The sequence below is a fragment of the Spirillospora sp. NPDC049024 genome, assembly GCF_040649235.1.
Classification (GTDB): domain Bacteria; phylum Actinomycetota; class Actinomycetes; order Streptosporangiales; family Streptosporangiaceae; genus Spirillospora.
The window spans coordinates 55881-171223 of the sequence record NZ_JBEZFD010000017.1 but is presented as its reverse complement, the minus strand read 5'-3'; the positions used below and the strand labels follow the sequence as shown (position 1 = coordinate 171223).

Annotated in this window: 95 protein-coding genes and 1 riboswitch (2 of these 96 cut by a window edge); of the genes, 56 read left to right on the top strand and 39 right to left on the bottom strand. The window is 71.6% G+C overall.

Annotation, left to right across the window (positions count from 1 at the left end; translation table 11 throughout):
- The 7 genes from ychF to AB0C21_RS29080 all read left to right on the top strand — a co-directional run.
- Positions 1-14, top strand: partial view of a redox-regulated ATPase YchF gene (ychF, locus tag AB0C21_RS29110; protein ID WP_500208485.1) — the 3' end only. 1078 nt of this gene lie to the left of the window's left edge; 14 of the gene's 1092 nt are visible here — the last part of the coding sequence; its start codon lies beyond the left edge, outside the window; the stop codon is at positions 12-14.
- A 493-nt stretch (positions 15-507) separates the two neighbouring features.
- Positions 508-1524 carry a conjugal transfer protein gene (locus tag AB0C21_RS29105; protein ID WP_500208484.1) on the top strand — a complete coding sequence of 339 codons (1017 nt, stop codon included), beginning with the start codon at positions 508-510 and terminating at the stop codon, positions 1522-1524.
- Positions 1525-1882: 358 nt separating this feature from the next.
- On the top strand, positions 1883-4846 hold the full coding sequence (locus tag AB0C21_RS29100) for a TcpE family conjugal transfer membrane protein (RefSeq protein ID WP_500208483.1): 2964 nt from the start codon (positions 1883-1885) through the stop codon (positions 4844-4846).
- 166 nt (positions 4847-5012) lie between these two features.
- A complete protein-coding gene (locus tag AB0C21_RS29095) occupies positions 5013-7502 on the top strand; it encodes an ATP-binding protein (RefSeq protein ID WP_500208482.1) in 2490 nt (829 codons plus the stop codon).
- Entirely contained in the window at positions 7499-9985 is a 2487-nt protein-coding gene (locus tag AB0C21_RS29090) for a type IV secretion system protein (RefSeq protein ID WP_500208481.1), read from the top strand. The genes AB0C21_RS29095 and AB0C21_RS29090 overlap by 4 nt, the downstream gene beginning before the upstream one ends.
- Entirely contained in the window at positions 9985-10617 is a 633-nt protein-coding gene (locus AB0C21_RS29085; RefSeq protein WP_500208480.1) for a hypothetical protein, read from the top strand. Before AB0C21_RS29090 ends, AB0C21_RS29085 begins: the two co-directional genes overlap by 1 nt.
- Complete coding sequence (locus AB0C21_RS29080; protein WP_500208479.1) at positions 10614-11669, top strand: C40 family peptidase; 1056 nt, start codon at positions 10614-10616, stop codon at positions 11667-11669. The genes AB0C21_RS29085 and AB0C21_RS29080 overlap by 4 nt, the downstream gene beginning before the upstream one ends.
- A gap of 30 nt (positions 11670-11699) precedes the next feature.
- On the opposite strand, the gene AB0C21_RS29075 is transcribed toward AB0C21_RS29080, so the two are convergent.
- Positions 11700-12263, bottom strand: coding sequence for a MarR family winged helix-turn-helix transcriptional regulator (locus tag AB0C21_RS29075; protein ID WP_500208478.1), 564 nt, complete (start codon positions 12261-12263; stop codon positions 11700-11702).
- Positions 12264-12324: 61 nt separating this feature from the next.
- Between AB0C21_RS29075 and AB0C21_RS29070 the strand changes: the two genes are divergently transcribed.
- The 3 genes from AB0C21_RS29070 to AB0C21_RS29060 are packed head-to-tail and all read left to right on the top strand — an operon-like array spanning position 12325 to position 14842.
- Complete coding sequence (locus AB0C21_RS29070; RefSeq protein ID WP_500208477.1) at positions 12325-13614, top strand: amidohydrolase family protein; 1290 nt, start codon at positions 12325-12327, stop codon at positions 13612-13614.
- Positions 13615-13643: 29 nt separating this feature from the next.
- Entirely contained in the window at positions 13644-14426 is a 783-nt protein-coding gene (locus tag AB0C21_RS29065; protein WP_500208476.1) for a Mut7-C RNAse domain-containing protein, read from the top strand.
- 29 nt (positions 14427-14455) lie between these two features.
- Complete coding sequence (locus AB0C21_RS29060) at positions 14456-14842, top strand: (deoxy)nucleoside triphosphate pyrophosphohydrolase (RefSeq protein ID WP_149261225.1); 387 nt, start codon at positions 14456-14458, stop codon at positions 14840-14842.
- Here AB0C21_RS29060 and AB0C21_RS29055 read toward each other — a convergent pair.
- Entirely contained in the window at positions 14835-15818 is a 984-nt protein-coding gene (locus AB0C21_RS29055) for a C40 family peptidase (protein WP_500208474.1), read from the bottom strand. The genes AB0C21_RS29060 and AB0C21_RS29055 overlap by 8 nt on opposite strands.
- 40 nt (positions 15819-15858) lie before the next feature.
- A riboswitch (cyclic di-AMP (ydaO/yuaA leader) is annotated at positions 15859-15995 on the bottom strand.
- Positions 15996-16187: 192 nt separating this feature from the next.
- On the opposite strand from AB0C21_RS29055, the gene typA reads away from it, so the two are divergent.
- Positions 16188-18041, top strand: a complete 1854-nt coding sequence (gene typA / locus AB0C21_RS29050; RefSeq protein WP_500208473.1) for a translational GTPase TypA — start codon at positions 16188-16190, stop codon at positions 18039-18041.
- A 71-nt stretch (positions 18042-18112) separates the two neighbouring features.
- Here typA and AB0C21_RS29045 read toward each other — a convergent pair whose 3' ends face one another.
- Complete coding sequence (locus AB0C21_RS29045) at positions 18113-18505, bottom strand: FHA domain-containing protein (protein ID WP_149260883.1); 393 nt, start codon at positions 18503-18505, stop codon at positions 18113-18115.
- Between the two features lie 48 nt (positions 18506-18553).
- Here AB0C21_RS29045 and AB0C21_RS29040 point away from each other — a divergent pair, with 48 nt between their 5' ends.
- Positions 18554-19522 (top strand): hypothetical protein, encoded by a 969-nt coding sequence (locus tag AB0C21_RS29040; protein WP_500208535.1) that lies wholly within the window; start codon positions 18554-18556, stop codon positions 19520-19522.
- Here AB0C21_RS29040 and AB0C21_RS29035 read toward each other — a convergent pair.
- From AB0C21_RS29035 to AB0C21_RS29010, 6 genes are all read right to left on the bottom strand, one after another.
- Positions 19426-20100, bottom strand: a complete 675-nt coding sequence (locus tag AB0C21_RS29035) for a 4Fe-4S single cluster domain-containing protein (protein WP_500208472.1) — start codon at positions 20098-20100, stop codon at positions 19426-19428. The two genes, AB0C21_RS29040 and AB0C21_RS29035, sit on opposite strands and share 97 nt — an antisense overlap.
- A gap of 71 nt (positions 20101-20171) precedes the next feature.
- Positions 20172-22085, bottom strand: a complete 1914-nt coding sequence (locus AB0C21_RS29030) for an AAA family ATPase (protein WP_500208470.1) — start codon at positions 22083-22085, stop codon at positions 20172-20174.
- Between the two features lie 40 nt (positions 22086-22125).
- Entirely contained in the window at positions 22126-23256 is a 1131-nt protein-coding gene (locus AB0C21_RS29025; protein ID WP_500208469.1) for a response regulator receiver protein, read from the bottom strand.
- Positions 23253-25610, bottom strand: coding sequence for a serine/threonine-protein kinase (locus AB0C21_RS29020; protein ID WP_500208467.1), 2358 nt, complete (start codon positions 25608-25610; stop codon positions 23253-23255). Before AB0C21_RS29020 ends, AB0C21_RS29025 begins: the two co-directional genes overlap by 4 nt.
- 12 nt (positions 25611-25622) lie before the next feature.
- A complete protein-coding gene (locus AB0C21_RS29015; RefSeq protein WP_500208466.1) occupies positions 25623-25805 on the bottom strand; it encodes a hypothetical protein in 183 nt (60 codons plus the stop codon).
- A 252-nt stretch (positions 25806-26057) separates the two neighbouring features.
- The gene (locus tag AB0C21_RS29010; RefSeq protein WP_500208465.1) at positions 26058-26912 is read right to left on the bottom strand and encodes a pentapeptide repeat-containing protein; all 855 of its coding nucleotides are present in this window, start codon (positions 26910-26912) and stop codon (positions 26058-26060) included.
- 121 nt (positions 26913-27033) lie between these two features.
- Between AB0C21_RS29010 and AB0C21_RS29005 the strand changes: the two genes are divergently transcribed.
- The 14 genes from AB0C21_RS29005 (at position 27034) to AB0C21_RS28940 (ending at position 42733) form a co-directional block, all read left to right on the top strand.
- Positions 27034-27279, top strand: coding sequence for a hypothetical protein (locus tag AB0C21_RS29005; protein WP_500208463.1), 246 nt, complete (start codon positions 27034-27036; stop codon positions 27277-27279).
- 743 nt (positions 27280-28022) lie between these two features.
- Positions 28023-29657: a hypothetical protein gene (locus AB0C21_RS29000; protein ID WP_500208462.1), complete on the top strand. Its 1635-nt coding sequence runs from the start codon at positions 28023-28025 to the stop codon at positions 29655-29657.
- 68 nt (positions 29658-29725) lie between these two features.
- Positions 29726-30400 carry a Flp pilus assembly protein CpaB gene (gene cpaB, locus AB0C21_RS28995; RefSeq protein WP_500208461.1) on the top strand — a complete coding sequence of 225 codons (675 nt, stop codon included), beginning with the start codon at positions 29726-29728 and terminating at the stop codon, positions 30398-30400.
- Positions 30401-30406: 6 nt separating this feature from the next.
- The gene (locus tag AB0C21_RS28990) at positions 30407-31984 is read left to right on the top strand and encodes a CpaE/TadZ family protein (RefSeq protein ID WP_500208459.1); all 1578 of its coding nucleotides are present in this window, start codon (positions 30407-30409) and stop codon (positions 31982-31984) included.
- On the top strand, positions 31981-32370 hold the full coding sequence (locus AB0C21_RS28985) for a TadE/TadG family type IV pilus assembly protein (RefSeq protein ID WP_500208457.1): 390 nt from the start codon (positions 31981-31983) through the stop codon (positions 32368-32370). The genes AB0C21_RS28990 and AB0C21_RS28985 overlap by 4 nt, the downstream gene beginning before the upstream one ends.
- A gap of 2 nt (positions 32371-32372) precedes the next feature.
- Complete coding sequence (locus tag AB0C21_RS28980) at positions 32373-33737, top strand: TadA family conjugal transfer-associated ATPase (RefSeq protein WP_500208455.1); 1365 nt, start codon at positions 32373-32375, stop codon at positions 33735-33737.
- Between the two features lie 34 nt (positions 33738-33771).
- Positions 33772-34701 (top strand): type II secretion system F family protein, encoded by a 930-nt coding sequence (locus tag AB0C21_RS28975; protein ID WP_500208454.1) that lies wholly within the window; start codon positions 33772-33774, stop codon positions 34699-34701.
- Between the two features lie 13 nt (positions 34702-34714).
- Entirely contained in the window at positions 34715-35599 is an 885-nt protein-coding gene (locus tag AB0C21_RS28970; RefSeq protein ID WP_500208452.1) for a type II secretion system F family protein, read from the top strand.
- Complete coding sequence (locus AB0C21_RS28965) at positions 35580-36785, top strand: sensor histidine kinase (RefSeq protein ID WP_500208450.1); 1206 nt, start codon at positions 35580-35582, stop codon at positions 36783-36785. Before AB0C21_RS28970 ends, AB0C21_RS28965 begins: the two co-directional genes overlap by 20 nt.
- 1 nt (position 36786) lies before the next feature.
- The gene (locus AB0C21_RS28960; protein ID WP_500208449.1) at positions 36787-37542 is read left to right on the top strand and encodes a response regulator; all 756 of its coding nucleotides are present in this window, start codon (positions 36787-36789) and stop codon (positions 37540-37542) included.
- A 171-nt stretch (positions 37543-37713) separates the two neighbouring features.
- Positions 37714-37956: a hypothetical protein gene (locus AB0C21_RS28955; RefSeq protein ID WP_500208447.1), complete on the top strand. Its 243-nt coding sequence runs from the start codon at positions 37714-37716 to the stop codon at positions 37954-37956.
- Positions 37957-38248: 292 nt separating this feature from the next.
- Positions 38249-39634: an OmpA family protein gene (locus AB0C21_RS28950; protein ID WP_500208445.1), complete on the top strand. Its 1386-nt coding sequence runs from the start codon at positions 38249-38251 to the stop codon at positions 39632-39634.
- 107 nt (positions 39635-39741) lie between these two features.
- Positions 39742-41124 carry a hypothetical protein gene (locus tag AB0C21_RS28945; protein WP_500208443.1) on the top strand — a complete coding sequence of 461 codons (1383 nt, stop codon included), beginning with the start codon at positions 39742-39744 and terminating at the stop codon, positions 41122-41124.
- Positions 41125-41335: 211 nt separating this feature from the next.
- The gene (locus AB0C21_RS28940) at positions 41336-42733 is read left to right on the top strand and encodes a hypothetical protein (RefSeq protein ID WP_500208441.1); all 1398 of its coding nucleotides are present in this window, start codon (positions 41336-41338) and stop codon (positions 42731-42733) included.
- A 17-nt stretch (positions 42734-42750) separates the two neighbouring features.
- On the opposite strand, the gene AB0C21_RS28935 is transcribed toward AB0C21_RS28940, so the two are convergent.
- The gene (locus AB0C21_RS28935) at positions 42751-44370 is read right to left on the bottom strand and encodes a serine/threonine-protein kinase (protein WP_500208439.1); all 1620 of its coding nucleotides are present in this window, start codon (positions 44368-44370) and stop codon (positions 42751-42753) included.
- 156 nt (positions 44371-44526) lie between these two features.
- Between AB0C21_RS28935 and AB0C21_RS28930 the strand changes: the two genes are divergently transcribed.
- From AB0C21_RS28930 to AB0C21_RS28905, 6 genes are all read left to right on the top strand, one after another.
- Positions 44527-44958 carry a hypothetical protein gene (locus AB0C21_RS28930; RefSeq protein ID WP_500208437.1) on the top strand — a complete coding sequence of 144 codons (432 nt, stop codon included), beginning with the start codon at positions 44527-44529 and terminating at the stop codon, positions 44956-44958.
- A gap of 142 nt (positions 44959-45100) precedes the next feature.
- Positions 45101-45562, top strand: a complete 462-nt coding sequence (locus tag AB0C21_RS28925) for a DUF3592 domain-containing protein (protein WP_500208435.1) — start codon at positions 45101-45103, stop codon at positions 45560-45562.
- Positions 45563-45604: 42 nt separating this feature from the next.
- Positions 45605-47170, top strand: coding sequence for a hypothetical protein (locus AB0C21_RS28920; RefSeq protein WP_500208434.1), 1566 nt, complete (start codon positions 45605-45607; stop codon positions 47168-47170).
- Positions 47171-47300: 130 nt separating this feature from the next.
- Complete coding sequence (locus AB0C21_RS28915) at positions 47301-47786, top strand: hypothetical protein (RefSeq protein ID WP_500208433.1); 486 nt, start codon at positions 47301-47303, stop codon at positions 47784-47786.
- Positions 47783-48217 carry a hypothetical protein gene (locus AB0C21_RS28910; protein WP_500208432.1) on the top strand — a complete coding sequence of 145 codons (435 nt, stop codon included), beginning with the start codon at positions 47783-47785 and terminating at the stop codon, positions 48215-48217. The genes AB0C21_RS28915 and AB0C21_RS28910 overlap by 4 nt, the downstream gene beginning before the upstream one ends.
- A gap of 101 nt (positions 48218-48318) precedes the next feature.
- Positions 48319-49524 carry a C40 family peptidase gene (locus AB0C21_RS28905; protein ID WP_500208431.1) on the top strand — a complete coding sequence of 402 codons (1206 nt, stop codon included), beginning with the start codon at positions 48319-48321 and terminating at the stop codon, positions 49522-49524.
- A 127-nt stretch (positions 49525-49651) separates the two neighbouring features.
- On the opposite strand, the gene AB0C21_RS28900 is transcribed toward AB0C21_RS28905, so the two are convergent.
- Positions 49652-51619: a hypothetical protein gene (locus AB0C21_RS28900; protein ID WP_500208429.1), complete on the bottom strand. Its 1968-nt coding sequence runs from the start codon at positions 51617-51619 to the stop codon at positions 49652-49654.
- Positions 51620-51747: 128 nt separating this feature from the next.
- On the opposite strand from AB0C21_RS28900, the gene AB0C21_RS28895 reads away from it, so the two are divergent.
- Entirely contained in the window at positions 51748-52206 is a 459-nt protein-coding gene (locus tag AB0C21_RS28895; RefSeq protein ID WP_500208428.1) for a GtrA family protein, read from the top strand.
- Here AB0C21_RS28895 and AB0C21_RS28890 read toward each other — a convergent pair.
- A complete protein-coding gene (locus AB0C21_RS28890) occupies positions 52169-54748 on the bottom strand; it encodes a YfhO family protein (protein ID WP_500208427.1) in 2580 nt (859 codons plus the stop codon). The two genes, AB0C21_RS28895 and AB0C21_RS28890, sit on opposite strands and share 38 nt — an antisense overlap.
- The gene (locus tag AB0C21_RS28885) at positions 54745-55758 is read right to left on the bottom strand and encodes a glycosyltransferase family 2 protein (protein ID WP_500208426.1); all 1014 of its coding nucleotides are present in this window, start codon (positions 55756-55758) and stop codon (positions 54745-54747) included. The genes AB0C21_RS28890 and AB0C21_RS28885 overlap by 4 nt, the downstream gene beginning before the upstream one ends.
- Positions 55759-56141: 383 nt before the next feature.
- Between AB0C21_RS28885 and AB0C21_RS28880 the strand changes: the two genes are divergently transcribed.
- Positions 56142-57074, top strand: a complete 933-nt coding sequence (locus tag AB0C21_RS28880; RefSeq protein ID WP_500208424.1) for a glycosyltransferase family 2 protein — start codon at positions 56142-56144, stop codon at positions 57072-57074.
- Between the two features lie 66 nt (positions 57075-57140).
- On the opposite strand, the gene AB0C21_RS28875 is transcribed toward AB0C21_RS28880, so the two are convergent.
- The 4 genes from AB0C21_RS28875 to AB0C21_RS28860 form a co-directional block, all read right to left on the bottom strand.
- The gene (locus tag AB0C21_RS28875) at positions 57141-57554 is read right to left on the bottom strand and encodes a hypothetical protein (protein WP_500208423.1); all 414 of its coding nucleotides are present in this window, start codon (positions 57552-57554) and stop codon (positions 57141-57143) included.
- Between the two features lie 37 nt (positions 57555-57591).
- Positions 57592-58215, bottom strand: coding sequence for a hypothetical protein (locus AB0C21_RS28870; RefSeq protein ID WP_500208422.1), 624 nt, complete (start codon positions 58213-58215; stop codon positions 57592-57594).
- Positions 58216-58287: 72 nt separating this feature from the next.
- Complete coding sequence (locus AB0C21_RS28865) at positions 58288-58686, bottom strand: DUF3592 domain-containing protein (RefSeq protein WP_500208421.1); 399 nt, start codon at positions 58684-58686, stop codon at positions 58288-58290.
- 42 nt (positions 58687-58728) lie between these two features.
- Positions 58729-60147, bottom strand: coding sequence for a hypothetical protein (locus tag AB0C21_RS28860; protein ID WP_500208419.1), 1419 nt, complete (start codon positions 60145-60147; stop codon positions 58729-58731).
- 481 nt (positions 60148-60628) lie between these two features.
- Between AB0C21_RS28860 and AB0C21_RS28855 the strand changes: the two genes are divergently transcribed.
- From AB0C21_RS28855 to AB0C21_RS28830, 6 genes are all read left to right on the top strand, one after another.
- Positions 60629-61243: a prepilin peptidase gene (locus tag AB0C21_RS28855; protein WP_500208418.1), complete on the top strand. Its 615-nt coding sequence runs from the start codon at positions 60629-60631 to the stop codon at positions 61241-61243.
- Positions 61244-61497: 254 nt separating this feature from the next.
- The gene (locus tag AB0C21_RS28850; protein ID WP_500208416.1) at positions 61498-63165 is read left to right on the top strand and encodes a hypothetical protein; all 1668 of its coding nucleotides are present in this window, start codon (positions 61498-61500) and stop codon (positions 63163-63165) included.
- 44 nt (positions 63166-63209) lie between these two features.
- Positions 63210-64346, top strand: coding sequence for a hypothetical protein (locus tag AB0C21_RS28845; RefSeq protein WP_500208415.1), 1137 nt, complete (start codon positions 63210-63212; stop codon positions 64344-64346).
- A 2-nt stretch (positions 64347-64348) separates the two neighbouring features.
- A complete protein-coding gene (locus AB0C21_RS28840) occupies positions 64349-64738 on the top strand; it encodes a hypothetical protein (RefSeq protein ID WP_500208413.1) in 390 nt (129 codons plus the stop codon).
- A 42-nt stretch (positions 64739-64780) separates the two neighbouring features.
- The gene (locus tag AB0C21_RS28835) at positions 64781-65317 is read left to right on the top strand and encodes a hypothetical protein (RefSeq protein ID WP_500208412.1); all 537 of its coding nucleotides are present in this window, start codon (positions 64781-64783) and stop codon (positions 65315-65317) included.
- An 86-nt stretch (positions 65318-65403) separates the two neighbouring features.
- Positions 65404-65805, top strand: a complete 402-nt coding sequence (locus tag AB0C21_RS28830; RefSeq protein ID WP_500208410.1) for a DUF3592 domain-containing protein — start codon at positions 65404-65406, stop codon at positions 65803-65805.
- 104 nt (positions 65806-65909) lie between these two features.
- On the opposite strand, the gene AB0C21_RS28825 is transcribed toward AB0C21_RS28830, so the two are convergent.
- Complete coding sequence (locus AB0C21_RS28825) at positions 65910-67646, bottom strand: LCP family protein (protein WP_500208409.1); 1737 nt, start codon at positions 67644-67646, stop codon at positions 65910-65912.
- A gap of 184 nt (positions 67647-67830) precedes the next feature.
- On the opposite strand from AB0C21_RS28825, the gene AB0C21_RS28820 reads away from it, so the two are divergent.
- A complete protein-coding gene (locus AB0C21_RS28820) occupies positions 67831-68679 on the top strand; it encodes a serine/threonine-protein kinase (RefSeq protein ID WP_500208408.1) in 849 nt (282 codons plus the stop codon).
- Between the two features lie 22 nt (positions 68680-68701).
- On the opposite strand, the gene AB0C21_RS28815 is transcribed toward AB0C21_RS28820, so the two are convergent.
- The 4 genes from AB0C21_RS28815 to AB0C21_RS28800 all read right to left on the bottom strand — a co-directional run bounded on the left by AB0C21_RS28815 (position 68702) and on the right by AB0C21_RS28800 (position 72887).
- Entirely contained in the window at positions 68702-70228 is a 1527-nt protein-coding gene (locus AB0C21_RS28815; RefSeq protein WP_500208406.1) for an OmpA family protein, read from the bottom strand.
- Positions 70229-70348: 120 nt separating this feature from the next.
- Complete coding sequence (locus AB0C21_RS28810) at positions 70349-71488, bottom strand: OmpA family protein (RefSeq protein WP_500208405.1); 1140 nt, start codon at positions 71486-71488, stop codon at positions 70349-70351.
- A 275-nt stretch (positions 71489-71763) separates the two neighbouring features.
- Positions 71764-72330, bottom strand: a complete 567-nt coding sequence (locus AB0C21_RS28805) for an OmpA family protein (RefSeq protein ID WP_500208403.1) — start codon at positions 72328-72330, stop codon at positions 71764-71766.
- The gene (locus tag AB0C21_RS28800) at positions 72327-72887 is read right to left on the bottom strand and encodes a hypothetical protein (RefSeq protein WP_500208402.1); all 561 of its coding nucleotides are present in this window, start codon (positions 72885-72887) and stop codon (positions 72327-72329) included. Before AB0C21_RS28800 ends, AB0C21_RS28805 begins: the two co-directional genes overlap by 4 nt.
- A gap of 131 nt (positions 72888-73018) precedes the next feature.
- Here AB0C21_RS28800 and AB0C21_RS28795 point away from each other — a divergent pair, with 131 nt between their 5' ends.
- The 6 genes from AB0C21_RS28795 to AB0C21_RS28770 all read left to right on the top strand — a co-directional run bounded on the left by AB0C21_RS28795 (position 73019) and on the right by AB0C21_RS28770 (position 79657).
- On the top strand, positions 73019-73669 hold the full coding sequence (locus tag AB0C21_RS28795; protein WP_500208400.1) for a hypothetical protein: 651 nt from the start codon (positions 73019-73021) through the stop codon (positions 73667-73669).
- A 300-nt stretch (positions 73670-73969) separates the two neighbouring features.
- A complete protein-coding gene (sdhC, locus tag AB0C21_RS28790) occupies positions 73970-74800 on the top strand; it encodes a succinate dehydrogenase subunit SdhC (RefSeq protein ID WP_500208399.1) in 831 nt (276 codons plus the stop codon).
- A 12-nt stretch (positions 74801-74812) separates the two neighbouring features.
- Entirely contained in the window at positions 74813-76777 is a 1965-nt protein-coding gene (locus AB0C21_RS28785; protein WP_500208397.1) for a fumarate reductase/succinate dehydrogenase flavoprotein subunit, read from the top strand.
- Positions 76774-77544, top strand: coding sequence for a succinate dehydrogenase/fumarate reductase iron-sulfur subunit (locus AB0C21_RS28780; protein WP_149260845.1), 771 nt, complete (start codon positions 76774-76776; stop codon positions 77542-77544). The genes AB0C21_RS28785 and AB0C21_RS28780 overlap by 4 nt, the downstream gene beginning before the upstream one ends.
- A gap of 340 nt (positions 77545-77884) precedes the next feature.
- A complete protein-coding gene (locus tag AB0C21_RS28775; protein WP_500208395.1) occupies positions 77885-78595 on the top strand; it encodes a Crp/Fnr family transcriptional regulator in 711 nt (236 codons plus the stop codon).
- A gap of 60 nt (positions 78596-78655) precedes the next feature.
- Entirely contained in the window at positions 78656-79657 is a 1002-nt protein-coding gene (locus AB0C21_RS28770; RefSeq protein WP_149260843.1) for a LysR family transcriptional regulator, read from the top strand.
- 47 nt (positions 79658-79704) lie between these two features.
- Here AB0C21_RS28770 and AB0C21_RS28765 read toward each other — a convergent pair whose 3' ends face one another.
- From AB0C21_RS28765 to AB0C21_RS28735, 7 genes are all read right to left on the bottom strand, one after another.
- On the bottom strand, positions 79705-80286 hold the full coding sequence (locus tag AB0C21_RS28765) for a hypothetical protein (RefSeq protein ID WP_500208393.1): 582 nt from the start codon (positions 80284-80286) through the stop codon (positions 79705-79707).
- Positions 80283-82040 carry a tetratricopeptide repeat protein gene (locus tag AB0C21_RS28760; protein WP_500208392.1) on the bottom strand — a complete coding sequence of 586 codons (1758 nt, stop codon included), beginning with the start codon at positions 82038-82040 and terminating at the stop codon, positions 80283-80285. The genes AB0C21_RS28765 and AB0C21_RS28760 overlap by 4 nt, the downstream gene beginning before the upstream one ends.
- A 99-nt stretch (positions 82041-82139) precedes the next feature.
- Entirely contained in the window at positions 82140-82892 is a 753-nt protein-coding gene (locus tag AB0C21_RS28755) for an arginase family protein (protein WP_500208390.1), read from the bottom strand.
- Between the two features lie 61 nt (positions 82893-82953).
- On the bottom strand, positions 82954-83706 hold the full coding sequence (locus AB0C21_RS28750; protein WP_149260840.1) for a succinate dehydrogenase/fumarate reductase iron-sulfur subunit: 753 nt from the start codon (positions 83704-83706) through the stop codon (positions 82954-82956).
- Positions 83707-83708: 2 nt separating this feature from the next.
- Entirely contained in the window at positions 83709-85646 is a 1938-nt protein-coding gene (locus AB0C21_RS28745; protein WP_500208532.1) for a fumarate reductase/succinate dehydrogenase flavoprotein subunit, read from the bottom strand.
- 19 nt (positions 85647-85665) lie between these two features.
- Positions 85666-86355, bottom strand: a complete 690-nt coding sequence (locus tag AB0C21_RS28740; RefSeq protein WP_500208388.1) for a succinate dehydrogenase cytochrome b subunit — start codon at positions 86353-86355, stop codon at positions 85666-85668.
- A 214-nt stretch (positions 86356-86569) separates the two neighbouring features.
- A complete protein-coding gene (locus AB0C21_RS28735; protein WP_500208386.1) occupies positions 86570-87802 on the bottom strand; it encodes a PP2C family protein-serine/threonine phosphatase in 1233 nt (410 codons plus the stop codon).
- A 302-nt stretch (positions 87803-88104) separates the two neighbouring features.
- Between AB0C21_RS28735 and AB0C21_RS28730 the strand changes: the two genes are divergently transcribed.
- Together AB0C21_RS28730 and AB0C21_RS28725 are read left to right on the top strand one after the other, a co-directional pair.
- Positions 88105-89859: an ABC transporter transmembrane domain-containing protein gene (locus AB0C21_RS28730; protein WP_500208385.1), complete on the top strand. Its 1755-nt coding sequence runs from the start codon at positions 88105-88107 to the stop codon at positions 89857-89859.
- Positions 89856-91580 (top strand): ABC transporter ATP-binding protein, encoded by a 1725-nt coding sequence (locus tag AB0C21_RS28725; protein WP_500208384.1) that lies wholly within the window; start codon positions 89856-89858, stop codon positions 91578-91580. The genes AB0C21_RS28730 and AB0C21_RS28725 overlap by 4 nt, the downstream gene beginning before the upstream one ends.
- A gap of 8 nt (positions 91581-91588) precedes the next feature.
- Here the strand turns inward: AB0C21_RS28725 and AB0C21_RS28720 are convergent, their stop codons facing one another.
- Positions 91589-93670 carry a S9 family peptidase gene (locus AB0C21_RS28720; protein ID WP_500208382.1) on the bottom strand — a complete coding sequence of 694 codons (2082 nt, stop codon included), beginning with the start codon at positions 93668-93670 and terminating at the stop codon, positions 91589-91591.
- A gap of 171 nt (positions 93671-93841) precedes the next feature.
- Between AB0C21_RS28720 and AB0C21_RS28715 the strand changes: the two genes are divergently transcribed.
- The 3 genes from AB0C21_RS28715 to AB0C21_RS28705 all read left to right on the top strand — a co-directional run bounded on the left by AB0C21_RS28715 (position 93842) and on the right by AB0C21_RS28705 (position 96923).
- On the top strand, positions 93842-95332 hold the full coding sequence (locus AB0C21_RS28715) for a serine/threonine-protein kinase (protein ID WP_500208381.1): 1491 nt from the start codon (positions 93842-93844) through the stop codon (positions 95330-95332).
- An 83-nt stretch (positions 95333-95415) separates the two neighbouring features.
- Entirely contained in the window at positions 95416-96315 is a 900-nt protein-coding gene (mshB, locus tag AB0C21_RS28710; RefSeq protein ID WP_500208380.1) for an N-acetyl-1-D-myo-inositol-2-amino-2-deoxy-alpha-D-glucopyranoside deacetylase, read from the top strand.
- A gap of 23 nt (positions 96316-96338) precedes the next feature.
- Positions 96339-96923: a DUF6113 family protein gene (locus AB0C21_RS28705; protein ID WP_500208378.1), complete on the top strand. Its 585-nt coding sequence runs from the start codon at positions 96339-96341 to the stop codon at positions 96921-96923.
- Positions 96924-96974: 51 nt separating this feature from the next.
- On the opposite strand, the gene AB0C21_RS28700 is transcribed toward AB0C21_RS28705, so the two are convergent.
- The 4 genes from AB0C21_RS28700 to rocD form a co-directional block, all read right to left on the bottom strand.
- On the bottom strand, positions 96975-98588 hold the full coding sequence (locus AB0C21_RS28700) for a DHA2 family efflux MFS transporter permease subunit (protein WP_500208377.1): 1614 nt from the start codon (positions 98586-98588) through the stop codon (positions 96975-96977).
- Entirely contained in the window at positions 98585-99232 is a 648-nt protein-coding gene (locus AB0C21_RS28695; protein WP_500208376.1) for a PadR family transcriptional regulator, read from the bottom strand. The genes AB0C21_RS28700 and AB0C21_RS28695 overlap by 4 nt, the downstream gene beginning before the upstream one ends.
- A 99-nt stretch (positions 99233-99331) precedes the next feature.
- The gene (locus AB0C21_RS28690; RefSeq protein ID WP_500208374.1) at positions 99332-100300 is read right to left on the bottom strand and encodes an LCP family protein; all 969 of its coding nucleotides are present in this window, start codon (positions 100298-100300) and stop codon (positions 99332-99334) included.
- Between the two features lie 180 nt (positions 100301-100480).
- The gene (gene rocD / locus AB0C21_RS28685; protein ID WP_500208531.1) at positions 100481-101647 is read right to left on the bottom strand and encodes an ornithine--oxo-acid transaminase; all 1167 of its coding nucleotides are present in this window, start codon (positions 101645-101647) and stop codon (positions 100481-100483) included.
- A 207-nt stretch (positions 101648-101854) separates the two neighbouring features.
- Between rocD and AB0C21_RS28680 the strand changes: the two genes are divergently transcribed.
- The 4 genes from AB0C21_RS28680 (at position 101855) to AB0C21_RS28665 (ending at position 106517) form a co-directional block, all read left to right on the top strand.
- Positions 101855-102310 (top strand): Lrp/AsnC family transcriptional regulator, encoded by a 456-nt coding sequence (locus AB0C21_RS28680; RefSeq protein ID WP_500208372.1) that lies wholly within the window; start codon positions 101855-101857, stop codon positions 102308-102310.
- 87 nt (positions 102311-102397) lie between these two features.
- Entirely contained in the window at positions 102398-102880 is a 483-nt protein-coding gene (gene rraA / locus AB0C21_RS28675; RefSeq protein WP_500208371.1) for a ribonuclease E activity regulator RraA, read from the top strand.
- A gap of 184 nt (positions 102881-103064) precedes the next feature.
- The gene (locus tag AB0C21_RS28670; RefSeq protein WP_500208369.1) at positions 103065-105131 is read left to right on the top strand and encodes a M6 family metalloprotease domain-containing protein; all 2067 of its coding nucleotides are present in this window, start codon (positions 103065-103067) and stop codon (positions 105129-105131) included.
- 186 nt (positions 105132-105317) lie between these two features.
- Entirely contained in the window at positions 105318-106517 is a 1200-nt protein-coding gene (locus tag AB0C21_RS28665) for a hypothetical protein (RefSeq protein ID WP_500208368.1), read from the top strand.
- Positions 106518-106567: 50 nt separating this feature from the next.
- On the opposite strand, the gene AB0C21_RS28660 is transcribed toward AB0C21_RS28665, so the two are convergent.
- The 5 genes from AB0C21_RS28660 to AB0C21_RS28640 all read right to left on the bottom strand — a co-directional run.
- Positions 106568-107782: a Cmx/CmrA family chloramphenicol efflux MFS transporter gene (locus AB0C21_RS28660; RefSeq protein ID WP_500208367.1), complete on the bottom strand. Its 1215-nt coding sequence runs from the start codon at positions 107780-107782 to the stop codon at positions 106568-106570.
- Between the two features lie 85 nt (positions 107783-107867).
- Entirely contained in the window at positions 107868-108443 is a 576-nt protein-coding gene (locus AB0C21_RS28655; RefSeq protein WP_500208365.1) for a TetR/AcrR family transcriptional regulator, read from the bottom strand.
- Positions 108444-108482: 39 nt separating this feature from the next.
- Entirely contained in the window at positions 108483-113234 is a 4752-nt protein-coding gene (locus AB0C21_RS28650) for an SAV_2336 N-terminal domain-related protein (protein ID WP_500208363.1), read from the bottom strand.
- A 3-nt stretch (positions 113235-113237) separates the two neighbouring features.
- Positions 113238-114227 (bottom strand): AAA family ATPase, encoded by a 990-nt coding sequence (locus tag AB0C21_RS28645; protein ID WP_500208362.1) that lies wholly within the window; start codon positions 114225-114227, stop codon positions 113238-113240.
- A protein-coding gene (locus tag AB0C21_RS28640; protein WP_500208361.1) for a VMAP-C domain-containing protein crosses the window boundary here: on the bottom strand, positions 114228-115343 show its 3' portion. 555 nt of this gene lie beyond the right edge of the window; 1116 of the gene's 1671 nt are visible here — the last part of the coding sequence; its start codon lies beyond the right edge, outside the window; its stop codon occupies positions 114228-114230.

Here is a 115343-nt window from a genome sequence, read left to right as displayed (position 1 = left end):
GCTTCAACGTCTGACGGTGACGCCGTAGGCGAGCGGCGGGGGCCGCAGTCGGCCAGGGTTCCGGCGCGGCCGTGTCGGGCGGCACCCCATGTGATTTTGGCGACACGCGAGGCCGTTCGGACCACTGTGCTCTGTGAGCTGCGTGTTTTGGCGTTGAGTGTCGTAAATATAGCGCTATGTCCCATATTTTCGGGGAGCGGATTGCGGCCGCCGACGCCATCCCGTGACCAAGCAACTCCCCGAGGCGCCGCGCTTGTCCGGTACCGGGGCCCGCGCGCCGTTCGGCGGCCCGGATAGGGGAACGTCACCGTTTGGCAATCTTCCCCGTTCCTGCTGAGGTGGATTGCATTATCCACAACCGCGTGCCGGGGCTGTGCTTCGCCGGGATGCGCTGGAACAATTGACGCCCGTGGTTACCCTGGGCCCGAGGTGGGTTCAGAAAAGCCACCGGACATGACCAGCACACAGGACCGCGCCGACCGGGGGCGAGGCGCGAGCGGAGGCAGGATGGCTCGCAGGTCGGCCGTGGGACGCGGCCGTGACACCGCCGTCGTCGACGAGACCGCGGCGCCCGGCCGGGCGCTCGCGTCGTCCGCCGACCCGTGGGACCTGCCCGGCCACGGCCGCGGGTCCGGAGGCGGCGGCTCGCGCGGCGGCGGCCGCTGGGGCGGCTCCGGCGGGCGCTGGTGGGTCTGGGTCGGCCGCGCCGTGCTGTGGGCGCTGATCATCGTCATCCTCGTCAACGGCGTCCGCGCCCCGTTCGAGCGGTTCACCTCCGCCGAGAAGGCCGGCGGCGCGGGCACCCCGTCCAAGCCCCCGAAGAACGCCGGGTTCCCCAGCAGCGCCGCGGGCGCGTTCGCCCTGCAGTTCGCCAACGTCTACCTCAACTACGACCAGAAGACCGCACCCGCCCGCGAGGCGCAGCTGAAGACCTTCCTGCCCGACGGCGCCGACGCCCAGTACGGGTGGAACGGCGTGGGCAAGATGCAGGTGCAGTCCGTCCAGGTCGCCGGCGTCGACGCCCGCGACGCCAACAACGCCACCGTGACGCTCCTGGCCCGCACCGCCGACCGCTGGCTCCGCCTCGCCGTCCCGGTGTACGCCGACCGGAGCGGCTCGCTGGTCGTCTCCGCCCGTCCCGCCCTGCTTCCCCCTCCGACCAAGGCGCAGCTTCCCGAGGACGGCGTCCAGGACCGCGACACGGCCCTCGAGACCGAACTCCAGCCCTTCCTCGGCACCTTCTTCCAGGAGTACGCGACCGGCAACCAGGCGGCCCTGTCCCGCTTCTCCAACGGGACGACCATCGCCGGCCTGGCCAACTCCGTCACCTTCGTCCAGGTCAAGGAGGTCGTCGCGCCGAAGGGGCCCGGAGGCTCGCGCACCGTCACCGCGACCGTGGTGTGGCAGCCCGCCGGGGGCGGCGGCGGCGAGCTCGAGCAGAGCTACCAGCTCGCCATGGTGAAGAAGGGAACGACCTGGCTCGTCCAGGACATTCGCGGCACCACGCAACCGAGCGCATCATGAGAGGCCGCGAAGTGAACACGACGACCCCCAGCCCGACCGCCGACCAGGGAAGGTAGCCGATTCGATGTCGCAGCACGTCATGGCGCCGATTCCGCACGAAATCCTCGCGGCCGGCGAACTCGGGCCCGCCGTTCCTCCCGACCGCGTCCATTGCGGCGCCGTCCTTCCCGTTCACCCGCGAGATCACGCGCTTCGTCAATTCACCTGCCCGGCGATCGGAATCGGAGTGGTCCGCTAGTGCCCGACGACATCGAGACCACGGCCAAGGCGACCGCCGAGGCCCTCGGCGTGGACGTCTCCTGACCCATACGGAGGTCCGAAGGCGGCACGGTGCCCGCGCAGTTAGGGGAGTAGGGGCGTGGATCTACCCACGTACACGAACATCTGGCGCATCGAGAAGCGGCTCTACAAGCTGTACGACCTGCGGCTTCCGATGCCGCTGCCGCTGGTCCAGATCGGAGTCTTCCTCGGCGTGTTCGTGCCGTGGATCGTGCTGCTCCGGGTCGTCGGGATCCCCTTCGAGTCCCCCTGGCACGTGCTCTACATCGTCCCGCCGGGCGTGCTCACCTGGATGGCGACCCGCCCCGTCATCGAGGGCAAGAGGCTCACGGAACTGCTGCTCTCCCAGGGCCGCTACCTCGCCGAGCCCCGCACCTGGTGCCGCCTGACCCCCATCCAGGAGCCCCGCGAGGTCGTCATCGTGGCCCGCGTCTGGCGCCGCGCCGGCGCCCCGGTCCCGGCGGCCGCGATGGAACGTGCCGCGATCAAGTCCCGCCGCCGCGGCCGCCGCCGCGCCGCCGAGCCGGAGCCCGTCGAGACCCCCGCCGCGACCCCGGTCCCGGTCCCGCGCCCCGCGGCCGCCGCCGCGCCCCCGTCCCTGGTCGAGTACGCGGCCCAGCGCGAGGCCGTCCCCGCCGCCCAGCTCCCCGCCGCCCAGTTCTCCGCCCCCGAGCCCTCCGTCCCCCGTCCCGCCGAGCCCGAGCCCGCCGCCCCCGGCCCCGCCGTCCCGCCCAAGGCCTGGCGCCGCACCACCCGCGACATCGCGCACGAGGACGACGTCCTCCCGTTCGCCGCCGACGTCGAGCGCCCCCCGGCGACGCCGCGGCTGGAGGTCCCCCCGCCCGGCCCGCCCCCGGGCTCCGGCAAGCGCGCCCTGGCCTCCGGCGTCCGCCGTCCGGGCGAACCGGCCGAGTTCTGGCAGGCCGTCCCGGCCGGCGACACCAGGCCCGACGTCCCCCAGCTGCCGCGCGCCGACGCCCGCGAGGCCGCCGAGGAGATCGCGAACGCCCCCGAACCCGCGGCGCCGAGCGTCCGGTGGGTGCGCCCCGCCGAGCCGGGCGACGGCGTCACGCGGCAGTCGCCCGCCGAGCCCGAGCAGGCGCACGCCGCGGAGGGCGAGCGCGTGCGCGCACCGCGGGCGTTCAACGGCGAGCCCGGCGACAAGAAGGTCGCCGGAACCCGCATCCGGGCGCAGGGAACCCCCGCCCCGCAGCGCCCCACCCCCACCCGCCCGGACATCCCGATGGTCCCCGGCGCCTTCGGCGCCCAAAACCCCAGCCCGGCACAACCCCCAAGACCCACCCCCGCCCACACGACCCCACCCGCCACGCCAGAGCAGGAACCCGCACGGCCGGAGGCCGCGTCGCCGTCCGCACCGGACGCCCCGCGCTCCACGTCGCCTGCGCAGCCCGTGACGCGGCCGGAGCACCCGGCGCCCCAGGCGGAGTCGCCCGCCACGCCGGAGCAGGAAGCCGCGCGGGCGCGGTCGGCGCAGCCGCCCGTACCGGCGGAGCGGGCCGGCGCTGAGGCGGAGGCGCCCGCTGTGCTGGAGCGGCCTGCTGACTCTGAGGGGGGCGGTGGGGAGTCGCAGGCGCCTCGCGCGCCTTCGGGGCGGCCTGTGTTGCGGCCGGAGCAGCCCGTCATGTGGTCTGGGCGTCCTACCGCGCGGCCGGAGCAGCCCGCTGCGCGGTCGGGTACCGAGGAGGCGGGTAGCGAATCGGAGCGTGGCGGCGCGGCGGCTGGAGTTTCGCCCGTGCCGCCGGAGCGGCGTCCTGGATGGTCGGGGCAGCGGCCGGAGGCGCCCGCCGCCTCGGCGGAGCAGGCGGGTGCGCCGCCCGCGCCGCACCAGCAGGTGCCCATGGTGCGGCCCGCCTCGCCGCCGGAGCAGCCCGGGGTGCTGCGGGAGCCGCCAAGACCCTGGTCGCAGGGGCTGTCCAAGCCGCAGCGGCCCGCGGCCCCCGGCGACCTCGGCCGCCCGGCCGCGCCGGTACCCCCGCCGGCCGAGCCTCCGGCGGTCGCGGAGCCGCCGCGTCCGGTGGAGGAGGAGGCGCCGCCGCGGGAGGTCCGGTCGCAGCCCGCCTCGCCCGTCCGGCCGCGGCCCCTGCCGCCGCCCCCGGCGCCCCCGCCGTCGGGTCCGGCGATCACCCCGCCCGGTCCCGAGCACGAGGTGACCTCCGGCGGGCTGCGCAGGCTCATCCACGCGGTCGGCGGCGGGCACGGCGAGGTCGACGCCGACTACCAGCAGCGGATCCAGCAGCCGTTCCACGGGACGCGGCACGTCGTCGTGCTGGGGTGCACCGGCGGGGCGGGGCAGACCGTCACCGCGCTGATGCTGGGGCACACGTTCGCGCAGCACAACGGCGAGCCGGTCGTCGCGATCGACGTGAACCCCGGGCCGGGCGCGCTCGCGCGGCGCACCCGCAGCGACACCAACGAGACGCTGACCGGGCTCATCACGCGCGCCGACCAGGTGTCCAGCCTCACCGCGATGCGCCGGTACACCTCGCAGGCCAAGTCCGGGCTCGACGTCATCGCGGCGGGCAAGAACCCGCTGCAGGCGCTCGACGACCGCGACTACGCGCTCGCGATCCGCACGCTCGACAAGTTCTACTCGGTGACGCTGCTCGACGCGGCCGCCGCCGTGGTCGCGCGCGTCCTGCCGTACGCCGACCAGATCGTCCTCGTCGCGCCGGCGAGCGCCGACGCGCCCCGTGCCGTCGCGATGACGTTCGAGTGGCTGGACGGCCACGGCTACGAGGAGCTGCGGTCCCGCGCGGTGACGGTCATCAACGGGGTGAGCCGCCGCAGCATGGACGACGTCGAGCAGGCCGAGGCCGTGGCGCGCGGACGTTGCCGGGCGCTGGTGCGCATTCCATGGGACGATCACCTGAGCATGGACCGCGCGCCGCGCAACGAGCTGAAGTCGTTGCGCACGCCGACGCGGCGTGCCTATCTTGCCCTCGCCGGCGTCGTGGCCGGCGGCTTCACCGTCATGCCCGAGCGTTACCAGGAGCTTCAGCAGGAGCAGGAGGCCACCCGATGAGCGCCCCTCGCGGGCATCGAGCGGAGACCGTAGTGAACCGGGCATTGCTGGCGGACCCGCCTGACGTTCATGACCGTCCGGATTGCGAACACTCTCCCGGGCAGCCCTGTGCGGCCGCCCGCGCGAGGAGAGAATCGTTGATCGGAACCGGCGTCGGGAGGGCGGCATGAGCAAGTCGAGCCGACTGGCCGTGCGGTACTTCGACGACCGCGTCCTGCTGACCGACAGCGCCGCCTGGGCGTACTTCCGGCTGCCCACGGTGTCCTACGAGTTCACCACCGGTGAGGAGCGCGAGGCGCTCGCCACCAACATCACCATCGCGCTCGCCGGCATCCGCATGCAGGACGCCGAGGTCCACCTGCGGATCGCGCACCGGACGTATCCGGCGGCGGAGTGGGCGCTGGCCCTGGACCGGACGTCCGACGGCGGTCCCGGGTGGCGGGAGTACCTGGAGGAGACCTACGCCCACGTGTGGGCCAAGGACTTCTGGACCAAGGAGGTCTACCTCGGGGTGCGGCTCGGCCCGCGCGGCATGGGCGCGCAGTTGTCGGGCGGCGTCCTGTCGCAGCTCCTCAAGGTCTACAAGCGCAGCGAGAACGTCCTCGGCGTGCACGACGACGCGGTCGACAAGAAGGAGATCGCGCGCTGGACGGAGCAGGCCGAGCGGATCGGCCGCGCGCTCGGCGGGTCCGCCCTGTACGCGAGGCACGCCACCTCCACCGAGGTGGCGTGGCTGTTCCAGCACGCGGTGACGGGCTCGCTGGCCGACCCGCCGCCGTCCGCCGTCCCGCGCAGGACGTGGGGCAAGGGCGAGATCGAGTCGCTGGTGGAGGGCGCCATCCACAACGGGCGCTCGTACCTGCGGATCGAGCAGCCGAACTTCACCGGCGCGGGCGGCGGCGCCACCGCCGCGTCCTACGTCGCCTACCTGTCGTTCGCGCGGTTCCCCGACATGATGCCGTTCCCGGACGGCGAGCCCTGGTTCCACTACGCCGACGCGCTCCCGTTCCCCGTCGAGATCAGCGCGCGGATGAAGCTGGTCCCGCCGGCGAAGGCGTCCAAGGACGTCTCGCGCAAGCTCGCGCACGCCCGCGACATGGACCAGCACATCCGGGAGGCGGGCGCGGAGGCGCCGATCGCGCTCGCCGAGCAGATCGACGCGGCCCGGATGCTGGAGCACGGCATCACCAAGGAGCGGCTGCCGTTCGTGTACGGGTGGCACCGGCTGATCGTGTCCGCGCCCACCGAGGACCTGCTCGCGCAGCGGGTGGACGCCGTCGTCGAGCACTACCGCGACATCGGCATCGACGTCGTCAACTCGACCGGCGACCAGTTCTCGCTGTTCCTGGAGTCGCTGCCCGGCGACCAGATCCGGCTGAACGCCTACGCGCAGCGCCAGCCGCTGCGCACCATCGCGGGCGGGATGCCGGTCGCGACCGTCGACCTCGGCGACCGCACCGACGACGAGGGCGGGGGCTGGGTCGGCCCGTACATCGGCGAGACGCTCGGCCGGGCCCGGGCCATCGTGCACTTCGACCCGCTCGTCGCCGCGGCCCGCAACCGCCCGACGGCCGTCGCGATCACCGGTGAGCCCGGCGGCGGCAAGACCACGCTCGCGCTGCTGCTGATCTACCAGATGTCGCTGCGCGGCGTCACCGTCGCGGCGATCGACCCGAAGGGCGACGCCGAGTCGCTCGTGGAGCTGCTCAAGGCACGCGGCAGGAAGGCGCGCATCCTGCCGCTCGGCTCGGCCGCGCCCGGGCTGCTCGACCCGTTCTCCTTCGGCGACGACCTCGCCACCAAGAAGATGATGGCGACCGAGACGCTGCGGCTGCTGCTCCCGCGCATGTCGGAGGAGCGCGAGTCCGCGATGATCCAGGCGGTCGGCGCGGTCGCCAACGCCGAGCGGCCCTCGCTCGGCCGCGTCGTCGACTACCTGGAAGGCGCCGACGACCCGGCGTCCAAGAACCTCGGCGCGGTGCTCCGCTCGATGTCGGAGATGCGGCTCGCGCGGCTGTGCTTCGACCCGTCCGGCGGCGAGCGCATCGACACCGCCGGCTGGACGACCGTGTTCACGCTCGGCGGGCTCACCCTGCCGGACGTCACGATCCCGCGGGAGGACTACTCCTACGAGCAGCGGCTGTCGGTCGCGCTGATGTACCTGGTGTCGCAGTTCGCACGGCGGCTGATGCACGGCCTCGACCGGCGGCTGCCGAAGGCCATCTTCCTGGACGAGGCGTGGGCGATCACCTCGACGCCGGAGGGCGCCAAGCTCGTGCCCGAGGTGTCGCGCATGGGACGCTCCCGCAACACCGCGCTGATCCTGGTCTCCCAGAACGCGGGCGACCTGCTGAACGAACAGGTGACGAACTGCCTGTCTTCGGTGTTCTCGTTCCGCTCCACCGAGCGGGTCGAGGTCGGAAACGTGATGTCCCTACTCGGGGTCGAGGCGTCCGACGAGCACAAGGCCGTGCTGCGCAACCTCGGCAACGGCGAATGCATCTTCCGTGACCTCGACGGCCGAGCGGGGCGCATCGGCGTCGACCTGATCTCCGAGGAACTGCAGCGTTGGCTGGACACCAACCCGACCCGGTCCCGTCCGGGCACGTCCGAACTCACCGCCGCGGGGGCCGAGGTCGAGGAGGTCTCCCGATGAGGGGTTCCCGCAACGGGACGGCGCGCCTGCAGCGCTCGCCCGGCGAAGGACTCGACCGCGCGGACCTGCGCCGCCCCCGGCGCCGCGCCCGCCGCGCGCCGCGCACCCGCCGCTCGGTGATGCTGCTGGTCGTCATGGCGCTGTTCATGCTGGGGCCGCTGACGCCGGCGTCGGCGTCGGTCCCGCAACTGCCGAACCCGCTGAACGACGTGTGCAGCCCGGCCGACCATCCCCCGCCCGAGCGGTACGGGTCCGGGACGGACGGCATGATCAAGCCGCCCGACTATCCGGACGAGAAGCTCCAGAAGACCCCTGTCGAACGGCTCACCTACTACGACCGGTACGGCACCGCCGGGCAGACCTGGTACGCGGTCGACATGGGCTGCTCGGACGCGATGTCGATGATGGGCAACGCGATCGCGAACACCGTGTTCACCCTCGTCCGGACGGTCGACCGGACGACGATCAGCGTCTACCAGGCGGCCGCGTCGGAGTCGCTGCTGAGCTGGCTCAAGGACACCGTCGACGGGGTCATCATCGACCTCGGCAAGACGTTCAACGCCCGCTACTGGTCGTGGGTGGTCATCCTCGGCGCGATGTGGCTGGCGTGGTGGGGTCTCGTCCGCAAGCGGGCGAGCAAGGTCACCGAGGGCGTGGTCTGGATGATCGCCGCGATGGTGGCGCTGGTCTGGCTGATCGCGCGGCCCGCCGACTTCACCACGCTCGGGACGAAGGTCTCCGAGGCGACCAGCGCCGCCTTCAGCGCCGCGCTGCCACCGAGCGACACCGAGGGCGGGACGTGCGTTCCCGTCCCCAACGGCAAGCCCGATCCGGCGACGTCGCAGAGCATCGACGCGACGTCCCGCAACGCGAACGCGCTGTGGGTGGCGCTGGTCTGCAAGCCGTGGCTGCAGGGCGAATTCGGCACCAGCGATCCCAACGCGAAGATCATTAAGCAGAACGCCGACAAGCTGCTCTGGTCGCAGGCGGTCGATCTTCCAGAGACGTACGGGACGAACAAGGTCGACCTGGGGAAGAAGGCCGACGCCTACAAGGACGTCACCAAGGACATCAAGGACAACCATCCCGAGAGCTATGCCCTGTTCCAGGGCAAGGCCTGGGAGAACCGGCTGGGAGTGGCGCTCATCGCGCTGTTCGCGGCCCTGGTCGCGGGCATGCTCATCCTGGTCATTGCGACCGCGCTGATCGTCGTGAAGATCGCGTTTCTGCTGCTCCTCGTCGCGGGGCCGATCTTCCTCGGGATCGGCATCCATCCGGGTGTCGGGCGCGTCATCGCCATGCGCTGGCTCGAACTGCTGCTCTCCATGCTGCTGAAGCAGGCCGCGCTCATCGGGGTGCTCTCACTGCTGCTGTGGGCCTACAGCCTGATCCTCGGCGAGACGCTGCCATGGGGCCTGCAGGTGCTGTTGATCGCGCTGGTGACGTTCGCGGCGTTCGTGTACCGCAAGCCGTTCCAGCACCTGTTCTCCGCCGTCGGCTACTCCGCGGTCGGGGCCCGGGAGAAGGGCGAGGCCGAATTCGGCAAGTCGGTCGCGGCGGCCCGCAAGAGCACCGAGGCGATACCGCCGGTGGCCGCCTACCAGATGTTCCGCAAGGCCAAGGAGGACCCGGCGGTGGCCGCGGCCATCATCGGCGGAGTGACGGGCGGCGCGACGACCGGCGCGATGGCCGGCGCGATGAACTCGGCCGACAAGTCGGCGCCCGGCGCGGGCGCGGAGCAGTCGCCTGAGGACGCCCCGGTCCTCGCGGCCAAGCCGCGGGGTGCGGGCGCCGCCGGCGCCGGGGCGGCGCAGGGGCGGTCCAAGCGCGGCGCTCCTCCGCTGAACCTGCCGACCAGGGCGGGTGCGCTCGGCGACCGCCGCACCGACGGCGGCAAGGCGGCGGCCGCCAGGCCCGGCGGCGTCACCGTCGCCAAGGGCGACGGCGAGGACTCCGGAGGCGGAGGCGGGTCCGGCAAGGGCACCGTCCGCCCGACCTCCTGGACCGGGCGCGGCGGAAACGGTGGCGGCGTCTCCGGTGGCGGAGGCTCGGGCGGTAGCGGCGGCTCGGGCGGCTCGGGCGGCGGTTCTGGTGGTTCCGGTGGTTCCGGCGGCGGCGGTGCCAGCTCCGGAGGCGGTGGCTGGTTCTCCGGCGGCGGACGCTCGTCCGGCTCCGTCGAACGCGGACGCGGCCGTGGGGGCGGCGGTTCCAACGGCGGCTCGGGCGGCGGCGGTGGCGGCTGGTTCTCCGGCGGCGGCAGCGGCGGTTCGGGCGGTGGCTCGGGCGGCGGCTCCGGGAGCGTCCCCCGGCAGCGCGGCCGCTCCGGCGGCGCCGCGAGCGGAGGCCCGTCGCGGCCCGAGCCGGGCGGGCGGCGGCAGCCCCCGCCGCTGTGGGGCAGGGGCGGCTCCGACGCCGGCCCGCCGATCCCGTTCTGGCTGCGTCCGGCGGATCGCCGGTCCGGTGAGGCGGATCGGGACGAGTGATGAACCTGACCGACCGGCGGCGCAAACTCCTGTTCGCGGGTCTCGTCGTGCTGCTGGCGGCCGTCGGCGTGTATCTGACGGTCGCCGCGCCCTCCGACGAGTCCGGCGACGAGCCGCAGGCACGCCCGACCGCCACTGCGTCGCCGCCCCCCGCGTCGCCGCCGCCGGGGATCCAGAGCACCGTGAACCCTGACGACTTCGACGTCTACCGGCTGCTGCCGTTCTCCCGGCGGGAGTTCGCCGCGGCGGCGGACCTCGCGCAGCGGTTCGTCACCGCCTACGGGACGTACCGCTACGACGAGACCCCCCAGGCCTACGTGGCGAAGTTCGCCGGCCTGGCCACCGACGACCTCGGGCAGCGTCTCGGAGAGGGGATGGCGGCGCCCGCGATGGTGGAGGAGCGCCGCAAGGAGCAGTTCGTCGCGCAGGGCGCAGCGTCCCTCGATGAGGTCCGCGACATCGAGAAGAACTCGATCATCTTCCTGGTGACCGGCCGCCGGCAGGTCACCAGGAACGGCCGGACGAGCAGCGACAGCAAGCAGTACGCGGTCACCGTGACGAGGTCCGGCGGCTCGATGAGGGTCTACTCGTTCGAGCCGGCGGACGCCGGGCAGGCGGGTGACACGGGATGAGCACGCGGATACTGCTGTTCGTCGGCGGTCTCTGCGTCGCCGCGGTGATGTTCGCGGCGCTGGTCTCCGTCCCGATCCTGTTCGGCACGGGCCAGTTCCTGTACGGCGGCGGAGTCGGCGGCGGCGGTTGCGTGGACACGGCCGCCGCCGGTTCGCAGCCCGCGGCGGCCGGTGACGCGAAGGCGGTCCCCGCCGACTACCTGAAGCTGTACCAGGAGGCGGGCAAGGAGTACGGCATCCCCTGGAACGTCCTGGCGGGCGTCGGCAAGGTCGAGACCGACCACGGCAGGTCGACGATGCCGGGCGTGTCCAGCGGGGAGAACTACGCGGGCGCGGGCGGCCCCATGCAGTTCCTGGAGCCGACGTTCAAGGCGTTCGCGGTGGACGGCGACAAGGACGGCAAGAAGGACCGCTACGACCCGGCGGACGCGATCCCGACGGCCGCGGCCTACCTCAAGCACAACGGCGCCCCGGACCGGATGCGCACCGCGATCTTCCAGTACAACCACTCGTGGGACTACGTGGACCTCGTCCTGGACTGGGCGAAGCGCTACGTCGGCGGCGAGTTCAAGGTCGTCCAGGCCAACGGGATCAACTGCGAGGACAACCAGCTCCCCGCCAACGTCAGCGCCCTCGTCAAGACGATCATCGCGTTCGCCATGGCGCAGCGCGGCAAGCCGTACGTGTTCGGGGCGAACGGGCCGGACGCCTACGACTGCTCCAGCCTGATCCAGGCCGCGTACCGGCAGGTCGGCCTGAACCTCCCGCGCACGACGTTCGAGCAGTGGCCGTTCGGCGTGAAGATCCCCAAGGGCAAGGAACAGCCAGGCGACCTGGTGTTCTTCAACTCCGGCCCCGGGACGTCGCCCGACAATCCCGGCCACGTCGGGATGGTCATCGGCGGCGGCAAGATGATCGTGGCGAGCTGCTCGTCGTGCGTGCCCGCGATCGGCGTGAAGACCTACAAGAAGCCGAACTGGGTCGGGGTGACGCGCCCGCTCGCGCGGCCCGACTTCAAGAAGAAGGTGTCGGAGCTGGCCGCGCGGCAGTGACCGCCCGGCGCGCGGGACGGCCCCGCGGGCTCAGCGGAACCGGCGCCGGCCGATGACGAGCAGGATCTCGCGCAGCGCGTCGGCGGCGTCCCGGACGTCCTCCGGCGCTACGCGGGCCATGACCTCCTCGTGCACGGCGCCGGACGCGGCCAGGGCCCGCTCGGTGACGCGCAGCCCGTCCTCCGTCAACTGGACGAAGCGGCTGCGGGCGTCGCCTGCGTTGGCCTCGCGCTCGATGTAGCCGGCCTTCTGCAGCCGCTGCAGGACGTTGCTCGTCCCGCCCGAGGTGAGGAACGCCGACCGCGTGAGCTCGCTCGGCCGGAGCCGGTAAGGCTCGCCCTCCCGGCGCAGCACGGTCAGCACCTCGAACTCGGCGTAGGTGAGGCCGAGTTCGGCGAGCGGGCCCCGCAGGGCCTGCTGCACCAGCATGGCGACGCGCCCGGCGCGCTTGCTCAGCTCCAGCATCGCGATGAGCGGCTCGGACAGCCCGTCCCGCCGCCACGCGTCGGCCACGGTGTCGATCTCATCCCTGCGGGTGTCGATCTCGTCCCTGCGGGACCCGGTCTCGTCCCCGCGCACGCTCTCGTCCTGCACGCCCCGAGCGTACTCGCTCAGCCTGTTGCTTTTTAAAAAGCTAACTCTTAAGCTTTCGAGCATGACAACGACTCTGCTGCTCACGAACGGCCTCGTCATCGACACCGCGCCCCGGCCGGCCGTGCTGGGGACCGCCGACGTGCTCGTCGAGGACGGCCGCATCGCCGCCGTCGGCCCGGGGCTCGCCGCCCCGGAGGGCGCCGAGACCATCGACGCGACCGGCCGCATCGTCATGCCGGGCTTCGTCGACACCCACCGGCACACCTGGCAGGCGGGGATACGCGCGGCCGTGGCCGACGGCACGCTCCCCGCCTACCTGCAACGCGTCCTCGGCGAAATGGCACCCCGGTACCGTCCCGAGGACGTGTTCGCCGGGACGCTCGCCGGCTCCCTGGAATGCCTCGACTCCGGCATCACCACGCTGGTCGACTGGTCGCACATCCAGCTCGGCCCCGGCCACACCGAGGCGAACATCGCGGCGCTGCGGGAGTCCGGCATCAGGGCGGTGTTCGGGTACTGCTACGGCGGCGACGGAGACCTCGGCGCGCTCGCCGCCGAGACCGGCCGCGTCCACCGCGAGTACTTCGGCGGCCCCGGCGGCACCGTCACGATGACGATGGCCGCGCTCGGCCCGGAGATCGCGGGCCCCGAGCGCGCGCTCGCCGAATGGCGGACGGCCCGCGACCTCGGGCTGTCGGTCACCGCGCACATGGGCGGCCACGGCGCCGAGAGCGCCGCAAGCGGCCTTGCGTTCCTGGACGCCCACGGGCTGATGGACCACCCCGCCATGTACGTGCACGCCAACTTCTACACCGACGAGGAGCTGAAGCGGATCGCCGGGAGCGGCGGGACGGTCTCCGTCGCCCCCGCCATCGAGGCCGCCGTGAACATCGGCGCCCCGCCCACCGGACGCGCCCGCGCGGCGGGCGTCCCGACCGCGCTCGGCGCCGACACCGTCGCCTGCGGACCCGGCGACATGTTCAGCGTCATGCGCGCCGCCTACGTCCTCGAACGGGGCCGACCGGACGGCGCCGGCCTCGGCTTCACCACCGCCGACGCGCTCCGGATGGCGACGATCGAGGGAGCCGAGGCCGCCGGGCTGGCGGACGCCACCGGGTCGCTGACCCCGGGCAAGCAGGCCGACCTCCTCGTCCTGCGCACCGACACCCTCGGCGTCGCGGCGGCCCACGACCCCGTCGCGGCCGTGGTGCTGGCGGCCGACACGCGCAACGTCGACACCGTCCTCGTCGGCGGCCGGGTGGTCAAGCGCGGGGGAGCGCTGACGGGCCACGACGTCCCCGCCCTGCTGGCGTCGCTGACGGAGTCCGCCGCGCGCGTGACGGCGGCCTGAGCCGAGGAGAATCGTCGGCCGCACGTGGCATGCTGATCTGCGTGGAGTCCGAGATAACGATCCGCGTCGCCGACGAGTTGCTGATGTTCCTGCCCGCCGCCCGGCGGGCGGCCCCGGCCCGCGTGCCCTACGACGGGACCTCCACGCTGGGGCACCTCGTGGAGTCGCTGGGCGTGCCGCTGCCCGAGGCGGGCCCGATGACGGCCGACGGCGAGCCCGCCGGGCCCGCCACCCGGCCCGCGGTCGGAGCCGAGGTCCGCGTGGCGGCGGTGCCGCGCCCCCAGCCCGTCCCGCTGGACCCGGGCCAGGTCGCGCCGCGCTTCCTCCTCGACGTCCACCTCGGGACGCTGGCCCGGCGCATGCGCCTGCTCGGCCTCGACACCGCCTACCACAACGACATGGACGACCCGGCGCTCGTCGTCCAGGCCAACGAGGAGCGCCGCGTCCTGCTCACCCAGGACCGCGGCCTCCTGCGCCGCCGCGCGCTGTGGTTCGGCGCCTACGTCCGCGGCTCGCGCCCGGACGACCAGCTCCGCGACCTGCTCGACCGGTTCGCGCCCGTCCTGCGGCCGTGGACGCGCTGCACCGCATGCAACGGCGAGCTCGTCCCGGTCGACAAGCAGGAGATCGAGCGCGAGCTGCAGGCGGGCACCCGCCGCAACTACGACGTCTACGGCCGCTGCGCCGACTGCGGCCAGCTGTACTGGCGCGGCGCGCACGGCGACCGCCTGGAGGAGATCGTCCGCGACGCGACGCGACTGGTCGACGCCCTCCGGGAAAACGGAACCGGACGGACCGGCGCCGCGGTCTGAGGGAGAAGCACGGAGAGGAGTTGGTCGCGATCGATCTCGTGGTGGTGGGTGCGGCGATCCTGTCGGAGGGGCGCCTGCTGGCCGCCCAGCGCGCGGAGCCTCCGCACATGGCGGGCGGCTGGGAACTGCCCGGCGGCAAGGTCGACCCCGGCGAGTCGGACGAGGACGCCCTGGTGCGCGAGTGCCACGAGGAACTCGCCGTGAAGGTCCGCCTCGGCCGCCGCGTCGGCGGCGACTGGCGCCTGAGCGAGCGCAGCCTCCTCCGCGTCTGGACGGCCGAGATCGTCGAAGGCGAACCGCAGGCCCTGGAGCACCTGGAACTCCGCTGGCTCACCCCGTCCGAGCTCTACGACGTCGACTGGCTCCCCGGCGACCGCCCGGTCATAGACCTCCTCGCGGCTCAGGGCCTCAGCTGATCCGGTTTGCGCCTGCGTAGTCGGAGCGTTCGGAGAGTTTGGAGATCTTGACCACGTCGCCGGTCTGGGGGGCGTGCAGGTACTTGCCGTCGCCGAGGTAGATGCCCATGTGGTGGAGGTTGCTGCCGAAGTAGACCAGGTCGCCGGAGCGCAGTGAGCCGCGCGAGACCTTGGTGCCCATGGCGAACAGGTCGCCGGTGTAGTGCGGGAGGCCGGGCTTGCCGACCTGGGTGTAGGCCCAGACGACGAGGCCGGAGCAGTCGAAGCTGTTCGGTCCGGCGGCGGCCCACACGTACGGGGAGCCGAGCTTGGTGAGCGCCTTGCGGGCCATCTTGGCGGGCAGGTCCGAGCCCTTCACGGTGGCCGTGAGCCCGGTGCGCGGGTCGCGCGCGTGGGTTGTGGTCAGCTTGTCGAGGCGCTTCATCACCTCGCCGACCTTGGACTTGGCCGCGTCGCGCGCCTTCTTGGCGTCGTCCCAGGCCTTCTTGAGCTGCGCGCTCTTGGCCTGCGCGGTGCGCTGCGCGGCGTCGGCCTGGTCGATCTGCTTCTTCAGCGCGAGGACGGCGGTGGCCTGGCTCTGCGCGAGGTAGGCGCGGTCGGACAGCCCTTCGGCGGACGCGCCGGAGCCGAAGAGGACGTCGGGGCCGCCGGCCATGTAGTTGGCCGCGGCCAGGCTGCCGAGCCGCTGGCGGGCGGGCTCGGCGAGGGCGCGCAGCCGCGCGGCCTCCTTGGTGGCGTCCTGCTCGGCCTTGCGGGCCTTGCCGAGCTCCACGCGGGCCTTGTTGAACTTCTCCGTGAGGATCTCGGCCTCTTCGTTCAGCGCGTCCAGGCTCTTGCGCAGGCCCTTCTCCGTCGTCGGGGTCGGGCTGGGCGCCGCCGGCGCGGCGGCGAGCCGGGACGGCTGCGCGGCGCGGGCGACGTTCGGCGCGGCGGCGCCGAGGCCGATCAGGAGCAGGGTGGCGGTGGCGGTGGGCATGATGCGACGCCGCCGACGGGAATCCGGAACCAAGCCGGTGTTCTCCTCTCCTCGCACGCCTACCGGGTTAGCTGACGGGTTCGGGCCAGGAGTCGCCCTACGACACGTGTCGATTCACCCCGAGGGTGGTGGGTCCCCGGTTCTCCCGCATCTCGGGAGATTCGGCGTTCCGGCCGCAGTCCCGGGGGAGGGGACTTCGGACGACCGGATCTCGGGAAGATTACAAAGAACGAGCAAAGTTCGCCAATCGGGGCCGGTGTGACCGGCGGTACGAAACGGCTCGGGATGGATGGTACGCACGGCCAAGTAGAATGGGGGACTGCCGCGTGTCTGCGGCGATCCCCGAACTCTCACGCAAGGCGAACCCGCATGCCCATCTCCACGCGCGACGACCTCCGTAACGTCGCGATCGTCGCCCACGTCGACCACGGCAAGACGACGCTGGTCGACGCCATGCTCTGGCAGTCCGGGGCCTTCCGCGAGAACCAGGACGTCGACGACCGCGTGCTCGACTCCAACGACCTGGAGCGCGAGAAGGGGATCACGATCCTCGCGAAGAACACCGCCGTCCTGCACAACGGGCTGACGATCAACATCATCGACACCCCGGGCCACGCCGACTTCGGCGGCGAGGTCGAGCGCGGCCTGTCCATGGTGGACGGCGTCGTCCTGCTGGTGGACGCCAGCGAGGGCCCGCTCCCGCAGACCCGGTTCGTGCTGCGCAAGGCGCTCGCCGCGAAGCTGCCGGTGATCCTGGTCGTGAACAAGACCGACCGCCCCGACGCGCGCATCGACGAGGTCGTGGACGAGACCTACGAGCTGTTCATGGACCTCGACGCCGACGAGGACCAGATCGACTTCCCGATCGTGTACGCCTCCGGCCGCGCCGGGCGGGCCTCGCTCGACAAGCCCGCCGACGGCGCCATGCCCGGCAGCGACGACCTGGAGCCGCTGTTCAAGGTCATCACCGAGACGATCCCGGCGCCGTCCTACGACCCGGACGCCCCGCTCCAGGCGCACGTGACGAACCTGGACGCCTCCAGCTACCTCGGCCGGATCGCGCTGTGCCGGGTGCACGCCGGCACGATCAAGAAGGGCCAGCAGGTCGCCTGGTGCCGGCACGACGGCACCATCGAGCGTGTGAAGATCACCGAGCTGCTGATGACGGAGGCGCTCACCCGCAAGCCCGCGGAGGAGGCCGGCCCCGGCGACATCATCGCGATCGCCGGCATCCCCGACATCATGATCGGCGACACCATCGCCGACCCGGACGACCCGCGCCCGCTGCCGCTGATCACGGTGGACGAGCCGGCGATCTCCATGACGGTCGGCACCAACACCGGGCCGATGGCGGGCCGTGAGAAGGGCACCAAGGTCACCGCCCGGATGGTCAAGGACCGGCTCGACCGCGAGCTGGTCGGCAACGTGTCGATCCGGGTGCTGCCGACCGAGCGCCCCGACGCCTGGGAGGTCCAGGGCCGCGGCGAGCTGGCCCTGGCGATCCTGGTGGAGAACATGCGCCGCGAGGGCTACGAGCTGACCGTCGGCAAGCCGCAGGTCGTCACCCGCGAGATCGACGGCAAGAAGCACGAGCCGGTCGAGCGGCTCACCGTCGACATCCCCGAGGAGCACCTCGGCGCGGTCACGCAGCTGATGGCGGTCCGCAAGGGCCGCATGGAGCACATGACCAACCACGGGACGGGCTGGATCCGGATGGAGTTCCTCGTCCCCGCCCGCGGCCTGATCGGGTTCCGCACCGAGTTCATGACCGAGACGCGCGGCACCGGCATGGCGCACCACGTCTTCGAGGACTACGAGCCCTGGTTCGGCGAGCTGCGCACCCGGCCGTCCGGCTCCCTCGTCGCCGACCGCTCCGGCGCCGCGACCGCCTACGCGATCACGAACCTCCAGGAGCGCGGCACGTTCTTCGTCGGCCCCACCACCGAGGTGTACGAGGGCATGATCGTCGGGGAGAACTCCCGCGCCGACGACATGGACGTCAACATCACCAAGGAGAAGAAGCTCACGAACATGCGGTCGTCCACCGGCGACGAGCTGGAGCGGCTCACCCCGCCCCGCCTCCTGTCGCTGGAGGAGGCCCTGGAGTTCTGCCGCGAGGACGAGTGCGTCGAGGTGACCCCGACCGCCGTCCGCATCCGCAAGGTGGTCCTCGACGCCAAGGAGCGCGAGCGCACGCGCGCCCGCACCAAGCGCGCGGGCTGAGCAGGCAAGCGAAAGAGGCGGCCCCGCGGTTCCGGAGAACCGCGGGGCCGCCTCTTTTCGTCGCGTGCCGCTCAGTTCAGCTGGACGGTGCCCGTCACGTCGGCGGCCAGGCGGAGCTGGTCGCCGTCGCGGAGCGGGGCCTCCACGCCGCGGGGGAGCCGCTCGCCGTTGACGAACGTCCCGTTGGTGGAGCCCTCGTCGCGCACCCACGCCGTGCCGGACGGGTCGAGCCACACGGTCGAGTGGCGCCGCGACACGTTGTCGTACTGGGTGAACGTGGCCGCCACCGGCGACTGGCCCGCGTCGCGGCCGAGCACCAGGTGCTGCCCGACGGAGACCTTGAGCTCGCCCGTCGGGAACTGGACGCGCAGGACCGGCGTGCCCTTCTGCGGCAGCGGGCGCAGGCACGAGTCGCACTGCGCCGCGCCCGGGTTGGTCAGCACCGCCTCGCAGTACGGGCACATGAACGCCGTGCTGTCGGGCGCGGGCGGGCGCTGGCCCTGGTTGTGCTCGTGCGGCAGCAGCGTCGCCTCACGGCCGTGCGGCGGCAGCGGCGGCTGGCCCCCGTGCTGCGGCTGGCCGTGCGGGGGCTGCCCGTGCTGCGGCGGACCACCGTGCTGAGGGTGGCCGCCGTGCTGGGGCTGGCCGCCGTGCTGCGGCTGCCCGTACGGGGGCTGCGGCTGCGGCGGGCCGAACTGGTGGTCGCCCGGCCCGGGCTGCGGCGCGCCGTACTGGTCCTGCGGCTGGTACTGGTCCTGCGGCTGGCCGTACTGCGGCTGCTGGTACTGGTCCTGGGGCGGCTGGTACTGGTCCTGAGGAGGGGACTGGTACTGCTGCTCCGGCCCCGGGGACTGCTGCGGCGCGCCCCACGGATCCTGGGGCGGCTGCTGCTGCGGCATGCCCCACGGGTCGGCCGGCTGCTGCTGCATGGGCGCCTGGCCCCCGTGCTGGGGCTGGCCGCCGTGCTGGGGCTGCCCGTGCGGCGGCTGCCCGTGCTGGGGCTGCCCGTACTGGGGCTGCCCCTGCTGGTCGGCGGGGGGCTGCTGCGGCGGCCCCCACGCGTCCGGCTGCGGCTGCGGCGGGCCCCACGGGTCCTGCGGCTGCGCGGAGGGACCCGGCTGGTGCGGGGCCTGCTGCTGGTACGGGTCGTTCTGCTGCGGCTGGCCGTACTGCGGCTGGCCGTGCTGAGGCTGCCCGTACTGCGGCTGCCCGTGCTGGGGCTGGCCGTACGGCTGGCCGCCCTGCGGCCCCGGCGGCGGGGGGACCCGCTGGTCGTACCCGCCCGGGCCCGGCTGGGGCGCGCCGCCGGCGCGCGCCAGGTTGGCTCCGCAGCTCATGCAGAGCAGATCGCCCGGCTGGACAGGCTCGTCACAGACCGGACAGTTCAAGGTCGCCATGACACATCCCCCGAGCGCACCCCGGCGCGGTCGAGCCTCGACGTGAGGTGCTCCATGTCACCCCGTCGCGGGATCCCGATGTAGTACACCCGCCTTCCCTCCGGCCCTTCGTCCACGGACACCTGTACTCGGGGCCCTCTTCCTTCAGTGTCGCCGACGCCGGCCACTGCCCCGTACCGCTCGCGTCCCAGCTGGGACACCGGCACGACACGCTGGTTGGCCGACCCCCTCCAGAGTAGAGAGCCGTCCCCGGAGTGTCGCCCCCCCGGATTGAGCCGGTCGACGTACGGCCCCGTGATCACGGCGTCGCACATGTCCACGATCTCGCGCGTCACCGCGGCGCGCGAGAGCCGAGAGTAGGCATATCCGCTGTAAACCAATATGTCCAACGCAATCGTCTCACGGCCGCGATCCTCCCGCCACGCGCGGATCCCCCGCACCAGAGCCGCCAGCGCGGCCGGCTGCTGGAAGGGCTCACCGCCCGAGATGGTCACCCCGTCGACCGGTTCCGGCAGGGACGCGAGCCATCCTAGAACCGCGTCGACGGGGATCGCCCGTCCCGGGTCGGCGTCCCACGTGTCGCGGGACAGGCAGCCGTCGCAGTGCAGTGTGCAGCCCTGCGTCCAGATGCCCGCCCGCGTCCCGGGGCCGAGTGTGGTCACCGGGTAGTGCGCCTTGGCGAGCAGCAGCGTCTCGCCGGCGCCGTCTCCGGCCGCAGGGGGCCGACCCGTGCTCACTGGAGGTCCAGATGCACGATGCTGCCCTCGCGCCGGATCCCCGTCACGGTGACCTTCTCGTCAGGGACGAGCTCCCGGTCGAACAGCGCGCGCGCCAGCGGGTTGACGAAGTGCGACTCCAGGGCCATGCCGATGCCGCGCCCGCCCTTGTCGAGCTCCTCCGTGCACCACCGGCGGAGCGTCTCGAGCGCCTCGCCCTTCACGGCCAGGACGAGCCGGTGCTCATCGGTGACCCGGCGGCAGATGTTCGCGAACTGCAGGTCGAAGATCTTGTGCGCGGCCTCGGCGGAGATGAAGTCGAACACCACGATGTTGTCGCCGAACCGGTTGAGCAGCTCCGGCCGGTTCAGCACCTCGGTGAAGTGGTCGGCCACGGCGCCCTTGATGCGCTGCTCCACCTCGTCGTAGGACATCCCGGGTGTGATGTTCTGCACACGCTCGGGCGATCCGAACGGGGAGGCGTCGCGGGCCGTCAGGTCGCGGCCCGGCACGTACATCCCGAGGTTCGAGGTGAAGATCAGGATCGACTCGGAGAAGTGCACGGTGTTGCCGCGGCCGTCGGTGAGGCGGCCGTCCTCCAGGATCTGGAGGAACTTGTCCAGGATCCGGGGGTGCGCCTTCTCGATCTCGTCGAAGAGGATCACCCGGAACGGGTCCTCGCGGACGGCGTTGGTCAGCTCGCCGCCCGCCTCGTGGCCCACGTACCCGGGCGGCGACCCGATCAGCCGGTCGCCGGACCCCTCGCCGGAGAACTCGCTCATGTCGAAGCGCAGGTAGGCCGACTCGTCCCCGAAGACCAGCTCGGTGATCGCCTTCGCCAGCTCGGTCTTGCCGGTGCCGGTCGGGCCGGCGAAGAACAGCACCCCGCGCGGCCGGCTCCCGGACCGGGTCGCCTGCGCGCCCGACAGGCCGAGCACCGCCCGCTTGAGGATGTCGAGGGTCTTGGTGACGGCCTGCGGCTGCCCGATCACCCGTTCGGGGACGCGCTTCTCCCCGTCCAGCACCCGGCGGCGCAGGTGGCCGCGGCTCCACGGGTTGTCGAGTACGCCGAGCTTGTAGGTGCGGACCGCGTCCGGCAGGTCGGCGAGGTCGACGTTGCGCTCCTTCGCCAGCCGGGTCACCTCGATCATCGACTGGAGGGTGAGCCCGTCGGCCTGCTCGGCGAACGCGTCGCAGGCCGCCGCCGCGGCCTCGTCGGCGGAGACGTCGCCGACCCCGAACGCGCGGGCCAGCAGCCGCGCCGTCTCCTGCCGGTCGCCGAGGTGCGGGCGCGGGATCGTGATCTCGCGGATGTTCTCGTTGTCGGCGGTGAGCCACGGCGGCAGGTCGCCGGGCCGCTCCACCAGCCAGACGACCGGGTTGTAGAGCGGCTTCGGCCGCGGCCCGGTCACCCGCACGGGCCGGGCGCTGCGCGACAGCTTCGCGCAGAACCGGAAGAAGTCGCGCTCGGCCGGCTCCAGGTCGGTCGGGGTGCGGGCGATGCGCGACGCCGAGTCGATCACGAACGCGGCGCGGACGTTCTCCTTCGGACGGGCGACCGCGGCCAGGTAGCGGGTCAGCCCCTCCAGCGACGGCTTCTCGTCAGCCTTGATCTTGCCGAGCAGCCGCTCGGCCGCCGCGGCCGCCTCGGCCCCGGCGGCGTCCTCGGGACCGGGGACGATCTGCAGCCCGTCCACCGGGTCGTACACGGCCATGAAGGACGCGCCGCTGGAGCGCAGCGTCTCCCACAGCAGGGCGCGCAGCGGCAGCAGCTGGGCGGGCGCGCCGTCCGCCGCGGGCGAGAGGAAGCTGTCGTACAGGTTGCCCGACAGGACGTACTGGGAGTGCACCGAGAGGGTCGCGTCCAGCTCGCGGATGAAAGGCGGCCAACCCTGCAACCGCCCCCCGAGGGTCGGCGAATCAATGCTCATCTAGCGCGCTCCCCAATCGCTCCGTCCGCGCCTCCGCATCTCACTTGTGACGCTCACGGGAGCGTTCGCGTTGGCCGACACGGCCCCTAGTCTGCCGGTTCCGCGCCGAAACCGGCAGCTCACGGACGCCCGGGTCCAGGCGCCAGCCCACGTCGGAGCGGATCCCCGCGTCGGCGAGCCGCTCGCGGGCGGCCTCGAACGCGTCGCACCACTCGCGCTCGCGCTCGACGTCCAGCCGCCGGTCGTCCTCGCTCTCGGCGGGCCGCTCGCGCACCATCGACGCCCGCACGTGCGCGGCGTCCTCCACGCGCATCCGGACGCTGTGGTCGGGCCAGGCGCCCTTCGTCAGCGTCAGCGTGCCGTCCTCGGCGGTCAGCGTCTCGAACCCCGCCTGGACCTCGTACCCCATGTCCTCGAAGGCGGCGGTGATGGAGTCGAGGACGTACCGGCGCTCGGCCTCGGCCTGCTCGGCCGCCTCGCGCTCGGCCGCGCGGCGGCGCTCCTCCTCGCGCCGCTCCCGGACGCGGTCGTTGGCGTCCTGGATGCGCAGCCGCACCTCCTGCAGGACGCCCTCCGCCTCGTCGGCCGTCGCGACGCCGGCGAGCAGCCGCGCCGCCTCCGCCACCGCGCGCCGCTCCTCCTCGGCCGCGTCGGGCAGCAGCCGCGCCATGATCCGCTCCAGGTCCTCCCGGACGCCGGCGTCCTCCCGCGGGGGCGGCGGGGCGCCCTGCCCGAGGTCGGCCGACAGGCCCCCGGCGGGGACGGCGAAGATCTGCGTGCTGACCTGCGCGGCGAGATGCTCGGACAGGTGCCGCTCGGCCTCGTCCAGGACGGGGTCCGTGGCGGCGCACCAGGCGGTCAGCTCCGCGGGGGACAGTTCGGCCGGGTCGAGGGGCTCGGGCAGCGCCACGTCCGCGCCGATCTTCGTGCGGGTCTCGGCCAGCGCGGCGATGCGGGCGCCCCGCTCCACCACCTCGCGCAGCGCCCGCTCGTGCGTCTCCACCTCGGCCAGCGCCGCCGCCCGCGCCTCCGCCCGCCCGGCGGCGCGCGCCGCCAGCGCCTCGGCCGCACGTCCGGCCAGCCCGGCGCCGCGCCCGAGGACGCGGTTCATGCCGAGACTGAGCACGACCGCCGCGTCCAGGGCGATGTCGGCGTCGATCCCGCTGCTCAAAGGGTGCCTCCGTTCGTCCGCGCCAGCCGCCAGTGATGCAGCCGCACCCCCGCGGCGATCACGTGCGCGGCGGAAACCGCGACCATGACGAGGATCCACAGCATGCTCGCGATCGACGTCAGCGCCCCGATCACGAGGAGGAGCAGCACCACCGGCACCGTCGCGCCGAGCAGGGCGATCGCGCAACCGGTCTGGCAGCCGCGCCGCCCGCCGCGCCGCGCGGCGCCCGACATCGTCTGGGACGCCTGGGACAGCCCGCGGCCGCCCGCCCCGAGGATTCCGGAGAACATCGCCCACGGCCCGTGCGGGAGGTAGTCCGCGCCCTGCGTGCGCGCCACCATCACTTCGGCGCCGCAGTGCACCGCCCACGCCAGCACCGATATGACGGCCAGGACCCCGAACGAGATGCCGGAGGGAGAGGAGCTGTGGAGGCCGACCGACGACGTGCCCTCGTCGCCGCCGCCCCCGCCGAACAGCGACCCGACGACCCAGCTGCCCGCGAGCCAGAACAACAGCAGCGGCACCGTCAGCGCGACCGCCTTCGCCACGGCCGCGCCGCGCCCGGCGAGCCGCCGGCGTTCGAGCTCGGCCCACCGCGCGCGGAGCGCCTCCTCGCGCTGCGCCGCGGCGTGCCGCTCGCGCGTCCGCGACTCGCTCTCCGCGACGGCCTCGGGCGCGGCCCGCGCCACCGCGAGCAGCCGCAGCGGGTCGTCGCCCGCCCCGTCCGCCATCCAGGTGAACCACGGCACCGGCCCGGAGACCGACGCGCGGGCCCGGGCCGCGCTCTCGGCCACCAGCCGGTGGGTCTCCGCCGGACGCGTCGCCAGCGCGAGCAGGGAGAGCAGGACGGTCGGCGGCTCCTCGGCCCCGGCGTCGGGCAGACGCCTCGCGAGGCCCGGCGGCGCGACCTCCTGCTCGCGCAGCCAGCGCGCCAGGTCGTTCCACGCCGCCACGTGGGCGCGCCACTGCTCGTCGACGCGGGCCAGGTCCTCGCCGCCCTCGAACCCGGCGAGCACGTGCAGCAGGCGGTGCTCCCACAGCGCCCGCCCGATCAGGCAGGCGGTGCGGTGGTCGGGATGGCGCTGGTCGCCCGCGAGCGCCGCAAGCCCCGGCAGGTCGCCGGACGCCGTCCGGCGGCCGAGGAAGTGCGGCGGCATCGACGGGTCAAGCCACAGCGCCAGGTGCAGGAGCTTCACGTCCGGCGGCAGCGCCGTCGCCAGGCAGCCGTCGACGAGCGCGATGCGGCTGTCGTCCGGCACTTCGGCGAGCCACTCCCGCAGGCTCCGCCACGCCTCGCCGGACTCGCCGCGGCCGAAGAAGTACTGGGCGGCGTGGTCCCAGTTCTCGACGAGCGCGCGCGCCAGCGCGCGCCGGTCGGAGTAGCGCCGCCCCCGGAACGGCAGCCCGCCGCCGACCTGGACGCTCTCCTCCGCGACCTGCGGAGACCCCCCCTCCAGCCACTGCCGTACCTGCTCGCCCGCCCACCGCTTGCGCGGATCGCGGGTCAGCAGCCCCTGGCACAGCAGCCGCAGGCCCGGGTCGCGGACGTCGTCCGCGCCGACCGGCCGCGTCGCGAGGTGGTCGACCACGACGGTCTCGCTCAGCCCCTGGAACGGCGCCCGGCCCGTCGCCAGCTCCCGGACGATCATGCCGAGCGACCACCAGTCGCGCGCCGGCGACACCTGGCCGGACAGCGACTCCGGCGCCGCGTAGGCCAGCGTCCGCGACGACGAGGCGAACACCACGCTCTGGTCGAGCACCTTGCTCAGCCCGAAGTCGGCGATCGCGAGCCGCACCGGCTCGCGCTCCAGCACGAGGACGTTCTCGGGCTTGAGGTCGCGGTGCACGATCCCCGCCCGGTGCAGCGCCGACAGCCCGGCCGCGAGCTGCGCGGCGATCTCACCGACCGTCCCCTCGGGGAGCGGCCCGTCCATCAGCGCCCGCAGGTTGCCCTCCGGCGCGTACTCGGCGACCTCGTAGTCGCGCCCGTCCGCGTGCCCCGTCTCCAGGATCCTCAGCACGTGCGGCGAGTCGAGCGCGGGCAGCTTCGCCCACACCTCCCGGTCGGCGCGGTACCCGCGGCGGAAGATCTTCGCGACGAACTCCGCGCCGCGCTCGTCCCGCACGAGCATCAGGTCGGACTCGGCGCCCTGCACCGGGAGCTCGGCCACGACCGAGTACCGCTCGCCGAGCACCGCCGGCAGCCGCATCAGCGAATCGCCGGGCGCCGCACCCTCGCGCCGTGTCTCCGCCGCATCCCGCGGCTCCGGCACCCGCGCCTCGCGCCGCGTCGCGCCGGCGTCGCGCCGGGTGTCCCGCGGCGGGGTGCCGCCGCCGGATCCGTTCTCGTCCACCAGCGGCCCCGTCTAGCTCTTGTCCTTGATGACCCGCGGATACTCAGCGATCTTGAACTGGTCGACGAGGACCTTGTCCGCCTTCGTGGTGACCATGTGGTTGAAGTCGAGGTCGAACAGCGCCCCGAACACGCCCTTGCCCGCCGGGTCGCGTGGGGGAGGGGCCCAGCCCTGCTGCCGGTACCGGGGCCCCATCGCGGGGGCGCCGGGGCCCGCCGGACCTTGGTGGCGGGGACCGGGGACCGGGCCGGGAGGCTGCGCACCCGGTGGGGGACCGTAGGGGCCTGGCGCCTGCGGGCGCGAAGGGTGACCGGGTTCTGAAGGGTGCGTCATCACCGTCGTCTCCAGTTAGGGGCGCCTACAGGAAGACTCTAGAGCCTGCCCCCGTCCCAACGGCGGAACGGACGCCGTCGCATCCGGCACGTGGACGGCGAGGACAGGCCGATGTCACCCAGAGGGCGCCACAGCGACGCCGGGCGCGTCCATCGACCGGAACCAGTCCCGCAACTCGGCCCCGTCGAGGAGGGCGGGGGCGTCGGCCCCCACGTCGACCGGTCCGTGCACGTGCCCGGACGCGCCCGCCACGCGGCAGCCGGCGAGCCGGGCATGCGAAAGCGAGGTCGTGCGCTCCGCGGGCCCGAAGGAGCAGTCGCGCAGGTCGGCCCCCCGCAGATCCGCACGGGCGAGGTACACGGCCATCAACTCCGTTTCGCGCAGGTCGGCTTCGCGCATGTCGGTGCGGCTGAGATCGGCCTTTATGAGGTCGCATCCCCGGAACACGGCGCCCCGCGCCTCGCACTCGAAGGCGACCGCGCGGAAGAGCACGGCCGAGGTGAGATCGGCCCCGTTCAGCAGCGCGCCGTTGAGCGTCGCGCGGTTCAGGTTCGCGCCCACGAGCCGCACACCTTCGAGTCCGGCGCCGAAAAGTCCCGCCGAACCCAGATCGAGACCGGACAGATCCGCACCGGAGAAGTCGAGGAAATCGCCCTCCAGAGCGGGCGGAACCCGCAGCGGGCCCCGCCCCGGCGCCTCCGAGTGCACCGCCAGAGCGTCCAGGTACTCCTCGAGCGCCGCGCGTGCGTCCGGCGCGGCGGGCCATGACCGAACTCCGCTGCGCGTGGTCACATAGTCGGCCATCGGAGCGAGATCACCTCCGCCATTCCACTCGGGCGGGCGACCGATCACCGAGGCAAGGCCGCTGACCTGCGGAGCAGCACGCCCGCGGTGGAATACCGGACGGACGAGGCCGCCGCGCGGCTGACGAATGGCCGAGGCCCGCAGCCGGTTTCGGCTGAGCGGCATGCCGCCCGGGGACGAACGGCTCGACGACCAAAGCGAATCGGGCCGGGGTACTGCGCCTGCACCGCCGACCCGTTGCCCGGCGCGCCGTTACGCTGGCCCGGAGCCGGGAGGATGCGGAGCGATGTACGGCTACAGGTGCGACGACTTCGGACTCACCGAGCTGGCCAGTGCTCATTTCGTCTCCTCCTGGTGGTGCCACTACGACACCGGGCTGGACCTTGTCCGGGAGCTCGCGCGGGAGCAGAACGCCGGCGCGAGCCAGGGATACCTTTTCGATGCCGAGCTGCTCGACGCGTCGCCCCTCACCGCCGGGCGCCTGACCTACCTGCTCCCGGCCCCCGGCGACGACCCCGCCGACCAGGCCTGATCAGACGCCCCACCTGCCCCGGAGGCGGGCGGCCGGTATCGCGGACGGGAGGGCGGTCTCCCCGCCCCCGGTGTGAATCGCCGGCGTCCCGATCGCCTCGTTCTGACATCGTCACCAAACCGATACACGAAACGGTTCCCTGGCACTACATCGAATACTTCGCCTCCGCAAGCCCGAACACTCTCCGTGATCGACTCCGAGTAATCAATAGCCGCCCCACCAGCCACTTCAGTTCCGATTATTTTTCAACTATTGACGCCGTAGCGGCGAGGAGGGATCTTGTCCAGGGCCCTGGGACCTAATTGGTGGCCGGTTGTGGACCCCCCGCCCGTCGTTGATCAGCACCCGGCGCTTCGGGAGAATGGCCAGGTGGTGCGGCCTTCGGGGGGTGGATTGGCACGTTCCACTCCTCGGACCGGAGTCGGCGGAGGCATCCTGCGGCCGTCCGCCTCCGGTCGGGAGGATCTCTCGGTCGGCCCATGCCAGAGCCGATGTGTCAAGATTTCTCGAACTTGTCACCTACCGCTGGGAACCTTGGCAATGCACGTGGCATCGAACAATGCGATGCTCCCGGTTTTGACGCCGGCTCCCCCTGCCGGAAGGACTAATCACTTGAGTGGTGACAGCCGTGGTGACTATCGTCAGCGAACCCGTAACCAGGCGAATAAGTCGTCTGTCGTCCGTTTGCCGTTGAGGACGGGAGGGGTCCACCCGGTGAGGCCCGAAGATCACCCGAGGCGCCCGTGACCGCGGTCGTTCTCGTCGGAGACTTTCCCAGCACGGGCATTCTGCAGGCCACGGTGGCGCAGCGGGTGGTCGCGGAGGGCCCCGGCGGCGAGGGCGCGCCCGCCTTCATCGATCACATGGCGCACGCCCTGCGGCAGCGCGGCGCCGTGCTGGTGCTTTATCCGGCCTGGAAGAAGGGCCGCGCGGAGCGCCTGGTCCGCCTGGCGCGCTCCGCCCTGCTCACCGACCGGATCGCCGGGCTGTCGCTGGACGTGCCCCCGCTCGCGCTCTCCCTGATCGCCGATCAGTTGATGTTCGCGTCGGCCTACGCGCGGCCCGGCGTCCTCGCGAGCCTCGGCCACCGGCTCTGCGAGACCGTCCATGCGGGCGCCTGGGTGAACAGCGTGGCGCGCCTGGAGCACATCAAGACCGGGCTCGGGGCGCACGTCTCCTCCTACCTGCCGGGCGGCGGCTTCGCGGTGACAGCGGGCGCGCACCCCGAGGTGCACCGCATTACCGCCTCCAAGCCCGTCCCACAGCTCGCGTCGCGGCCCGTCGACCCGGTACTGCTGCTGGTGGCCGACGCGAACGGCGATGCCGAGTGGCTCCAGAGCAAGATGCGGCCGGTGCTCGCGGCCGTGTCCTCCACCGCGGTGGCACCGCAGCCGATGAGCGCGGAGTACTGGGGAACGAAGAAGTACACCGAGTTCGTCGCGTTCAGCGGCCACCCGCAGGCGCTGCAGAGCCTGCTGGCAGGCTCCCGCTACAGGGCGTGCGGATGGTGCGGCGAACCCATCGCCCTGCCCGAGTGCCCCTTCTGCCTGATGGTGCAGCCGACCGAAGAGGCGTCACCCGCCGGGCACGTTCCTCCGGGACACCACCAGCCGTCCACTCACCCGGTCCAGCCCGCGGAATCCCAGCCGCGGCCTCCCCAGCCCCCGGCCCCTCAGCCTCCCCAGCCCCCGGCGCCTCAGCACCAGGCACCGGCTCCTCAGCAGGCCCAGCCGTCGGCAGCCCCTCCTCAGCCCTCCTGGCCAGAGACTCCGCCGGCTCCCGAGCCCCAGCCTGTCCGGCCTCCTCAGGGCCCACCCGACCATTCGGAGGCGCCGCCGACACGGCCGCAGTACCCGAACCGCTTCGGAGGAGGCTCGCCATCGGCACCCCCGCCGGGTGGGCAGTCTCCATGGGGACGTTCCGAGCGCCCTGATGCCACGCAGGCCGTCTCGCCGGAAGGTGAGGAGCCTCGCGTCCCGGCGCGCAAGGAACCCGTCCTGGCAGCGCCGGTCGAAACGTTTCCGGAAGCGGCGGGTGATACGGACGCGGCCCAGGACTCCGGCTTGGACGGCCCGGAGGACGACCGGACGCGCATCCAGGCGCCCCCGGGTTCCTGGGGCCGGGCACGGCCGTCCGGCACCCATCGGACCGGAGAAGCGGGCGCCTCGGGGGAAACGGCGGAAAGCTCCGAACCCGCCGACACGAACGCGCGTCCAATCCAGACCGAAGACCCCCCCTCCATCAGCACGCTCCTGAACGATGCCGCGCCCCGCCGGGCGGCGGCCCCTGACTCCCCGCCAGAGCGGACGCCCCGGACGACCCCCGACGACGAGTGGCGCACAGGAACCGTCGTCTTCCGTCGGCAGCACCGCCAGTGAAGCCTCCCTGACCCCCTGACCAGAAACGGAGTCCCATGAACCCGCGCCAGCGACGTGGAGTTCTGCTGATGATCCTGGCTGCGCTCGGCGCCGTTGCCGTGTTCATCAGCATCATCGGCTATGTCGGCTCTGTTCGGGCCGAGGTCGGTGTGAAGACCGACGTGCTCCAGCTCAAGCGAGCGGTCCCGGCCTACAGCCCGGTGACCGCGGACGACCTCCAACGCATCCGGGTGCCGAAGAAATGGTCGCCGAACACGATGGTGACCGATGTCGCCCAACTGGAGGGCAAGGTCGCCGCCGCCGACATCCCGGCGGGAGCCTTCCTGCAGGCGGGGATGATCGTCCCGGGCCCGAGCCTGCAGCCCGGCCAGCGCGAGATCGCCATCATGATCGACGCGGAGACGGGCGTGGCGGGCAAGGTCCACGAGGGCATGCCCGTCGACATCTATGCCACCTACCAGTCGCAGAAGGGCAACGCGCAGCAGTCCTGCGCGGCGCGGATCGTCAGGGCGGCCAGGGTCATCCAGATCGGCCAGGAGACCAAGGTCAAGGACGAGAAGAACAGTTCGGTGACGCAGTCGCAGGTGCCCATCACCTTCGCGCTCAGCGCCCAGGACAGCCTGAAGCTCACGCGCGAGGAGAGCTTCGCGGAGAAGATCAGGCTCGCACTCATCGGCGGATCGGGGTCGGGCGTGGACGGCGTCAAGCTTCCCCCGGTCTGCGAGACGCTTCCGGCAAGGTGATATCGGATGACCATCCAAGTGCTCCTCGGCATCGAGGACCGCGAGCTCGCCGCCTCGCTGACCGGGCAGTTCCGCGAGCTGCCTGACATCCAGGTCCTGGCGGTCGAGGCGACGTCCAACCACCTGGCGGGCACGGTCGCGACCGTCCCGCAGCTGGACGTGGTGCTCGTGCACCAGGGGCTCGGGCCGCTGCCGGCCCTCGACCTCATCCGCGACCTCGTCGTCCGGCAGCCCCAGCTCGCCGTCATCCTGATCGCCGACGACGCGACGGCCGAGATGCTCGCGGCGGCGATGGCGGCCGGGGCGCGCGGCGTGATCTCCAACGAGCCGACCCTGTCGGAGCTGCAGAACCGCATCCACCAGGCCGCGGAGTGGTCGCGCACGATGCGCAGCCACTTCGGCTCCACGGACGTCGCCGGGCAGACCGGGCGGCTGGCCAGGCTGGTGACCCTCTGCGGGGCCAAGGGCGGCGTCGGCACGACGACGCTCGCGATCCATCTCGCAATCGCCACGGCCGCCACGGGGCAGAAGGTCTGCCTGGTCGATATGGACCTCCAGAACGGCGACATCCCCGGCTATCTGGACGTCCAGCACCGGCACAGCATCGCCGACCTCGCCGCGGCGGCCGGGGACCTGGACGGGGCGGTGGTGGCCGAGGCGCTGTTCGTCCACCAGTCGGGTCCCCATCTGCTGCTGGCACCCGGGCACGGGGAGGATGCCGAAGAGATCTCGGCGCGCGCCGTGCGGCAGATCCTCACCGTCGTCCGGTCGCGGTACGACGTGGTGATCGTGGACGGCGGGACGCACATCGCCGACGCCAACGCGATGGCGGTCGAGCTCGCCGACGAGGCCGTCATCGTCGCCACCCCGGACGTGCCGGCACTGCGGTCCGCGCGGCGGCTGGCGAGGATGTTCACACGGCTCTCGATCCGCAAGGAGGAGGAGCTGAGCGTCCTGCTCACCCGCCAGGACAAGCGCAACGAGATCCAGCCCGAACTCGCCAAGAAGATGGTCGGCTCCCCGCTGCGGGGCGTGACGGTGCCGGCGGCCTTCCGCGCGCTGGAGGAGGCGGCGAACACCGGTTCGCCCTCCGCGGTCAAGAACTCCGATTTCCGCAAGGCGATCGGCAAGGTCGCCGCGGACCTCGGCCTGGTCGGCGGGGTGGCACCGGCCGCCGGCAACCCGGTGCGCCTGCAGAAGGGCGGCGACCGCGGTGCGGTCGCGGTGGAGTTCGCCGGGCTCCTGCCGCTGATCCTGCTCGTGTTCCTGCTGGTGTGGCAGGTCGTGCTGGTCGGGCTCACCTCCACCTACTCCAGCCACGCGGCGAACGAGGCCGCCCGGGCGGTGGCCGTGATCGGATACGACAAGCGCGACACCCCGGAGGCGAGGGCCAACCGGGAGGAGGTCCGGCGCCGCGCGATCAGCCGCATCAAGGGCGACTGGAAGGACCGCGACCACCTCACGATCAACGTCGTCGACGGCTACGCCGTGGTCACCATCGACACACCCGTCCTGCTGCCGGGGCTCCGCAGCTCGTGGGGCATCCAGACCAAGACCAAGATCGTCGACGAGGGGGAGGGGTGAGGTTCGTGGCCGTGCGCGACACCAGGAGCCGGGGCGAGTCCGGCGCGGTGGCGCTGGAGTACGCGGGTGTGGCGCCCCTCGCCCTCTTCGTCATCTTCCTCGCGTTCCAGGCGTACATCTCCTTCACCAGCGTCTCCCGGGTGGAGAACATCGCCCGCACCGGCGCCCGCGAGGCCAGCCAGCGCTATGACCCGAACCAGTGCGTCAGGTACGCCGAAAGCGTCCGGCCCGCCTGGCTCAACGACTACAAGATCGAGGGCGGGAAGACCCAGGTGGCCGACGGCGACGCGGTCTACTGCCACGTGGAGGCCAAGCTTCCGATCCTGTTCAAGGGGATTCCTCTCGACTACACCGTGAACCGCACCGTCACCATGCCGCTGGGATAGAGATGGCACTCAAGGATCGCCTCGAAGACGACCGGTCGGCCAACGACCGGATGAGCAGGAACACCGTCCAGCACTGGCGGCAGCGGCTGCTGGAGGAGATCAATCTCGACGAGCTGGCGCGGCTGACGATGGCGCAGCGGCGGGCCCGGCTGGAGAAGGTCGTCGGGCTGCTGGTGAGCCGGGAGGGCCCCGTCCTCGCCGCCGGCGAGCGGGCCAACCTGATCCGCCGGGTGGTGGACGAGGCGCTCGGCCTCGGCGTGCTGGAGCCGCTGCTCGCCGACCCCAGCGTCACCGAGATCATGGTGAACGGCCCGGACGCGATCTTCGTGGAGCGGGCCGGCCGGGTGCACAGGCTGGACGGGGGCTTCGCCAGCGAGGACCAGCTCTACCAGACCATCGACCGGATCGTCGCGCAGGTCAACCGGCGGGTGGACGAGTCGAGCCCGATGGTGGACGCCCGCCTGCCCACGGGGGAGCGCGTCAACGTGATCGTGCCGCCGCTGTCGCTCGTCGGGCCGATCCTGACGATCCGGCGCTTCCCGCGCGCGTACTCGATCGAGGAACTGGTCGGCCTGGGGTCGCTGGACCCGTCCACCGGCATGCTGCTCGCCGCGTTCGTGCGGGCCCGCCTCAACATGGTCATCGCGGGCGGTACCGGTACGGGCAAGACGACGATGCTGAACGCGCTGTCGGCGTTCGTCCCGGACCACGAGCGCATCATCACCATCGAGGACTCCGCCGAACTCCAGCTCAAGCAGGAGCACGTCATCCCGCTGGAGTCCCGTCCGGCCAACATCGAGGGCAAGGGCGCGATCACCATCCGCGACCTGGTCCGCAACGCGCTGCGGATGCGCCCCGACCGGATCATCGTCGGTGAGGTCCGCGGCGGCGAGACCCTCGACATGCTCCAGGCGATGAACACCGGTCACGACGGCTCGCTGGTGACGGTGCACGCCAACTCGACCGAGGACACCGTGCACCGCCTCCAGACGCTGGCCAGCATGAGCGACGTCAAGCTGCCGTTCGAGGCGATCCGCGACCAGATCGCCAGCGCCATCGACGTGGTCGTCCAGCTCAGCCGCGGACCGGACGGCTCCCGCCGCATCACCGAGGTGGACGTGGTCGACCCGGCCCGGCGCGACCAGTTCAAGCTGCGCCCCGCGATGCGGTTCAGGCCCGAGCCGGTCGGTCCCGACCGCGAGGTCCGCGGCGTGTTCGAGGCGCTGCCGCTCCCCGAGGCGCTGCTGACCCGGCTGTTCCACGCCGGCGAAAGCGTCCCGCCGATGTACGCGCAGGGCGCCAACGGCACCGCACGGCCTACGGGAGCCGTCGGGTCGAACGGCCACGGACCGCAGGCGAGCCAATGATGCGCATCGACGAACCGACGAGGGAGTGTCCGCGGTGAGCCTTCCGCTACCGGTGATCCTGCTGCTGCTGGTGCTGACGCTGGCACTGGCGGTCTGGGGGATCGGCGACCTGATGATCGGCTGGGGGCAGCGCAACCGCCTGGTCGCCCGGTCCGCCCTGGTCACCGATGAGAAGATGACGGGCCTGCTGGGGCGGTTGGACATCGCCGTCCGCCGCACGGCCCTCGGCAAGGGGCTCGCCCGCCGGCTGGCCGCGTCCGGGATGCGGATCCGGGTCTCCACGTTCCTGCTGCTGATGTCCGCCACCGGCGTCGCCGCGATCTTCTTGATCGGCAAATGGATGGCCCCCCTCTTCGGGGTGGCCGCGGCGGTCGGCGTGGGCTTCGCCTTCCTGTCCTACGTCCGGCGCAGGGAGGAGCGGCGCAAGGAGGAGTTCATCGCGCAGCTCCCGGAGCTGGCGCGCGTGCTGTCGAACGCCACCCACGCCGGGCTCGTCATGCGCACCGCCATCGAGATCGCGGCGGACGAGCTGGCGGACCCGGCGGGCGAGGAACTGCGGCGCACCGCGGACGCGCTCCGGCTCGGCCAGCCGGTGGACGAGGCGCTCCGCGACCTGGGCGAGCGGCTGCCCTCCCGGGAGCTCGGGGTGCTGATCAGCACCCTGGTGGTCTCCGCCCGGGCCGGCGGCTCGCTGGTCACCGCGCTGCGGACGATCGCCACCACGCTGGAGGAGCGCAAGGAGATCCGCCGCGAGGTCAAGACGATCATGGGCGAGGCGGTCGTCACCAACTGGGCGATCGGCCTGCTCGGCATCGCCGGTCTGGCGATGGTCAACGTGATCATGCCTGGTGCGCTGCGGATCATGAGTGGCAAGCCCGTCGGGCAGATCATCCTGGCCGCCGCCGGCGGCCTCTTCATCGCCAGCTTGATCATCATCAGCCGGATGACCCGGATCGACGTGTGAGGTGACCATGGCCATGTACGCCATAGCGGCCGGTGCCGCCCTCTGCGTGCTCGTGGGCGTCCTCGGGCTCGTCCAGCTGACCGCCGACCAGCGGGTCGCCACCTCCGCGGTGCCGCTCGCCCAGAAGCCCGAGAAGAACGACACGTTCGTCCTCGACGCCATCGCCGACCGCCTCGGGCGGCCGTTCACGGGCATGACCATGGAGCTGCTGGGGCCGTGGCGGCCGAAGATCCGCAAGCGGATCGACGCGGCGGGCCGCCCCGGCGGGATGACGGTGGAGACCTACGCCCGCCGGACCGCGGGCTATGCGGTGCTGTTCGGGCTTCTCGGCCTGGGACTGATCGTAAACGGGCACGCGTTCTACGGGATCCTTGCCATGCTGGGTGCCCTGCAGACGGAACTCGTCCTCTACAGCAAGCGAGTCGCGCGGCAGGACAACATCCAGAGTTCGATGCCGGACTTCCTCGACGTCCTCGCGGTGACCGTCAGCGCGGGTCTGAGCTTCCGGCTGGCGCTGGCCCGCGTGGCCGAGAGCATGCCGGGACCGCTGGCGGAGGAGTTCATGGTCGCGCTGCGGCAGATGGAGCTGGGCACTCCCCGGCGCGAGGCGTTCGAGGACCTGCGGAACCGCAACAGCTCCGAGGCGGTGAACCTGTTCGTCACGGCGATCCTGCAGGCGGAGGAGCTCGGCGCTCCCCTCGGGACGGCGCTGGTGGACATCGGCACGGACATGCGGCGTGAGGCGGCGCAGTGGGCCAAGCGCAAGGCCCAGCGGACCACGCCGAAGATCACCGCCATCACGATGTCGATGACGCTCCCCGCACTCATGTTGGTCGTTCTCGGTGCCCTGTTCATCGGGTCCGGAATGGGTGGTGCAAGTGGGATCCTCGGACAGTAGGGGCGAGGTCTTTCCGGAACGCGTCGGGTCGGCGTTCCGGATGCTCATGGAGATCCGGATGCTGATCACCGCGCTGAGCATGCTGCTGCTGCCGCGCGACCAGTTGACGGTCGGTGTGTTCGTGCTGATGTCCGCCATGCTCCTGGAGACGTGGGGGACGGCACGGAAGTGGCGGATCGTCGCTCCCCGCGTCGCGGCCCACCCCTCCCTCTACACGCTCGACATGTGCCTTTCCTTCGCGGTACTGGGCGTGGGCGGTATCGCCGGACCGTACTTCCTGTCCACCGTCGCCACGGCGACCATCGCCGGGCTCCTTTACCGGTGGCAGGGGATGCTGGCCGTGGCCGGCCTCCAGATTCTCGTCTACTACCTCACCTATGTCCTCACCGCCACCGAGGCGGAGGCCGTGACCTTCCAGACGTTGCTCGGGCAGCCTCTCTACTACCCGCTGGCCGGCTTCGTCGGCGTCGCGCTTCGCCGCCTGCTGGACGACTACGCCGCGAAGGAGGCCGCGTTGTGGCAGGCGCAGGTCATCGCGGCGGCTTCGGAGGAGAGGGCCAGGCTCGCCCGTGAGATGCACGATTCCTTGGCGAAGACGCTGCGCGGCATCGCGCTCGCCGCGTCCGCGCTGCCCTTGTGGACGGCGAGGGACCAGGAACGCGCGGCGCAGGAGGCGGAGCAGATCGCGACCGCCGCGGCGGTCGCCTCCCACGAGGCGCGCGATCTGCTCACCGAGCTGCGGGACGACGCCATCGCCCGCCCTCTCCACGAGGCCCTCCGGGAGACGGCGAACCGCTGGGGCGCGTCGACTGGGGTCACCGTGACATGCGACTTCGACGGGCTCGTTGAGCCGGAACTGCGGATGCGCCACGAGATGGTGGCGATCCTTCGGGAGGTTCTGACCAACGTCGAAAGGCACGCGAAGGCCGATGCGGTGAGGGTCGAACTCGTGAAGGAACGGAATGATCTCGTGCTCACTATCGTGGACGACGGCAGGGGCTTCCAGCCCCCGCAGCTGACCGACCTGGCGCGTGAGGGCCATTACGGCCTGATCGGCCTGCACGAGCGCGCGCAGCGCGTGGGCGGGACGGTGATGATCTCGTCCCGGCCCGGGGCCGGGACGACGATCTCGGCCAGGCTTCCCGTGGAGGTGTCCGGCGAGCGCCGGCCGGCGGAGGTGGGCTGACATGGCGAACCCGCGTGTGGTGGTCGTCGATGACAACGTGGTGGTCCGCTCGGGCCTTGCCTCGCTGGTGGAGGCGTCCGGGGCGGAGGTGGTCGGCGAGGCGGGGGACGGGCGGACGGCCATCGAGCTGGTCGACCGGCTCGAACCCGACCTCGTCCTGCTCGACGTGCAGATGCCGCTCATGGACGGGGTGGCCGCGGCCCGGGTCCTGAGCACCAAGACGCGCGTCATCATGCTCACCTACACCGAGGACCCGAAGGTCGTCCGCGCGGCCATCGAGAACGGTGCGGTCGGGTACCTGGTGCACGGCGCCTTCACTCCCGAGGAACTGGCCGCCGCCGTCCACGGCGTGGCGACCGGGGCCAACCCGCTCTCACCCGCGGCGGTCTCGGCGCTCGTCGGCGCGGTTCGAGGCGACTCCCAGTCGGCCGCGGCCAGGCCCGAACCCGGGCCCGAACCCGGGCCCGAGCCCGGGCACGAGCCCGGGCACGAGGAGACGGCGGATCCTCGGAACGCGCGCGAGCGGTTCGCCCCGGCGGCGAGGGGCACCGGCGACTTCGGCCTGTCGGCGCGCGAGGCGGACGTGATGCGGCTCATCGCCCGCGGACGGTCCAACGGCCAGATCGCCCAGCAGTTGTTCCTGGCGGAGAAGACCGTCAAGAACCACGTGAACCGGATTTACGCCAAGCTCGGCGTGACCTCGCGAGCGGCGGCGATCGCACAATGGATAGGCACCTCGGATGAGGTGGACGGATGACGGGGAGGCGGCTCGCGGCCGGAAAGGGCCCGTTGGGTTGGGTCCGTGGACCCGGTCGGGATTGGGTCCGGACGCCGGGTGCAATTGGGCCGCTGGGCCCTGGGGAACGCTATCGCAAATCCCTACTGTTGAGTGTGTCAGGGCGAGCCAGAAACAGCCGGAAGGTATCAGATGAACCCGATGATCCCCCTCTTCGTCACTCTTCAGACCTTCGTTCAGGACCGCGCCGAGCAGCTCAGGGACAAGCGCGACCGGGGTGCCAGCGCGCTGGAGTACGGCGCCCTCATCGTGGTCGCGGCCCTGATCATCGGGATCCTCTACAGTCTCATCGACGGGACGGTCAGGGAGAAGATCTCCACGGCGATCACCGACCTGTTCAACCCGAAGTCGGCCGGCTCCAAGGCGGCCACCTGATCCCGGAGGGCTCCGCGACCGGACCGGCTCAGAGCGATCCGTCAATGCCCGATGGGGAGACCGCAGATCTGCGGTCTCCCCATCGGGCATTGGCGGGTTTCTGTATTTTTTGAGAGGAATCATGGATTATCGCATGTCGGTGAGGAGGCGTGCCGTTCGCTATGTCGCGGTTCCCGCCGCCCTCGCTCTCGCTCTCTCAGGATGCGCCGGCGACGGCAAGCCGGAATCCGGTAAAACGGCATCACCGACGGGCAAGGGAACGCCCGGTGGAGCGCTGCGCCCGATCGCCTCGATGCCTTTGGCGCACAAGGACGGCCCCGCGCACGTAGACCTGCTGGCACTGAGCCGGACGGCCGCGAACACCGTCACCGCCCGATTTAAGATCGTCAACGACGGGAAGAGCCCGCTCGACCTGACGACGGCCCTCAACGAGACCGGCGACTCCCTCGACCCGAACCTGGGCGACGCGCTGGCCGCCAGCGGCATCGGACTCGTCGACGCCGCGAACGAGAAGATCTACTACCCCCTGGCGAAGACCGAGAAGTCGAACAACTGCGTCTGCACGACCCTTCACAACAACCCCGTCAATCCCGGCGGGGCCATCGACGTCTACGCGACCTTCCCGTCGCCCCCCGGAAACGTCCAGAAGGCCACGCTCGTCGTCCCGCTCTCCGTGCCCTTCCAGGACGTCCCGATCACCGGGGACCCGGTCGCGCCGCTGCAAGGGCAGATCGACCCGGCGAAAGTCCAGGTGAGGCAGCCCCGGGTCCTCAACCTGCGGAGCCTCACCGAGGGCACCGAGCAGTCGGTGGACGACGACCCCAACGACCGGTCGGTGCGCCTGTCCGCCGACGTCCTGTTCGCCGTCAACAAGGCCGACCTGACCCCGCGGGCCGAGCAGTTGCTGCAACAGGTGGCCAAACAGATCGACGCGTCGAAGGGCACCACCGTCAAGGTCGACGGCCACGCCGACAACACCGGGAACGACGCGATCAACCAGCCGCTGTCGGAACGCCGCGCGCAGGCCGTCGCCGACCGGCTGAAGAGCCTGGTGACCAGGCAGGGCGTGAGCTACCAGGCCGCGGGCCATGGCTCGAAGGAGCCCGTCGCCACCAACGACACCGCGGAGGGGCGCCGCAAGAACCGGCGGGTCACCGTGCTGTTCGCCCGCCCGCCCGCGCCGGCGCCGCCGCCCGTGAGCGGTGACCCCTACAAGCGCGGCTCCTCGACCGTGCTCGGCTCCGCGACCTTCCAGGCCGCCGCGGCCAAGGGGCTGAAGGTCGAGGTGAACAGCCTCCATCGAGACTCCTCGGGGCTGACGGTCCTGGTGTGGACGCTGCGCAACGAGGGCCAGGGAAGCCCGGACGTCGGGCAGAAGCTGGAGAAGCGCGCCGGTATCCACGGGTCCGATCCGCGGCCGATGCGGCTGGGGAGCACCGGAGGTGCGATGCTGTTCGACGCGGCCAACCAGGTGCGCTACAACTCGCTGAGCACCCAGGCCGGGCCATGCCTCTGCAGTGATGTGGGCCAGGAGGAGGCCAAGAAGGTGGTCGGCCCGGGCGAGAGCATCGTCCTCTGGAATGCCTACAAGCCGCCGGCGAACGCCGCGAACCTCGAACTGCAGGTTCCTTGGGACCAAGCCGCGGACGCCGCGGTGAAGGGCCTCACGATCAGGTAGCCGTGGAGACGAGGGAGACCGCTTCGACGACATCGTGCCGGGCGGACCCGCCGGACGGGCGGGTCCCCTGGTGGCGGAGGCGCCCGCCAGGGCCGCGGATGCCCGGCATGGCCGCGTTGTTCTCCGTCCTTTTCCTCCTCGTCGGGTGGATGCTGGGCTACACCGAACTGAGTGACAACTCGTTCATGGTGCACCTCGCGACAGGCCATTGGATCCTCGACCACTGGGTGCCTCGGGAGGACATCTACTCCTACACCGGCCAGGGAGTGCCGTGGGTGGCACAGTCGTGGCTCGCCGAGGCGGTCTACGCTCTCCTTGACAGGACCGTCGGCCCCGCCGGGATCCAGGTGCTGGACATGGCGGTCGGCGGGCTGATCGCCCTGCTGGCCTACCGCCTGGCGTACCGGCTGCAGCGCGACCGCGGAGCGTCGGCGTTCCTCGTCGTGGCCGCACTGGCACCGGCGGTCTGGCTGTGGGTGGAACGTCCGCTCCTCCCCGGCATCCTCGCGATGCTCGCGCTCGTCTGGCTCGTGGAGATCCCGGATTCGCGCGCCGGACGCCGGCCCCTGCTGTTCCTTCCACCGCTCATGTGGTCGTGGGAGAACGTGCACGGCTCGTTCATGCTGGGATTCGGCTACCTCCTCCTCCACCTGGCGGGCCGATGGCTGGACGGGCATCCGCCGTGGCGGGAGCGGGAGCTGCGGCTGGCGCGCGCCGCCGCCCTGGCGCTCGCGGCCTGCCTCGTCAACCCCTACGGGACCGCGCTGGTCCTCTTCCCGTTCCGGTTGCTGGGAAGGGGCGAGATCCTCGGGCAGCTCGTCGAATGGTCCTCACCGGATTTCCACACGCCGCTCGGCTTCGTCCTCGCGGTCTGGACCGTCCTGGTCGTCGGAGTGCTCGGCCTCGCTCGAACCCGACCGTCCCGCGCCGACGTGCTGGTCCTGGCCTTCGCGACGCTCATCTCACTGTGGTCGATGCGCAACATCGCGCTCACCCCGCTGATCGGCCTGCCGGTCGTCGCCCGCATGCTCCGCAAGGAGGCGCGGCCGGACGAACGAACACGCATCAACCTGGCCATTGCGGTCCTGGGCGTACTCGCCGCGTCGCAATGGACGGTGGCCCACCTTTCCCGGCCGTCCTACAACACCGATACCTATCCCGTCGCCGCGATGAGGCAGATGCGGGACAAGGGGCTCCTGGGAAGCCGTCTGTTCACCACCGATGAGTGGGCCGGCTATGTGATTCACGCTTACTGGCCTACGCAGAAAGTCTTTCTGGACGACCGGTACGACATGTATCCGAAGTCGGTGGTGATCGACTATCTGCAGGCCAGGCAGCAGCCGGAAAGGTGGCGGTACCTGGCGGACAGGTACCGCATCGAGGTCGTCGTCTGGCCGAGCGGTCAAGTGCTCGCGCAGATGCTGCGCGCCGATCCGGAGTGGCGGCTCGTGTACGGGGACGGGAAGGCCGTGGTATTCGCTCGCCGGTAAGGACGCCGGCAGGGCCCGGACCTTGCCGGGAGGGGGCCCCGGGACCCTGTCGGCTCGACATCGGTGCTGTTAGGTTCGCTGACGATGCGGGGAGCGTTGTCCCGCGCTTCGTCCGGCAGAGTGAGAGGCAGAGGCATTTCCGGTGGATACGATCATCGGGGAGAAGGTACGGCGGAACCCTCCGGGCGGCCCAGCCGCGGGGCATTCTCGAATGTCGTCCGCCACCGCCCGTTCGGCCGTCTGCTGGATGGCGATCGGGTTCATGGGCGGCCTCGACCCGCTGGACGACAACTCGTTCCTGACCCATTTGCGGACCGGGAAATGGATCCTCTCCCACGGGGTCCCGCACCAGGACTTTTATTCCTACACGGCCTCGGGCACCCCATGGATCGCCCAGTCCTGGCTGGTGGAGGCCTTCTACGCGTTGATCGACAAGGTGGTCGGCCCCGCGGGGATCCTGATCATGGACGGTGTCGTCAACGCGATCATCGCCCTCCTGGCGTTCCGTCTCGCCGACCGGATGCGCGGCGGGGGCCGGACGGTCCAGCTCGTGCTGCCGGCACTCGCCGCGTCGCTGCATTTCTGGGTCGAGCGTCCACTGATCTTCGGTGTTCTCGCGATGGCCCTGCTGCTGTGGATCGTCGAGGTTCCGGATTCCTGGATCGGGCGGCGACCATACGTCTCTGTCCCCGTGCTCATGTGCTTCTGGGTGAACGTCCATGGATCCTTCGCCCTCGGGTTCGCCTACATCGCGCTCCATCTGCTCGGCCGATGGCTGGACGGGGCCGCGCCGTGGCAGGGCGAGGAACGGCGCCTGCTTCAGGCGGGGGCCCTCGGCGCCGCGGCCTGCCTCATCAATCCCTATGGTTATCGGCTGGTCCTCTTTCCGGTGGGTCTACTGCGCAGGGGGGAAGTGCTGAAGAACGTTCAGGAATGGCAGTCGCCGGACTTCCGGACCACGGTCGGAATCACGTTCGCCATCTGGATCGCGGTTTTCGTGACCGTCCTGGCACTGGGCCATGGAAAGGCCTCCAAAAGGGACCTGATGGTGAGCGTCCCGTTCCTGCTGCTAGGTCTCTGGGCGCTGCGCAACATCGCCGTCGCGCCACTGGTCGGGCTCCCGATCGCCGCGCGCCTGCTCGGCGCTCGCCCGGACTCGGGGGAGCGTCGGCGGATCGCCGACGCGGGCGTCATCGCGGTGGTACTGGCGGCGGTGGCCGTGTTCGCCTCCGCGACGCTCTCGCGACCGGTGTTCGACTTCGGCAACTATCCGGTCCCCGCGATGCGGGCGATCGAGCAGAACGGCCTGCTCGGGCGGCGCCTGTTCACGACGCACCCCTGGAACGCGTACGTGATCCACGAGTACTGGCCCCGGCAGAAGGTCTTCATGGACGACCGCTACGACATGTATCCCGTGGCGTTCAGCAAGCAGTACATGCGGGTCCGGGACGGGAACCCGGAGTGGCGGGCCGTGATGGACCGGTATCGGGTCGACGTCGTGATGTGGGAGACCGATACCCCGCTGACAGCGTCGATCTCGTTGGATCAGGGATGGCGGCAGATCTATCGCGACCCGCAGGCGACGGTCTTCGTCCGGAAGGCCTCGTAGGTCAGGTCCGCTCGAGATCAGGCCCGGTCGAGACGGAAGTCGTCGAACGTCGCCTTGGACGCCGGCTCGAACAGCAGCCGTTTCTCGCGGCCGGCGACGATGCCGAGTTCGCCGGAGCGAAGTGGGGCGGCGCTGTCCGTCGCCGCCGCCACCTGGCGGCCGTCGACGAGCGCCTTGATCTCGACGCCGGTCGCCGAGTCCTCGCAGATCGCGGTGACGCGCGCGCCCGAGTACGCGTTCGCGACCGGGGAAGGCGTCCTCGCGAGGTCGGCGCCGGAGAACTTGTCCCCTTTGCGAATCCGCACGTTCCCGTTCTGCATGAGGAGGACGTCGTAGCGCATGTGACCATCGCTCCGGCAGTACACTCCGGCCTCGTCCGCCGCGTCCGCCGACTGGACGCGCACGGTGACCGTGATCTTCACGTTCGGCGGCGGATCGGACACCGGGGCCTTCACGAGCTGGTGGTACCCCTGGGTGATCTGGGAGATCGCGAAGGTTCCGGCCGTGTACTGCTCGTACTCGCCGTTCTCGTTGCCGGTCAGCCAGCCCGATCGCGGGTTGGAGAAGTCGTCCTTCAGCAGGTCGCCCTCGGCGCCTGCTCCGCTGCCATGGTCCGGCCACAGAAAGGGGGTCAGACCCGCGGCGAGCGCCGCGGCTCCAACGGCGGCGATCACGGCGAGGCGGCGGCGGGACACGCGCATGCCGGGCAGGCGGCGGGTGAGGCCGTCCTTCGTGGGCTCGCTGCGCGGTCCGCCGTTCGGGGCGATCTCGGGGATCGTCGTCCCCACCAGTCCCACGGTCCGCGCCGCGCGTTCGGTGTCGCTCTGCCCGGTCAGCTCCCGAAGCAGCTGCGCCGAAGTGGGACGCGCCGACGGGTCCTTCGCCAGGGCCCGGCCGACGAGCTCGCGCAACGGGGACTCCAGCCCTTCGATGTGCGGTTCGCCGTAGACGGTCTTGTAGAGCACCTCGCCGACGTTCTCACCGTCGAAAGGGAGCCGCCCGGTGCCCGCGTACGCCATGACGCTGCCCCAGGAGAACACGTCCGCGGCGGCGGTGATCGGTTCGTCGATCAGTCCTTCCGGCGCCATGAACGCGGGGGTCCCCATGCTCTGCCCGGCGCGAGTGATGCGGTGATCGGTGCCCAGTCTGCGCGCGATCCCGAAATCGATGACGCGGGGGCCGAAGGGGGACAGCAGGATGTTCTCGGGCTTGAGGTCGCGGTGCACGACCCCGGCGCTGTGGATGGCGGACAGCGCGGTCGCGACGCCGGCGGCCAGTCCTTCGAGGTCGGAGCCGCTCAGCGGACCGTAGGTGGAGACCACGTGCTCCAGAGTCGGGCCCTGGATGTACTCCGTGACCACGTAGAAGGGCTCGCCGTCCATGTTCGCGTCGAGGACGGGTGCCGTACAGAACGGACGGACCTGGCGCGCCGCCGTCACTTCTCGCCGGAAACGCTCGCGGAAGTCGGCGGTTTCAGTCATCTCCCTGTTTATGATCTTGATTGCGACCGAACGGCCGTCCGGAGCCTCGGCGAGATGGACCGTCCCCATTCCGCCCCTGCCCAACTCGCGCGCCAGCCGGTAGGGGCCGACATAGCGCCCGGACATCGCGGTCTCGTCAGTATCCGCCGAAGACATATCGCCGACGGTAGCCAGGCCTGAAGGGCCCGGCAAGTAGCGCCTTGCCTGGGTCCCCGGGCCCAGGGCCGGGCCCATGCCGATCTGCGGGAACGCATTTCGTGCGGGTCCATAGACCCTTGGGGAACTCTGTCCGAAAACCTAGCGTGCAGAACCATGCGTGCCGTGTTCTCGGCCTGGTTCACGGCGAGTGTCCTCGCCGTCATGGCCCTCCTCGCACTGAAGGCGCTCGCTCCCGCGGCCGGACAGGGAGAACCCGTGGACGAGTACGCCCAGGTTCTCCGTGTGCACCTTCCCTGGCTGGTGTTCTGCGTCCTCATGGCCGTCGCCGCCGGCAGTTACGTACGTGACTGGGCCAACGATCTCGGGAGGGTCGTCGCCGCGCTGCCCGTGCCCGTGCTCGGGAGCATCGCCGCGGCCACGGCCGGCATCCCGCTGTCCGACACCCTGCTCGGCGTGATCCTTCATCTGCTGGAGGCGGCCCTCGGCGTCGTGCTCGGACTGGCGCTTTCCAAGACGCTCTCGCAGCGGTGGGCCGCGGAGACCGCCAAGGCCAGGGGGAAAGGCGAATGGCGGAAGAGCCGCTGAGCAGCCGATGAGGGTCTCACCTGGGCCGTCTGCACAGTCCGGGCGAGGCATCCCACCGCGCGAACACCAGGGTCTGCGCGGATGGTGCGGTGAAGAGGCTCCTGCCGGATCCGCCAGTGCCCTGCACAACTCGAGCCTGTCGGTGTACACAGAGGGCGTCACGACGGTCCTATCGGAGGGTTGCTCTGTGCTGGAGGTGTTAGCGCTGCTTGTCGCGGCGGGGTTCATGGTCGGCTGGGTCGCATGCGTGGTGGGGCTCGTCCAGATGTGGGGCACCCGGCGCTGGCCCGCGACGACCTGCGTGGCCGTGGAGATCAGGGAGAAGGCGAAGTACGAGGACGGCCGGCGGTTCCTCGTGTATTCGCCGGTCGTCGAGTTCACCACCCATGACGGCCGCCACGTCCGTGATGTGCTCGGTGACTGGTCTACGGGACTGGTTCTCAAGCTCGGAGAGTCGGCACAGTTGAAGTACAACCCCGCGAAGCCCGAGGACTTCCGGTTGACCGGGTTCAGTAGGAGCGGGGCGAGCACCGGGCTGTTCGTGTTCTTCCTCGCCCCGACGGCGAGCTGCCTCATCCTCTGGTGGTTCCTCTTTAGGTCCTGAGGCCCTGTCGAAAGGGTCGGCCGCGCCCTATGGTCCATGGCCATGACAGGGGGCTTTACTCGGTTACGCCGGGACGGTGGAGCGTCGGCGCTCGAATACGGTGCGGTGATCGGCTGCGGTGCCCTCGTGGTCGCGGTCCTCGCTTATGCCATCTCAGGATCGTTCCGCGGCAGTGTGGAGCCCGCCCTATGCCGCCTCTTCGGCGGGGACTGCAAGCCGCAGGCCCAAAGTCCGCGCCCGCTGGATTGGACGAGATGCAACGTCAGTGACGCGAACCGCTCCATGGGGTTCAACGCCGTGTTCCGCGGCATCCGGGGGGACCTCGGCGGCAAGGACCAGATCGTCACGCAGGTCAATCCCGCCACCGGTGAGAAGACCGCGCAGGTCACGTTGACCGGGAAGAGCGGTCTCGGACTCGAGACAGGCGACCGGGACGACGTCCTCGACCTCGGGAAGCTCAACGACAAGCTCAAGGCCGGCAAGAACGGCAAGGTTGACATGTCCGCCTTCGTCGGCACGAACACCGAGCTGGGCTTCCGGTATGACTTCAACGAGTCCGAAGGCGGCGATCCCTACGGTCGGGCGCAGAACTTCTTGGACTCGCGGCGCGGGGCGTACTGGCAGCGCGTTCTGAGCGGGCTGGGCGGAACTACCGGCGAGGCCACGGAGAACGGCGCTGCCGCAGCGGTGAACGCCATCAGGAAGGGGTGGGCACGGCTGCGCGGCAAGGACACCAAGAACCTCGATAAGGAAGGACTGACCCCCACCGCTGTCACGTTCCGCATCGGGGACGAGGCATCGGCCGGCGCCAAATGGAGCGGTAAGAAGGAGGCCGCCAAGCCGAAGGTCGATCTCGGCCTGGAGGCCGGGTTGGAAGGAAAGGTGGTCGCCTCCGGAGACGTGACCGTAGTCGTCGATGACAAGAAGAACCCCGCCAACAACGGAATGCGGATCTTCACGCAGAAGGTGGCGATCGACGGCAACGGGAAGATCCAGGGCGGGCTCGACCTCAAGAGACTGCTGCCTCGTGAATGGGAGGGCGGTCCCAAGGGGAGTCTGGAGCTCGGCGGGGGCGTCTCCGCGACGCAGACGGTGATATTCGACCGTAACGGGAACCCGGTGCGGTTCACCCTCCAACTCGACAAGGAATGGAAGGCCGGAGGTTCTGTCACCCTGGGGACCAACCAAAGGGCGAATCAGGGTGTGAAGGGCAAGGGCAAGGGCGTGGTCGGGCACAAGACGAGCACGCTGTACAGCCTCGACCTCAAGGACCCGGAGAACCGCGCGGCCTTCGACGGCGTCTTCGTGACGGCCGGAGGAATGGTGGCGCTGCCCAGGCCGCAGTCGCCCAGCGATATCGGTCAGGCCTTCGACCGGTTCGGCCAGGCGTTCGCCCGGCACGGGCAGATCGCGAAGTTCGAGTACGACACCAGCGGGAACACCATCGAGGGCACCGCGGCCACCGACGAGACGGGGTTCAAGAAGAAGGGCTTCGGCGTCGGCAGGTCCGAGGAGAGAACCTGGGCGAAATACCGCTCCGGGAAATACTTCGACAACCAGGCGCCGCAGGCGGGCTGGCTGACGCTCGCGAACTGCCCGCAAGGATGACCAGGAGGCCGGCATGACTTCAAGGGGCAGGAGCCTGGCAGTGGCCGTAGCGGCGATCCTGGCGGCCGTCGCCATGTCAGGTGGTTGCGGCGGCGGGAGCGACGAGGGGAAGGGCGGAGAGCGCGGAGGCGTGAAGTCTCCGGCAACGCAGAGCCCGCAGGCGGGAACGGTGACGGTGGCGACGCTGTCGTTCACGCCGCCCGCCGGGATGACCCGCATCGAGCCGACAGAGCAGGGCGTGACCCTGGAGATGTCGCTCGGAGGGGCCACGGAGAGCCCGGGCCAGTCCGTCCCGCCGCCCGGCGTCCAGGTCTTCCAGGGGGGACGCGATCTCGCCAACGTGAGCGTCAGGCTCGGGCTGATCGAGGCCCGACTCAAGGCCGATGCGGCCGATGCCCAGGTCACCAAACGGGAGGTCGAGATCCCGGGGGCGACCGAGGCCGCGGTGATGGAAACGGTCTACCCGTCGGCCGCGTCCAAGCAGCTCGACATCGTCATCGGAACGGCGGCCGGGCCGCAGTACGACATCCGCTACGGGGGCCTGCAGTCCGCTTTTGACGAGGCGGGCGCCCAGCGGATCGTTACGTCCGCCAGAATCTCCGGGGGCGGCTCGTGATTCCGGTCAAGGCGATCCTCGTAGGCGTCTCGATCGCTTTTCTGGCGACCCTGGTCCTCATCGTCCTTATCGCCTTCGCGCAGGACCCGGAAAGCGAGCCGGGACCCGTGCTCACGGCGCTTTCCTGGGTCCTCGGGGCGGTGGTGCGCGCATGCTCGGGCTATGTCGCCGCGCGGATGAGCGTGCGGACCGGCAGCCGGGGCCTGGTGGTCGGCGCCGGCGCCATAGCCGGCGCCATGGGGTACGCGTTGTTCCTCTCACTGATGGCGACGTTCGCGGCGCTCGGCGGCCACCCCGGCTTCAGCGTCGGAGATGTCGTGGGATTGCCGGTCTGGGCCGCTCAGGCCGCTGTCGGCGGCGTCCTCGCCGTGGTGCTGCACCGAAAGCGCATCGCGACGGAGGCACAGAACGCCACGTGGGCCTACGGCTGACCTCGCCATTTCGCATTGGGTCTCAGGGCCCTGTCCTCCGTTTCGTGTGATCATTAGGATCTTTTCGGGGAAAATACCGATCTCGCGACGATGGGGCGCAGATGCTGCGACGGATCAGATCCGCTGGCCGGTATGGAGGCGACGCGGGGGTCGCCACCTCGGTCCTGGTCATGGGCATGGCGGTGGCCCTGGCCGCGGGCTTTCTGGCATTCGGCCGGATCGCGCAGGCCGGCGACATGCGCAACCAGGCGCAGATCGGCGCGGACGCGGCGGCGCTCGGAACCCTGGCGCCCTTGCGTGACCGGGCCGTCGACCTCCTGATGCAGGGCCTCGAACCGGGGGCCGCGGGCTACTGGCTCGTGGGATCGCCCCCGGAAAGCGCCGCGAAGAAGTACGCGGACGAGAACGACGTGCACACGACGAAGGTTCGGCTGAGCGGCGTGGCCGGCAACACGGCCATGGTGCAGGTCGCCACCGACCGGTGCCAGCTCAAGAACGAGGACGAGCTGACGGCGAAGGACAAGGACGACCTTCGGCACAAGCGGAACCTGTGCACCGACGGTGCCGGCAAGACGGGCATCGGCCGCTCGGGAACCGCGCAGGCGATCGCGAAGATGTTCTCGCCCGACTGCGACATCGAGACAGCGCCCGTCACCGATCCGGAGGCCGGCGGCATCGGGGGGGTCACCAGGATCACCTGCGACGGCGTCCGTGCTTTTCCGAACGGGAACCGGGAGCGCGTCACCAAGCTGTTCAAGATCCGCTTGGTCGACAAAGAGGACCCGATCGAGTACAACGGCCAGCCGGACGGGTTCGGAGGGCCGTCCGGCGGCGGGGGCGTGGTCGCCTCCAAGTGCGCCAAGGACGGGTCGAAGCCGGCCGAGAACCTCAGTTTCGGTGGAGCCGTCGTCGCGTGGGCACTGTGCTGGCTTGGAACTCCGTACGCGTGGGGCGGCGGGAACTACAGCGGGCCCACTCGCGGCATCTGCTGTTCCCCAGGCGGTTATGACGGGCGCCTGTATTTCGGCTTCGACTGCAGCGGCCTGACGCTCTACGCCGTCTACCAGGCGTCAAAGGGGCGGATCGCCCTGGGCCACTACACCGGTAACCAGATCGCCGATAAGCGTGGACAATCTGTGCCCCCGAACCAACTCCAGGCTGGTGACCTGCTCTTCTTCGGCTTGCCGACGCCCCATCACGTGGCCATCTACTACGGGGACAACAAGATGGTCGAGGCCCCGCAGACCGGCGATGTCGTCAAGATATCCCCCTTGCGCCACGTGGACGCCGCCCGCAGATTCGGCTGAGGACGGGCCCGGGACCACCGGTCACCCCGCAGCGCCACCTTCCGGCTCGGCGGGGTGACCGCCCGCCCGGTTCGGCGGAGCTGAGAGGCGGCCGGTGGGAGCGCCCCGCCGGTACGCGGGCCAGAGGTCAGGGGCGGCGGACGGCCACGAAGGTGTCGGGGGCCAAGGTCGTGATCTGGAAGGCGGCCGGGTCGAACTGGGCCGGGCGGAAGAGAAGCGTCCCCGGCACGCGCAGCCCCTTCCAGACGAGCTGGCCGCCCTTGCTGCGGAGCACGAACACATTGATCGGGCCGAACTCGGTATGCCGCGTCGCGTCCGCGAACGCCGCCGGGTCGGTGATGAGGGAGAGCCGTTCGAGTTCCTCGTAGCGGTCGTCCCAGCGGATGGGGCCCTGGGCGCCCGTCCGGTCCACGCCCATGAAGCCCTGCCAGGGCAGGAAGGCGAACAGCTGCTCGTCGTAGGACAGCACGCGGGGACGGCTGTCGGCAGGCCTGGTCGATCGCACCAGGCTCTCGATCTTCGCGACCGGCAGGTAGTCCCAGTCTTCGATCCCGATGTCCGCGGCCAATGCCAGGGGGTCGCCCGTGCCGGGGTGGCTCCTCGGGAGACCGCCGTCCGGTAGCCGCTGGTAGTGCGCCAGGGCGGCGAGCGAACGTCCCGTCGCATCGGAGCCGGAGGCGGCTCCGCCCGATACGGGCATCCACGTGAACGCGTAGCCCACGCCGGCCAACAGCAGCAGCGACGCCGTCCCGAAGACCCCCGTACCCGCGACGAACGACCCGCGCATTCGTCGGGCCAGCCATCCGGTGAGGTGCGGCATGGCCGCCACGACGCTCAGCACCGCCCCCGAGACCAGGCAGAGTTCGATCAGCGGCCTCGTGTAGTAGTAGAGCCCGCTGTGACCTGTCGTGCTCCATCGGATCATGTTGACGGCCCGGTAGGCGTAGCAGCCGCCCAGGATCGCCAGCAGGGGAGGTGCCCACCACTGTCGCCGGACGTACCGGAGGAGCCCGAAGAGCCCGGCGAGTTCGACGAGAGCGATCGGGCGGACCTCCAGGAACGGGAACGGCTGCTCCGAGATCCTCGCGCTCTCGTAGGTGTCACCGACCTGCTGCCCTCCACCGAGCATCGCAGCCGCATAGGGCACGGTGTACCAGGCGGTGGCAACGGCCACCACCGCCGCGACCCGCGCGAGGTAGCCCAGATAGGCGGACCGGTCGGGCTCCCCGCGCCAGGTCCACCAGCACAAGGGGATCAGGCCGGCCGCGGAGAAGACCACCCAGGCGTGGTAGGTGAGGCAGAGCGCGGCGGTGACCAGGCCGGCGGCAAGCCAGTGCGGCCGGCCTTGTGGCGGGCGCGCGACCACCAGGAGCACGAGCGGGACGAAGGCTGCCAGCGCCAGGACCTCGTGCGGCTTGGAGGGCACGCCGAAGACGAACAGCTGGCCGCAGCTGAGCAGCAGGGCCGGGACGGGCGTGGCCAGCCGGCACCACAGCGCGAAGCCCACCACGACCGAGGCCGAGACCAGCAGGGCCTCCGCGGTTCCGAGAAGCCGCCATGCGGGCGTGTCCGTGAGGGCGGCGACCTTGCCGACCAGGAACGGGAAGAGCGGTGGATACTCCGAAGGGGCCCCTACGATGCCGTCATTGGTCGCCCAGGAATGCGTGTAGCGGACGGCCATGGCCGTGATGCGCCCCGTGTCCCCATGCACGCCGCCGTAACCGAAGGGCGTGCCCGCGAGCGCCACACGGATCGTCAGAGCCATGATGGACGCGAACACCCCTGCGGCGACCGCCACGAGCACCGGTCCGCGGTGGCGCAGCGCGATGCCGGACAGGATGAGGGCGGCCGCGGCGGTCACCCGCAGCGGGAACTGGGCGCCTTCGGGCGCGAACGGTGACAGGTTCAGCAGCGAGGGCGCCGCGAAGGCGGCCGGGAGTGAGACCAGCCAGGTCGCCAGCGCCACGAGGCCGGGATAGCGCGACAGGCGGCTCATGCTGCGGACCCCGTCGGAGGCGTCAGCGGACCGGTCGGCGCCGACCGGTCCGGAGTCCCGAGGCTCCTCAGTGCGGTTGACGGCCTTCTCGTGCGGCATGCAGCCATCCAACCGTGATCCGAGCGAGTCCAACTGGGCCCGCAGGCCCAACCTCGGCCCCAATGTGGCGACGCGCGGGCCTGCGGGCCCTGGGTGCGTCTGGAGTCCTCCGGGTACCGTCGCTCATCATGAGCGTCGACCGGGAGTCCGCTGCCCGCAAGGCCACGGTCCCGCCCTCGGGCCGGCGGGGGCGCCTGGTCCAGGCGCGGACGAGCGGCGTCCTGGCGCACAGTGCGACCCGCTACCTGGTCATCGGCGGGCTGAGCTTCGCGGTCGACTTCGGCGTGCTGTTCGCCGCGCACGGGGTGTTGGGAGTCCGCCTGCCGGTCGCCACGGTCCTGGCGTTCCTGGTGGCCTTCACTGTGAACTTCGGTCTGAACCGGCTCTGGTCGTTCGGCAGCCGTTCGCCGGTCGGTCGGCAGTTGGTCCGGTACGTGAGCCTCGTCGCCGTCAACACCGTGCTGACGGCCCTGGTGGTCTCCGGGCTGGCGGCCCTCGGCGTGCAGTATCTCGTGGCCAAGGCGATCGTGACCGCCGGCTTGGTCATGCTCAACTACGCGGCCTATCGGGCGTGGGTGTTTCGCTGACGTCCCGAACGTCCGAGGGGTCGGCATCGAAGGAACCGGAATCGAGGATCTCGGACTCGGCGGCCTTCCCACGAAGGCGCCGCCGTCGTCCGATGTAGGCCGCGCCCAGAGTGACTGAGAGGCCCGCGAGTCCGAGCGCCGTTCCGGCGAACAGGCCAGGAGGCGTGTAGCCGCAGGAGAGACGGCCGGACGAGCCGTCGACCGGAACGGCGATGAGGCCGTCGTGACTGCGGGGCCGCCGTGCGGGGCCGTCGCCGATGGAGCATTTCCAGCCGTCGACGAGAGGAACGGATACCACGGCGACGCCTGGTCGGCCGCGCGGGATCTCCGCCTCGATCCTGTGGCCGGAGACCCGCACCCGCCGGGCCCCGCCCGACCGCAGCCGTTCGACCGCCGCCCGCAGCAGCGCGGGGTCCGCGCAGCCGACGACCGGAGCGGGAGCGGCCTCCGCCCCGGCCCGGATTGTGATCTTCAAGGTTCCGCCGACGGGAACGGTGCCGAAGGAGACCATTCCGGGGCCGCTGCGATCCCGGAACCTCCCGCCGGGCGGCTTGGGCGTCCAGCCGGCGACGCTGGATCCGGGGCTGCAGGACACCGTCGCCTCGTAGCGGGCACGCCCCCTGGCATCCGAGGGAATGTGCGGCCTGCCTCCGGGCGACGTCATCTCGGGTGCGCCGCCGACGGGCGCCCATCTGACCTTCGGATAGCGGTAGACCTCCGACCCCAGCACGGCCTCCTGGACCCGGAACGGGTCGGCGCCCGCCGGGAGCGGCCGCGTGGCCGACCGGAGGGTCACCAGCGGCGCCGCCGCACGGCGGGAGGGGGCCGGCCGCCCCTTGGAATCCGTGGCCTGGGCACCCACCGCGAATATGGCGTCGAGCACCGGATTGTCGGCGGGCAGGATCTGCCGCCCCCATCTGTCGTAGGGGTAGCCCAGGTCGATCAGGGTCCGGGACGTGTCGAGGGGGAGGACGCTGCTGTAGTAGCCGGCGCCCTGCCCGCCGAGGAGCATGGGGTCGTTGGCGGTGAGCCCCGGACCTCCCGGCTCCGTCCGGTAGCGGGGGAACCCGTCCACCGAACGGATCGCCTGCACCCGCTCCTCGTGCGAGGAGTTCCACGGCGCGGTGAACTCGAACCGCTGCGCCCGTCGCTGGTCGATGAACACGGCGGTCACCGTCTGCTCGAGGAGCATGAAGGCGGTCAGGCCCACCGCGGCGGTGACGAGGGCCGTCCTGGCCCTTCGGTCGTCTGGGCGACGAGCCGACCAACGGGCCGCTCCCACCGCGGCCGCGGCCGCCAGCGCTCCCGCGATCAGCAGCGCCGGGGCATGTCGGGAGGCCAGCGGGCTCACCAGCGCCAGGAGGAGCATTACGAGATGGAAGGCCGAGGCGCAGAGAACCGACCGCCGTCCGGGCCGTCCGCGGGTCACGCCGATCCAGCCCACGATGACCAGCGCAGCGCACAGCACGAACGCCTCGCGGTACGGGCTCCCATCGGGAGCGTCGAAACCGTTCCAGACGTACTGTCCCGGTCGCTGGAAGGACAGGGCGAGCAGCAGCGGCAGCGACGACCAGACCACTCGCGAGCGCCGGGGGATCGCCCGGTCGAACGGGAAGACGGAGACCGCCAGCAGCACGAGCGTTCCGACACAGATGCTCGGGCTCTGGCCCACGCCTTCGGAGGCGGGCAGGAGACGGGCCAGGAAGACCACGGGCGAGACGTCGAACGAGTGCCCGGTCGTCGGCGGGGCGTGCCCGGCGGCGATGAAGGTCGGTACGAAGAGCGGCATCGCCAGCGCCAGGCCGCATGCCGCCGACGCCGCGTACCGGGCCCCGGCCGCCAGCCGGTCGCGGGACGACATCTCCACGGTCAGGAAGCGCGCGAGGACGATCGCCGCGGCGCCGAGCGTCGCCATGTAGGCCGTGTAGAAATTGGCATACCAGGCCGCGGCGACGATGAGGACTCCGAGAGTCCAACGGCGGCGCTGCAGAGTCCACTCCCCGACCAGGCACAGCAGCGGGAGGAAGACCAGGCCGTCGAGCCACTGGGGAACGTATGCCGCGTCGTCCACGGCCCAGGCGCACAGGCCGTACGCCGAGCCGAAGAGGCCGAGCTGCCAGCGGGGGCCGCGCGGGGTGACCGCGTTCAGGTAGACGGTCATCGTCACCGAAGCCAGGGCCATCTTGGCGACGGTGATGACGAACATCGCCAGATCGATGCGCTCCGGCGGGAACAACGCGGTCAGGGGGGCGAGCGGACTGGCCAGATAGAGATGGAAATCGGGGAGGAAGGGGACGCCCATCCCGCTGTTCCAGTTGAAGAACAGGTCGCCGTCGGCGGTTCCCCGCAGTATGGCCGCCAGATGGGCGTGCATTGGGCCGAACTGGTTTCCAAGGTCGTTCAGATTGCGCGATCCGCCGCCGAACGGTGTCGTTCCCCGCAGGGCGCCCGACAGGCAGAACACCCCGATGGTCATGGCGGCGGCGAGGGTCTTCGCCCCGGGAGTGATCCACCGGAACCGCTCGGGCGGGGCAGGTCTCACCGGGACCGGTCCAGGCCGCACGCGCGGCATCTCTCGGCCGCCGGTCGGGAAGGGGCGCCCTGCGGAGTGCCGCTCGGCGCGCCGTCCCCCGTGGCCGTCGATGCCTCCTTCACCAGGTAGTGCGGCCGCTGTTTCGTCTCGTAGTAGATGCGCCCGATGTATTCGCCGATGATTCCGAGAAGGGTGATCTGGATACCGCCGAGCCCGACGACCGCCGCTATCGTCGTCACATATCCGGGAACGTCGATTCCGCTGACGGAGGCGCGGAAGATGATCCAGACCATGTAGCCGATGGCGATCATGGTGAGCATCGCGCCGGAGTAGACGGCCAGTCGAAGGGGCTTGTTGTTGAACGAGATCGTTCCGTCAAGAGCGTAGTTGACCAGTTGCCGGAACGTCCATTTGCTCCGGCCGTTCGCCCGGCCGACATTGCGGTACTCGACCACCGCGCTGTCGAAGCCCATCCAGGAGAACAGGCCCTTGGAGAAGCGGTTGCGCTCGGGGAACTGGAGGACCGCCTCGACCGCCCTGCGCGACAGCAGCCGGAAGTCGCCCGCACCGTTGACCAGCCGCACGTCGACCCACTTGTTGACCAGCCAGTAGAACACCGAGGTCAGCGCGGTCCGGGCGGCGCGGTCGCCGTCGCGGTCGCGGCGGGCGATCACTTGGTCGAAACCCTGCCGGTGCAGGGCCAGCAGCTTGCCGATGAGCTCGGGCGGATGCTGCAGGTCCGCGTCCATGATGATCACGGCGTCGCCGCAGGCGTGGCGGAGGCCGGCCAGCATGGCCGACTCCTTGCCGAAGTTGCGGCTGAAGGAGAGGAAGCGCACTCGGTCGTCGCGCTCCGCCAGGCCGCGGAGCCGGGGGAGGGTGCCGTCCGTGCTCCCGTCGTCGACGAAGAGGAACTCGACTTCTTCTTCGAATGCCGCGGTCTCTTCGCTGAGCGAGGTGAAGAGGGGAGGAATGGTCTCTTCCTCGTTGTAGCAGGGCACGATGATGGAAAGGATCAAGGTTCCACCTCTGTCGTGCGGAAGGAGGCCCGTCGCCGGGCATGTGAAGCACGGCGAGTCGGCATCAGGGTCAAATCTAGCGGTTGGCGCGAGGACGGGACAGGTCTCGACCGTGCACGCGGAAAAACGGGTCTCAGGGCCTTGCCTCCGGGAGAGTTATGGCAGCCGGCCATTGGGTCCGTGGGCCCATTTGAGGCACCGCCCAGACCCATTTCCGCGCCGGGCCCTGTCGGAGTCGCCGACTCGGATGCTAGGCATATCACACATGCACGAATGACCCTTGAGGGCCGGGGCTGGGATGAAGATGCGGCGCCCCGACGGGAGACGAGGCCATCGGCCACGTCCACCAGTCCGGACCAGGGGGTCCTGGGGGTGGTGACCGCATGTACAAGGACCTGACCATCGCTGCCGTCGTCCCGGCCCACAACGAGGAAGCCCTGATCGAGAAAACGATCAAAGGGATGCCCGAGCTGGTCGATCACATCGTCGTGGTCGACGACGCCTCGACGGACGAGACGGCCCGGCGGGCGGCCGCCGTCGGCGATCCCAGGGTCCGCCTGCTCCGGCACGAGCGGAACACCGGGGTGGGCGGCGCCATCGTCGACGGCCACCGCGCGGCCCTGGAGCTGGGCGCCGACGTGAACGTGGTCATGGCCGGTGACGCGCAGATGGATCCCGACTACCTGCCGGCTCTGCTCGATCCCATCGCCGAAGACGGATACGGGTTCACGAAGGCCAACCGGTTCTTCGCCCGTGCGGCGCTGGCCGGGATGCCGCTGAACCGCCTGCTCGGCAGTACGGTGCTGTCCTTCGCCACCAAGCTGGCCAGCGGTTACTGGAACCTCTTCGATCCGCAGAACGGGTACACCGCGGTGACGCGCGAGGCGTTGTCGCGGATCGACCTGGCACGGGTCTCCCGCGGTTACGCGTTCGAGAACGACCTGCTCATCTGGTTGAACATCGCCGGAGTGCGGGCCAAGGACGTGCCGGTGCCGGCCAGCTACGGCGAGGAGATCTCCGGCATGCGCCTGCACAAGGTGGTCCCGCAGATCGGGCGGCTTCTCGTGTGCGGGTTCTGGCGGCGCATCATGCGCAAGTACGTGGTGCCGTCCTTCTCTCCCGTCGCCCTCATGCTGTTCACCGGCCTGCTGCTCTGCGCGGTCGGAACGCTGATCGGGATCTGGGTCACCCTGCACAGCCTGGGGACGGCCACGGCCAGCGCGGGCAGCGTGCTGCTGGCCGTCGGCCCGCTGCTGGTGGGGATCAACATGCTGGTCCACGCGCTCACCCTGGACATCCAGGCGACGCCCGATTGACGGGCCTATCGTCCGCCGATCAGGCGCGAGGCGTCGTCGCCGATCAGGAGAGAAGCGCGCTCGCGATCAGTACGTGTAGCCGCTTTGGGGAGTGCGACGCGCACGCAGGCGGGCGACGAGCCACCAGGTGGCGATCGCTCCTATGAGTCCCCCTGCCGCACCGGCTGCGGTGCTCTGCACGGGAGAGCCCTGGACGACGCCCACGACGATACCGAGGAGCGTCGCAAGGCCGGGGATGAGGAGCACGGCGAGGGCGTGCCGGCCGGCGTTCGCGCGCTGCGGGAGAGGATGAAGGAGCGCGCCGGCGAGGGCCATCAGGGCGAACACGACCAGGGTCGGCAGCGCGGTCCACAGGAGTGCGCCCGTGACCGACTTCAGGTCGTCGTCGGAGACGGCCGCGCTGATGGCGAGGCCGGTGGTGATGACGCTGCCGAGGACGAAGACCACGATGGCCCCGGTCCACGCTTTCAGAAGATCCATGTCCGTCTCTGCCGTTCTGCCTCGGGGCCGTTCTGGGTCAGGCCTTCACCGCGATGCTGTGCAGGATCTGGTCCACCAGTGCCGGGGTGAGCCTGCTCTGCAGCCCGGTGAGCCGCACGACGGCCGCCTTGCGCTGGTGGATGACCAGGGCGATGTCGACGTTCGTGACGGGCGCGCCTGCGGCGGCCCCGGCGACGGCCTGGGGGTTGGGGTAGGAGTAGTCGATGCGGACCGCCTCGTCGGCGCCTGGGATGTCCACCTTCTGGTTGGGGCCGCGCCGGACCCCGCTCAGCTGGGTCTGGATGAGGATGTCCAGGGACTCGGCGACCAGCTTGGCGTTCGGGATCTGCGGCACGCTGGTGATCACGCCCACCCGGGCCTCGATGTCGCCGCCCGCGGCGAGCTCGGCCAGGAACGTCCACCCTTTCGGCGGTGTGGCCGGCTTCCAGCCGGGCGGGTAGGCGAGGCTGACCGCGTCCGAGGACGCCTGAGCGAATCCCGGGGGGATGCGCGCCTGCGCCTTGCTGGAAGGGGAGGCCGAGGCCTTGCCGGAGTCCTTCTCGCCACCGAGGCACCCGGCCGCGGTCGCCGCGAGAAGGAGTGACAGGGCCGCGGCCCACCACCGCCGCGTGCCGGCGTCCGGACCAGAACCCGAGTTCATCCGTCTCCCCTTCCTAGGGTCGTTTCCCGGTGACGCCGTCCCCGCGGACCCGGTCTCCGGAGACGGCGATCGTCACAGGCCGGCCGCGTTGGCCGCCGCCACGGCGATGCCGATGGCCATGCCCAGCGGTCCTATCGCGAACAGCTGCAGGTAGTGCACGCCGAGGCGTTCGGCGGTGTCCTCGGGGCGGGCGGGGTCGTAGATCACGGTCACGGGCTTCCCCGGTTTGGGGCCGGGAAAGGAGTACAGGGAGCTGGAGGCCTCGACGGGCCGCCCCTGCAAGGTGGTGAACCGGAACCGCCCCACCCGGCTCGTGGTGCTCGGACCGCCGGGGCCCATCACCTCGTCCCGCCCGACGAAGACGCCGTTCGCACGGAGCATCCGGCGCTGCAGGCGCAGCCGCGTCACCAGTTCGTAGAGGCCGCCGCAGAAGACCGCGACCCCGAGGAGCACGCCGATCAGATGGCCCATTGATCTCTCCTACCGTGGGGGTCGGCGGGCGGCCGCCGCGCGTCAGCGGCACTCCTTGAAATCCTTCCACTCTCTCGTGCCCCCGGGGCCCTGGGCGCCCAGATACTGCGCGTCGGTGACCTGCCGGTTGGAGTTGGAGATGGCGACGTTGCCGCCCAGCTTGAGGCCCAGTTTGACGCTCGCCCCATACGAGGCGTCGGACTGGTCGTAGTCGTAGTTCACCCTGGAGGTCTTGCCCTTGTCGTATAGCAGCTTCTGCAGCGGGTGGGCGTTCGGCCCCGGCGGCTCGGTCGGGGCCATGTCGTCCCACGTGAGGCTGAGCACCTGACCGCCCGGACCGCCGGTGTTGAACGGGTTGAGCAGGTAGTCGGTCAGGGTCGAGCGCTCGGCGTCGGTGTTGATCGGCAGGGTCGTGGTGATCGTGGTGGCCTTGCCGTTCAGGATGTGGACCTGGGTGAACGAGACACTCTTGATCTTGCCGTCCTTGCCCTTGGTGACGGTCATCGAACCGGTGGCGTTCGCCCTGCCCTGTGCCCCGGGGAACAGGTGGTTCTCGCCGTAGTTGGCCTCGCCGGACAGGATGAAGGTCATGGAGCTGTCGCCGGTCTTCTTGTTGTCCTCGTAGATGACCTTCTCGGTGCCGTTGATGCCGACGTAGGCGTTCAGGTTGGGAGTGATCCCGTTGCTGCCGCGGGAGTCGGGGATCTTGTCCTTCCAGTCCTCCTTGCGGTGCTTGCCCTTGTACTCGGGCTTGTCCTTGGGGCCGATGCCGAGACCGGCGGTGAGGGAGCCGCTCACGTCGAGCTGGCCCTCGTATCGCTTGATGTCCGACTCCGGGATGTCGGGGCCGGCGAAGTAGTCGTAGATGTTGCCGCCGACCTGGCCGAGCAGTCCGCCGTTCTCCTTGACGGCGTCGATGGAGTACTGCTCCTTGATGTCGCCCATGAACTTGTTGGCGTTCTTCTCGGCGTCCGGTCCCGTGAACACCCAGCCGTCGCCCGCGCCGACCTTCAGCTTGGCGTCCACGCTGGCGTCCGCCCCGAGGTTGAGGGCCTTCCCGAAGTTGATGCCGACTCCGACTCCGGTACCCACACCGCCGTTGACGCCCTTGATGGCGACGACCCGGACCTCCTTCTTGCCGTCGGGGCCGATCGTGGTGAACTTCAGGAACCCGTAGTCGCGGCCGATGGAGAAGATCGCCACATCGACGGAGCCGCCGTAGCTTTCGCTGCTCAGGGTCGATGTGCAGCTCGGTTTGAGTGCCTTGTCGTTTCGCGACTCGCACTGGCTGTCGTCCGCGGAGAACAACTTGCAGAGCGCGTACTCGACATCGGCCCCGAACGTGCCGGGCGAGACCACGGCGAACAGGATGCCCATCACCAGCGCCCCGACCATGATGAGCGCGGCGTACTCCTTGGCGCTCGCACCGGTGTCGGAACGTCGCTCACGCGGGAGTGCCACCGCTGCCACCCTTTCACCGAAGAAGATTCAGCCGAGAGGGTGCGAACGTATGATGGCGCCCGCCGAAGAGGCCAGGGTGCGGAGACCTAAACAAAGGCCCGGTTCGGACCCAACGCGACCGCTCGTGAAGGGGGCGGGCCGAGATCTGCCCTCCGCTCGTTTCCAGCGTTGTCCAGATGCTCGGTGGACATCATGGGCCGGGCGGACGCATACCTTGCATCGATCCAATGATGTCCAGACGCTGGGCCTTTCTTCCCCTTGAGGGCGCGCCGTCGTCCGGGCGGCCGCCGCCCGAAGGAGGTCACGGAGTAGGGCGTCCATGCCGCATCGGCGTCTCGCCTGATTGGGCCCCGGGGCCCATGCGCCGAAGAAGAGGCGACGGATTGAATGGCGTAGGGCGTCCCGCCGCGGACGCCCGTCCGGTTAGGGTGCCGGGGGCGAAGAAGAGACCGGATCGGGGCGAGGTTCGATGGTCGCGTTCGTGTTGGTGCCCGTCGGGATCGTCGTCGGCCTGCTGCTGGCGCCGATGGCGAAGCCCTATGTCGGGGACGTGCCGCGCCGCCGCCGCATCCTGATGGGTCTGGTCACGGGGACGCTCTTCGGCGTCTTCGGCTGGAGGGTCGGCCTTGATCCGGTCCTGCCGGCGCTGCTCTACCTGGCCGCCGTCGGCACGTTGCTCGGATTCATCGACGTCGGGGTCAAGCGCCTGCCGGACCGGTTCACGCTCCCGTCCTACGGTGTCGCGGCGGCACTGCTGGCGGCCGCCGCCCCGTTCACCGAGGACGGACTGCGGCGGTTCGAGCACGCGCTCATCGGTATGGCCGTGCTGTTCGCGGTGTACTTCCTGCAGGCGTTCCTCGTGCCGGCCGGGATCGGGATGGGGGACGTCAAGCTGTCCGGCGTGCTCGGCCTCTATCTCGGCTGGTTCGGCCAGGACGCGTGGATGATCGGCCTGCTGGCCACCTACCTCCTCGGCGGCCTGGTGGCCGTCGGCATCATGATCGTCCGCCGCACGCGCAAGGGCGAGTTCCCCTTCGGCCCCTACATGCTCGCCGGGGCGCTCGTCGCGGTGCTGGCCTTCGCCGCGACCGGTTGACGGACCGGCCGGGCGCCGGCGCCCTCGGCCCGGTGCTCTCGCGCCGGGATTGGTCGTGAGGTTGGGCCTTCATTTGGGCCCTAAGGCTCATGCATACGCCAGAGGGCCTTTGTAAAGTCGGCACGGACCGCGGGAGTCGTTTTGCTGCCCGGACGCGGTTGGGCGCGGAATGTTCGGGGGACGTGATGAACTTCTGGCGCAGGGGCGCCGAACGGCGGTTCGATCGGGGAGCGTCCGCACTCGAATACGGGGCGTTGATCGCCGTCGCCGCCGGAATCATCGCGGCCATGGTGCTGGCCGGGATCCCGGACAAGGTCCTCTCCGGAACGGGCACGGCCGTCTGCAAGCTCTTCGGCGGCACCGACTGCGGGGGGTCGAACGGCGGGGGCCGGCCGCAGGACGGCGCGGGGCAGCAGCCGCAGGGTGGCGGGGGACGGCCGCAGGCCGGTGGCGGTGAACGTCCAAAAAAGGATGACGGCGATGGCGGCGGCTGCAAGGGGAACATATTCCAGAAGGGTTTCTGCCACACCAAGAATGGCCTCAGCAGTGCCGCCTCCGGGACGGGGAACTTCTTCAAGGGCGCCGGCCTCGGCGTATGGGACGCGGGAGTCGGCATCGTCGAGGGCGGTGCGTTCGTCGCGTGCCTGGCTCACATATGCAGCCATGAGGGCTTCAAGAGCAACTGGGGCGGCCTCGGACAGCTGGTGACCAATCCCAAGGATTCTCTCAAGGCCATCTGGGACGACGCCACCAAGCACTGCCGCAAGTTCACCGACGACGCCGAGGAGGCCGGTCGGTGCACCACGAACATCATCGGGTCGATCGTCGGAGGCAAGGGCCTCAACAAACTGAACAAGCTCAAGAAGCTGCCGCACGGCAAGGAGACCCCCGACGTTCCGAAGGTGCCGAACCTGGCGGACGATGCGAAGAGATCCGCCGACGAGGCGGCGCGACTGGCCCGCGAAGGCAAGCTGGACGAGGCGCAGAAGGCCGCCGACAACGCCCGTAAGAAGGCCGACGAGGCCGAGCAGAAGGCGAAGGAACAGGGCTGCCCGGTCGCGCTGGGGCCGCCGGGCCTCTTGCTGGGACATCCGTCCTATGGGCGTACCGGGGCCGTCGCCGTCGCGAGCATCGCCATGTGCCCCGCCGCGGAGAACGCCAAGCAGGCGAGGCGCGAGGCGGGGCGTGCGCAGAAGGCCGTTCTCGGCCCCCGGCTCAAGGAGCTCGGGCTCAGCCAGGAGCAGGCCGACGCGCTGCTCAAGAGCATCAAGGACACCGACACCAACTCCCTCGACGCGCTGCAGCGCACTCTCGAGCACGCCGACGATCCGGCCAAGGCGCCCCACATCAAGACCGCGCTGGACGACCTCGCCACGCTTTCCAAGGACAACCGGATCACGGCTCCGTCCCTTCAGGGGACGCTGGCCAAACTGAAGAACGCCAGCGGTGAGAAACTGGACGCCGAGCACCGCGCGCTGCCGTCGCTGGCCGCGGAGGTGAACCGGGCCCGGAAGGTCGTCGATTCGGGTCAGGTCAAGCCGGGAACGAAGGTGGCGATCGGCGCGAAGGGGGCGACCGACTTCGGCGGCGGCCACAAGGTCACGTTCCCGCAGGGCGTCGACGCGGACGTCGCCTACGTGGACGCCAATGGCGTGGTCCACCTGAACGAGGTCAAGGACGGCATGAACGCCTTCCTCGGCACCCTGAAGAACGACAAGCAGATTCCGAAGTACTCCCAGTGGGCTCAGGAGACCGGCGGGCAGCCGAAATTCGTCGTGAACAGCGGAGGCAAGGCGAACGACCTCTTCAAGCATCCGGCGGAGGTGCAGAAGCTGATCGACTCGAAGATCCCGGTGGAGATCGACGGGAAGACCTACGACTCCGACGCGTTGCGGCGAGCGCAGGAGCAGGGGCACTTCTGAGAGCCGCCTCGACAGTGGCGCGGGGGCTGAGAGAGGCTGTGGGGATGGACGAGCTCGTTCCGGGTGCGCTGGCCGGTGCCGCCGCGCCCTGGGACCGCACCGACGCCGGCCGGCGGATGGAGGCCGCGCGGCGGCTGCCTACCAAGGCGGAGACCGTGGAACGGGCACTCGACATCCTGGAGGGCTGCCTAGCGCACGCCGCGGCCCATCCCCATGAGGCGGACCTGGATGAGCAGGTGCTCGCGGTGTCCGAGCTCAAGGTCATCGAGGACACGTGGCCGAGCCTCCTGAAGTACCTGCGTCGGGCGATGCCTACCCTGCGTGAGGTCACGGACGAGGGGGTCACCACCGCATTGGAACTCGCCGTGCGGGACGGGGCGGACGTTCCGGAGCCACGGGCCATGCGGGAGTTCACCCGGATATGGATGAAGGCCGAGGTGCCCGTGCTCGCCCGCCAGGCCAGTCAATGGCTGAGCGAACGGCTTCCAGGCGACCCCATGCCGCAGGCCCGGGAACGCTACTTCCAGCTCCTCGCCGCTCTCGTCCCCAATCTGGGTGACTCGGGAAACGGACTGGTCACCCACCTGGAAATGGTGGGCGGTATGGACGCCGCCGCCTATCTGCTCTGCGTCGAACGGCATCCGGCGACCGGGGCCACCGCCCGCGAAACGGCTCGCGAATATCTGGACAACTTCGAACGGCGCGCCTATCCGCAGGGCGGGGATCTGCCGCCCGAAGTGTGGGCCGTGCGCGGGAGAAGGCTGAGCGGGGTCCGCCGCCTCTATGTCGACGAGGCCGGTGCGGTGCCGCAGGACCAGATGGTGGAACTCGCCTTCGACGACGGCCAGGCCATCCAGGTGTGGGCGGGATACGAGCAGACGCTGCGCGTCGAACCGGGCCGTTACGAGGTCGACGGCGGCGAAAGCGCGCTCACGGTTCCGGGTGCGGACCAGGCCGTCCTGCTGGCCGACGGCGTCGTGGCCTGCCTGGCGGACGACACGGGCGCCGAGCCGTTGAACCACGCGGTGGGACGCCGGCTGACGGATCCGCGCCCGCTGCTCCGCGGCGATGCCCTCACCGGCCTCCGACTGCGGTTCGAAACCGTCGTGCTCGACATCAGGGTCACCGGTGACCTGGTATTGCAGATCGGCGCGGAAGTGCCGCACGACAACGAAGGATGACGATGGCCGTTGCCCGTTCTGCCCTGCTCCCTACGTCACTGCGCGCCGCCCGCGTGCTGATGTTCGTGGTGGCGGGCCTTTCGGTGGTGTGGAGCCTGGCCTTCCTGGTCGGCTACGGCTGGACGGCCGAGAACTTCGGCGCCGTTCTGCTGCAACTGGTTCCCGGTGGCTTCAGCTTCTTCCTGGCGTTGCGGCTCGCCACCGGACGCAAACGGATCCGCAACGGTGTGGTGGCACTGGAGATCGTCTGGATCCTGATCGCCCTCGGCAGGCTCGGCCAGGGCGACGCGACGGGAGTCCTCGGCCTGCTGATCCCGGCCGCCGTCCTGGTCCTGGTCACCCGCCAGACGGCCCGCGACCACTTCGCGTCGAAGGATTCCGGCTACTTCTGAGCCCTTGAGTCTTTGTCAACCGTTCGGGGCGGAGGTGCATCGATGACCCCTTACGCGGAGCGGTACCGGGGCCTTCTGCCGGCCAGGCTTCTGCTCCTCGGCGTTCTCCTGGCCGTCCTGCCGTGGGGCCGATGGGACCGGCTGACTGCTCCGTCGCAGCCCGCCACGCCAGGCGGTCCGGAGAACGACCTCCTCGACAGGTTATCGGCGGCATTGTCGCTCCCCGCCGTGATATTCGGCTGCCTACTGGTGGTGGGCGCGGTAGTGCAGACGGTCTGGACGGTCCAGCGCCGGGTGGCGTTCGCCGCCGACGAGAAAGGCCTCTACCTGGGCGCGCATCTGCTGCCCCCGGCGAGGCCGATCCGGATCCCTTGGGACCAGATATCGCGGGTCCAAATCCGCCAGGTCAAGGGCGTTCCTCACGGTCCGGGAGCCGAGGCGGGCTGGAACCGCCTGATCATTCACGGCCGGGGACGAGGCAGGCTCGCGGCCCGTCTCGTCGACGGCTGGCGGCTCGACCGCCGCAGACTCGCCGACGCGGTGTCCAGCGCGGCCCCCTCGGTCCGCGTCGACCGCTGACCACCGCTCGCACAGGCAGGGAGGCTCACCGACGATGGGCGCACAGGTCCGGCCGCGGCTCGGAACCGAGCGGGGGCGGTGACGGCGTGGAGGTCGTCGCCATCTTCTTCATCACGGCGCTGGCGCTGGGACTGCTCTGCTCCGTCCCGGTCTTCCTGGTCGGGAGGTTCAGGTTCCTGGGACGGGCCGAGCGCACCCGCGGCAGGGTGGTGGGCCGGGTCCGGGAGCATTCCGGGGACGGGGCGCCGACTCCCCGCCTCGAGATCCGCTACCGGACCGCGGACGGGCGGGAGCACACCTTCGAACAGAAGGTGGCGCAGGACCGTAAGGTCGGCGAGGTCGTCGAGGTCCTCTACGATTCCGCAAAGCCCTCGCGCGCGTACCTGAGGTTCGGTGTCGCCTACGTGCTCACGATGAGCGTGGTCATGCTCGCGCTGGGGCTGGGTTTCGGCTTCTTGGCCCTGAAGATGTGGCGGGCGTGGCTGTGAAGAGCCCGGTGAGTGCTCACCCGTGATCGTCATGGCCGCCCTCTGACGCGCGAGGCACCGCCCGCGGCGACGAGGGTGCGCCGCCGCGGAGCCGGGAGCCGGTGTCAGCCGCAGAGTTCGCGGCCGGCTTTGACGCCGCCGCTGATCTTGTTGATGGCGGGTGGGGCGAGGCGGAGGCCGTTCTTGCCGATGACGAGGCGGACGCCGTCGGCCGGGGCTGCGTTGTCGGCGGTGAGGAGGGCGTCGGGGAGGTCGCGTGCGAGTGCCGACGCCTGCGCCTCGGCGGACGGGGCGTAGACGATGCGGCTCTCCGGCGCGGCGGCGGCCTTCTCGACCTTGCCCGTCACCTTGAAGCCCCGCAGCCGCAGCTGCCGCACGACCCGCTTCACCAGGGGGGCGCGCGCCCCCGCGTCGACGACGGTGACGTGCACCTTGCCGGGCGCGGGCGGTTGCGGTGCCGCCTGGACGGGCTTCGCGGGTTCGGCGGGCAGCCGGTCGTCGTGCCGGATCGCCTCGAACAGCGGCTTCGCGAGCTCCTCGTTCCACTGGACGCGGTTCGGGTCCGGCGCGTACCCCTTCACCGGGACGGTCACGAACCGCACCTGGCCCGCGCTCATCCCCTTGAGCCCGTCCGCCAGCTTGCGCATGCCCGCCAGGTCCAGGTCGTCGTCGGTGGTCATCGACTTCGTGGCGGCCTTGAGGAACTTGTAGGTCTTCGCCGGGTCGGTGAGGACGGATCCGCTCGTGGCCTTGTCGACGACGGCCGCCATGAACTTCTGCTGCCGCTCGATCCGCTCCAGGTCGGACCCGTTGCCGAGCGAGTAGCGCGCCCGGACGTACCCGAGCGCGTCGTCGCCCTTCACGGTCTGCTTGCCGGCCTTCAGGAACAGCTCGGCGCGCGGATCGTTCACGGGCTTGTCCACGCAGATCTCGACGCCGCCCAGGGCGTCCACCATCCGCTTGAACCCGGCGAAGTCGACCTGCACGAAATGGTCGATGTGGATGCCGGTGAGCGACTCCAGCATCTTCCAGGTGCACGTCGGCCCCGCGTACGCGAACGCCGCGTTCAGCATTCCGAACTGCGCGGGGACGGTGCCGCCCTTCTCCTTCTTGCAGGACGGGATCTTCACCATCGAGTCCCGGGGGAAGCTGATCCCGACGGCCTGGTCCCGGTTCGGCGACAGGTGCAGCAGGATCGTGGTGTCCGACCGCGCCCCGGCCATTCCGGGCACCGCGTACTCGGAGTTCTCGCCCTCCCGCGTGTCGGACCCGATCAGCAGGATGTTGAGCGACTTGTTCAGCTTCTTCGGCCGGTTCGCGCCGAGCTTGTCGCTGACGCGCTTCTGCTCGATCCCGCCGACCAGGTCGTGGTAGAGCCACGCCGCCCCGCCGCCTCCGGCCAGGAGCACGGCGACGGCGCCGACGGCGGCCCATCGCAGTCCCCTGCGCCGCCGTCCGACTCGCCGGGGCGCGGAGGGCGGGGTGCTGCCCGGCGGGTCTCCCTCTGGCGGAGCCCCGTCGGACGCGGCGCCCTTCTCGTCGTCGGCTGCGGGCCCTTCCGATGCCTCGGTGACGCCACTGTCCTGCTCGGAGCCGCTCGGGCCGGCGGGTTCGGCCTCCGCGGAACGGTCGCTCTGCTTGGACGCCGCGGCGGCCATGACGCCGTCACCGGTTCCAGGTGCGCCGCGCCCGCCGGCCGGCGCCTTTCCGGCGTCCGCGGAATCGCCGCCTTGCTCCGGAGTCCCTGACGCGGTGCCGCCGGCCGGCTCGGGGGCCGCCGGCGCCTTCCGGGCGGCCTCGTCACCCGCGAGGTCGTCGCGGCGCGGGTCTTTGTCGCTCATCGGTCCCGTTCCGGGCGGGCCCTGTCGAGGGCACATGGTCAGAGTGATCAGTCAGTCTAAGGAGGTGTCCGACCGCGGGGAGCCTGTGCCTCCTTTTGTTAGATGCGCAGAACATCCGTTCTGTTGACAAGGATGCGGAAATCCGGCGTCCCCGGGCCGGGTGGTCTTCCGTACGATCGGTGCCGTGGACTCGGGGTGGGTGATCGGCGGTCGGTTCACCATGCTCGACCGGATCGGAGCGGGCGGGACGAGCCGTGTGTGGCGCGCGTACGACCATGCCGAGGCGCGGTACTGCGCGGCCAAGCTCGTCCGGCAGAAGGGCCCCACGTCGATGCTGCGCGTCGTCCGGGAACGGGCGCTGCGGCTGGCGCACCCCCATGTCCTGACGCCCTACGCCTCGTGCATGGCGTACGACGATGTGCTCCTCGCCATGGACCTCGTGCGCGGGGGCTCGCTGGAGACGCTGCTCGGGGACTACGGCAGGCTGCCGCCCGAGTACGCGGCCGAGGTCCTGGACCAGTTGCTGGCCGCGCTCAGCCACATCCACGGTGCAGGGGTCGTCCACCGGGACGTGAAGCCCGCCAACCTGCTGCTGGAGCCGAGTCCGGTCGGGGCGCCGCACGTCCGGCTGGCCGACTTCGGGATCGCGCTGGGGGAGGACGACCTGCGCTTCACCACCACCGGCTTCGCGGTGGGGACGCCGGGTTACCTCGCGCCCGAGGTGCTCGACTGGGACCGGCCTGGCCCGCGCCAGGACCTGTACGCCGCCGGCATGGTCGCCTGGCGGATGCTGACCGGGGCCGGGGACCCGGCGCCGCGCCAGCGGATCGGCGCGCCGCCTCCCGGAGTGCCGCCCGTGCTGTGGACGGTCGTCGCCCATCTGTGCGCGGCCGACCCGGCGCGGCGTCCCGCCGACGCCGACGCGGCGCGCAGGGTGCTGGCCGGGTGCGGTCTGGAGCTGCGCTTCCCCGTCCGCACGCTGGACGGCGAGCCCCTGCAGATCTTCGACCACCTGGGCCCGCCGCCCCGCTGACCCGCCGCCTCACGCGCGGGCGTCACTGCACGGGCACGTTGGGGATCTGCCCGAAGGGGCCCGCGTTGAAGGTCACGGTCCGGACGCTCGGAGGGGGAGCGGGCACGTAGAAGAAGCCTCGGTTGTCGGTGCCGGGGTCGTGCCTGAAGGAGGCCCGGCCGGGGTCGACGTAGGTGCCGCCGTCCTTGCCCAGGCGGACGCCGCGGTAGACGATCCGCGTGGACGGGTCGGTGACGCTGAAGTCGCCGAAGGGCCCTCCGCCGGACGTCGAGTAGTCCTCCAACTCGTTCGGGCCGCCGTCCGGGCCGAGGTTGACGATGTCGAACACGGCGACGAGGTAGGCGCCGTCGCGGTAGAAGGGCTTCACGTCGATGCGGCGCTTGTCACCGCCCTGCCCGAAGGACGCGAAGCGGCTGGCGACCGTCGGGCCGTCCGGACGGAACGGGGCCGGCGGCCCGGCGTCGCCGCCCGGGTCGGCCTGCTGTCCGCCGGACGTGGTGCTGCCGGTCCCGGTCGTCCGCTGCCTGATCTGGTAGGAGATCTCCACGCGGCGGTTCCGCTGGCGGGCCTGCGCGTCGTCGGGGCCGCCCTCCTTGGCGATGGGCTCGGTCTCGCCCTTGCCTTCGGCCTTGTACTGGTAGGCGGTGCCGAGGCGGGCCTGGAGCTCCTTGAGGACGGCGTCGGCGCGGCGCTGGGAGAGGGACGTGTTGTAGTCGTGGCCGCCCTTGCCGTCCGTGTGCCCAGTGATGAGGATTGGGGGCTTGGAGGGGTCGGCCTTCGCCTTGGTCTCGGCGGCCACCTCGTCCAGGATCGACTCGGCCCGGGCGGAGAGCGTCGCCTTGTCGAAGGCGAACAGCACGTCGGTGCGGAGCCCGACCTTCTCCTCGGTGGCGCTGCTGGTGGTGGACTTCACCTCGCCCTCGGTGATGCCGTAGAGGTCGTAGGCGCCGCCCTTCGCGGGCGCGTCCAGCCCGCGTACGGGCCACGCCACCTGGCTGCCCGGCTTGGGCTTGTCGAAGAAGTCGGGGACCGGTGCGGCCGGCTTGACCGGGCCCTGGCCCTCGACCACGGGGACGCCGGTGAACTCGCCGGCGGTCGTCGGGGTGACGACGGTCATGCGGTCCAGCGACGCGGGGAGCGGCGGGAACTCCAGGATCGTCTCGTAACGCGCGCCCGGGAAGGCGGACATGATGAACAGGTCGCTCCCGACGGTCTTGCCCGTGCCGTTGTTGTCGTACAGCGGCGTGTAGGCCTTGTGGCCTACGGGGTCGACCAGCATGAAGTGCAGGTTGCCGTACGCCGAGCCGGCGATCGTGGTCCCGAAGGAGTAGTGCTCCGGCTCCTTGCCCGGGTTCGTCAGGTAGAAGCGCAGCACCGAGCGGTCGCCGCGGCGCTCCACCTGCTTCATCTCGATCCGCGAGTGCCCGCCGCCCAGCGACGACCAGGCGTCCTTGGCCATCGGACCGGTGTACGGCTTCGGCTTCTCCGCCGCCGTCCGGTGCGACGCCGGCTTCTGCTCACCGCCGCCGGAGCATCCCGCCAGTGCCATCGGCAGGAGGAGTAAAGCGGTGACGGTCCTTCCAGTGCGCATGGGGGGCCTTTCGGAGTCGGCTTCTGCGGACGCGGGGTGCCGGCTGCGGGGTGCGGGAGCGGGGAGCGGTGAGGGACGTCACCGGGCGGCCGAGATGACCACGCGCCGGTTCTTCGCGCGGCCCTCGGGGTCGTCGGAGCCGTCCGGCTTGGTGTTGGGGAAGGCCGGTTTCGTCTCGCCGTAGCCGGCGGCCTTGAGGCGGGACCGGTCGATGCCGCCCTCGGTGGCCAGCCAGTCGGCGATCGCCTTGGCGCGGCGCTCGGAGAGGGCCTGGTTGGACGCCGTGTCGCCCTTGGCGTCGGTGTGGCCGTCGACCTGGACGGGCGCGTCGGCCGGGACCTCCTTGCCCAGCGACTCCACGATCTTCTTCAGCTCGGCCGCCGCGGCGGGCTTGATGTCGGCCTTGCCGAAGTCGAAGAGGACGTCCGCCTCGATGTTGAAGGCGATGCTGTCGTCGCCCTTGATGACCTGGCTCGGCCCGGCCACGTAGGACTTGAGGGTCGCCCCGGAGACGCTGACGCCCGGGATGCTGACGCCCGGCACCGATACGCCCGGGACGGTGACCGACGGTATGCATTCGTTCTTGTCGTTGCATGCCCTCGGGCGGTACAGCGAAGCGCGGTACGCCGAGGCGCGGTAGAGGGACGCGCGGTAGAGCGACGCCCGGTACACGGAGCTGACGTACTCGCCCTCCTCCGAGGGCTTGCTCTGGCAGACCTCATCCTGCGTGACGGCCGGCTGGGTGACCGCCTCGCTCGACACGGCCTCCTGCTCGACCGGCGGGGCGTCGATCCCGGGGGCCTTGACACCGGGGATCCGCACGGCGGGGATCGTCACGCCGGGGATCGAGGTCCCCGGGATGCTGATCGCTCCGAGGCAGCCGCCCGGGGCGGGCCTGTGCTCGACGCACTGGGCCGGAACGTGCCCGGCGGGGATGTCCACGCCCGGGATCGTCACGGCCGGGATCTTCTGGCCGCCGATCACGGCCTCCGGGATCCGCACCGGATCGCTGTGCACGGCCGGGATCTCGACCGCCTTGATCAGCTTGCCGCCGCGGGGGCAGCTCGTCGGCTCCGGGGTGGGAGCGGCCGATGTCGGCGTCGCCGTCCTTCCGGCCGCCCGGCCGGAGCCGGCCTTCTTCGGCTCCCCGCCGCCGCACGCGGCCAGTAACAGGCCCGCCGCCAGGAAGACGGCGAGCCCCGGCGACACGCGCCGCACAAGGCCGACCCTCTGCGCGGAGCGGGCCGACTGCGCGGAGCCGGTCCTCTGCGCGGAGCCGGTCCTCTGCGCGGAGCCGGTCCTCTGCGCGGAGCCGGTCCTCTGCGCGGAGCCGGTCCTCTGTGCGGAGCCGACCCTCTGCGCGGAGCCGGTCTTCTGCGCGGAGCCGGTCCTCTGCGCGGAGCGGGCCCTTCGCGCGGAGTCGGCCCTTCCTGCGGGGTCGGCCCCGCTTACGGGTTTGGCCCTATGCGCACGGTCGTCGCCTCGCACGGCGCTCATCCCTTCTGGTAGGTGATCTCGACGCGGCGGTTCTTGGCGCGCCCGGCCGGGTCGTCCTTGCCGCCCTGCTCGTTCGGGGCGACGGGCCTGGTCTCGCCGTAGCCCTTGGCCACGATCCGCAGGCTCGTCCCCTTCAGGGCGTTCGCCAGCTCGGCCTTGACGGCTTCGGCGCGCCGCTCGGACAGCGCCAGGTTGTAGGCGGGTTCGCCGACCGAGTCGGAATGCCCGGACACCTGGACGGCGCCTCGGGCGTCGCGGAGGCGGGGGGCGAGCCCGGCTATGCGGCGTCGGGCGGCGTCGGTGAGCGTCGCCTTGCCGAAGTCGAACAGCACGTCCGCCGAGATGCGGACGGTGACGTGGCCCCCGTCGGCCTCTTCCTCCTCCAGCGGTACGACGGCCTGCCGCAGGTCGATGCCGTACACGGCGGTGCCGGCGCCTATGGAGAGCACGCTCTGGGCCAGGTTCCGGTCCGGCACGCTCGGGTCGGCCCCGGCGACGGCGGGGACGGCGAGGACGAGGGCCAGGGCGCCCGCGAGGACGGCCGGACGGCGCGCGCGGCTCACCGCTGGACCGGGATGTCGCGGAACGTGGGCCACGAGCCGATCTGCACGTCGACGGCCTTCACGCTCTCGGGCGGGGCGGCGAAAGAGAAGAAGAAGAGGGTGGGCTGGTTGTTCGGCATCGGCGTGAAGATCTCGTGGGTCTGGAGCTCCTTGTCGCCGGCGTCCCTCACCACGACGTACCGCTTGAGGTTGACCGGGTCGATCAGCGAGGTGCCGAGGCCGTTCTTGCCGTTCAGGTCGTAGGCGTCGAGACGGCCCGGGTTGCCCGGGACGCGCGGCGTGAACCGCACGGTGAGGTTGGCGAGCTTCCCCTTCACCTTGAGACCCATGACGGCGATGTCGACCTTGGCCCCTTGCGCGATGGGGCTGTCGACGGTCCCCTGCACCACCGGCTTGGTCGGGTTGTCGAAGCTCGCCTTGCCCACCGAGCCCTCGGCGCCCCCGCCCCCGCCGCCGGACGAGGACGACCCCGTCCCGGGCAGCGAGCAGCCGGCCAGGCCGCCCGCGGCGAGCAGGGCCGCCGCGGCGGCGGCCGCCAGGCGATGTGTCGGCCCCATCGTCGGTCCTCCTGATCCATCACATATGCAAATCGTGTTTCCCGTGGCAACATGGCATCCGGTACGGCATCGCCATGTGCGACCGTGAATCTATCGTTTGCATTTGCGAATCGTCAAGGGGGTGGGGTGCGGTGAGCGTCGCCGAGGACACGGTCGCCCGGAACCGCGCGCTGCAGACCGAGTGGTACGGCGAGCCGCTCGGCGACCGCGTCCGGCCGCTGCTCGGCCGCCTCGGGATGTCGCAGTCCGGGCTCGCCGGCGTGCTCGGGCTGTCCGCGCCGATGCTCTCCCAGCTCATGTCCGGCCAGCGCGCCAAGATCAGCAACCCGGCCGTCCTGCACCGGCTGATGGCGGTCGAGGAGCTCGTGGCCGGGCCCGCCTTCGACGGGCTGCCCGCGGCCGAGGTCCAGGCGCGGCTGGAGGAGATCAAGGCGGAGTCCCCGGCCACCACGTCGGGGACGCGGGGCGCGGCCTCCGGGCGCGTTCCGGCGGGGTCGGGGCCGACGCGTCCCGGAGAGCCGGCGGGGCGTGCGGAGGGCCGGGGCGCCGCGGAGCCGGCCCGGCTCGTCCAGGCCCTGCTGCGCGAGGTGGCGTCCGCCGCCGAGATCGAGGCCGCCGCCGCGCTCATCGCCGACCGCTTTCCCGACCTCGCCGAGATGCTGCGGGTGTACGGGACCGGCCGCACGCGCGAGGCCGAGGCGCACTTCGCCCGAACAGTACTGAAGGAGACATCGGACGACCGGACGGTCATGCCGGAGCGGTCTCGTCTCGATTCTGTTTGATCATAACGACTGGTTATGGGTCCCGGGGGCCGCGAAAGGGTCCTGAGCGGGCTAAAGTCTGTGGTCAGGCTCACATCCGGGTCTGCTTGTTATGTATGTCACAGATCCCGGCGGGTGGCGTAGGGTCGCTTCGCTGGAAGCGCACACAAGGCGTCACCGCCCGCATGCGGCACCGGCGCCGACCGCGCGCCCGCGGCCCCGGCCGGGGGCGCCCGACCGGCGACCGGGGCGCGGACGGCCGCATGGTGCGCGCGGACCGTGGTACGGGGACACGACGACCCGAGCTCAGGAGAGCGATCGATGACCACTGTGGAGGCGCCGGCCAAGTCGCGCGCCCAGATCAAGGAACGCACCCTCCGCAAGGACAACTGGCGCCTGTATCCGGTCACGACCTTCGTGATCTTCACGGCCTGGGTGGTGTACGCCACCGTCCGGGCCTTCTGGGGCGCCGCGTTCTACGTGCCGGAGTTCCACTACCTGACGCCGTTCTACTCCCCGTGCCTGAACGACATCTGCAACAACGTCACGGTGGACGGCCACACGGGCGACGCGGCGGAGTTCGGCACCTTCCTGCCCGCGAGCACCCGCGGCTGGATCCCCTTCGCGGCGATCTCGCTGCCGTTCCTGCTGCTGTTCCGGCTGACGTGCTACTACTACCGCAAGGCCTACTACCGCTCGTTCTGGGCCGCGCCGTCCGCGTGCGCGGTCCGCGAGCCGCACGCCAAGTACACCGGTGAGCGCCGCTTCCCCCTGATCGGCCAGAACCTGCACCGGTACTTCTGGCTCGCCGCCGTGCTGATCTCCCTCATCAACACCTGGGACGCGGCCCGCGCCTTCCACGGCAAGGACGGCGGGTTCGGCATCGGGCTCGGCACGCTCATCCTGGTCGCGAACGTGGTGCTGCTCTGGCTGTACACGCTGTCGTGCCACTCGTGCCGGCACATCGTCGGCGGGCGCCTGAAGAACTTCTCCAAGCACCCCTTCCGGTACCGGATGTGGGGCTGGGTGTCCAAGATCAACCAGCAGCACGGGAACTACGCCCTGATCACCCTGGGCTCGCTGGTGGTGGCCGACCTGTACGTCGCGCTGGTGGCCAGCGGCACCATCTCCGACCTGCGTATCTTCAACTGAGGCCAAGGAATCATGACTGAGATCGAGAGGCACTCGTACGACGTCGTGGTGATCGGCGCCGGCGGCGCCGGTCTGCGCGCGGCGATCGAGGCGCGCCTCCAGGGCAAGAAGACCGCGATCATCTCCAAGTCGCTGTTCGGCAAGGCCCACACGGTGATGGCCGAGGGCGGCGCCGCCGCCGCGATGGGCAACGTCAACGCCAACGACAACTGGATGGTCCACTTCCGCGACACCATGCGCGGCGGCAAGTTCATGAACAGCTGGCGGATGGCGGAGCTGCACGCCAAGGAGGCCCCGGAGCGCATCTGGGAGCTGGAGCTGTGGGGCGCGCTGTTCGACCGCACCAAGGACGGCAAGATCAGCCAGCGCAACTTCGGCGGGCACGAGTACCCGCGGCTGGCGCACGTCGGCGACCGGACGGGCCTGGAGCTGATCCGCACCGCCCAGCAGAAGATCGTCGCCCTCCAGCAGGAGGACCACGCCGAGCACGGCGACTACGAGGCGAACCTGAAGGTCTGGGCCGAGACGACGGTCACCCGGCTGCTGAAGGACGCCGACGGCAGGATCTGCGGCGCGTTCGGCTACGTCCGCGAGACGGGCAAGTTCGTCGTGTTCGAGGCGCCCGCGGTGGTGCTGGCGACCGGCGGCATCGGCAAGGCCTTCAAGGTCACGTCCAACTCCTGGGAGTACACCGGGGACGGGCACGCGCTGGCCCTGCTCGCCGGCGGGACGCTGCTGAACATGGAGTTCGTGCAGTTCCACCCCACCGGGATGGTCTGGCCGCCGTCCGTCAAGGGCATCCTCGTGACGGAGTCGGTGCGCGGCGACCGCGGCGTCCTGCGCAACTCCGAGGGCAAGCGGTTCATGTTCGACTACATCCCCGAGGTCTTCAAGAACCAGTACGCCACCACCGAGGAGGAGGGCGACCGCTGGTACGACGACCCGGACAACAACAAGCGCCCGCCCGAGCTGCTCCCGCGCGACGAGGTGGCGCGCGCGATCAACTCCGAGGTCAAGGCGGGGCGGGGATCGCCGCACGGCGGGGTCTTCCTCACCGTCGTCGACCGGATGCCGGGCGGCGCCGCCGAGATCGTCAAGCGGCTGCCGTCGATGTACCACCAGTTCAAGGAGCTGGCGGACGTCGACATCACCAAGGAGCCGATGGAGGTCGGCCCGACCTGCCACTACGTGATGGGCGGGGTCGAGGTCGACCCCGACACCGGCGCGGCGAAGGTCCCCGGGCTGTTCGCGGCCGGTGAGGTCTCCGGCGGCATGCACGGCTCGAACCGGCTCGGCGGCAACTCGCTGTCCGACCTGCTGGTGTTCGGCCGCCGGGCCGGTCTCGGCGCGTCGGAGTACGTGGACGCCCTGCCCGCGCGCCCGGCCGTCCCGGACGCCGAGATCGAGGCGGCGACGTCCGAGGCGCTGGCGCCGTTCGAGCGGGAGGGCGGCGAGAACCCCTACGCCGTCCACGCCGAGCTGCAGCAGACGATGAACGAGCTGGTCGGCATCATCCGCAAGGAGGCGGAGCTGGAGCAGGCGATCGAGTCGCTCGGCAAGCTCCGCGAGCGGGTCGCGAACGTCAGCGTCGACCCCGTCGCGGTCGGCGACGGGCGCGGCTACCACCCGGGCTGGCACCTCGCGCTCGACCTGCGCAACATGCTGCTGGTGTCCGAGGCGGTCGCGAAGGCGGCGCTGGAGCGCCAGGAGAGCCGCGGCGGCCACACCCGCGACGACTACCCGGCGATGTCGCCGGAGTGGCGGAAGATCAACCTGGTCTGCTCGCTGGCCGGCGACCCCTCCGCCCCGCACGTCGAGCTGAAGCGCCAGCCGCTCACGCCGATGCGCCCCGACCTGCTCGAACTGTTCGAGAACGACGAGCTGAAGAAGTACCTGACCGACGAGGAGCTGCCGGCGCGCCTCGCCGAGCAGGCCCCCGCCGCCGACGCCGCGGAGACCGAGGAGGACGACCGATGAGCTACGAGGCGAAGTTCAAGGTCTGGCGCGGCGACGACGGCGCGGGCGAGCTCACCGACTACACGGTCGAGGTGAACGAGGGCGAGGTCGTCCTCGACATCATCCACCGGCTGCAGGCCACGCAGGCGCCCGACCTCGCCGTCCGGTGGAACTGCAAGGCCGGCAAGTGCGGCTCGTGCTCCGCGGAGGTCAACGGCATGCCGCGGCTGCTGTGCATGACCCGGATGTCGACCTTCGACCCGGACGAGACCATCACGGTCACCCCGGTCCGCACCTTCCCCGTGATCCGCGACCTGGTCACGGACGTGTCGTTCAACTACGAGAAGGCGCGGGAGATCCCCTCGTTCGACCCGGGCGACGCCAAGCCGGGCGAGCTGCGCATGCAGCAGGTGGACGTCGAGCGCTCGCAGGAGTTCCGCAAGTGCATCGAGTGCTTCCTGTGCCAGAACGTCTGCCACGTCATCCGTGACCACGAGGAGAACAAGCCCGAGTTCGCGGGACCGCGCTTCCTGATGCGGATCGGGGAGCTGGAGATGCACCCGGCCGACCAGGCCGACCGGCGCAACATCGCGCAGGACGACCACGGGCTCGGCTTCTGCAACATCACCAAGTGCTGCACCGAGGTCTGCCCCGAGCACATCAAGATCACCGACAACGCGCTGATCCCGATGAAGGAGCGCGTCGTCGGCCGCAAGTACGACCCGCTGGTGTGGCTCGGCAGCAAGCTCGGCATCGTGCGCAAGGGCGAGGACACCCCGTCCGCCTGATCGCGCAGAGCCGTCCGCAGAGAGTTTCGCGAACGTCCCCCGCCGCCCCGCGCGACGGGGGGCGTTCGCGTTTTCCGCCGCTTCCCGTCACGGGGGGCGACGCTCTGGCGTGCGGCGCTCCCGTGGCCCGGCGGGCGGCGTGCCCCCGGCCCGCCGCCCGCCGTTCCGCCGTTCCCCGTGAACGCCGTGAACGCCTGGACGACCGCCCGGCCGAACACGCCGGGTCCAACACTGGCGCACCCTCGAACGTTCGAGTAGGGATAAGTGCACACAACGCGTGATTGAACCGTGATTCTTTCCCGGGAGGCGGGAACGCTCCAGGCCCTTTAGCGTGGTGGGCATGAGCGCCCTCGAACCGGGCTCGTTCCTCGCCGAGCTCACCCCGGCGGAACGCGAGGAGCTGGCGGCACGCGGCCGCGTCCGCGACTTCGACCGGGGGGAGACGCTCTTCATCGAGGGGGAGGAGCCCGGCTGGGTGGCGGTGCTGCTGCAGGGCCGGGTCAAGGCGTGCTCCTACCGCGAGCTGGGCGGCGAGACGCTGCTCGCGGTGCGCGGCCCGGGGGCGCTGCTCGGCGAGGTCGCCGCGATCGACGGGCTGCCCCGGTCGGCGACGGTCACGGCGCTCGAACCGGTGCGCGCGCTCGCGGTCACGGCCGACGAGTTCATGGCGTTCCTGCAGGCCCACGGCCGCGTCTCCATCCTCATCATGCGGATGCTGTGCCAGCGCTGGCGCGACGCCGACCGCAAGCGCGTCGAGTTCGGCATGTTCGACGCGACGGGACGGGTGGCGCAGCGCCTCGTCGAACTGGCGGAGCGGTTCGGGGTCCCCTACGACCGCCGGACGGGCACGCAGGCGCCGGCGGGGGCGGGCGGCGAGAGCGTCCGGATCACGCTGAACCTGTCGCAGGAGGAGCTGGCGGGCTGGGTGGGCGCGTCCCGCGAGGCGGTCAGCAAGGCGCTGCGCACGCTGCGCCGGCACGGCTGGATCGAGACGGGCCGCCGCCGCCTCATCGTCCACGACCTCCAGGCCTTACGCCGCCACGCGCGCTGAGGCCACCGGGCGCCGCCCCGGTGCCGGTCGGATCGCGAGGCGACCCGTACGCTGTGCAGGATGCAGTTGCAGCAGCTCTCCTATTTCGTCGCGGTCGCCGAGGTACGCCACTTCACGCAGGCCGCCGAGCTGCTGCGCGTCGCGCAGCCGTCGCTGTCCAAGCAGATCCGCGCGCTGGAGAACGAGCTGAACGTCTCGCTGTTCAGCCGCGCCCGGGGGAACATCACCCTCACGCCGGCCGGTGAGGCGCTGCTGCCGCTGGCGAAGCGCATACTGGCCGACGTCGACACGGCCCGCCTCGAAGTGCAGGAGCTGGTCGGCCTCAAACGCGGGCGGGTGCGGCTCGGCGCGACGCCGTCCCTGTGCGCGGGCCTGCTGGCGGACGTCCTGCGCCGCTTCCACGACGCGTATCCGGGGATCCAGCTCATCGTCGAGGAGGGCGGCTCGCGCGACCTCGTCCGGGAGTTGACGCGCGGCTCGCTGGACATGGCCCTGGTCATCCTCCCGCTGCACGGCGACCCGCCCCTGGACACGATCCCGATCCTGCGCGAGCACCTGGTGGTGGCCTCTCCGGCGTGCCCCGAGCCGGGCGCGGCGGAGCGCTCACCGAAGGCGGCGCAGCTGCCGCGCCGCTCGTACCTGCGCATCGAGGACCTGCAGAACCGCCCGCTGGTGATGTTCCGTCCCGGATACGACCTGCGCGAGGCGACCATCAGCGCCTGCCGCGCGGCGGGGTTCGAGCCGAGGTTCGCGGTCGAGGGCGGCGAGATGGACGCCGTCCTGCGCTTCGTGGAGGTCGGGCTCGGCATCGCGGTCGTCCCCAGCATGGTGCTGGCCGGACGGCCGGGCCTGCGCGGGACCCCCCTCGTCCTGGCGGACGAGGAGGCGCGTCGCGGCCGCCACGGTCCCGGCCTGCTCCGCACCATCGCCCTGGCCCACCGCAAGGACGTCGAACTCACCCACGCCGCCCGCGCGTTCCAGGAGACCCTCCAGACGTTCCTGGTGGAAGCCGGCCTCGCCGGCACCCTCCCCGCCGGCGTGGAGACCCTCGTCAGCGCCTAGCCCCAGCCGGTCGGGCACCACGCGCACCGTCCGCCATGCCCAGCGGTTCAGCCCTGCTGGAGGGTCAGGTAGTCGGCGGGGATGAGGTGGGGCGGGTTGGCGGCCTGGGTGGCGTCGGGCTCGATGATGCGGAACATGTCGAACAGGACGATCGGCACCTCGCGGCCCAGCACCTTCTGCACGAGGCCGCTGGAGTGCAGGTGCCGCGCGGCGTCGACGCAGAGGTCGTCGAAGTGGGCGCAGAGCCGTTCGTCCTGCTCGTCCTCCGCGTCCTCGCCGGGCTCGTACCAGAGGCCGAGGCGCTTCACCTCGTCGAGGTAGAGGGCGGTGCCCTCCGGGTCTGCGGGGTGGTGGCCCGCCGGGCCCGCCTCCTCCAGCAGCATGTAGGCGTAGCTCCAGCGCACCTCCAGAGGGTCGGCGGACCCTTCGAGGTTGCGCCTGACGTTGCTCTCGGTGTTGTAGCCGATCGCCATGTACGGGTCGTAGGGGTAGTCGGGCAGTCCGTGGACGGTCGAGAACTCGCCGTGCGAGATCCGGAGCGAGATGACGTAGATGTCGGCGCGGAGGGCCTCCGGGAACGAGAGGACGGAGTCTTCGGCGGCCCGGCGCATGTGCTGCTGGAGGGTCATCCAACCATGATCTCCGATCGGGTCCGCGGGGTCTGGAGGTCCTCGAAGATGGCGAGGGCGCGCATCCAGCAGTCGCGGGCGGCGTCCGGGCGGGACATCTGCATGTGGGCGCGGCCGAGGTTGTAGAGGGTCTCGCCCTGGCCGGGGCGGTCGCCGAACTCGCGGAAGACCTCCAGCGCCTTCTCGTAGTGGACGATGGCGGTGTGCAGGCGGCGCAGGCCGTGGTGGGCGTAGCCGAGCCCGTGCAGGGCCCAGCCGAGGTTGCGCCCGTCGGCGTCGAGCGCGAGGTCGTGGGCCTGCTCGAAGTGGTCCAGGGACGAGCCGAAATCGGCGAGCCCGGCGTAGGCGTAGCCGAGGGCGGTCAGCGCGCGCCCCATGTTGCGGCGGTCGCCCAGCAGGCCGGCCAGCAGCATGGAGCGGCGGTGGTGGGCGACGGCCTCGCGGTACCGCTGGAGGCGGCGGCAGGCGTAGCCGAGCCCGTGCAGGGCCCACGCCTCGCCCCGGACGTCGCCGAGCCGGGAGAACACCTTGCACGCCGCGGTGAACAGCTCCGCGGACTCCTCGAACCGCCAGCGGCTCTGGCAGGCGTAGCCGAGGCCGCCGAGCGCGTGGGCGATGCCGCGGTCGTCGCCGAGGACGCGGGCGGACGCGAGGCCGGTGCGGAGCGCCTCGTACCAGTCGGTCCAGGCGGTGCGGAGGAAGAAGAACGTCCACAGGGCGAGAGGGAGCCGCCAGGCGATGTCGTGCTGGCCCTCCTCGGCGGCGGCGCGGGCGGCGGCGACCAGGTTGTGCCGCTCGGTCTCGCACCAGTGCCGGGCCTCGTCCGCGGAGGCGAAGGAGAGGGCGCGGCCCGGTTCGTCCGGCAGCGCCAGCGTCGCGGTGACGCGGTCCGGGCACAGCAGGCGGCGGGCGTTGTCGGCGGTGCCCAGGTACCAGCCGAGGACGCGGCGGACGGCGGCGGAGCGCTCCCCGGGCGCGAGGCCGGGCCCGCCGTCGGGGACGGGCACGCCGTACCGGCCCTCGGCGTGCTCCACCAGGCCGAGGCCGTCGAGCACGACGCGCGCCTCGGCGCCCGGGACGTCGAGGAGGGCCGCCGCGGCCGGGACGGAGATCTCCGCGCCGGGGTGGAGGGCGAGCAGCCGGCGGTCCCGGGCGGTGTCCGCATGCGGCCAGGTCTCCGGCAGCCGCATCCAGGCCCGCTCGCGGAGCTCCTTGACGGCGACGTGCGCGGGCCGGAAGGCGGCCGCGAGGCATGCGGGGTTCTGCCGCACGACCTCCTCGAAGAACCAGCCGGAGGTGATCAGCGCCAGGACGCCGGGGGAGGTGCGCAGCGCCTCCTTGAGCGGGGCCGCCGACAGCAGGCGGAACGCCTTGTTGATCGCGGTGCCGGCCACGCCGTGGTCGTCGTGGTGGACCTCGCCGGCGTGCACGGCGACGCGCACCCGGATGCGGGCGCCCGGCGGGGCGCCGCCGTTGTGCCGTTCGATGAGGGCGGCCAGCCGCGCCGGGAACGGGCCGGCCACCCGCTCCTTCGGCACGTCCGGCCTGATGAGGATCATGGCTCCGTCGCCCCGGTCCTCGCAGTAGCACGAGGACGCGGGCACGCCGGAGTCGGCGAGGGCCCTTCGCAGGGCGCCGTATAAGCCCGCCCGGACGGCGAGCTGGTCCCCGTTGGTGCGGCGCCCGTAGCCCTCGACGTCGAGGCAGAGGATCGTCCGGTGCACCGCCGGACCCGCTCCGCTTGCACAGTGCATCAGCCCATGCATATGCACCCCCTCATGCATGTGCGTGAGCATGCTACGGCAAGATCACCGCATGTCGAAGCGGTTCGGGGACCCGGCGCGCGCTCGTCGTCAGGCGGTCAGCAGATCCTTCAGCAACCGGGCGCGGACGTCGCCGCTCCCGTCCCCGTCCTGCGGCGGATGCCAGGGGCAGGCGATGTCCAGCGCGGCCACGCGGCCGGTCGCCATGATCCGCCGGACGGACGCGACGACCGCGTCGTAGGACGGCCCGCCGCCCACGGGGAACTTCAGTCCGGGCAGCTCGGCGGCGTCGATGACGTCCACGTCGATGTGCAGCACCAGCGGCCCCGGAGGCAGCGTCACGTCGTCGACCGCGCAGCGCCTCACCTGCGAGGACGCGAGGAACTCCGCCTCGGCCGGGTCGAGGTCGCGGGCGTCCACCAGGACGGCCCGCTCCTCCGGCAGCGTGCGCAGGCCGAGCCGGTCGGCGAGCAGGGCGGTGTCGGCGCCGAGGATCTGCCGGAGCGGCATCCCGCCGATGTAGCCGGACGTCGAGCTCTCCGTGGTGTGGACGTCGCCGTGCGCGTCGAACCAGACGATGGCGGCGTCCACCCCGGCCTTCTGCACGCCCGCGAGGACGGCCTCGGCGGTCAGGCAGTCGCCCGAGACCACACGCGGCATCGAGCCCTTGCCGATCTGCCCGGCGACCTCGGCCACGACCGGCTCGAACAGGGCCGCGACGCGCTGCCAGACGTCGCCGTCGGGGAGTTCGGGCTCCACCGCGACGACGTCGTGACCGGGGAGGGGGAAGGAGGCGTCGGGGAGCCGTTCGTCCTGGTGGTAGGGCAGCAAAGTGATCGTCATGCGGCCACATTAGAACGGTCCCGCCCGGTACTCCGGGCGGGACCGAGAACAGGGGGCGCGGTTACCGCTTCTTCCCGCCGGCGGTCGCCTTCAGGTAGTCGTGGTTCAGCCGGCCGATGACGTCCAGCGGGATGCCCTTCGGACAGGCGGCGGTGCACTCGCCGGTGTTGGTACAGCCGCCGAAGCCCTCCTCGTCGTGGGTCTCCAGCATGGACACGACGCGGTCCCAGCGCTCGGGCTGGCCCTGCGGCATCAGGCCGAGGTGGGTGACCTTGGCGCCGAGGAACAGGGCGGCCGAGCCGTTCGGGCAGGCCGCGACGCAGGCGCCGCAGCCGATGCACTCGGCGGCCTCGAAGGCGCGGTCGGCGTCCGGCTTCGGGACGGGCGTCGAGTGCGCCTCGGGCGCGGTCCCGGTCGGGGCGGTGATGTAGCCGCCCGCCTGGATCATCCGGTCGAACGCCGACCGGTCGACGACCAGGTCCTTGACGACCGGGAACGCCTTGGCCCGCCACGGCTCGACGTCGATGACCTCGCCGTCCTTGAACTTGCGCATGTGGAGCTGGCACGTGGTGGTGGCGCGCTCCGGGCCGTGCGGGGTGCCGTTGATGACCAGCGAGCACATGCCGCAGATGCCCTCGCGGCAGTCGTGGTCGAACGCGATCGGCTCCTCGCCGGAGGCGATGAGCTTCTCGTTGAGGACGTCCAGCATCTCCAGGAACGAGGCGTCGGGGGAGACGTCGTCGAGCTTGTACTCGACCATCCGGCCCTTGTCCTGCGGGCCGCCCTGGCGCCAGACGCGCAGTGTGAGCTTCATGATTACTTGTACGACCTCTGCGTCGGCTTGACGTACTCGAAGTTGAGGGCCTCCTTGTGGAGGACGGGCTGCTCGCCCTCCCCGGCCCATTCCCAGGCGGCGACGTAGCCGAAGTTGTCGTCGTCGCGCTTGGCCTCGCCCTCCTCGTCCTGGCTCTCGGCCCGGAAGTGGCCGCCGCAGGACTCGGTGCGGTGCAGCGCGTCGATGACCATCAGCTCGGCCAGCTCGAAGAAGTCGGCGACCCGGCCGGCCTTCTCCAGCTGCTGGTTCAGCTCCTCGCCCTTGCCGGTGACCTTGACGCGCGTCCAGAACTCCTCGCGCAGCGCCGGGATGAGGGTCAGCGCCTTGCGCAGCCCCTCCTCGGTGCGCTCCATGCCGCAGTACTCCCACATGATGTGGCCGAGCTCGCGGTGGAAGGAGTCGACGGACCGGTCCCCGTCGATCGACAGCAGCCGCTCGATCCGCGTCCGCACCCGCTCCTCGGCCTCGCTGACCGCCGTCTCGGCGACCGGGGGGAGCTCGTTGCGGGCGATGTAGTCGTTGATCGTGTTCGGCAGGACGAAGTAGCCGTCCGCGAGGCCCTGCATGAGCGCGGAGGCGCCGAGCCGGTTCGCCCCGTGGTCGGAGAAGTTCGCCTCGCCGATGACGAACAGGCCCGGGATCGTGGACTCCAGGTCGTAGTCCACCCACAGGCCGCCCATCGTGTAGTGGACGGCGGGGTAGATGCGCATCGGCGTGTCGTAGGGGTTCTCGCCGGTGATGCGCTCGTACATCTCGAAGAGGTTGCCGTACTTGGCCTCGACCTTGTCCCGGCCGAGGCGGGCGATCGCGTCGGCGAAGTCGAGGTAGACGCCGAGCCCGCCGGGCCCGACGCCGCGTCCCTCGTCGCAGACGTTCTTCGCCGCGCGGGACGCGATGTCGCGCGGGACGAGGTTGCCGAACGAGGGGTAGATGCGCTCCAGGTAGTAGTCGCGCTCGTCCTCGGGGATGTCGTACGGCTTGCGCGTGTCGCCGGCCTTCTTCGGCACCCACACGCGGCCGTCGTTGCGCAGCGACTCCGACATCAGCGTCAGCTTCGACTGGTGGTCGCCGCTGACCGGGATGCAGGTCGGGTGGATCTGGGTGTAGCACGGGTTGGCGAACAGGGCGCCGTGCCGGTGGGCGCGCCAGGACGCGGTGACGTTCGAGCCCATCGCGTTCGTGGACAGGAAGTACACGTTGCCGTAGCCGCCGGACGCCAGCACCACCGCGTCCGCCGTGTAGTGCTTGACCTCGCCGTTGATCAGGTTCCGGACGACGACGCCGCGCGCCCGCCCGTCCTCCATGATCAGGTCGAGCATCTCGTGCCGCGGGTACAGCTCCACGTTCCCGGCGTCCACCTGCCGCATCAGCGCCTGGTAGGCGCCGAGGAGCAGCTGCTGGCCCGTCTGGCCGCGCGCGTAGAAGGTGCGGGACACCTGCGTGCCGCCGAAGGAGCGGTTGTCGAGCAGGCCGCCGTACTCGCGGGCGAACGGGACGCCCTGCGCGACGCACTGGTCGATGATCTGCCGGGAGATGTCGGCGAGCCGGTAGACGTTCGACTCGCGGGAGCGGAAGTCGCCGCCCTTGACCGTCTCGTAGAACAGCCGGTACACGCTGTCGCCGTCGTTGCGGTAGTTCTTGGCGGCGTTGATGCCGCCCTGCGCGGCGATCGAGTGGGCGCGGCGCGGGGAGTCCTGGAAGCAGAACTGCTGGACGTGGTAGCCGGCCTCGCCGAGGGTGGCGCCGGCCGAGCCGCCGGCCAGCCCCGTGCCGATGATGATGATCTTCTTCTTGCGCTTGTTGGCCGGGTTGACCTGCTTGGCCTCGAACTTGCGGGTCGTCCAGCGCTCCTCGATGGGGCCCTTGGGCGCCTTGGCGTCGGCGATCGGCTCGCCGGACTTGTAGAAGCCGTTTGTCATGTCCTCAGCTGCCATGTGATCAGCTCACCCATCCGAAGGTGATGGAGACGGGGACGGCGACGAAACCGAGCGTGACCAGCGCGGCGACGGTCGCGGAGAGGCCCCGCAGGGCGTTGTGGCTGCGCGGGCTGCGCATTCCGAGCGTCTGGAACGCGCTCCAGATGCCGTGGTTGAGGTGGAGGCCGACGAGCAGGACCGCGACGACGTACCAGACGGTGATGTACCAGCGGGACGGGTCGAAGTCGGCGACCATCCGCTCGTAGGGGGTGGCGTCGGCGCCCTTGGGGTTCAGGGCGAAGAACGTGAGGTCCAGCAGGTGCCAGACGACGTAGACGGCGATGATGACGCCGCCGTACCGCATGGTCCGGGCGGCATAGCCCTGCGCGTGCGACTTCTTGCGCGACTGGTACTTCACCGGGCGGGCGGCCGAGGCGCGGCGCGCGAGCGACACCGCCGACCACATGTGCAGGACGACCGAGGCGCCGAGCACGAGCTCGATGAGCGTCAGCACGGTCCGCCGCGGTACCGCGGGCTCGCCCATCGTGCGCAGCCAGTGCGCGTAATGGTTGAAGTCCTCCGCGCCGAGGAAGATCTTCAGGTTCCCGATCATGTGCAGGACCAGGTACAGCACGAGGATGCCGCCGGTGACGGCCATGACGGCCTTCTTGCCGACGGTCGACCGGTAGATCGCAGGTATCGCTATAGCCACGACCTGCACGCTATGTCCGGTTCGGCGATTCGTTCCAAGTCATGAACGCACTTGTGGCGATAGCCGCAGGCTATGAACACATGCGGCGAGGCCCTTGTGGCCGTTCCGTGACAATCGTCCGGGTGAGGGACTTCACAGCGGGTGCGGGAACCTCATCGGGGAGTGACCCAGAAGACATTGACGGAGGTCAGGGACTTGTGGTCGGCGCTCCCGATCAGCGCCCGGGCCCGTCCTGGTCGGCCTGCCGCGACAGCAGGAGGACGGCGAGGTCGTCGGTGAGGGCGTCGCCGTTGAGCCGCTCGACCTCGCCCACGAGCGCGTCGATCAGCGACCGTCCGGCCGCGCCGCGGGTGCGCGCGGCGCGGGCCAGGTCGACCAGGCCCTCGGTGCCGAGCCGGTCGGAGCCGTCGCCGACCCGCCCCTCGATCAGGCCGTCGGTGTAGAGCATCAGCCCCCAGGACTCGCCGAGGTCGATCTCGGTGGTCGGCCACTCCGCGCCGGGCACGAGGCCGAGCGCCGGGCCGTGCGCGTAGTCGGGGAGCGCCGCGACCTCGCCGCCGTCCCCCGGCGCCCCGCGGAACAGCAGCGGCGCGGGATGGCCGGCCAGGTGCATCCGGGCGGTCCGCCGGGACGGCGCGATCGTGATCATGCAGAGGGTGGTGAAGATCTCCTCGCTGCGCCGCTCGTGGCCGAGGACGGTGTCGAGGGTGCCGAGGAGCTGCTCGCCGGTGTGCCCGGCGAGGACGAGGGTCCGCCACGCCATCCGGAGCTGGACGCCGAGGGCCGCCTCGTCGGGGCCGTGCCCGCAGACGTCCCCGATCATCAGGTGGACGGCGCCGCCCTCGGTCTGCACGGTGTCGTAGAAGTCGCCGCCGAGCAGCGCCCGCCGCCGGCCCGGCCGGTAGCGGGTGTGGTGCCGCAGGGACGGGTCCTCGATCAGCGGGACCGGCAGCAGGCCGCGCTCCAGCCGGGCGTTCTCACGGCCGAGGATGCGGGCCTCGACGAGCCGCCGCTCGGTCTCCTCCGAGCGCTTGCGCTCGATGGCGTAGCGGATCGCGCGGGCCAGCAGCGGCCCGTCGACCTCCTGCTTGACCAGGTAGTCCTCGGCGCCCGCGGCGACCGCCCGGACGCCGAGCCGGCCGTCGTCCAGGCCGGTCAGCACGACGACGGCGGCCGGGCCGGAGAACGCGAGCACCTGGTGCAGCCCCTCCAGCCGGTCGATGCCGGGCGTGGAGAGGTCGACGATGATGCACTGGGTGCGGCGCGTCAGCATGCGCCGCGCGGAGTCGAGGTCGCTCGCCACGGTGATCTCCGTGTCCAGACCGCTGTCGGCGAGCATCTTCTCCACCATGAGCACGTCGGTGGGGTCGTCGTCGATGAGGAGCAGGTCGATCCTGTCCTCGGTACCTGGCGTGAGGGGATGCGTCTGGTGACTGATGGTGCTCACAGGTCATTCCGGACTGTCGGGCTGGCGACGGCACTGGCAACGGCCGGGTCGTCCCGCCTGTTCCTGCGGCCGCAGGAGCGGTACGGGCCGCGCCGGGGCAGCGGCATGGGCCTAGCCGCCAGGGTCCCGGCTCATGGAGCGGAGGAAGCATCGCTCCGTACGGTGACGACTTTAGCGTGTCACCGGCTCCGGGCGCATCCCCCGAGCCCGGCTTCGCGAGCGTTTCCGGACGGTCCGAAACCCGTGCGTCCTGCTGAAAAACCAGTCGTGCGACAAGGGGTGCGCTGCATAGCCTTCGTCGCGTGAAGCCGTTGCCAGAAAAGAATCCTGGCGGCCCCGACCACGTCACCCGAGGGGGAGCGAACTCCCTCGATCCCTGGAGCGCCTCACGCGCCGACCGCAGAGCTCCGGCGCGCTACCTGCTCGCGCTGCTGCGCGCCCAGTGGCGCAGCGTGACCGCGGGCGCCGCCCTCGGGGTGGCCTGGATGCTCAGCCAGGCGCTGATGCCCGCCGCGCTCGGCCGCGCCATCGGCGACGGCGTCGCGGCGCGGGACGAGCGCGCCCTCGTGGCGTGGGCGGCCGTCCTGCTCGGCCTCGGCGTCGCGCAGGCCGTGACGGGCGTGCTCCGGCACCGGTTCGCCGTGTTCAACTGGCTGGCCGCCGCGTACCGGACCGTCCAGCTCGTGACCCGGCAGACCACCCGACTCGGTTCGACGCTGCCGAAGCGGCTGACCGCGGGCGAGGTGGTGAGCGTCGGCATGTCCGACGTGGCGCACATCGGGGAGGCCCTCGACATCATCGCGCGCGGGTCGGGCGCCGTGGTCTCGATCGTCGTCGTGGCCGGCCTCCTGCTGACGACCTCGCCGCCGCTCGGCCTGATCGTCCTGGTCGGCGTCCCGCTGATCCTGGTGGCCGCGGCGCCGCTGCTGCGCCCGTACCGCGAGCGGGAGCAGGCGCACCGCGAGCTGGTCGGCGAGCTGACCACGCACGCCACCGACCTGGTCGCGGGCCTGCGAGTGCTGCGCGGGATCGGCGGCGAGACGCTGTTCTCCGGCCGCTACCGCGCCGAGTCGCAGCGGGTGCGCGCGGCCGGGGTGGCGGTCGCGCGGGCCGAGACGCGGATGAACGGCGCCGAGGTGCTCCTGCCCGGCCTGCTGATCGCGCTGGTCACCTGGGCCGGAGCCCGGTTCGCCGTGCGGGGGTCGATCGGCGTCGGCGAGCTGGTCGCCTTCTACGGGTACGCGGTGTTCCTGATCGTTCCGCTGAAGACCCTCGGCGAGGCCGCCAGCAAGATCACCAAGGGCCTGGTGGCGGCGGGCCGGGTCACCGCGCTGCTGCGGCTCGACCCCGAGCTGCCCGCCGCCGGGACGGCCCGGCCGCCGGCCGGCGCCGAGCTGGTCGACATCGCGTCCGGGCTGGTCGTGCGGCCGGGCCGGGTCACCGCGGTCGCGGCGGCCGACCCGCGCGACGCGCAGGCGATCGCCGACCGCCTCGGCCGGTACGCCGACGGCGAGGTCGACTTCGGCGGCGTCCCGCTGCGCGCGGTCGCGGACGTCCGGAAGCGGATCCTGGTCGCGGTCAACGAGGACCGGCTGTTCTCCGGCCCGCTGGCGGAGTCCCTCGCGCCGGACGCCGACGGGCCCGCGCTTCAGGCCGCGGTCCGCGCGGCCTGCGCCGAGGACGTCGTCGACGCTGTCGGGCTCGACGCGCACGTGGCCGAGGCAGGGCGGGAGTTCTCCGGCGGCCAGCAGCAGCGCCTCCGCCTTGCGCGGGCGCTCGCCGCCGACCCCGACGTCCTCGTCCTGGTGGAGCCGACCAGCGCGGTGGACGCGCACACCGAGGCGCGCATCGCCGAAAGGCTCGGCGAAGCGCGCGCGGGCCGCACCACCGTGGTGTGCACGACGAGCCCGCTGATGCTGGACCGCGCCGACCACGTCGCCTTCGTCCGGGACGGCGTGGTCGTCGCGGAGGGAACACACCGGGAACTGCTGGACGCCGAGTCGAGCTACGCGGCGACCGTCACCAGAGGCGAGGCGGTAGAAAGGGCGACGACGTGAGCACCGAGATCCTGCCGGTCGCGACACCCGCGCAGGTGCGGGCCTACGCCCGGCGCCTCGTGCTCCGGCATCCCCGCGACCTCGCCGCGGTGCTGGGCCTGCACGCGCTGGCCGCCGCCACCGGGCTCGTCACGCCGCGGCTGCTCGGCGCGCTGGTCGAGGACGTCCGCGACGGCCGCGCCGACATCGACACCACCGGCCTCGCCATCGCCGGGTTCGTGATCCTCCAGGGCGTGCTGATCAGGTACGCCTACCTGGCGTCGGCGAAGCTGGGCGAGCGGGTGCTGGCGGAACTGCGGGAGGAGTTCGTCGACCGCGTCCTGGCGCTGCCGCTGTCCAGGGTCGAGCGCGCGGGGACCGGCGACCTGGTCACCCGCGCGTCCCGCGACGTTGACACGCTGAGCACCTCTGTCCGGTACGCGATGCCGGAGACGCTCGTCGCCGTCGTCGTGGGCGGGCTCACCGTCGCCGCGCTGATGCTGAACGGCCCGCTGGTCGCGCTGCCCGCGCTGGTCGCCGTGCCGCTGCTGGTCGCGGTGATGCGCTGGTACCTGCCCCGCGCCCACGAAGGCTACCTGCGCGAGAACGCGGCCTGGGCGCGCATCGGCGACGGGCTGGCCGAGACCGTCCAGGGCGCCCGGACCGTGGAGGCCCTCGGCCTCGCCGAGCGGCGGCACGAGCGCGGCGACGCCGACATCGCGGCGTCCTACAAGGTGGAGCGGTACACGCTGCGCCTGCGCACGGTGCTGTTCCCGGTGATGGAGATGAGCTTCGTCCTGCCCGTCGTGTCGACGCTGCTCGTCGGCGGCCTGCTCTACATGAACGGCATGGCGACGCTCGCGCAGGTGACCACCGCGACCCTGTACGCCCAGCAGCTCATCGAACCGGTGGACGCGCTCATGTCCTGGCTGGACGAGCTGCAGCTCGGCGGCGCGTCCCTGGCCCGGCTGCTCGGCGTGGGCACCGTCCCGCCCGACCGCACGCCCGGCGACGGGCGGCCCGCCGGCGAGCGGATCACGGCGCGCGACGTCCACTACTCCTACCGGCCCGGCCACGACGTCCTGCACGGCGTGGACCTCGACCTGCGGCCGGGCGAGCGGCTCGCGATGGTCGGGCCCAGCGGCGCGGGCAAGTCGACGCTCGGCCGCCTGCTCGCCGGCGTCGACGGCCCGCGCGCGGGCGCCGTCACCGTCGGCGCGGACGGCGGCGTCCCCCTGGTCGAGCTGCCCCTGGACGACCTGCGCGGCCATGTCGCGCTGGTCACCCAGGAGCACCACGTGTTCCGCGGCACCCTCCGCGAGAACCTCGTGATGGCCCGCCCGGACGCCACCGACGACGACATCCGCGAGGTCCTCGAAGCCGTCGACTGGGACGGCCCCGCCCTCGACACCGCCGTCGGCTCGGGCGGCGAGACCCTGTCGCCCGCCCAGGCGCAGCAGCTCGCCCTGGCCCGGCTCGTCCTCGCCGACCCGCACACGCTCGTCCTGGACGAGGCGACGTCGCTGCTCGACCCGCGCGCCGCCCGCCGCCTGGAGCGCTCGCTCGCCGCCGTCCTGGACGGCCGCACCGTCGTCGCCATCGCGCACCGCCTCCACACCGCCCACGACGCCGACCGCGTGGCCGTGGTGGAGGACGGCCGCATCACCGAACTGGGCACCCACGACGCCCTTCTGGCGGCCCAAGGCTCCTACGCGGCGCTTTGGGCCTCCTGGAGGAGTTAGGGCGCGGGCTACCCCTCTAGGGATTCCTTTAGGAAGGAGACCTGGATGTGGAGGAGGTTCTCGGCGACCACTTCCTGCGGGGTCATGTGGGTGACGCCCGAGAGGGGGAGGACGGTGTGGGGGCGTCCGGCCGCCAGCAGCGCCGACGACAGGCGCAGGGTGTGCGCGGCCACCACGTTGTCGTCCGCCAGGCCGTGGATGATCATCAGCGGGCGCTTCAGGTCCGGGGCCCGGTCGAGCAGGGAGTTGGCGGAGTAGTTCTCCGGCTCCTCGTCGGGGTGGCCCAGGTACCGCTCGGTGTAGTGGGTGTCGTACAGGCGCCAGTCGGTGACCGGGGCGCCGGCGACGCCGGCGTGGAAGACGTCCGGGCGGTACAGGACCGCGAGGGCCGCGAGCCAGCCGCCGAACGACCAGCCGCGGATGCCGACGCGGTCGAGGTCGAGCGCGGCGGGGTGCTTGCGGGCGGCCTCGATCAGCGCGCTGATCTGGTCCTCCATGACGGGCTCGACGAAGTCGCCGCGCACCGCGCGCTCCCAGGCGGGGCCGCGGGCCGGGGTGCCGCGCCCGTCCGCGATCACGACGGCGAAGCCCTGGTCGGCGAGCCACTGCGCCTCGCAGTACATGCGCTGGACGGCGAGGACGCGCTGGGCGTGCGGCCCGCCGTAGGGGTCCATCAGGACGGGCAGGCGGCCGTGGTCCGGCTCCCACCCGGTGGGCAGCAGCACGGCGGTGCGCAGCTCGCGGTCCCCGGCGCGCAGCAGCTCCACCCGCGGCGTGATCACCGGGGTCTCGGCGAACGAGACGACGGGGTGGACCGCGGACGCGGTGCGCACCTCGGCCTCCGAGCCGGGGCGGTCGAGCCGCGCGCCCGTGACCACGGTGACGCCGCCCGAGCGGGTGCCGGAGAAGACGCCCCGCCCCTCGGTCAGCCGGGTCACCTCGCCGCCCTCGTAGGAGTAGAGGTGCACCTCGGTGGGCTCCTCCGAGGCGGTGAACAGGATCGACTCGCCGTCCACGCCGAGGACGGAGCGCAGCTGCAGGCCGGCGGGCGTGACGGGCTCGCCGGCGACGGTGATGCGGCGGGTGTCGGTCGCGGCGTCCTCGGTGGCCCAGACGAGGTCGCCGCCGTGCGTCCGGACGGGCAGACCGGGGATGATCTCCGTCCAGACGGGGTCGTGCTCGGTGTGCAGCAGCGACGTCTCGCCGTTGGTCGGATCGACCTTCAGCACCCGCTGGGACCGCTGGTCGCGCGGCTGCACGACGATCAGCAGGCCGTGCCGGTCCCACACGGCGGTCACGAGGTAGGGGAACATGCCGCGGTCCCAGGCGACCGCGAGCCGCCCCCCGTCGACCTTCAGCAGCACCAGGGACACCATGGCGTTCGGCGTGCCCGCCGCCGGGTAGGCGATCTCGGACGGCGGCCGGTCCGGGTTGGCGGGGTCGGCGATGTGCCAGCGCTGCACGGGCGTCTCGTCCACCCGCGCGACCAGCAGGGTCCCGCCGTCGGGGGACCACCAGTGGCCGCGCATCCGGCCCATCTCCTCCGCCGCGACGAACTCGGCGAGACCGTAGGAGACCTGGTCGGACTCGGGCTCGACGAGCGCGCGGTCGTCGCCGCCGTCCATCTCGATGATCCGCGGCGTGCGGCCCGACACGTACGCGACGCGGCGGCCCGCCGGGTCGGGGCGCGGGTCGAAGACGGGCGCCCGGGCGGGCAGCTCCCGGACGAGCGCGGTGTCGAGGTCGACGGCGTAGAGGCGGCCGCCCAGGGTGAAGACGGCCTGCTTCACGGCGCGGTCGGTCGCGTACCCGACGATGCCGCCCGCCTGCTCGCGGGCGCGCTCGCGGCGGGCCCGCTCCTCGGCGGGCAGGTTCTCCTCGCCGGGGACGTCCAGCGCGGCCGGGTCGGCGACGCACTCCTCCTCGCCGGTGGCGGTGTCCAGCGTCCACAGGCAGGTCACCGGGTCGTCGCCCGCCCGGGTGCGCAGGAAGACGACGCGCGACCCGTCCGGCGCGATCTGGAAGGCGCGCGGGACGCCGAGGCTGAACCGTCGCGTGCGGGCGCTCTGCCGCGGATAGCTGATGCTCATGGCATCCGAGTCTGCCAGGGCGGTGCGGAAGTACGGCGCACGGCGGCCTCCTGCCCCCTATGATCACGGGTCGTCGCGTAGCGGACGGGAATGTCCCGTGCCCGTGTCCGCCCTCGCGTAAGCTCAAAGCTTCCCCAAGCACTTTCATCGTCGCGGGCTGAGGAGTGGTCAATGCCTGAGCTGCAGCCGGGAGACCCCCGGCGGCTCGGTTCCTACGAGATCGTCGAAAGGCTCGGTGAGGGCGGCCAGGGCGTCGTCTACGGCGGGGTCGACGCCTCCGGGAACCGCGCTGCGATCAAGCTCCTGCGGGCCGACCTGGCCGGCGACACCATGGCCCGCAACCGGTTCGTCCGGGAGGCTCAGGCGGCCAAGCAGGTCGCCCGGTTCTGCACCGCGCAGGTCCTGGAGGCCGACGTCGCGGGCGACCAGCCCTACATCGCGAGCGAGTACGTGCCGGGGCCGTCGCTGTACAAGCAGGTCACCGAGACCGGCCCGATCAGCGGCGCGCCGCTGGACCGGCTGGCGATCGGCACCGCGACCGCGCTGGTGGCGATCCACCAGGCCGGGATCGTGCACCGCGACTTCAAGCCGCACAACGTGATCATGGCCCCGGACGGGCCCCGCGTCATCGACTTCGGCATCGCGCGGGCCCTCGACACCGGGCAGACCAACGCGACCAAGGCGATCGGCACCCCGTCCTACATGGCGCCCGAGCAGGTGGCGGGCGCGACGCTCACCGAGGCCGTGGACGTGTGGGCCTGGGCCACCACGATGGTGTTCGCCGCGACCGGGCACCCGCCGTTCGGCGACGACACCGTGGTCGCGGTGATCAACCGGGTGATGCACGAGCCGCCGTCGCTGGACGGCGTGCCCGCCGACCTGCACCGGCTGATCGCCGCCTGCCTGGCCAAGGAGCCGGAGCGGCGGCCGACCGCGCAGCAGATCATGATGGCGCTGATCGGCAGCGGCCCGGGGGGCGGCCCCGGCGTCATCCCCGGCGCCGGGCAGACCCGCATGGACGACCCGGCCCAGGCCACCACGATGCTCGCGGAGGGGTCGACGCTCGCCGCGGGCGGCCTTGCCGGCGCGGGGATGATGGCGGGCGGCGCCACCCACCCGGGCCGCGGGGCGCCCGGCGTCGCGCCGCGCGACTACACCGGCACCCTCCCGCCTGCGGGCCCCCAGACAGGGGCGCCCCGCGGCGGCTACAACGACTGGGAGCCCGAGCGCAAGTCCAAGTGGCCCATCTTCGGAGCGATCGCGGCGATCGCCGTGCTGGCGCTGGTCGTGGGGCTGTTCATGGCGACCCAGGGCAACAAGGACGACAGCGGCGGCACGCCCACCCCGGCCGTCACCGACTCCGGCTCGGTCTCGGAGTCGCCGACGTCCGAGGAGCCGGAGGCGCCCACGCCGACCCGCACCAAGACGCGTGAGAACACGCCGCAGCCGCCGACGTCCCGGCCGCCGACGGAGGCGCCGACCAGCGAGACCCCCACCGAGGCGCCGACCAGTGACACGCCGACCACCACGCCCACCTCTCCCACCGGGGGCACCGGCGGAGGCGGTGGCGGCACCGGCGGTGGCGGTGGCGGTGACGGCACCGGCACGGGAGCGGGCGGCACCGGCGGCGGCACCGGCGGCGGCACCGGCGGAGGCGGCTGACGCGGCCCCGCGGCGACCCTCCGGGATGTGCGGGGCAGGGCGGTCATCGCCGCCGTGCCGGGCACTGAGTACGCTCGGGGACTATGAAGGAGCCGCGGATCCTGTTCGTCCACGCCCATCCGGACGACGAGTCCATCGGAACCGGGGCGAGCATGGCCAAATACGCCGCCGAGGGCGCCCACGTCTGCCTCGTCACCTGCACGCTGGGCGAGGAGGGCGAAGTCATCCCCGAGGAGCTTCGCCACCTGGCCTCCGACAAGGAGGACGCCCTCGGCGAGTACCGGATCGGCGAGCTCGCCGCGGCCTGCCAGGCGCTCGGCGTCCGCGACCACCGCTTCCTCGGCGGTCCCGGTCGCTGGCGCGACTCCGGCATGATGGGCGCCCCCACGAACGACGACCCGCGCTGCTTCTGGCAGGCGGACGTCACGACCGCCGCGCTGGACCTCGTGAGCGTCATCCGGGAGGTCCGCCCGCACGTGATCGTCACCTATGACGAGCGCGGCAACTACGGCCACCCCGACCACATCCAGGCGCACCGCGTCACGTGGCGGGCGTTCGAGCTGGCCGCCGACCCGTCCCACGAGGACGGCGCCGAGCCGTGGCGGGCGGCCAAGGTCTACGCCTACGCCACCCCGCGGACGGTCCTCGCCCGCGCGATCGCGGTGATGCGCGAGGCCCGGCTGCCGTTCGCCCGCGTCGCGGGGTTGGAGGAGCTCGGTTCCGGCGTCCCGGACGGGGAGGTCACCACGGTCGTGGACGCCCGCGCCCACCTGCCCGCCAAGCTGTCCGCGCTGCGCGCCCACCACACCCAGATCACGGTCGCGCCCGAGCAGGTCGGGCCGTTCTTCGCGCTCTCGAACAACCTGGGGCAGCAGGCGTTCGGCACCGAGTACTTCATCCTCCAGGCGGGCGAGCTCGGCCCGGTCGGCCCCGGCCGCCGCGAGCGGGACCTGTTCGCCGGGCTGACGAGCACGGCGGACTGACCGGCCCCGGTACGCTGGCGTCCGTGGACAAGGACGACGAGGCCCGGGTGCGGCTCGCCAAGAACGCCCCTCGCGCGGACGAGGGCGCGAAGGACGCCGAGGCCCCGGCCGACGTCGCCGAGACAGGCGCCCCCGACGCCCCCGAGGCTCCCGGCGACGGGAGCCCGGACGTCGGCGCGACCGCCCTGGAACCGGACGGCGGCGAGGGCCCCGGCGACGCGTTCGTGTCCGGCGCCGCCTACGCCGCGCTCGGCGTCCTCGGCGGCGTGTTCGGCGTGGTCGGCTCGTTCGTGCAGGACTGGACCGTCGGCCCCGTTCCGCTCGCGGCGCTCGTCCTGGTCGCGCTGGTCTTCGCGATGGCGTGGCTGTCGGGGAAGGGCATGGGCGGGCGTCTCGGCGCGACGGTCCCCGCGGTCGTCTGGGGCGTCGTGGTGTTCGTCCTGTCCATGCGCCGCCCCGAGGGCGACCTCGTCGTCCCGGCGACGACGGCCGGGTACGTGTTCATCATCGGCGGCATGGTCGCCGCCGTGATCGGGATCATGCTCGTCCCGCCGGCCCGCCCGCCGGGCGACTGGCTGCTCGGCAAGGCGGGCCGTACCCAGCGGTAGCGCGGGTCACCGTAGGAAACGAGGGTCCGCCCCAGGGAGCGGACCCTCGTCTCAGCTCGCCACGGGGGCGGGTTCGGGATCCTTCTGCAGCGACGTGCCTGCCTGGTGGCCCTTGAGGGTGAGGCAGGCGGCGGCGCTCAGCAGGATGACGGCGATCGGCAGCCACATCGTCGGCTTCATGGCGTGGACGAAGCCGTGCGAGAACACCTGGCCGGCCAGCTCCTGGATGCGGTGCGCGACGCCCGGAGAGACGCCGGGCGGCAGTTGCTGCCGCGCCCCGCTCTGCCCCGCGCCGACCTCCAGGCCGCCCTTGGCGGCGTCCGCGAAGCCCTGCACGAAGCCGCCGCGCACGTCCGGCGGGAGGGCCGCCGAACGGGTGGCCGCCTCGTCCCGCAGCGAGGACGCGAGCTGGTTCTGCAGGACGGCGCCGACGGCGGCGCTGCCGAGCACCGACCCGACCTGCCGGATCATGTTGTTGACGCCGGACGCGGCGCCGGCGAGGCGCGGCGGGACGTTCCGCGTCGCCTCGGTGGCCATCGGCGCGAACACGCCGCCGATGCCGAACCCGGACACCACGAGCGGGGCGATGAACGCGGTCCAGTGGGTGCCGACCTCGGCGACGACCAGGATCCACGCCATGCCGACGCCGTAGAGGGTCAGCCCGGCCATCAGGATGAACTTGCCGCCGATGCGGTCCGACATCCGGCCCGCGACCGGGGCGAGGAGCATCGACACCAGCGACGACGGCGCCATGACGAGGCCCGCCTTGAGGGCGCTGAAGCCGAGCACCGACTGCAGGTAGATCGTCATCGGCAGGAACATGCCGATCATGCCGACCGAGACGGCCGCGCCGACGAGGTTCAGGATCGTGAAGTTGCGGTCCTTGAACAGCGAGAACGGCACGAGCGGCTCGCGGTCCTGGCGCCCCCGCTGGTGCACCACGAAGATCACGAAGAGCGCGAGCCCGGCGGCGATCAGGCCCCAGATGCCCTCGTTCCACTCGTACTTCTGGCCCTCGGTCAGCGCGAACGTGACGCAGAACAGGGCGGCGGAGGCCAGCAGCACGCCCGCGACGTCGAACCGGTGCCGGACGGTGCGGGTGTGGCCCGGCAGGATCGGGACGGCCATGGCCAGCACGAGGACGCCGATCGGCAGGTTCACGAAGAAGATCCACCGCCAGTCGAGGCTGGTGACCAGCAGCCCGCCGATCGTCGGCCCGGCGATGGTGGACACGCCCGCCACCGCGCCCCAGACGCCGAGCGCGGCGCCGCGCCGCTCCGGCGGGAACACGCTGATGATGATGGACATGGTCTGCGGCATCAGCAGCGCGGCGCCGAGCCCCTGCACGGCGCGTGCCGCGATCAGCTGCGCCGGGTCCTGGGAGATCCCGCACGCCAGGCTGGACAGCGTGAACAGCGCGACGCCGGCGATGAACAGGTTCTTCTTGCCCCACAGGTCGCCGAGGCGGCCGGCGGTGATGAGCAGCACCGCCAGCACCAGGATGTAGGCGTTGACGACCCACAGTACCTGGTCCAGCGAGGCGTCAAGCTTGTCGATCATGCTCGGGATCGCGATGTTCACGATCGTCAGGTCGAGCAGCGTCATGAAGAATCCGAGGGAGAGCGTCAGCAGGATCGCCCAGGGATTGCCGCTCCATCTCTTCATGGGGCCCCCATTTCGTCGGTGCGCCTTGGTTCGTCGGCGCGTCGTGGTCGGGGCCGCGGGTGGCAGATGGCCCGCGGCTCGGTGTCGTCGAAGGTGAGCCGTCCGGTCTCCAGGTCGTCGACGAGCCCGCGCACGTAGTCGAGCTCGCAGCGCACGCGCGCGATCTGCCATTCCTGGTCGATCAGCTTGTAGCGCTCGATGCCCCGCTTGAGCAGCGACTCGTGCGCGGCCTGGTGCCCCGCCAGCGCCGCCTCCAGGAGGACGGTCCGCTTGCCCAGGAGCCGGGCGACCTCGCCCTCGGGCAGCAGGTTGATGAACGCCAGCGCGGTGCCGAAGAGCGGGAACTCCTCGGCCGGACGGACGAGCAGCTCGGCCAGCCGGAACTGCGCGGCGTCCCGCCCCGCGCTGGTCACCGCGTAGACCGTGCGCTCGGGGCGGCGGCCCTCCCGGCTGGTCTCCAGCGGCTCGATCAGCCCGGCCGCCGCGAGCCGCTCCACCGAGTGGTAGAGCGACCCATGCGTGATCTTGACGGCCTGGTCGTAGGCGTGGTCGCGGATGCGCTGCTGCATCTCGTACGGGTGCATGGGCCCGTCGCACAGCATGCGCAGCACGGTGAGCGCGAGCGGCGTGAGGGGTCGTGACATGCCGACAGCCTTATGGTCGATCTCGATTAGTCCACATAGACTAATCCAGTCAGACGGCTTTCGTCATCTTCCTTTTGAAATCCGGCATATACGGCCAGGTCAGCGCACGGCGTCCACGGTGTTGGCGGCGCCGTTGCGGGACACGTAGTCGCCGACCCGGTCCTCCCGGACGGCGGTGAAGAGCTTGCCGACGCCATCCTCGTCCAGCAGTACGACACTCTGCCGGTCCCGCTCGGCCATCTGCGCGACCGGGGCCGTCAGATACTCCACCAGCGAGGTCTTCAGCAGCCGGTGCGCCAGCCCGCGCAGCGTGCCGGAGGTGACGGAGTCGTCCACGGTCACCGAGCGGGTCGAGGCCCGCACGAACCGGTCGATCTTGATCGGGTTCCGGGTGTCCAGCGCCCTGGCGGCGAGCGCGTGCAGGAACGCCTGCTGCCGCTTGATCCGGTCGAGGTCGCCGGCGGGCAGGTTCCACCGCTGCCGGACGAAGTCGAGCGCCTCGGCGCCGTTCAGGTGGTGCCGCCCCGCCTGCCAGGTCCGGTCGTGCATGGGGTCGTGGGTCGTCTTGGTGACGGTGACGTCCACGCCGCCGAGGGCGTCGGTCATCTTCACGAACCCGCCGAAGTCCAGCGCGGCGTAGTGGTCGACGCGGACCCGGGTGAGCTGTTCCACCGTCCGGATCAGCAGTGAGGGCCCGCCGTGGGCGAACGCCGCGTTGATCTTGGTGAGGCCGTGCCCGGGGACGGGCACCCAGGCGTCCCGGGGGATCGAGATCAGCGACACCCGGTCGCCGCGCCCGGACAGGTGCACCAGCATGATCGTGTCGGCGCGGGCGCCCATCGAGGGGATGTCCGCGCGCCGGTCGGACCCGATCAGCAGCCAGTTCTCGCCGCGCCCGGACGAGGACGGGCGGCCCCCGGCGGTCGGCAGCGCCCCCGAGACCCGCTTGATCTCGCCGTCGTAGAAGCGCTGCAGGAAGTACAGGCCGCCCGCGAGCAGCAGCAGGAGGCCCGCCGCCAGCCCCCCGCACCCCATGATCACCCGGCGTCGACTCCTGTTCCGCAGCATCCCCCCACCCTCGCCGCGGAACGCGGCGGAGGCGGTCGCGCCGGGCGGGCGCTGCCCGAGCCTTGGCGGAGACCCGGGTTTGCGATGACGAAAAGTCGCCGGAATGAGTAAGGAACGCCGCCGGGCGCCGTTGACCGGCGGCGTTCCAGACCTGTCGCCGGCTGCGCGCCGGCCGTTCGGTCAGCCCTTGAGGGCGATCTCCAGCTGGTCGAGGGCCCAGTCGAGCTCGTCGCGCTCGATGACCAGCGGCGGGGCGAGGCGCAGCGTGGTCTCGTGGGTCTCCTTGGCCAGGACGCCGAGTTCCATCAGCCGCTCGCTGACCGGGCGGGCCTTGCCGTTCAGCTCCACGCCCGCCCACAGGCCGCGGCCCCGCACCTCGCGGACGAGGTCGCCGGGCAGCCGCCCGAGCCGGTCGTGCATGTGGGCGCCCAGCGTCCGTGAGCGCTCCTGGTACTCGCCGGTCTTCAGCATCGCGATGACCTCGCGGCCGATCGCGCAGGCGAGCGGGTTGCCGCCGAACGTCGAGCCGTGCTGGCCCGGCTTGAACACGCCGAGGACGTCCCGGTCGGCGACGACCGCCGACACCGGCATGATGCCGCCGCCGAGGGCCTTGCCGAGGATGTAGACGTCGGGCACGACGTCCTCGTGCTCGACCGCGAACGTCGCGCCGGTGCGGCCGAGGCCCGACTGGATCTCGTCGGCGATCATCAGCGTGCCGTTCGCCGTGCACAGCTCGCGCACCGCGCGCAGGAACCCGCTCGGCGGGACGTTCACGCCGGCCTCGCCCTGGATCGGCTCGATCAGCACGCCGACCGTGTCGCCGTCCATCGCTGCCTTGAGCGCCTCGACGTCCCCGTACGGCACGGTCCGGAAGCCCGGCGTGTAGGGGCCGTAGGAGTCGTGGGCGTCGGGGTCGGTCGAGAAGCTGATGATCGTGGTCGTGCGGCCGTGGAAGTTGCCCTCGAAGGCGATGATGTTCGCCTGCCCGGCCGGGACGCCCTTGACCTCGTAGCCCCACTTGCGGGCCGTCTTCAGCGCGGTCTCGACGGCCTCGGCGCCGCTGTTCATCGGCAGGACCATGTCCTTGCCGCACAGCTCGGCGAGGTCGGCGACGAAGGGGCCGAACTGGTCGTGGTCGAACGCGCGGCTCACCAGCGTGACGCGGTCGAGTTGCCGCCGCGCGGCCTCGGTCAGCCGCGGGTTGCGGTGCCCGAAGTTGACGGCCGAGTAGGCGGCGAGCATGTCGAGGTAGCGGCGGCCCTCGACGTCGGTCAGCCAGACGCCGTCGGCCTCGGAGACCACGATGGGAAGGGGGTGGTAGTTGTGCGCGCTGTGGTCCTCGGACATCGCTCGCAGCTGGTCGGTCGGCGTCACGACGCTCCTTCGCGGCTCGGCCCGGCCGGTCGGGCCGGGGCATGGCTGGGACACCGGGCACGATGCCGGTGCCGAGGGGGAGGAGGCCGGGCGGATCAGGTGGCCGCCGGTCCGTACCCAGCGTATGTTCGGAAATGAATTCCGACCAATGACGAAAACCGACTTAGGGGGTGTTATTTGTTGCGTCTTGACGAGCTGGACCGGCGAATCGTTGCGCGGTTGCTGGAGGACGGGCGGGCCTCGTACGCGCAGATCGGCGACAAGGTCGGGCTGTCGGCGCCCGCGGTGAAGCGCCGCGTCGACCGGCTCCGCGCGGACGGAGTGATCAACGGCTTCGCCGCCGTGGTCGACCCGGCCGCGCTCGGCTGGACGACCGAGGCGTTCATCGAGATCTTCTGCACCGGGGCGACGTCCCCCGAGGAGATCTACTCCAGCGTCCGCGGCCACCCGGAGGTCGTCGCGGCGTACACGATCAGCGGCGACGCCAGCGCGCTCGTGCACGTGCGGGCCCGCGACATCCAGCACCTGGAGCAGGCCCTCGAACGGCTGCGCCGGGAGGACAACATCACCGCGACCAAGACGTCGATCGTGCTGTCCCGGCTGATCGGCCGCCCGACCGACGCGCCTTCGGCCTGAGCCGGCACAGCCTGAGCAGGCACAGCCTGAGCCGTCACCGCCGGGCCGTCGCCGCCGGAAGCTGTTACCGACCAGTAGGCTTCCGCCATGGACTTCGCGACCGCTGACCTCATCGACGACTTCGGGGAAGAGCTGCGCAGCTGCGAGACGCAGTTCCGGCAGTACGGCAAGCGGCGGGCGTTCGCCGGCCCGGTCGCGACCGTGCGCTGCCACCGCGACAACGGCCTGGTGAAGAGGCTGCTCAACACGCCGGGCGAGGGCCGGGTACTGGTCGTGGACGGCGCGGGCTCGCTGGCGTCCGCGCTGATGGGGGACATGATCGCCGCGGCGGCGGTGGCCAACGGCTGGGCCGGGGTCGTGATCAACGGCGCGGTGCGGGACGTGGCGGCGCTGCGCGAGCTGGACCTCGGCGCGAAGGCCCTCGGGTCGAACCCGCGCAAGAGCGCCAAGGACGGCGCGGGCGAGACGGAGGTCCCGGTGACGTTCGGCGGCGTCGAGTTCCGTCCGGGCGACTGGCTCTACAGCGACGAGGACGGCATCGTCGTCGCGGAGCGCGAACTCCCGCTCTGAGGAGCCCCGGCCCGCGCCCCGAGAGGCCCGGACCCGCGCTCTGAGAGGCCCGAACCCCTCATGGGACCTGGCGGCATGGCGTGAGCTGCCAGGGTTTCGGCGCAAGATCGTGCAAGTCGGCCCTAGCCCGGCGCGGGCGTCCGTCCTTACCGTCTCTCCGCAACCCACCCGAGGTAGGGGAGACATGCGCGCCAAGAAGACACTGCTGGTGCCCGCGGCGGCGATGGGGCTCGTCGTGGGACTCGCGGCCGTGCCGGCCGCCGCGCAGCCGAGACCCTCGATCCCGAAACCGACCGCGAACCCCTGGCAGATGCGGCACTGGCCGCAGACGCAGCCGTGGCAGCGGGCCGAGCCGTCCGCCCGGACGTTCGCGGCGGGCGCCCCGCGCCCGATCGACCCCCAGAACTACGAGCTTCCCGACACGATGACCTGGGACGACTACACCTCGATCCCCGGCACGTCGTGGTCGGACCCGGCCCGCAAGGGGTCGGTGAAGAACTTCAACGTCGCGGTCGTCCTCACCGACTACCCGAACCAGCCGTTCGAGGTCACGCAGCCGAAGAACTCGTCGGTGTTCGGCAACCCGGTGAAGGTCGGCGACGTCCCGCGCGAGCAAGTCGCGAAGTTCTACCAGGACTTCCTCAACAAGCCGCAGGAGCTGAACCACGGCCACACCCTCCACGAGTACTGGATGGAGGACTCCGGCGGCCGGTTCGGGGTGAACCTCACCGGCTTCGGCGCCTACAAGATGCCCGCCAAGGACCACGAGTACGGCGTGGACGGCATGCAGGGCGGGACGGGATGCCCGACCGGCGACACCTGCGGACGCGACCTGCGCAAGGACGCGCGGGACGCGTGGGTCGCCGACATCGGCGAGGAGGCGGCGAACAAGTTCGACTTCGTCTTCTTCCTCAGCGCCGGGCAGGACGAGTCGTCCACGTGGCAGGAGTTCGGCGAGATGAAGTTCGGCACCAAGGAGCAGGTGCCGAACGAGTGGGGGCCGGGCGACCCGAGCCTGCCGAACTGGGTGAAGACCCGGTACATCCCGTGGACGTCCTGGCAGGCCGGCTCGACGATCTGGCCGAACGCCATCCCGGGCGTCTCCTCGACGCAGGCCGAGAGCTCCGGCATGTCGGTGTACGCGCACGAGTTCAGCCACATCCTCGGCATCGGCGACAACTACAACAACCCCTATGGCGAGCCGCCGCGCCGCTCCTACAGCGGCCCGTGGGACATGCTCAGCCGCGGCACGTTCAACGGGCCCGGCGGCCCGCACAGCCGGTGGACGATCCCCGCGACGGGCGGCGGGTCCATGGGCGCGCAGCACATGCTCCGCAACAAGCTGAAGCTCGGCATGGTGAACTCCGACAACGTGCTCCAGCTCAGCCGGGACGCGCTCGCCGCGTCCGGCATGGTCGTGGCCAATGTGACCGCTCGGACGGTCGACCCGGGCAAGGGCGGCCTCACCGGCATCAACGTCAAGCTCGGCGCGGGCGGCGACAAGAGCCCGAAGTGCGACACCGGGACCGACCCGCTGTGCGACGGCGGCGGTTACGACAACTACACCCTCGAAGTCGTCGACCGGATGGGCACGGACTCCTTCACGCCCGACTCCGGCGTCCTGCTGGCGAAGACGAAGGACCAGGACCGCGCCCCCTTCATCTGGGTCGAGGACGCCAACCCGCAGGACATCGACAAGGTCGACTTCGTCCTGCCGGACGGCACGCCGAAGAAGATGACGATCGGTGACTACCGGCAGCTCTCCGACGCGCTCTACCACGCGGGGACGGACTCGGGCAGCGAGTACGAGTACGTCGACCAGGCGAACCGGCTGCACTTCTACGTCCTGAACCTCAGGCGCGACCGCAGGGGCGTCCTGTCCTACACGGTCGCGGTCAGTTCGCTGGACGGCGCCGGGCCGCAGCGGCGCGGCGTGCGGGTCGACTCCGGCCCCGGTCAGCGGACCGCCGCGGGCTGGACGAAGTGCACGATGACGCTCACCAACACGGGGCGGGGCGGCGACGGGCGCCACGGCTCCGACGTGTTCCGCCTGAAGGCCGCCGTGTCCGGTGACGGCTGGACGACGGCGCTGCCGAACGCGCTCGCGACCGCCCCGGCGCAGGGCCGCACGAAGGTGGAGGTCTGGGCGAAGCCCGAGCCGGGCGCCGACCGCCACGCGCTGCTCCGGCTGACGGGGACCTCGGAGAGCGACCCGTCGAAGTCCGACTCGGGGACGTGCGCCCTGCACTGACCCGAACCCGGACGGGACGGTCTCCCGAGGTGGAGGCCGTCCCGTCCCGGATGTCCGGGATGCCCGGGGTGAGGCGGCCGGCGTAACGGACCGCGTAACCAGACTTGTCCTTCCCTAGATCATCTATGGGTCGTCCGCCGCGATCGACAGGGTAGGCGACCGCTTGTGATGATCTCGCGACGCTTTGTGACAGCAGTCCGATGGCCTGGGGCGGCGGTCCTCGCGGCGGGCGTCCTCGCGGCCGGCGCTCCGGCCGCTCCGGGCGTCGCGCACGCGACTGATGCCAGGGCCCTGGCCGCCCCCATGAATCCGCGCGACTTCGACCTGCGCTCCGGCGACGACCTGAGCGGGCCGGTCCGGGCGCTCGGCGGCAGGCTCCGCAGGGCCGGCGTCAGCGCGCTGCTCCGCTCGTCCGGCCACGTCAAGCTGGGAAGCGGCTGCGGCGAGGCGGCCGGGGTCCCGGCCGGGTCCCTCGTCTACTGCTTCGACAAGGCGGACAGCAACACGCGCAGTTGGGTCCCGCAGGGCGTCACGTCCGTCTCTGACGCGACGGCGGGCGAGCGGTGGGCGGGCGGCGTCAGGCCGATCCTGGTGTCCTGGCACAACGGCGGCCGGGTCAGGGTCACGTTCGTGGACCCCGAGCGGCGCGCGTACCGGCACGCCCTGCTCGTCGAGCCCGTGATGGAGGAAGGGCGGCCCACCTACACCGACGTCGGCATCCACGCGGGCGGCATCGCCTGGTACGGCAACAACCTGTACGTCGCCGACACCCGGCACGGGCTGCGCGTGTTCGACATGCGGCAGATCTTCGACCTGACCGGGAACGGCGCGGGGTCGACCGACCATGCCGACCGGATCGGGCTGTACGGCGGCAGGTACTACGCCCACGGGTTCCGGTACGTGATGGCGCAGACGGGCAGCTGGGAGTTCGCCCGCGGCAAGGTCGGCGGCACGTGCAGGGGGTCCGGCCCGCTGCGCATGTCGTGGGCCGCGATCGACCGCACCACCTCGCCGCACGTGCTCATCGCCGGCGAGTACTGCCGTCCCGCCTGGGCGCAGGGACGGGTGGTGACCTGGCCGGTGCGGGCGCTGGCCGGCAGGGGGACCGTGCGCCCCGAGGGCGGCGCGAGCCTTCCGGTCGACCGCGTCCAAGGCGCGGTCAGGGCGCACGGGCAGTGGTGGTTCACCCAGAGCCACGGCGAGAAGCCGGGCCGGCTCTCCTCGACCCGCTACACCGACGGGGGCTGGGCCCCGGTCCAGTCCCGGACGATCTCCCCGGGCCCGGAGGACCTGTCCTGCTACCGGGGCCGCCACCGCATCTTCACGCTCGCCGAGCACCCGGGCCGCCGCGCCCTGTGGGCCTTCCACGCGGCCGCCTGCTCCTGACCGCGGTGCGGGAGGGGGCCGGTGCGGGATCGTTCGCACCGGCCCACTTCTCACGCGCCGACCTGGGCCTCGGCCGGTTCGGTCTCCTCGGCGGACCGCCGCCCGGCGGCGCGCGCGCCGCCCACCGCTGTGATCACTGAGCTGAGGGCCACCGAGCCGATCGCCGCGACGCCCAGCGCCGCCCCGATCCAGGCCGTGGACGTGTAGCCCTTCCCCGCGTCGATCGCGAGCCCGCCGAGCCAGGGGCCCGCCGTGATGCCGATGTTGAACGCGATGACGTTCCCCGCCGCGACCAGCGTCGACGCGCCGTCCACCAACTCGAACGCCCGGGAGTTGAGTGTCGGGTTCGTCCCGAACCCGACGAAGCCCAGGAGGAACACCAGGACCACCACGGGCAGGGGCGACCGCGCCGCAAGGGCGAGCAGCACGGACACGACCGTCAGCCCGGCGAACCCCGCGTACAGCGTCTGGACGCCCCACCTGTCGGCCGTCCGCCCGCCGACGGTGATCCCGATCAGCGCGCCGACGCCGTAGAGCGCGAGCACGCCCGGCACCCATGCCTCCGCGATCCCCGTCGTCTCCGTCAGGAACGCGCCCAGGTAGCCGAAGGTGGCGAGGAGCCCGCTCGTGGCCAGGGCCGTCGTCCCGTACAGCAGCCACAGGCGGGGGACGGCCATCGCGCGCACCTCGTCCCGCACCCGGGGTGGCGCGGCGTCCGCGCGCGCGGCGGGGATCGTCGCGGCCACCCCCGCCATCGCGGCCGCCGACATCGCCGCGACCGCCCAGAACGCCGCCCGCCAGCCGAGATGCTGCCCGACCACCGTCCCGGCGGGCAGTCCCACGATCGCCGCGACCGTGAGGCCGCCGGCGACGACGCCCATCGCCTTCCCGCGCGCGTCCCGCGGCACGAGGTCCACGGCGGTCGCCGCCGCCACCGCCCAGAACCCCGCGTAGACGAACGCGCCGACGAGCCGCATCGCGAACAGCGTCCAGTAGCCGGGCGTGAGCGCGCTGACCGCGTGCGTCAGTGCGAACACCGCGAGGAACGCCAGCATCGCCCGGCGGCGCGGCCAGCGCAGCGTCAGGACGGCGAGCACCGGCGCACCCGCCAGCATCCCGATCGCGAACGCCGAGATCAGCAGCCCGGCGGCCGGCACGGACACGCCGAGGTCGTGCGCCATGCCGGGCAGCAGGCCCGCCAACATCAGCTCCGACGTGCCCTGCGCGAAGATCGCCAGCCCCAGCACGTAGACGGCCAGTGGCATCGGTGTCCTCCTGTTGTGGATCCTGTATTGGATAGATCAGTACAAAACAAGGGCGTGAAAAAGGGCGGCGCACCGGCCGCCCGGGTCAGAGGGAGAGCATCGCGGTGTCCGCGATCGACGTCAGGGTGGCGCGGTCGGCGCCGCCGCGCGCCGCCACCTGGATGCCGCTGATGGTGGAGATCATGAAGTGCGCGAGCGCGCCCGCGTCCTTGGCGGCGTCGATCTCGCCGGCGCGCATGCCCTCCTCGATCGCCGCCTTCAGGGTGGCGAACCGCAGCCGCCGGTCCCGTTCGAGCCGCCCGGCGATGTCGGGATCGTGCGGGCCGAGCTCCACCGTCGCGTTCACCACCAGGCATCCGGACGGGTCGTCGTCGTCCGGGAGAGCGGCCCAGTCCAGGACCGTCCGGAGGCGCTCGCGCACCGTCCCCTCGCCGTCCCGCAAATGCTCGACGAGCCGGGTGGTGCGCACCTCCATGTAGTGGGTCAGGGCCTTGACGAACAGGTCGCGCTTGCTGGCGAACGTGTTGTAGATGCTGCTGCGCCCGAGCCCGGTCGCCGCGCACAGCTCCTGCGTCGACGTCGCCTCGTACCCGGCCGCCCAGAAGGCCCGCATGGCCGACTCCACGGCCCGCCCCTCATCGAACTTCCTCGGCCGCGCCATAACGCCACCGTAACACGTTATGGACAGCTCGATCCAATATCATTCGAAGGGGCCCTCGAGCCGAACGAGCCGCTGCCGCCCGGGATGCACCAGCAGCGCTTCGCCGGCCCCCAGCGGCCCCAGCAGGGAGGAAGGGACGTTCCAGAGCCGAGCCTCGTGACCGCTCACATGGTTGGTCATCAGGGCGGGCGCTCCGAGTTCCCGGAGCAAGGCCACCACGGGGTCGAGCGGCTCGCCCGCCGTGATCTGATGCCGGGCCAGAACGAGGTGAACGCCGTGCTCGCGCATCGTCTTCAGCTGGGGGATGGCCGCGGCGAGCGGATCGTCCCGGATCAGTCGCTGACGGTTCGCCACGAGCAGGTAGACCTCGGGGCCTCGGCCACTGAGCAGGCGAGCCCTGGTGGTCCAGATGGCCTCGGTCAGCAGCCTGCCGAACTCCTCGGGCGATGTCGTGTACCGCACGCCCATCCGTTCCCAGCCCTCCGCGCGCGCCAGGTCGTGCGGGCTCGGTTGCGGGTTCAGGACGTAGATGAGGCGGTCCCGCTCGTCGGCGCTCGACGCGAGCTCGTCGACCATCCTGTGCACCAGGGCCGACTTCGCCGAGCCGTACGGGCCGCTGATGAGCAGATGGCGGTCGACGTCGAAGTCCAGCAGCACCGGCTCGTCTGTCTCCGGGTCACTCCCGAGCCGCACGCTCCGACTCCCCGTGGCCGAAGCGGACGGCGGTGCCGAGGCCGAGGGCTGAGCACGCGCCGCAACAGACGCGGCATCTGGCGCGGCCCGCGCGTCGAAGGCGTGGACCCACCGGAAGCGTTCGGCGAACTCGGGGATGGTCTGGAGATACTCCTCGAACCGCTCCGGCTCGCCACAGAGGGCGACCAGGGAGCCGTCGCGCTCGTACCGCATCGTTGAGATCAAACTATGGATCGTGTCCGGTTGCAGGTAGCCGGTCTCGGGATCCTGATCCGGCGCGTCCCAGACGAGGAACACGGTGCTCCGGACCGACCGGAAGAGACGCGTGACATGGGCGGCCGGGTCAGAGTCAGGGTGCGGCCGGGAGTAGGTGACCGCGAGAAGGCCGGAGTCTCCGCGCGGCAGCAGCCCGAGGTCGGCCAGCATCTCTCCGTACAGGCCCGCCGTCACGCTCATCTCCGGCCTGAACGGGCCGGGGAATATCAGGTGTCGGATCGGGCGGGGGTCGCCGGAACGTGTGGACTCGGTGACGGCCCAGAGGATCTCCCGCAGCGCCGACTTCACCGTGGAGGCGTCGACGGGTTCGCCTTCGCTCTCTCGGCGGTTCTCGATCTCCTCGTCCAGACCGGCGAGCAGACGGTCGATCTCCTCCGGGCCGATCCCCTCCGGCGCGGTGCCCGTCGAGGAACCCTGCGGCACTCCGTGCGTTCGGCGGACGAAGTCGTCGACGGCTTCCTGTGGAGGCTCCGGCGCCAGGGTGAAGCGCTGCGGTGCGCCGCCGCCGGCGAGGAGGTAGGCCGTCGGCTCGCCGTCCGGGAACTGCAGGCTCGCCTGCCCGAGGACGTACTGGAGCTGGTCGGGCGGCAGGCGGTTCGCGGCGATGCGCCAGCCGAGGAGGGGCAGGAAGCGGCCCCAGATCGTGGTGTTCTCGATGGTGGACGAGGTGAGCAGCAACTGGACGTCGAGCGCTCTGCCGCGTTGTGCCAGCGAGAGGAGCGTCTCACCGATCTCGGGCCTGCTGAGCGGGAACGTGAGCGACACGTCGGCGACCACCACCAGGCGCGGCCGCGCTTCGGGCGGCGCCTCGGGAGGCGGGGTGGCGGGCCGCTCGCCCGGCTGGTAGTCCTCGAAGAAGTTCCACCACACCCGGTTGACCGAATGGGGGTCCTGGCGGAACCGCTCGTACAGCTCGTCCACCGACCACGGGTCGGTGGCGCGGATCGAATCCCGCGGCACGTCCTGCGGCGGGGGCGCGGATCGCGCTTCGAGCTCGCCGGACAGGAAGTCGAAGAACCGCCGGAGTCTGTCCGGCGAGCCCAGCAACTCTTCCTCGGAGTAGCGGACGTGCGGTAGGTCGATGGGCTCGCCGAGCGGATGCTCGCCCAGCCCCGCGAAGACGAATTGCAGGCCCGCTGGAGAGTGCCCTGCGGCGAGGGCGAGGGTGATGGCGCGGACGACCCTCTGGCGGGCCTCAGGACTACCGACGACCAGGCCATGCGGGATGCCCGACGACTGGTCGAGCGGGTAGAGGTTGAGGAGATGGCCGTCCGGCCGGTAACCGATCGCCGGGCTTCGGGGCGTGTCGGCGGACATCGCCCATGTCTCCCGCAGCATCCCGTCCGATCCGCCGCCGTTGAGGCTCAGCACGTCGAACTCGCGGGAAAGCAGCCCAGGGGGAACGGCATCAGCGGACACTTCGGGGAGGAAGACGTCCCCATCGGACGACGGCTCCGGTCCCCCCAGGTTCAGTTCCAGTTGCTCCGGCTCCGGTACCTCCGGCCGTGGTTCCTCCGGCCAGGGGAGTTCGCGGGCATGTCGCCCTTGGCGCTTCATCTTCTCTATGAGCCGGTCGGCGGCGTCGATATAGACGTGTGCGGGGTCGAACGCCGGGTGGGCCCGGTCCGCGAAGACGTGAAGGAAGGCGAGCCCTTCGCCGCGGACTCCGATGTTCCAGCCGAGGTGGCTGCGGAGGGCGCCCGGCAGGGGCGCGTCTTCCGATGTGCAGAAGACGAACCTCATCCCCACCGGTGCTCCCGTCTCACAGAGCCAAGCGAGCGGGTCGATCAGGTCCGGGCGCGCATCCAGCAACGGGCCGGTGTCGTCGATGAAGACGACCAGGGCGGGGAGGGGCGCATGGTCGGCGCCCTCGACGATCGCCGTCTGGTACTCGTCCCACGTGGAGAATCCGGCGTTCTCCAGTGCCCGGGTGCGGCGGATCCTCTCGTCTTCGAGCGCGGGCATCAGCATGCTGATCAGTGGGGAATCGTGGGTATGGGCGAAGGCGTAGTAGGCGACGTGAGGAAGGTCGCCCAGGCCGGCGAAGCCCCCGCTTCCGTGGAAGCCCACGAAGACGAGGTTGACGATGTCCGGGGAATGAGTGAGGGCAAGACTGAACAGGGTCGTCCGCACCAGTTCGGCACGGTCGTCCCGCGGGGCGATGATCAAGCCGAGCGGGAGTTCCGGGTTGCTGCGGAGGACGTCCAGCGTCACCGGGCCGCCGCTGTCCTCCCCGATCGGTATCTCGCGCGGGGCGTCGGCCCACGCTTCGGGAAGCTCCTCGGCCGGGGTGTCGAAAAGATCCAGCAGGTCCAGGGCCCGGGTCGTCTCGGATGGGGGCGGCCCAGGGGCGAGGTGGGAGCGGGCTTCCGGGGTGACGAGGGCGAAGTGGTCGGTGTCGGCGGTCAGGACGACCGGTCCGCCGTCCTCGGGCAGGAGGGCGCGGAAAGTCTCGGCGGACGTTCCGGCGCGGCGCTCGATCTCGGCGGAGACGGCTTCGAGGACGTGCCGGGTGTGGAGGGCCTCCGGGCGCGGGAGGGTGTCGAGGAGGGCCTCGCGGGCGCCGGGGACGAACTCGTAGCGCACGCCGTCGGCCGGGCGGAGCAGGCCGCTCAGCAGCACCTCGGCGAGCTGGCCGGGGCCCGAGCCGCCGAGGATCCGGTGCTGGATCAGGCGCATCACCGGCAGGGACGGGACGGAGACGGCGACGTGGGCGGCCAGTTCGGCGGCGTCCGGTGAGGCGGTGGCGAGGAAGCGGCGGACGCGCTCGGCGATCGGCAGTTCCTGCTCGCGCCGCACCGGGGCCGTGCCGGACGGCCGGGCGGGCAGCATCGCGACGGCGGCCGGCTGCGGGTCGGAGCCGGAGACCAGCCTGGCCCACGCGCCGAACCAGCGGGGCGCGATCTCCAGGACGGGGACCGGGACGCCCGCCCCGGCGGTGCCGTCGTAGGGGGCGAAGCGCAGGTCGGTGTTCGGGGCGCCGGGACGGGGGAGGGTCGCCAGGCCGGGGGAGGTCGGGGCGGCGGTGCGGCGCCAGAGGCGTTCGGCGAGCGGCTGGACGATCGCGGTCGGCCCGGCCTGCGCCCAGTGCCGCACGGCCCGCACGGCGCGTCCGTTCCACCAGTGCGGGCCCGAGCAGTCGCTGAGGACGAGCACGGCCCGCCGTGCGGAGGCGTCCAGGAGCGTCCTCGGGTCCTGTGGCGGCGCCTCGGGGGTGGAGGAGACGCGGCCCGTCCCGTCGAGGTAGCTGAGGTGGACGTCCTGGAACGCGCCCTGGCGGAGCAGGGTCTCGGCCAGTTCGCGGGCGAGGGGGCGCCAGAGCCGCATGGTGGGCCCGGTGTCGACGACCAGGTCGAGGCCGAGCCAGCGTTCGGGCGACGGGACGAGGACGGGCGTCCACCGGCGGGTGTCGGCGATGCGCGCGGCGGTCGCCTCCTCGTCCAGTTCGACGCGGTGCCGGGACGGGACGCGCCGCTTCAACGGGCGCAGCGCCCGCTGGACGCCGAGCGGGTCGGCCAGCATCGGTGCGGTCGGGACGAGCACCTCCGACGCCCGCCCCACCGGTTCCGCCTCGGCGGCGGGGCGCGGGTGGAGCCCGGTCAGCGGCTCGGACGGGCGCGGCGGCGCCGGCGGGGGCGGCTTGGTCGGGGAGGGGGCGTCCACGGGCTGGTCCGCGACCGGCGGGGTGGCCGGAGGGAAGGCGGGGCCGTGCTCCTCGGTAGGGGAGATGTGGCAGGCGAGCCACAGCATCTCGCTCAGTTCGCGGGCGTCCGGCGGCGGCCCGATCGCCGACAGGACGTCGCGGAGCCGGTTGACCGTCATGGGCTACTCGTCATCGACGGGCCCGGTCAGGTAGGGCATGATGCGGTCGGCCAGGGCGCGGCGGTCCTCGGTGTCGGCGTGCCGGCACAGGTAGACGGCGTTGAGGAGCTGGTCGGTCGCCAGCGTGCCGGACGCCGAGCGCTCGAAGAAGCGGCGGACGAGGTCGTCGCTCTGGTCGGCGAGCGGCCCGAGGTGCTCCCGGACGATCGCCGCCAGCTCGTCCTCGCCCGACGGCTGCCGCAGCTCCACGGTCACGCACCGCCGCAGGAAGGCGGGCGGGAACTCGCGCTCGCCGTTGCTGGTCATCACGACCAGCGGGAACGCGCGGCAGCGGACGGTCCCGGCGGTGACGGTGACCCGGGCGCCCGGCCCGTCGGCGGTCATGACCTCGGCGTCCGGCTCGGCCCGGCGGGTCAGCTCGGGCAGCTCGTACTCGCCCTTCTCGAAGATGGTGAGCAGGTCGTTGGGCAGGTCGATGTCGCTCTTGTCGATCTCGTCGACCAGCAGGACGCGGGGCCGCGGGTAGGGGAGCAGCGCGGTGCCCAGCGGGCCGAGGCGGATGTAGCGGCCGATGTCCTCCTCGTCCGGGGCGCCGTGCCGTCCGCCCCCGCCCTGCCGTCCCGCCGCGTACAGGCGGGTGAGGGGGTCGTACTGGTAGAGGCCGTCGCGGAGGGTGGTCCGGCTGGTGATGGGCCAGTGCAGCACGGGCCCGAGGCCCAGTTCGTGGGCGACGGCGTAGGCGAGCGTCGATTTTCCGGTGCCGGGCGGCCCCGTCACCAGAAGCGGGCGGCGCAGGTACAGGGCGGCGTTGACCTGCTGCACGGCATCGTCGGACGGACGGTACGTCGTCGCGTGGTGCTCGTTCCCGGAGCCGCCGGGAGGGGGCTCCAGGACGGGCGCGCCGTCGAACGCGCGCCACGGCGGCGGCGGAGGCAACCGGTCGATGCCGTCGTGCGTGCGTCGGCTCCCGGTGTAGAGCAGCCAGTCGGGCACCTATACCTCCATCGCGAGCGGGGGGTCGGGAAGCCGGGACGGATCGTCCCACAGCAGCGTCAGATCGCGCCCGGGGTGCCGGGTGTCCTTGGGGGCGACGAGCGCGGCCTTGCGCAGTGCGAGCGCCAATTGCGGCAGGTCGCCCGGATGCTTCTCGCCGACCGCCCGGGTCAGTTCGTCGAGGACGTGGTGCCCTTGGCAGTCCTCGTGGGACGGCGCGTCGCACCGGGCGCGCGTCCACAGCATGACGGGGATGCCGTTGTTGAGCGCGGCCGTCAGCCAGCTCTTCACCGGGCGCGACCCGTACACGAGGACGCAGAAGTCGATGTTCGCCTCCAGCCAGTCCTGGAAGTCGCTGCCCCTGCGCGGCGCGTCGCACGCGATCGGGCGCGGGTCGCTGCGGCCGCGCTGGTTCAGCAGCCGCCAGCGGTGGTGGGCCTGGTCGCGGCGGAACGATCCGGGCTGGAGCCGCTCCACGTCCCGCACCACCACCGGGTACACCCGCATGGGGATCTTGTGGCGCGGGTCGACGTACCACTGCTCGAACGGCTTGCCGAGCCAGCCCTCCGGCACCGCGAACTCGATCATCCACTCGCGGCCGAACAGCGCGGGCGCGAGCGCGGCCACCCCCGCCTCGACCACCGGCCGCACCCGCTTCTCCGGCACGCGCTCGGTCGGCCGTCCCGGCCCCTCGGCGCCGTCGATCCAGGTGTGCACGGTCACGTCGAAGGCGTTGTCGAACGTGGCCCGCTCCAGCCGGACGATCACCGACGCGGGGCCCGGGCGCGGGGCGGCGGGCGCGGCGCCGGGCAGGTGCCGCGCGGACCACGCGGCGAGGCGCTGCCGGGCGGACTCGGGCAGGTGCGGTCCGAGCGACGCGACGTACCGGACGAGCCGGTCCTCCGCCCAGCCTTCGGCCACGTAGCGCACCGAACCCCACGCCGACCGGAAGCCGCCGAGCGCCCGCCGGCCGGTGATCCTTTCGAGGTCGGCGGCGAGCGGGTCGGTGTAGCGCACGCCGTCCAGGAGTTCCCGCAGCTCGCGGCGGGCGTCGGGGGTGAGCCAACGCAGCGGCAGCAGGTCGTCCAGCTCTTCCCAGTAGGTACGGATGTGCGA

Excerpts from the sequence above, each read along its gene's own strand:
- AB0C21_RS28905 (WP_500208431.1), top strand. The coding sequence starts at position 48,319 with ATGCTGCGACGGATCAGATCCGCTGGCCGGTATGGAGGCGACGCGGGG.
- AB0C21_RS28750 (WP_149260840.1), bottom strand. The coding sequence starts at position 83,706 with ATGAAGCTCACACTGCGCGTCTGGCGCCAGGGCGGCCCGCAGGACAAG.
- AB0C21_RS28865 (WP_500208421.1), bottom strand. The coding sequence starts at position 58,686 with ATGGGCCATCTGATCGGCGTGCTCCTCGGGGTCGCGGTCTTCTGCGGC.
- AB0C21_RS29010 (WP_500208465.1), bottom strand. The coding sequence starts at position 26,912 with ATGCCGCTCAGCCGAAACCGGCTGCGGGCCTCGGCCATTCGTCAGCCG.
- AB0C21_RS28800 (WP_500208402.1), bottom strand. The coding sequence starts at position 72,887 with ATGGGGCCGACACATCGCCTGGCGGCCGCCGCCGCGGCGGCCCTGCTC.
- AB0C21_RS29065 (WP_500208476.1), top strand. The coding sequence starts at position 13,644 with ATGCTGATCTGCGTGGAGTCCGAGATAACGATCCGCGTCGCCGACGAG.
- AB0C21_RS28900 (WP_500208429.1), bottom strand. The coding sequence starts at position 51,619 with ATGCCGCACGAGAAGGCCGTCAACCGCACTGAGGAGCCTCGGGACTCC.
- AB0C21_RS28835 (WP_500208412.1), top strand. The coding sequence starts at position 64,781 with ATGACCCCTTACGCGGAGCGGTACCGGGGCCTTCTGCCGGCCAGGCTT.
- AB0C21_RS28955 (WP_500208447.1), top strand. The coding sequence starts at position 37,714 with ATGAACCCGATGATCCCCCTCTTCGTCACTCTTCAGACCTTCGTTCAG.
- typA (WP_500208473.1), top strand. The coding sequence starts at position 16,188 with ATGCCCATCTCCACGCGCGACGACCTCCGTAACGTCGCGATCGTCGCC.
- AB0C21_RS29070 (WP_500208477.1), top strand. The coding sequence starts at position 12,325 with ATGACAACGACTCTGCTGCTCACGAACGGCCTCGTCATCGACACCGCG.
- AB0C21_RS29080 (WP_500208479.1), top strand. The coding sequence starts at position 10,614 with ATGAGCACGCGGATACTGCTGTTCGTCGGCGGTCTCTGCGTCGCCGCG.
- AB0C21_RS29030 (WP_500208470.1), bottom strand. The coding sequence starts at position 22,085 with ATGAGCATTGATTCGCCGACCCTCGGGGGGCGGTTGCAGGGTTGGCCG.
- AB0C21_RS28815 (WP_500208406.1), bottom strand. The coding sequence starts at position 70,228 with ATGGCACTGGCGGGATGCTCCGGCGGCGGTGAGCAGAAGCCGGCGTCG.
- cpaB (WP_500208461.1), top strand. The coding sequence starts at position 29,726 with ATGATCCTGGCTGCGCTCGGCGCCGTTGCCGTGTTCATCAGCATCATC.
- AB0C21_RS29105 (WP_500208484.1), top strand. The coding sequence starts at position 508 with ATGGCTCGCAGGTCGGCCGTGGGACGCGGCCGTGACACCGCCGTCGTC.
- AB0C21_RS28775 (WP_500208395.1), top strand. The coding sequence starts at position 77,885 with ATGAGCGCCCTCGAACCGGGCTCGTTCCTCGCCGAGCTCACCCCGGCG.
- mshB (WP_500208380.1), top strand. The coding sequence starts at position 95,416 with ATGAAGGAGCCGCGGATCCTGTTCGTCCACGCCCATCCGGACGACGAG.
- AB0C21_RS28700 (WP_500208377.1), bottom strand. The coding sequence starts at position 98,588 with ATGAAGAGATGGAGCGGCAATCCCTGGGCGATCCTGCTGACGCTCTCC.
- AB0C21_RS28840 (WP_500208413.1), top strand. The coding sequence starts at position 64,349 with ATGGCCGTTGCCCGTTCTGCCCTGCTCCCTACGTCACTGCGCGCCGCC.
- AB0C21_RS28660 (WP_500208367.1), bottom strand. The coding sequence starts at position 107,782 with ATGCCACTGGCCGTCTACGTGCTGGGGCTGGCGATCTTCGCGCAGGGC.
- AB0C21_RS29015 (WP_500208466.1), bottom strand. The coding sequence starts at position 25,805 with ATGGGGCCCCGGTACCGGCAGCAGGGCTGGGCCCCTCCCCCACGCGAC.
- AB0C21_RS28650 (WP_500208363.1), bottom strand. The coding sequence starts at position 113,234 with ATGACGGTCAACCGGCTCCGCGACGTCCTGTCGGCGATCGGGCCGCCG.
- AB0C21_RS28715 (WP_500208381.1), top strand. The coding sequence starts at position 93,842 with ATGCCTGAGCTGCAGCCGGGAGACCCCCGGCGGCTCGGTTCCTACGAG.
- rocD (WP_500208531.1), bottom strand. The coding sequence starts at position 101,647 with ATGTCCGAGGACCACAGCGCGCACAACTACCACCCCCTTCCCATCGTG.
- AB0C21_RS28960 (WP_500208449.1), top strand. The coding sequence starts at position 36,787 with ATGGCGAACCCGCGTGTGGTGGTCGTCGATGACAACGTGGTGGTCCGC.
- AB0C21_RS28845 (WP_500208415.1), top strand. The coding sequence starts at position 63,210 with ATGGACGAGCTCGTTCCGGGTGCGCTGGCCGGTGCCGCCGCGCCCTGG.
- AB0C21_RS28785 (WP_500208397.1), top strand. The coding sequence starts at position 74,813 with ATGACTGAGATCGAGAGGCACTCGTACGACGTCGTGGTGATCGGCGCC.
- AB0C21_RS28825 (WP_500208409.1), bottom strand. The coding sequence starts at position 67,646 with ATGAGCGACAAAGACCCGCGCCGCGACGACCTCGCGGGTGACGAGGCC.
- AB0C21_RS29055 (WP_500208474.1), bottom strand. The coding sequence starts at position 15,818 with ATGCCCACCGCCACCGCCACCCTGCTCCTGATCGGCCTCGGCGCCGCC.
- AB0C21_RS28695 (WP_500208376.1), bottom strand. The coding sequence starts at position 99,232 with ATGTCACGACCCCTCACGCCGCTCGCGCTCACCGTGCTGCGCATGCTG.
- AB0C21_RS28670 (WP_500208369.1), top strand. The coding sequence starts at position 103,065 with ATGCGCGCCAAGAAGACACTGCTGGTGCCCGCGGCGGCGATGGGGCTC.
- AB0C21_RS28655 (WP_500208365.1), bottom strand. The coding sequence starts at position 108,443 with ATGGCGCGGCCGAGGAAGTTCGATGAGGGGCGGGCCGTGGAGTCGGCC.
- AB0C21_RS28935 (WP_500208439.1), bottom strand. The coding sequence starts at position 44,370 with ATGTCTTCGGCGGATACTGACGAGACCGCGATGTCCGGGCGCTATGTC.
- AB0C21_RS28980 (WP_500208455.1), top strand. The coding sequence starts at position 32,373 with ATGGCACTCAAGGATCGCCTCGAAGACGACCGGTCGGCCAACGACCGG.
- AB0C21_RS28770 (WP_149260843.1), top strand. The coding sequence starts at position 78,656 with ATGCAGTTGCAGCAGCTCTCCTATTTCGTCGCGGTCGCCGAGGTACGC.
- AB0C21_RS29085 (WP_500208480.1), top strand. The coding sequence starts at position 9,985 with ATGAACCTGACCGACCGGCGGCGCAAACTCCTGTTCGCGGGTCTCGTC.
- sdhC (WP_500208399.1), top strand. The coding sequence starts at position 73,970 with ATGACCACTGTGGAGGCGCCGGCCAAGTCGCGCGCCCAGATCAAGGAA.
- AB0C21_RS28690 (WP_500208374.1), bottom strand. The coding sequence starts at position 100,300 with ATGCTGCGGAACAGGAGTCGACGCCGGGTGATCATGGGGTGCGGGGGG.
- AB0C21_RS28870 (WP_500208422.1), bottom strand. The coding sequence starts at position 58,215 with ATGAACTCGGGTTCTGGTCCGGACGCCGGCACGCGGCGGTGGTGGGCC.
- AB0C21_RS29045 (WP_149260883.1), bottom strand. The coding sequence starts at position 18,505 with ATGTGCCCGTACTGCGAGGCGGTGCTGACCAACCCGGGCGCGGCGCAG.
- AB0C21_RS28780 (WP_149260845.1), top strand. The coding sequence starts at position 76,774 with ATGAGCTACGAGGCGAAGTTCAAGGTCTGGCGCGGCGACGACGGCGCG.
- AB0C21_RS28720 (WP_500208382.1), bottom strand. The coding sequence starts at position 93,670 with ATGAGCATCAGCTATCCGCGGCAGAGCGCCCGCACGCGACGGTTCAGC.
- AB0C21_RS29005 (WP_500208463.1), top strand. The coding sequence starts at position 27,034 with ATGTACGGCTACAGGTGCGACGACTTCGGACTCACCGAGCTGGCCAGT.
- AB0C21_RS28880 (WP_500208424.1), top strand. The coding sequence starts at position 56,142 with ATGTACAAGGACCTGACCATCGCTGCCGTCGTCCCGGCCCACAACGAG.
- AB0C21_RS28760 (WP_500208392.1), bottom strand. The coding sequence starts at position 82,040 with ATGCACTGTGCAAGCGGAGCGGGTCCGGCGGTGCACCGGACGATCCTC.
- AB0C21_RS28930 (WP_500208437.1), top strand. The coding sequence starts at position 44,527 with ATGCGTGCCGTGTTCTCGGCCTGGTTCACGGCGAGTGTCCTCGCCGTC.
- AB0C21_RS29095 (WP_500208482.1), top strand. The coding sequence starts at position 5,013 with ATGAGCAAGTCGAGCCGACTGGCCGTGCGGTACTTCGACGACCGCGTC.
- AB0C21_RS28950 (WP_500208445.1), top strand. The coding sequence starts at position 38,249 with ATGCCTTTGGCGCACAAGGACGGCCCCGCGCACGTAGACCTGCTGGCA.
- AB0C21_RS29090 (WP_500208481.1), top strand. The coding sequence starts at position 7,499 with ATGAGGGGTTCCCGCAACGGGACGGCGCGCCTGCAGCGCTCGCCCGGC.
- AB0C21_RS28895 (WP_500208428.1), top strand. The coding sequence starts at position 51,748 with ATGAGCGTCGACCGGGAGTCCGCTGCCCGCAAGGCCACGGTCCCGCCC.
- AB0C21_RS28755 (WP_500208390.1), bottom strand. The coding sequence starts at position 82,892 with ATGACGATCACTTTGCTGCCCTACCACCAGGACGAACGGCTCCCCGAC.
- AB0C21_RS28920 (WP_500208434.1), top strand. The coding sequence starts at position 45,605 with ATGACAGGGGGCTTTACTCGGTTACGCCGGGACGGTGGAGCGTCGGCG.
- AB0C21_RS28990 (WP_500208459.1), top strand. The coding sequence starts at position 30,407 with ATGACCATCCAAGTGCTCCTCGGCATCGAGGACCGCGAGCTCGCCGCC.
- rraA (WP_500208371.1), top strand. The coding sequence starts at position 102,398 with ATGGACTTCGCGACCGCTGACCTCATCGACGACTTCGGGGAAGAGCTG.
- AB0C21_RS28875 (WP_500208423.1), bottom strand. The coding sequence starts at position 57,554 with ATGGATCTTCTGAAAGCGTGGACCGGGGCCATCGTGGTCTTCGTCCTC.
- AB0C21_RS28940 (WP_500208441.1), top strand. The coding sequence starts at position 41,336 with ATGTCGTCCGCCACCGCCCGTTCGGCCGTCTGCTGGATGGCGATCGGG.
- AB0C21_RS28945 (WP_500208443.1), top strand. The coding sequence starts at position 39,742 with ATGGCCGCGTTGTTCTCCGTCCTTTTCCTCCTCGTCGGGTGGATGCTG.
- AB0C21_RS28765 (WP_500208393.1), bottom strand. The coding sequence starts at position 80,286 with ATGACCCTCCAGCAGCACATGCGCCGGGCCGCCGAAGACTCCGTCCTC.
- AB0C21_RS28745 (WP_500208532.1), bottom strand. The coding sequence starts at position 85,646 with ATGACAAACGGCTTCTACAAGTCCGGCGAGCCGATCGCCGACGCCAAG.
- AB0C21_RS28970 (WP_500208452.1), top strand. The coding sequence starts at position 34,715 with ATGTACGCCATAGCGGCCGGTGCCGCCCTCTGCGTGCTCGTGGGCGTC.